112 protein-coding genes, 3 tRNA genes and 1 pseudogene (1 of these 116 running past the window's edge) are annotated in these 110,726 nt (G+C 68.3%); 60 read left to right on the forward strand and 56 right to left on the reverse strand.

The window, feature by feature from the left end:
• Together ACLBX9_RS31010 and ACLBX9_RS31015 are read right to left on the reverse strand one after the other, a co-directional pair.
• Positions 1-773, reverse strand: a 773-nt coding sequence (locus tag ACLBX9_RS31010; protein ID WP_447721615.1) for a sugar transferase, incomplete at its 3' end; no start/stop codon positions are given.
• A 704-nt stretch (positions 774-1,477) separates the two neighbouring features.
• Positions 1,478-1,798, reverse strand: a pseudogene (locus ACLBX9_RS31015) (molybdopterin-dependent oxidoreductase); the annotation flags it as partial.
• Between the two features lie 254 nt (positions 1,799-2,052).
• Here ACLBX9_RS31015 and ACLBX9_RS31020 point away from each other — a divergent pair.
• Both ACLBX9_RS31020 and ACLBX9_RS31025 read left to right on the forward strand, forming a co-directional pair.
• Positions 2,053-2,304, forward strand: coding sequence for a hypothetical protein (locus ACLBX9_RS31020; protein ID WP_010683270.1), 252 nt, complete (start codon positions 2,053-2,055; stop codon positions 2,302-2,304).
• Between the two features lie 521 nt (positions 2,305-2,825).
• The gene (locus ACLBX9_RS31025) at positions 2,826-2,981 is read left to right on the forward strand and encodes a hypothetical protein (RefSeq protein WP_447721616.1); all 156 of its coding nucleotides are present in this window, start codon (positions 2,826-2,828) and stop codon (positions 2,979-2,981) included.
• A 13-nt stretch (positions 2,982-2,994) separates the two neighbouring features.
• Here ACLBX9_RS31025 and ACLBX9_RS31030 read toward each other — a convergent pair whose 3' ends face one another.
• Positions 2,995-3,153: a hypothetical protein gene (locus ACLBX9_RS31030; RefSeq protein WP_447721617.1), complete on the reverse strand. Its 159-nt coding sequence runs from the start codon at positions 3,151-3,153 to the stop codon at positions 2,995-2,997.
• 136 nt (positions 3,154-3,289) lie between these two features.
• A complete protein-coding gene (locus tag ACLBX9_RS31035) occupies positions 3,290-3,559 on the reverse strand; it encodes a hypothetical protein (protein ID WP_010683267.1) in 270 nt (89 codons plus the stop codon).
• Positions 3,560-3,691: 132 nt separating this feature from the next.
• On the opposite strand from ACLBX9_RS31035, the gene ACLBX9_RS31040 reads away from it, so the two are divergent.
• A complete protein-coding gene (locus tag ACLBX9_RS31040) occupies positions 3,692-4,135 on the forward strand; it encodes a DMT family transporter (protein WP_010683266.1) in 444 nt (147 codons plus the stop codon).
• 30 nt (positions 4,136-4,165) lie between these two features.
• Here the strand turns inward: ACLBX9_RS31040 and ACLBX9_RS31045 are convergent, their stop codons facing one another.
• The 4 genes from ACLBX9_RS31045 to ACLBX9_RS31060 all read right to left on the reverse strand — a co-directional run bounded on the left by ACLBX9_RS31045 (position 4,166) and on the right by ACLBX9_RS31060 (position 7,072).
• Positions 4,166-4,372 carry a ribosome modulation factor gene (locus tag ACLBX9_RS31045; RefSeq protein ID WP_447721618.1) on the reverse strand — a complete coding sequence of 69 codons (207 nt, stop codon included), beginning with the start codon at positions 4,370-4,372 and terminating at the stop codon, positions 4,166-4,168.
• Positions 4,373-4,417: 45 nt separating this feature from the next.
• Positions 4,418-5,758, reverse strand: coding sequence for a PQQ-dependent sugar dehydrogenase (locus ACLBX9_RS31050; protein ID WP_447721619.1), 1,341 nt, complete (start codon positions 5,756-5,758; stop codon positions 4,418-4,420).
• A complete protein-coding gene (locus tag ACLBX9_RS31055) occupies positions 5,755-6,216 on the reverse strand; it encodes a DUF2231 domain-containing protein (protein ID WP_447721620.1) in 462 nt (153 codons plus the stop codon). The genes ACLBX9_RS31050 and ACLBX9_RS31055 overlap by 4 nt, the downstream gene beginning before the upstream one ends.
• Positions 6,217-6,577: 361 nt before the next feature.
• Entirely contained in the window at positions 6,578-7,072 is a 495-nt protein-coding gene (locus tag ACLBX9_RS31060) for an HD domain-containing protein (RefSeq protein ID WP_447721621.1), read from the reverse strand.
• Between the two features lie 272 nt (positions 7,073-7,344).
• On the opposite strand from ACLBX9_RS31060, the gene ACLBX9_RS31065 reads away from it, so the two are divergent.
• On the forward strand, positions 7,345-7,587 hold the full coding sequence (locus ACLBX9_RS31065; RefSeq protein ID WP_447721622.1) for a hypothetical protein: 243 nt from the start codon (positions 7,345-7,347) through the stop codon (positions 7,585-7,587).
• A gap of 203 nt (positions 7,588-7,790) precedes the next feature.
• Here ACLBX9_RS31065 and ACLBX9_RS31070 read toward each other — a convergent pair whose 3' ends face one another.
• Entirely contained in the window at positions 7,791-8,189 is a 399-nt protein-coding gene (locus tag ACLBX9_RS31070) for a PRC-barrel domain-containing protein (protein ID WP_447721623.1), read from the reverse strand.
• A 301-nt stretch (positions 8,190-8,490) separates the two neighbouring features.
• On the opposite strand from ACLBX9_RS31070, the gene ACLBX9_RS31075 reads away from it, so the two are divergent.
• Positions 8,491-9,366: a DMT family transporter gene (locus ACLBX9_RS31075; protein ID WP_447721689.1), complete on the forward strand. Its 876-nt coding sequence runs from the start codon at positions 8,491-8,493 to the stop codon at positions 9,364-9,366.
• A gap of 13 nt (positions 9,367-9,379) precedes the next feature.
• On the opposite strand, the gene ACLBX9_RS31080 is transcribed toward ACLBX9_RS31075, so the two are convergent.
• On the reverse strand, positions 9,380-10,297 hold the full coding sequence (locus tag ACLBX9_RS31080) for a hypothetical protein (protein ID WP_010683258.1): 918 nt from the start codon (positions 10,295-10,297) through the stop codon (positions 9,380-9,382).
• Between the two features lie 190 nt (positions 10,298-10,487).
• Between ACLBX9_RS31080 and ACLBX9_RS31085 the strand changes: the two genes are divergently transcribed.
• The 4 genes from ACLBX9_RS31085 to ACLBX9_RS31100 all read left to right on the forward strand — a co-directional run bounded on the left by ACLBX9_RS31085 (position 10,488) and on the right by ACLBX9_RS31100 (position 14,374).
• Positions 10,488-11,051, forward strand: a complete 564-nt coding sequence (locus ACLBX9_RS31085) for a nitroreductase family protein (protein WP_447721624.1) — start codon at positions 10,488-10,490, stop codon at positions 11,049-11,051.
• A 14-nt stretch (positions 11,052-11,065) separates the two neighbouring features.
• Positions 11,066-11,695, forward strand: coding sequence for a flavin reductase family protein (locus tag ACLBX9_RS31090; protein ID WP_447721625.1), 630 nt, complete (start codon positions 11,066-11,068; stop codon positions 11,693-11,695).
• A gap of 91 nt (positions 11,696-11,786) precedes the next feature.
• A complete protein-coding gene (locus ACLBX9_RS31095; RefSeq protein WP_158168538.1) occupies positions 11,787-12,866 on the forward strand; it encodes a lytic transglycosylase domain-containing protein in 1,080 nt (359 codons plus the stop codon).
• Positions 12,863-14,374 (forward strand): DUF2336 domain-containing protein, encoded by a 1,512-nt coding sequence (locus ACLBX9_RS31100; protein ID WP_447721626.1) that lies wholly within the window; start codon positions 12,863-12,865, stop codon positions 14,372-14,374. Before ACLBX9_RS31095 ends, ACLBX9_RS31100 begins: the two co-directional genes overlap by 4 nt.
• Positions 14,375-14,486: 112 nt before the next feature.
• Here the strand turns inward: ACLBX9_RS31100 and ACLBX9_RS31105 are convergent, their stop codons facing one another.
• Both ACLBX9_RS31105 and ACLBX9_RS31110 read right to left on the reverse strand, forming a co-directional pair.
• The gene (locus ACLBX9_RS31105) at positions 14,487-16,352 is read right to left on the reverse strand and encodes a glycoside hydrolase family 15 protein (RefSeq protein WP_010683253.1); all 1,866 of its coding nucleotides are present in this window, start codon (positions 16,350-16,352) and stop codon (positions 14,487-14,489) included.
• A 107-nt stretch (positions 16,353-16,459) separates the two neighbouring features.
• Positions 16,460-17,704, reverse strand: coding sequence for an acyl-CoA dehydrogenase family protein (locus ACLBX9_RS31110; protein ID WP_010683252.1), 1,245 nt, complete (start codon positions 17,702-17,704; stop codon positions 16,460-16,462).
• Positions 17,705-17,819: 115 nt separating this feature from the next.
• Between ACLBX9_RS31110 and ACLBX9_RS31115 the strand changes: the two genes are divergently transcribed.
• From ACLBX9_RS31115 to ACLBX9_RS31135, 5 genes are all read left to right on the forward strand, one after another.
• Positions 17,820-18,575 carry a response regulator gene (locus tag ACLBX9_RS31115; protein WP_010683251.1) on the forward strand — a complete coding sequence of 252 codons (756 nt, stop codon included), beginning with the start codon at positions 17,820-17,822 and terminating at the stop codon, positions 18,573-18,575.
• Positions 18,572-19,981: an ATP-binding protein gene (locus tag ACLBX9_RS31120; RefSeq protein ID WP_447721627.1), complete on the forward strand. Its 1,410-nt coding sequence runs from the start codon at positions 18,572-18,574 to the stop codon at positions 19,979-19,981. Before ACLBX9_RS31115 ends, ACLBX9_RS31120 begins: the two co-directional genes overlap by 4 nt.
• 139 nt (positions 19,982-20,120) lie before the next feature.
• Positions 20,121-21,086: an arginase gene (rocF, locus tag ACLBX9_RS31125; protein WP_447721628.1), complete on the forward strand. Its 966-nt coding sequence runs from the start codon at positions 20,121-20,123 to the stop codon at positions 21,084-21,086.
• Positions 21,086-21,955 carry an urease accessory protein UreD gene (locus tag ACLBX9_RS31130; RefSeq protein ID WP_447721629.1) on the forward strand — a complete coding sequence of 290 codons (870 nt, stop codon included), beginning with the start codon at positions 21,086-21,088 and terminating at the stop codon, positions 21,953-21,955. Before rocF ends, ACLBX9_RS31130 begins: the two co-directional genes overlap by 1 nt.
• Positions 21,956-22,072: 117 nt before the next feature.
• Positions 22,073-22,146, forward strand: a tRNA-Cys gene (locus ACLBX9_RS31135).
• Between the two features lie 193 nt (positions 22,147-22,339).
• On the opposite strand, the gene ACLBX9_RS31140 is transcribed toward ACLBX9_RS31135, so the two are convergent.
• Together ACLBX9_RS31140 and ACLBX9_RS31145 are read right to left on the reverse strand one after the other, a co-directional pair.
• Positions 22,340-24,019, reverse strand: coding sequence for a methyl-accepting chemotaxis protein (locus ACLBX9_RS31140; RefSeq protein ID WP_447721630.1), 1,680 nt, complete (start codon positions 24,017-24,019; stop codon positions 22,340-22,342).
• 268 nt (positions 24,020-24,287) lie between these two features.
• The gene (locus tag ACLBX9_RS31145) at positions 24,288-24,503 is read right to left on the reverse strand and encodes a hypothetical protein (RefSeq protein ID WP_010683246.1); all 216 of its coding nucleotides are present in this window, start codon (positions 24,501-24,503) and stop codon (positions 24,288-24,290) included.
• Between the two features lie 253 nt (positions 24,504-24,756).
• Between ACLBX9_RS31145 and ACLBX9_RS31150 the strand changes: the two genes are divergently transcribed.
• Positions 24,757-24,832: transfer RNA gene (locus ACLBX9_RS31150), tRNA-Asn, on the forward strand.
• A 494-nt stretch (positions 24,833-25,326) separates the two neighbouring features.
• Here ACLBX9_RS31150 and ACLBX9_RS31155 read toward each other — a convergent pair.
• Together ACLBX9_RS31155 and ACLBX9_RS31160 are read right to left on the reverse strand one after the other, a co-directional pair.
• A complete protein-coding gene (locus ACLBX9_RS31155; RefSeq protein ID WP_010683187.1) occupies positions 25,327-25,644 on the reverse strand; it encodes a hypothetical protein in 318 nt (105 codons plus the stop codon).
• Positions 25,645-25,713: 69 nt separating this feature from the next.
• Positions 25,714-25,896, reverse strand: coding sequence for a hypothetical protein (locus ACLBX9_RS31160; protein WP_010683186.1), 183 nt, complete (start codon positions 25,894-25,896; stop codon positions 25,714-25,716).
• A gap of 407 nt (positions 25,897-26,303) precedes the next feature.
• On the opposite strand from ACLBX9_RS31160, the gene ACLBX9_RS31165 reads away from it, so the two are divergent.
• From ACLBX9_RS31165 to ACLBX9_RS31195, 7 genes are all read left to right on the forward strand, one after another.
• The gene (locus tag ACLBX9_RS31165) at positions 26,304-27,164 is read left to right on the forward strand and encodes a glucose 1-dehydrogenase (protein ID WP_447721631.1); all 861 of its coding nucleotides are present in this window, start codon (positions 26,304-26,306) and stop codon (positions 27,162-27,164) included.
• Between the two features lie 19 nt (positions 27,165-27,183).
• Positions 27,184-27,498: a hypothetical protein gene (locus ACLBX9_RS31170; protein WP_447721632.1), complete on the forward strand. Its 315-nt coding sequence runs from the start codon at positions 27,184-27,186 to the stop codon at positions 27,496-27,498.
• A gap of 31 nt (positions 27,499-27,529) precedes the next feature.
• The gene (locus tag ACLBX9_RS31175) at positions 27,530-27,868 is read left to right on the forward strand and encodes a hypothetical protein (RefSeq protein ID WP_447721633.1); all 339 of its coding nucleotides are present in this window, start codon (positions 27,530-27,532) and stop codon (positions 27,866-27,868) included.
• Complete coding sequence (locus tag ACLBX9_RS31180; protein WP_447721634.1) at positions 27,865-28,086, forward strand: hypothetical protein; 222 nt, start codon at positions 27,865-27,867, stop codon at positions 28,084-28,086. Before ACLBX9_RS31175 ends, ACLBX9_RS31180 begins: the two co-directional genes overlap by 4 nt.
• Positions 28,087-28,216: 130 nt before the next feature.
• Positions 28,217-28,825: a cell wall anchor protein gene (locus ACLBX9_RS31185; RefSeq protein WP_447721635.1), complete on the forward strand. Its 609-nt coding sequence runs from the start codon at positions 28,217-28,219 to the stop codon at positions 28,823-28,825.
• Between the two features lie 72 nt (positions 28,826-28,897).
• Positions 28,898-29,476, forward strand: coding sequence for an NADPH-dependent FMN reductase (locus ACLBX9_RS31190; RefSeq protein WP_010683180.1), 579 nt, complete (start codon positions 28,898-28,900; stop codon positions 29,474-29,476).
• A gap of 391 nt (positions 29,477-29,867) precedes the next feature.
• Complete coding sequence (locus ACLBX9_RS31195; RefSeq protein ID WP_010683179.1) at positions 29,868-30,200, forward strand: hypothetical protein; 333 nt, start codon at positions 29,868-29,870, stop codon at positions 30,198-30,200.
• Between the two features lie 65 nt (positions 30,201-30,265).
• Here the strand turns inward: ACLBX9_RS31195 and ACLBX9_RS31200 are convergent, their stop codons facing one another.
• Positions 30,266-30,481, reverse strand: a complete 216-nt coding sequence (locus ACLBX9_RS31200) for a hypothetical protein (protein WP_039892932.1) — start codon at positions 30,479-30,481, stop codon at positions 30,266-30,268.
• A gap of 305 nt (positions 30,482-30,786) precedes the next feature.
• On the opposite strand from ACLBX9_RS31200, the gene ACLBX9_RS31205 reads away from it, so the two are divergent.
• The gene (locus tag ACLBX9_RS31205) at positions 30,787-30,939 is read left to right on the forward strand and encodes a hypothetical protein (RefSeq protein ID WP_447721636.1); all 153 of its coding nucleotides are present in this window, start codon (positions 30,787-30,789) and stop codon (positions 30,937-30,939) included.
• A gap of 4 nt (positions 30,940-30,943) precedes the next feature.
• Here ACLBX9_RS31205 and ACLBX9_RS31210 read toward each other — a convergent pair whose 3' ends face one another.
• Together ACLBX9_RS31210 and serA are read right to left on the reverse strand one after the other, a co-directional pair.
• Entirely contained in the window at positions 30,944-31,417 is a 474-nt protein-coding gene (locus ACLBX9_RS31210; protein WP_010683176.1) for a hypothetical protein, read from the reverse strand.
• A gap of 144 nt (positions 31,418-31,561) precedes the next feature.
• Positions 31,562-32,812 (reverse strand): phosphoglycerate dehydrogenase, encoded by a 1,251-nt coding sequence (gene serA / locus ACLBX9_RS31215; RefSeq protein ID WP_447721637.1) that lies wholly within the window; start codon positions 32,810-32,812, stop codon positions 31,562-31,564.
• Positions 32,813-33,134: 322 nt separating this feature from the next.
• On the opposite strand from serA, the gene ACLBX9_RS31220 reads away from it, so the two are divergent.
• Complete coding sequence (locus ACLBX9_RS31220; protein ID WP_447721638.1) at positions 33,135-33,983, forward strand: transglutaminase-like domain-containing protein; 849 nt, start codon at positions 33,135-33,137, stop codon at positions 33,981-33,983.
• Between the two features lie 14 nt (positions 33,984-33,997).
• Here the strand turns inward: ACLBX9_RS31220 and ACLBX9_RS31225 are convergent, their stop codons facing one another.
• Positions 33,998-34,765, reverse strand: coding sequence for a Crp/Fnr family transcriptional regulator (locus tag ACLBX9_RS31225; protein WP_010683173.1), 768 nt, complete (start codon positions 34,763-34,765; stop codon positions 33,998-34,000).
• Between the two features lie 538 nt (positions 34,766-35,303).
• Between ACLBX9_RS31225 and rpsA the strand changes: the two genes are divergently transcribed.
• The 4 genes from rpsA to ACLBX9_RS31245 all read left to right on the forward strand — a co-directional run bounded on the left by rpsA (position 35,304) and on the right by ACLBX9_RS31245 (position 39,064).
• A complete protein-coding gene (rpsA, locus tag ACLBX9_RS31230) occupies positions 35,304-37,016 on the forward strand; it encodes a 30S ribosomal protein S1 (RefSeq protein ID WP_010683172.1) in 1,713 nt (570 codons plus the stop codon).
• A 336-nt stretch (positions 37,017-37,352) separates the two neighbouring features.
• A complete protein-coding gene (sppA, locus tag ACLBX9_RS31235) occupies positions 37,353-38,315 on the forward strand; it encodes a signal peptide peptidase SppA (RefSeq protein ID WP_447721639.1) in 963 nt (320 codons plus the stop codon).
• A gap of 50 nt (positions 38,316-38,365) precedes the next feature.
• Positions 38,366-38,677, forward strand: coding sequence for an integration host factor subunit beta (locus ACLBX9_RS31240; RefSeq protein ID WP_010683170.1), 312 nt, complete (start codon positions 38,366-38,368; stop codon positions 38,675-38,677).
• An 18-nt stretch (positions 38,678-38,695) separates the two neighbouring features.
• Entirely contained in the window at positions 38,696-39,064 is a 369-nt protein-coding gene (locus ACLBX9_RS31245) for a LapA family protein (protein WP_010683169.1), read from the forward strand.
• 155 nt (positions 39,065-39,219) lie between these two features.
• Here ACLBX9_RS31245 and ACLBX9_RS31250 read toward each other — a convergent pair whose 3' ends face one another.
• From ACLBX9_RS31250 to ACLBX9_RS31290, 9 genes are all read right to left on the reverse strand, one after another.
• The gene (locus ACLBX9_RS31250; RefSeq protein WP_447721640.1) at positions 39,220-39,900 is read right to left on the reverse strand and encodes a phosphoribosylanthranilate isomerase; all 681 of its coding nucleotides are present in this window, start codon (positions 39,898-39,900) and stop codon (positions 39,220-39,222) included.
• 60 nt (positions 39,901-39,960) lie between these two features.
• A complete protein-coding gene (locus ACLBX9_RS31255; RefSeq protein WP_447721641.1) occupies positions 39,961-41,067 on the reverse strand; it encodes a DUF2125 domain-containing protein in 1,107 nt (368 codons plus the stop codon).
• A 148-nt stretch (positions 41,068-41,215) separates the two neighbouring features.
• Positions 41,216-41,662, reverse strand: a complete 447-nt coding sequence (locus ACLBX9_RS31260; protein WP_010683166.1) for a hypothetical protein — start codon at positions 41,660-41,662, stop codon at positions 41,216-41,218.
• Positions 41,663-41,801: 139 nt separating this feature from the next.
• Positions 41,802-42,581 (reverse strand): lysophospholipid acyltransferase family protein, encoded by a 780-nt coding sequence (locus ACLBX9_RS31265; protein WP_010683165.1) that lies wholly within the window; start codon positions 42,579-42,581, stop codon positions 41,802-41,804.
• A gap of 86 nt (positions 42,582-42,667) precedes the next feature.
• Complete coding sequence (locus ACLBX9_RS31270; protein WP_447721642.1) at positions 42,668-43,195, reverse strand: hypothetical protein; 528 nt, start codon at positions 43,193-43,195, stop codon at positions 42,668-42,670.
• A 97-nt stretch (positions 43,196-43,292) separates the two neighbouring features.
• Positions 43,293-46,487 carry an efflux RND transporter permease subunit gene (locus tag ACLBX9_RS31275; protein WP_447721643.1) on the reverse strand — a complete coding sequence of 1,065 codons (3,195 nt, stop codon included), beginning with the start codon at positions 46,485-46,487 and terminating at the stop codon, positions 43,293-43,295.
• A 107-nt stretch (positions 46,488-46,594) separates the two neighbouring features.
• Positions 46,595-47,749, reverse strand: a complete 1,155-nt coding sequence (locus ACLBX9_RS31280; RefSeq protein ID WP_010683162.1) for an efflux RND transporter periplasmic adaptor subunit — start codon at positions 47,747-47,749, stop codon at positions 46,595-46,597.
• Positions 47,750-47,894: 145 nt separating this feature from the next.
• Positions 47,895-48,215: a rhodanese-like domain-containing protein gene (locus tag ACLBX9_RS31285; RefSeq protein ID WP_010683161.1), complete on the reverse strand. Its 321-nt coding sequence runs from the start codon at positions 48,213-48,215 to the stop codon at positions 47,895-47,897.
• 118 nt (positions 48,216-48,333) lie between these two features.
• The gene (locus ACLBX9_RS31290; protein WP_447721644.1) at positions 48,334-49,629 is read right to left on the reverse strand and encodes a glycosyltransferase family 4 protein; all 1,296 of its coding nucleotides are present in this window, start codon (positions 49,627-49,629) and stop codon (positions 48,334-48,336) included.
• A 131-nt stretch (positions 49,630-49,760) separates the two neighbouring features.
• Between ACLBX9_RS31290 and ACLBX9_RS31295 the strand changes: the two genes are divergently transcribed.
• From ACLBX9_RS31295 to ACLBX9_RS31305, 3 genes are all read left to right on the forward strand, one after another.
• A tRNA-Pro gene (locus tag ACLBX9_RS31295) sits at positions 49,761-49,838 on the forward strand.
• A gap of 745 nt (positions 49,839-50,583) precedes the next feature.
• Positions 50,584-51,912 (forward strand): CAP domain-containing protein, encoded by a 1,329-nt coding sequence (locus ACLBX9_RS31300; protein ID WP_447721645.1) that lies wholly within the window; start codon positions 50,584-50,586, stop codon positions 51,910-51,912.
• A 1,137-nt stretch (positions 51,913-53,049) separates the two neighbouring features.
• A complete protein-coding gene (locus ACLBX9_RS31305) occupies positions 53,050-55,539 on the forward strand; it encodes an ATP-binding protein (RefSeq protein WP_447721646.1) in 2,490 nt (829 codons plus the stop codon).
• Positions 55,540-56,345: 806 nt separating this feature from the next.
• Here ACLBX9_RS31305 and ACLBX9_RS31310 read toward each other — a convergent pair.
• On the reverse strand, positions 56,346-56,981 hold the full coding sequence (locus tag ACLBX9_RS31310; protein ID WP_010686969.1) for a response regulator transcription factor: 636 nt from the start codon (positions 56,979-56,981) through the stop codon (positions 56,346-56,348).
• Between the two features lie 1,239 nt (positions 56,982-58,220).
• On the opposite strand from ACLBX9_RS31310, the gene ACLBX9_RS31315 reads away from it, so the two are divergent.
• On the forward strand, positions 58,221-58,847 hold the full coding sequence (locus ACLBX9_RS31315; protein ID WP_447721647.1) for a curlin repeat-containing protein: 627 nt from the start codon (positions 58,221-58,223) through the stop codon (positions 58,845-58,847).
• A gap of 463 nt (positions 58,848-59,310) precedes the next feature.
• Here ACLBX9_RS31315 and ACLBX9_RS31320 read toward each other — a convergent pair whose 3' ends face one another.
• Positions 59,311-59,667, reverse strand: coding sequence for a hypothetical protein (locus ACLBX9_RS31320; protein ID WP_010686967.1), 357 nt, complete (start codon positions 59,665-59,667; stop codon positions 59,311-59,313).
• A complete protein-coding gene (locus tag ACLBX9_RS31325; protein WP_447721648.1) occupies positions 59,664-60,311 on the reverse strand; it encodes a hypothetical protein in 648 nt (215 codons plus the stop codon). Before ACLBX9_RS31325 ends, ACLBX9_RS31320 begins: the two co-directional genes overlap by 4 nt.
• Before the next feature lie 1,433 nt (positions 60,312-61,744).
• On the opposite strand from ACLBX9_RS31325, the gene ACLBX9_RS31330 reads away from it, so the two are divergent.
• From ACLBX9_RS31330 to ACLBX9_RS31355, 6 genes are all read left to right on the forward strand, one after another.
• Positions 61,745-63,832, forward strand: a complete 2,088-nt coding sequence (locus tag ACLBX9_RS31330; protein WP_447721649.1) for a beta strand repeat-containing protein — start codon at positions 61,745-61,747, stop codon at positions 63,830-63,832.
• A gap of 100 nt (positions 63,833-63,932) precedes the next feature.
• Positions 63,933-64,256, forward strand: a complete 324-nt coding sequence (gene csgH / locus ACLBX9_RS31335) for a curli-like amyloid fiber formation chaperone CsgH (RefSeq protein ID WP_447721650.1) — start codon at positions 63,933-63,935, stop codon at positions 64,254-64,256.
• A gap of 319 nt (positions 64,257-64,575) precedes the next feature.
• The gene (locus ACLBX9_RS31340) at positions 64,576-65,151 is read left to right on the forward strand and encodes a hypothetical protein (protein ID WP_447721651.1); all 576 of its coding nucleotides are present in this window, start codon (positions 64,576-64,578) and stop codon (positions 65,149-65,151) included.
• A gap of 4 nt (positions 65,152-65,155) precedes the next feature.
• Complete coding sequence (locus ACLBX9_RS31345; protein ID WP_447721652.1) at positions 65,156-65,656, forward strand: curli assembly protein CsgF; 501 nt, start codon at positions 65,156-65,158, stop codon at positions 65,654-65,656.
• 133 nt (positions 65,657-65,789) lie between these two features.
• Positions 65,790-66,692, forward strand: coding sequence for a CsgG/HfaB family protein (locus ACLBX9_RS31350; protein ID WP_010686960.1), 903 nt, complete (start codon positions 65,790-65,792; stop codon positions 66,690-66,692).
• Between the two features lie 6 nt (positions 66,693-66,698).
• Positions 66,699-67,673 carry a lytic transglycosylase domain-containing protein gene (locus ACLBX9_RS31355; protein WP_447721653.1) on the forward strand — a complete coding sequence of 325 codons (975 nt, stop codon included), beginning with the start codon at positions 66,699-66,701 and terminating at the stop codon, positions 67,671-67,673.
• Between the two features lie 551 nt (positions 67,674-68,224).
• Here the strand turns inward: ACLBX9_RS31355 and ACLBX9_RS31360 are convergent.
• From ACLBX9_RS31360 to ACLBX9_RS31390, 7 genes are read right to left on the reverse strand one after another with little or no spacing between them, the layout of a single operon-like run.
• Positions 68,225-69,979 (reverse strand): complex I subunit 5 family protein, encoded by a 1,755-nt coding sequence (locus ACLBX9_RS31360; RefSeq protein ID WP_447721654.1) that lies wholly within the window; start codon positions 69,977-69,979, stop codon positions 68,225-68,227.
• Entirely contained in the window at positions 69,976-70,377 is a 402-nt protein-coding gene (locus ACLBX9_RS31365) for a sodium:proton antiporter (protein ID WP_039894712.1), read from the reverse strand. The genes ACLBX9_RS31360 and ACLBX9_RS31365 overlap by 4 nt, the downstream gene beginning before the upstream one ends.
• A 2-nt stretch (positions 70,378-70,379) precedes the next feature.
• Positions 70,380-71,156 carry an MnhB domain-containing protein gene (locus ACLBX9_RS31370; protein WP_010686955.1) on the reverse strand — a complete coding sequence of 259 codons (777 nt, stop codon included), beginning with the start codon at positions 71,154-71,156 and terminating at the stop codon, positions 70,380-70,382.
• Positions 71,153-71,404, reverse strand: coding sequence for a Na(+)/H(+) antiporter subunit B (locus tag ACLBX9_RS31375; protein ID WP_447721655.1), 252 nt, complete (start codon positions 71,402-71,404; stop codon positions 71,153-71,155). Before ACLBX9_RS31375 ends, ACLBX9_RS31370 begins: the two co-directional genes overlap by 4 nt.
• A 10-nt stretch (positions 71,405-71,414) precedes the next feature.
• Positions 71,415-71,699 (reverse strand): monovalent cation/H(+) antiporter subunit G, encoded by a 285-nt coding sequence (locus tag ACLBX9_RS31380; protein WP_010686953.1) that lies wholly within the window; start codon positions 71,697-71,699, stop codon positions 71,415-71,417.
• Entirely contained in the window at positions 71,696-71,947 is a 252-nt protein-coding gene (locus tag ACLBX9_RS31385; protein ID WP_447721656.1) for a monovalent cation/H+ antiporter complex subunit F, read from the reverse strand. The genes ACLBX9_RS31380 and ACLBX9_RS31385 overlap by 4 nt, the downstream gene beginning before the upstream one ends.
• Positions 71,944-72,435 carry a hypothetical protein gene (locus ACLBX9_RS31390; RefSeq protein ID WP_447721657.1) on the reverse strand — a complete coding sequence of 164 codons (492 nt, stop codon included), beginning with the start codon at positions 72,433-72,435 and terminating at the stop codon, positions 71,944-71,946. Before ACLBX9_RS31390 ends, ACLBX9_RS31385 begins: the two co-directional genes overlap by 4 nt.
• A gap of 143 nt (positions 72,436-72,578) precedes the next feature.
• On the opposite strand from ACLBX9_RS31390, the gene ACLBX9_RS31395 reads away from it, so the two are divergent.
• Together ACLBX9_RS31395 and ACLBX9_RS31400 are read left to right on the forward strand one after the other, a co-directional pair.
• On the forward strand, positions 72,579-73,148 hold the full coding sequence (locus ACLBX9_RS31395) for an NUDIX domain-containing protein (RefSeq protein WP_447721658.1): 570 nt from the start codon (positions 72,579-72,581) through the stop codon (positions 73,146-73,148).
• A gap of 197 nt (positions 73,149-73,345) precedes the next feature.
• A complete protein-coding gene (locus ACLBX9_RS31400) occupies positions 73,346-74,515 on the forward strand; it encodes an acetyl-CoA acetyltransferase (protein ID WP_447721659.1) in 1,170 nt (389 codons plus the stop codon).
• Between the two features lie 213 nt (positions 74,516-74,728).
• Here the strand turns inward: ACLBX9_RS31400 and ACLBX9_RS31405 are convergent, their stop codons facing one another.
• From ACLBX9_RS31405 to ACLBX9_RS31415, 3 genes are all read right to left on the reverse strand, one after another.
• Positions 74,729-76,021 (reverse strand): O-acetylhomoserine aminocarboxypropyltransferase/cysteine synthase family protein, encoded by a 1,293-nt coding sequence (locus ACLBX9_RS31405; RefSeq protein WP_010686948.1) that lies wholly within the window; start codon positions 76,019-76,021, stop codon positions 74,729-74,731.
• A gap of 58 nt (positions 76,022-76,079) precedes the next feature.
• Positions 76,080-76,466 (reverse strand): response regulator, encoded by a 387-nt coding sequence (locus tag ACLBX9_RS31410; protein WP_010686947.1) that lies wholly within the window; start codon positions 76,464-76,466, stop codon positions 76,080-76,082.
• Between the two features lie 86 nt (positions 76,467-76,552).
• On the reverse strand, positions 76,553-77,209 hold the full coding sequence (locus ACLBX9_RS31415) for an alpha/beta hydrolase (protein ID WP_010686946.1): 657 nt from the start codon (positions 77,207-77,209) through the stop codon (positions 76,553-76,555).
• Positions 77,210-77,482: 273 nt separating this feature from the next.
• On the opposite strand from ACLBX9_RS31415, the gene ACLBX9_RS31420 reads away from it, so the two are divergent.
• From ACLBX9_RS31420 to ACLBX9_RS31470, 11 genes are all read left to right on the forward strand, one after another.
• On the forward strand, positions 77,483-78,652 hold the full coding sequence (locus ACLBX9_RS31420) for a cysteine desulfurase family protein (protein WP_447721660.1): 1,170 nt from the start codon (positions 77,483-77,485) through the stop codon (positions 78,650-78,652).
• Positions 78,653-78,721: 69 nt separating this feature from the next.
• Positions 78,722-80,191 (forward strand): Fe-S cluster assembly protein SufB, encoded by a 1,470-nt coding sequence (gene sufB / locus ACLBX9_RS31425; protein ID WP_447721661.1) that lies wholly within the window; start codon positions 78,722-78,724, stop codon positions 80,189-80,191.
• A gap of 223 nt (positions 80,192-80,414) precedes the next feature.
• Positions 80,415-81,167 (forward strand): Fe-S cluster assembly ATPase SufC, encoded by a 753-nt coding sequence (gene sufC / locus ACLBX9_RS31430; protein WP_010686943.1) that lies wholly within the window; start codon positions 80,415-80,417, stop codon positions 81,165-81,167.
• Between the two features lie 3 nt (positions 81,168-81,170).
• Positions 81,171-82,493: a SufB/SufD family protein gene (locus ACLBX9_RS31435; RefSeq protein ID WP_447721662.1), complete on the forward strand. Its 1,323-nt coding sequence runs from the start codon at positions 81,171-81,173 to the stop codon at positions 82,491-82,493.
• Between the two features lie 202 nt (positions 82,494-82,695).
• Complete coding sequence (locus ACLBX9_RS31440) at positions 82,696-83,940, forward strand: cysteine desulfurase (RefSeq protein WP_447721663.1); 1,245 nt, start codon at positions 82,696-82,698, stop codon at positions 83,938-83,940.
• 50 nt (positions 83,941-83,990) lie between these two features.
• Entirely contained in the window at positions 83,991-84,374 is a 384-nt protein-coding gene (locus ACLBX9_RS31445) for an SUF system Fe-S cluster assembly protein (protein WP_010685953.1), read from the forward strand.
• Positions 84,375-84,829: 455 nt separating this feature from the next.
• Positions 84,830-85,168, forward strand: coding sequence for a hypothetical protein (locus tag ACLBX9_RS31450; RefSeq protein WP_010685952.1), 339 nt, complete (start codon positions 84,830-84,832; stop codon positions 85,166-85,168).
• A gap of 267 nt (positions 85,169-85,435) precedes the next feature.
• Positions 85,436-85,747 carry a hypothetical protein gene (locus ACLBX9_RS31455; protein ID WP_010685950.1) on the forward strand — a complete coding sequence of 104 codons (312 nt, stop codon included), beginning with the start codon at positions 85,436-85,438 and terminating at the stop codon, positions 85,745-85,747.
• Positions 85,748-86,031: 284 nt separating this feature from the next.
• Positions 86,032-86,322, forward strand: a complete 291-nt coding sequence (locus tag ACLBX9_RS31460; RefSeq protein ID WP_010685949.1) for a hypothetical protein — start codon at positions 86,032-86,034, stop codon at positions 86,320-86,322.
• A gap of 112 nt (positions 86,323-86,434) precedes the next feature.
• Positions 86,435-87,370, forward strand: coding sequence for an ABC transporter ATP-binding protein (locus ACLBX9_RS31465; RefSeq protein WP_039894209.1), 936 nt, complete (start codon positions 86,435-86,437; stop codon positions 87,368-87,370).
• 14 nt (positions 87,371-87,384) lie between these two features.
• The gene (locus ACLBX9_RS31470) at positions 87,385-88,146 is read left to right on the forward strand and encodes an ABC transporter permease (RefSeq protein WP_039894235.1); all 762 of its coding nucleotides are present in this window, start codon (positions 87,385-87,387) and stop codon (positions 88,144-88,146) included.
• Positions 88,147-88,313: 167 nt separating this feature from the next.
• Here the strand turns inward: ACLBX9_RS31470 and ACLBX9_RS31475 are convergent, their stop codons facing one another.
• Complete coding sequence (locus ACLBX9_RS31475) at positions 88,314-89,078, reverse strand: alpha/beta fold hydrolase (RefSeq protein ID WP_447721664.1); 765 nt, start codon at positions 89,076-89,078, stop codon at positions 88,314-88,316.
• Between the two features lie 116 nt (positions 89,079-89,194).
• Here ACLBX9_RS31475 and ACLBX9_RS31480 point away from each other — a divergent pair, with 116 nt between their 5' ends.
• Positions 89,195-90,037 carry an FkbM family methyltransferase gene (locus ACLBX9_RS31480; RefSeq protein ID WP_447721665.1) on the forward strand — a complete coding sequence of 281 codons (843 nt, stop codon included), beginning with the start codon at positions 89,195-89,197 and terminating at the stop codon, positions 90,035-90,037.
• Here the strand turns inward: ACLBX9_RS31480 and sfsA are convergent.
• Positions 90,024-90,737, reverse strand: coding sequence for a DNA/RNA nuclease SfsA (gene sfsA, locus ACLBX9_RS31485; RefSeq protein ID WP_447721666.1), 714 nt, complete (start codon positions 90,735-90,737; stop codon positions 90,024-90,026). The genes ACLBX9_RS31480 and sfsA overlap by 14 nt on opposite strands.
• Before the next feature lie 77 nt (positions 90,738-90,814).
• Between sfsA and ACLBX9_RS31490 the strand changes: the two genes are divergently transcribed.
• Positions 90,815-91,555, forward strand: coding sequence for a competence/damage-inducible protein A (locus ACLBX9_RS31490; protein WP_447721667.1), 741 nt, complete (start codon positions 90,815-90,817; stop codon positions 91,553-91,555).
• A 45-nt stretch (positions 91,556-91,600) separates the two neighbouring features.
• The gene (locus ACLBX9_RS31495; protein WP_447721668.1) at positions 91,601-92,470 is read left to right on the forward strand and encodes a formate/nitrite transporter family protein; all 870 of its coding nucleotides are present in this window, start codon (positions 91,601-91,603) and stop codon (positions 92,468-92,470) included.
• Between the two features lie 156 nt (positions 92,471-92,626).
• On the opposite strand, the gene ACLBX9_RS31500 is transcribed toward ACLBX9_RS31495, so the two are convergent.
• The 8 genes from ACLBX9_RS31500 to ACLBX9_RS31535 all read right to left on the reverse strand — a co-directional run bounded on the left by ACLBX9_RS31500 (position 92,627) and on the right by ACLBX9_RS31535 (position 98,262).
• Entirely contained in the window at positions 92,627-93,907 is a 1,281-nt protein-coding gene (locus ACLBX9_RS31500) for an NAD(P)/FAD-dependent oxidoreductase (protein WP_447721669.1), read from the reverse strand.
• Between the two features lie 228 nt (positions 93,908-94,135).
• Positions 94,136-94,621, reverse strand: coding sequence for a F0F1 ATP synthase subunit B family protein (locus ACLBX9_RS31505; RefSeq protein ID WP_191991963.1), 486 nt, complete (start codon positions 94,619-94,621; stop codon positions 94,136-94,138).
• Positions 94,622-94,637: 16 nt separating this feature from the next.
• On the reverse strand, positions 94,638-95,216 hold the full coding sequence (locus ACLBX9_RS31510) for a F0F1 ATP synthase subunit B family protein (protein WP_010685939.1): 579 nt from the start codon (positions 95,214-95,216) through the stop codon (positions 94,638-94,640).
• A 139-nt stretch (positions 95,217-95,355) separates the two neighbouring features.
• Positions 95,356-95,583, reverse strand: a complete 228-nt coding sequence (locus tag ACLBX9_RS31515) for a F0F1 ATP synthase subunit C (RefSeq protein WP_007566773.1) — start codon at positions 95,581-95,583, stop codon at positions 95,356-95,358.
• 68 nt (positions 95,584-95,651) lie between these two features.
• Positions 95,652-96,407 (reverse strand): F0F1 ATP synthase subunit A, encoded by a 756-nt coding sequence (locus tag ACLBX9_RS31520; protein ID WP_010685938.1) that lies wholly within the window; start codon positions 96,405-96,407, stop codon positions 95,652-95,654.
• Between the two features lie 72 nt (positions 96,408-96,479).
• Positions 96,480-96,854, reverse strand: a complete 375-nt coding sequence (locus ACLBX9_RS31525; RefSeq protein ID WP_039894233.1) for an AtpZ/AtpI family protein — start codon at positions 96,852-96,854, stop codon at positions 96,480-96,482.
• Positions 96,855-97,045: 191 nt separating this feature from the next.
• On the reverse strand, positions 97,046-97,690 hold the full coding sequence (locus tag ACLBX9_RS31530; protein ID WP_010685936.1) for a DsbA family protein: 645 nt from the start codon (positions 97,688-97,690) through the stop codon (positions 97,046-97,048).
• An 89-nt stretch (positions 97,691-97,779) separates the two neighbouring features.
• Entirely contained in the window at positions 97,780-98,262 is a 483-nt protein-coding gene (locus tag ACLBX9_RS31535; RefSeq protein WP_010685935.1) for a DUF721 domain-containing protein, read from the reverse strand.
• Positions 98,263-98,382: 120 nt separating this feature from the next.
• On the opposite strand from ACLBX9_RS31535, the gene mutY reads away from it, so the two are divergent.
• Entirely contained in the window at positions 98,383-99,717 is a 1,335-nt protein-coding gene (gene mutY, locus ACLBX9_RS31540) for an A/G-specific adenine glycosylase (RefSeq protein WP_447721670.1), read from the forward strand.
• 205 nt (positions 99,718-99,922) lie between these two features.
• Here mutY and ACLBX9_RS31545 read toward each other — a convergent pair whose 3' ends face one another.
• Entirely contained in the window at positions 99,923-101,113 is a 1,191-nt protein-coding gene (locus ACLBX9_RS31545; protein ID WP_447721671.1) for a DNA methyltransferase, read from the reverse strand.
• Positions 101,114-101,725: 612 nt separating this feature from the next.
• Here ACLBX9_RS31545 and ACLBX9_RS31550 point away from each other — a divergent pair.
• The 4 genes from ACLBX9_RS31550 to ACLBX9_RS31565 all read left to right on the forward strand — a co-directional run bounded on the left by ACLBX9_RS31550 (position 101,726) and on the right by ACLBX9_RS31565 (position 104,647).
• Positions 101,726-102,037 carry a septal ring lytic transglycosylase RlpA family protein gene (locus ACLBX9_RS31550; RefSeq protein WP_051072268.1) on the forward strand — a complete coding sequence of 104 codons (312 nt, stop codon included), beginning with the start codon at positions 101,726-101,728 and terminating at the stop codon, positions 102,035-102,037.
• Between the two features lie 111 nt (positions 102,038-102,148).
• Positions 102,149-102,463, forward strand: coding sequence for a polyhydroxyalkanoic acid system family protein (locus ACLBX9_RS31555; RefSeq protein WP_010685931.1), 315 nt, complete (start codon positions 102,149-102,151; stop codon positions 102,461-102,463).
• Between the two features lie 80 nt (positions 102,464-102,543).
• Entirely contained in the window at positions 102,544-102,777 is a 234-nt protein-coding gene (locus tag ACLBX9_RS31560) for a hypothetical protein (RefSeq protein WP_447721672.1), read from the forward strand.
• A gap of 67 nt (positions 102,778-102,844) precedes the next feature.
• On the forward strand, positions 102,845-104,647 hold the full coding sequence (locus tag ACLBX9_RS31565; protein ID WP_447721673.1) for an ATP-binding cassette domain-containing protein: 1,803 nt from the start codon (positions 102,845-102,847) through the stop codon (positions 104,645-104,647).
• Positions 104,648-104,741: 94 nt separating this feature from the next.
• On the opposite strand, the gene ACLBX9_RS31570 is transcribed toward ACLBX9_RS31565, so the two are convergent.
• Entirely contained in the window at positions 104,742-104,927 is a 186-nt protein-coding gene (locus ACLBX9_RS31570) for a DUF3606 domain-containing protein (RefSeq protein ID WP_447721674.1), read from the reverse strand.
• Between the two features lie 206 nt (positions 104,928-105,133).
• Between ACLBX9_RS31570 and ACLBX9_RS31575 the strand changes: the two genes are divergently transcribed.
• Positions 105,134-106,624, forward strand: coding sequence for a carboxypeptidase M32 (locus tag ACLBX9_RS31575; protein ID WP_447721675.1), 1,491 nt, complete (start codon positions 105,134-105,136; stop codon positions 106,622-106,624).
• 80 nt (positions 106,625-106,704) lie between these two features.
• Here the strand turns inward: ACLBX9_RS31575 and ACLBX9_RS31580 are convergent, their stop codons facing one another.
• Entirely contained in the window at positions 106,705-110,181 is a 3,477-nt protein-coding gene (locus ACLBX9_RS31580) for an AAA family ATPase (RefSeq protein WP_447721676.1), read from the reverse strand.
• Positions 110,182-110,203: 22 nt separating this feature from the next.
• On the reverse strand, positions 110,204-110,726 hold the final stretch of the coding sequence (locus tag ACLBX9_RS31585) for a metallophosphoesterase family protein (protein WP_447721677.1). 716 nt of this gene lie beyond the right edge of the window; 523 of the gene's 1,239 nt are visible here — the last part of the coding sequence; the start codon falls outside the window, past its right edge; its stop codon occupies positions 110,204-110,206.

The following is a 110,726-nucleotide window of genomic DNA, read 5'->3' on the forward strand; positions in this document are numbered from 1 at the left end:
CTTCCGCGTTGGGCGAGGACGGCCGGGATGGTGCGCAGCATGATGACGAGGTCGCGGCGCAGGCTCCAGCGGGTGGCGTAGTCGAGATCCAGCGCGACGCGCTCGGCGTAGGTCGTGTCGGAGCGGCCCGAGACTTGCCACAGCCCGGTCACGCCCGGCGGCACGGCGAAGCAGGTGGCGAACGCCCGGCCGTAGCGGGCCACCTCCGCGGGAACGATCGGCCGCGGGCCGACCAGGCTCATCTCGCCGCGCAGCACGTTCCAGAGCTGGGGCAGCTCGTCCAGCGAGGTCTTACGCAGCACCTGGCCGATCGCGGTCACGCGCGGATCGTCGGTGAGCTTGTGGGTCTCCGCCCACTCGGTGCGCGCCCGCGGGTTGGCGGACAGGTGGGCCGCCAGCACCGCCTCGCCGTTGGTGACCATCGAGCGGAACTTCAGGCAGCCGAAGCGGCGCCCGTCCCGGCCCAGGCGCATGTGGCGGTAGATCGGCGGCTTGCGGTCGCCGGCCCAGACCATCAGGGCGATCAGCAGGAGGAGCGGCAGCAGGAGGAACAGGGCCGTGGCCGCCACGCTCACGTCGAGGCTGCGCTTGGTCGCCCAGTCCAGGCGCAGCCCCCGCGCCACGAACGGCGTCTCCGGCAAAACCGCCCCCGCCACGATCTCCGCCGCCTCGCTCACTTGGCCAACCACCTGCTCGGCCGCGTCAGCCATGTCGGACTGACGCTGCGGCGCGGGAAATCCGGCGGAAGCGGGAGGCTCGACACGGGTCAGCACGGTCTCAGCTCCTATGATGAGGCCAATGGCGAGCGGTTAACGATTGCTTATCGCAGCGGTCATAACCTGCAATAACAGTCTCCGCAACACAATATGTTGGCTGTTTACACGCACTCAGGCAGGCTAGGCGTACGTAGTTCGGATGATGAAAGTTGGGCCTCAGACGCGGGACGCTGACCGCGCGGCCTCAACGCTCAGTATTTTCTACTCAACTGCGTCGGATCTGATAACGCGACGAGGGATGTCGGAGTTATGCAGTCGAGACGCCTACTACGCGTGAACCGGGTGGTGGCGGCGGAGGTGAGACCGCCGGCACCGGTGAGCGACGCGAAGCACGATGCTCGATGCGGCACCGCGCCTAAGAACGGCTGAGCTGCTCAAAGCGTTTCACGACGAAATAGAGTTTTTATTAACTGCCTTCGACAGGCCCCGATCGAGCGCCTCCCGCAGGTAGGGCGTCTACGGTCGACGGGCAGGCCGAACCCGCCGGACAGGGCGGCTCATCGAAGATCAACCGGCCGTTTTCCAGATCCTGTTGCTTCGACGCATCGATCCGCCTCGCCCGTTCACGCAACCTCGCCTTAGAATCGGGCTGAGCGGCGGCCGGCAGGTCCCTTCGTCAGCAGTATCTGGCGGAGCGGGTTCGGCTCGACCTCGCTGTCGTTACGGCCTCGGCTCTGCTGCAGCCAACAGTCTCGAACCCCGAGGCGCAAGCTGGTCCAGCGAGCGTCACCCATGGCATCGTTGGCGAGCTGGCCGCCGGCGATGCGCGGCTCGGAGAAGCCGCGGGAATTGCCCGAGCACGGATTGACCGCCACGATCTCGGTCTGCGGCAGCGCCTTGAGGTCGGCGAGCGACAGGGAGAGCGGGCGCTCGACCTGCCCGATCACCGCGACGCGAAAGGCCTGCGGGTCGATCTCGGTCGGGATGTCGGCGAGGTGATAGTGCACGAAGACCGCGTTGTTCGGCGTGATCGCGCCCTTGTCGAGGACCGCGAACGGCGTCTCTAGTTACGGTGGGCGCGCGGCACGCCTCTGACGGCGGCAGGGGCGGCGAGCCCGATCAGCCGCATGAAGCCTCGCCTTCCACGGCCGATCTTCGCGCGCTCACCGTCACCACAGCCACAATCGATTGCGGCGTGACCGCCGCATCACGACCGCGCGGTCGCCGCCCCGGCGACGTGCCGGCCTGAATCGCGACGCAGAACTGCTGCGGCGCGGATCAACCGCACCTGACCCTGGTTGCCCACAGATCGGGGATGTTCAAGGGGAGACCGGTTATGCCGCCTGTCCGAGCCACCGACCTCGCCCGTGAGGCAGAGGCGATCCTGTGGGCCGATCTGTGCACCTGCACCGCCTGCACCATGGAGGGCCTGCGGATCACCGCCGTCGCCGCCCTTCAGAGCGTCCATCCCGTTCCCCAGGTGGTGACGGTCCGCCGACCCGACCCCAACAGCGATCAGTTGTGCATCCGGATCGAAGGTCCGCATTTCACCGGCGAGATCAGGCTCGTGGCGCCCTGGTGCGACTGAACCGTTCGCGTGTCGCGGACCAGTCCGCGACGAGCGTCGACGATCGCTCCTGAACGCACGAAGACGGGTCGCCCTGGCTCACTTTGCTGCGCGCGTCATGACGATTGGGACGCATCGACCGAGGCCTCGAAACGGCTTCCGTATCGGGCTCATGCGCGGGTGAGGATCGGCGATCCGGGCAGCCTGTCGCCCCGGCATCAAGCGTTCGAAGCCGCGTGCCCGGCGCAAGCCATCGCCGAGGCTTGCGCCGGCGCCCTCGACGTGTGCCGCAACACGCCGATCCGGAAAGCTTGGGCTTACATCGACATCACACCGCGAAGACAGTCGCGGATCCGATGGAGACTTCCGATGACCCTCACGGCTCGCCTCACCCTCGCCGCCGCACTCGCCGCCGCGACCGTCGCGGTGTTCGCCGGGACCTATGTCGAGGCCCTGGAGCGCGCGCTTCCCATGCACTTCGTCTGATCCCGGGCGAGGACCTGCCATTTCGATAGAGCGGGAGGTCGACGATGCGCACACTGATGAACGCCGTCCTCGACGGCGCCCTTTCCGCCGTCGATACGCTGGATGACTGGCTCTCTGAAACCGTCAACGGTTTCAGCGCCGTGATGCCGGTGATCGCGGACGAGGATGCGGCGACCGGCGCCGTGCCTGACGGAGCCCGCGGACCGCGCTGATCCGGCTGCCGGATCAGCGCTTCTGGTTATTCGGCGCCGACTGGTCGGTCTGCGGCTCCAACTTCGTGGCATCGGGCTTTGTCGGCGTGTTGGTCTGCGCCTGCTTGTCATCGCAGGCGGCGAGCCCGACCATCAGCAGTCCGAGCAACGCGATCGTTCTCATCGCCGGCATGGTTCCTCCGTGAGCCGCTGACATGTTCCGAGAACGGTGGCCATGCGAGTGGCGTTCCGCCGGATCCGGGGTGCTCCCGCCCGGGCGTGATCCCCGGGCGGTCCATCCGCTCGCCATTTGCCGGACCGGCCCCGCGTCAGCGGCTTCCGGCGCCGGGCTTCGCGCCCGAGCCAGCATCGTTGGCGCCGGTGCTGTTGGTCGTGCCGGAGCGGCTCAGGTTGCCGGAAGACGGGCCGCTGCCCGAAGCGCCGGGGCTGGCGCCGGAGCCGGCGTCGTTCGGTCCGGTCTTGTCGGCCGTGCCCGACCGGCTGGTCGCGCCGGATCCGTTCTCGGCCGCCAGGGCCGGGGCAGCGGCGGCGAGCAGACCGGCTGCGGCGAGCGTGATGAGCCTCGTGCGGAGCGTCATGGCGTGTCTCCCTCCATGCCGGCCGTGGGGACTGGAATGCCCTAGAATGGCCCGGCCGGTCCGTTGGGGAACCCTCGGTCAGCACGGCTGTTCCTGAACGCGGGGGCTGAGCGACGAAGGCGGACTTCGCGCATGCCGATCCTGATCGCCCTGGTGGCTGTCGCGGCCGGGGTCCTGAACACCGTCCAGGCCGGGGCGAATGCGAGCTTGAACAAGGCCCTGGGGCAGCCGATCCTGGCAGCCCTCGTCGTGGCCGGCACCAACATCCTCGTCTATCTTCTGGCGGTCCCGTTCCTTGGGATCGGCTGGCCGAGCGGCGCGCGCTGGACGGGCGTGCCGTGGTGGGCGTGGCTCGGCGGCGCCATGGGAGCCGCCTACGTGCTGGCGATGATCATCCTGGCCGAGCGCCTCGGCGCCGCCTTGTTCACCGGCATCACCGTGACGGCCGCGATCGTGACCTCCGTGGCGCTCGATCACTACGGCTGGTTGGGCTTCGCGCAGCACAGCGCCGGTCCCTGGCGGATCCTGGGCGGCGTCATGATGATCGGCGGCGTGGCGCTGATCTCGCTGTTCTGAGCGGTCGCGGAGCCCCGTGATCGGCGGGGTTCAGGACGCACCGGGGTCTGCACCGCCGTCGGTCGCCGCCGCGGACGTCTCCCGGGCTTCCGCATCGGGCATCTCATAGCCGCGCGCCCAGGTGCGGTGGGCGTCCGTTCCCTCCGGATAGGGATTCGCGGTGAGCGGGTCGCCGCGCTCGCGGGCATGACGGCCCTCGGCGCTCACCGTGGCGGGCGAATGGGACGACAGTGTCACGACAATCTCTCCGGCATCCCGTTTCTGCCCGAACCCGATCTCACGTCAGCGGATGGCCGTGGGCGGCTCGGCTGCCGACTGGGAGCCGGCGCCGGTCACCCGCCAGACGACCCCGCCCGCATCGTCGGCGATGAGCAGGGCGCCGTGGCTGTCGACCGCGAGGCCCACAGGCCGACCGCGGGCCTGCCGGTCTTCCGTGACGAAGCCGGTGACGACGTCCTGCGCCTTCCCGGACGGCTTGCCCTCCGCGAACGGGATGTAGACCACCTTGTAGCCGTTGAGGGGGTCGCGGTCCCAGCTTCCGTGCTCGCCCACGAAGGCACCGCCCTGGTAGGTCTGGGGCAGGGCCGTGCCGGTGTAGAAGGTCATCCCGAGCGGCGCGACGTGCGAACTCAGGGAATAGTCCGGCATGATCGCCGAGGCGACGCGCTCGGGCCGCTGAGGCATCACCCGCGGATCGACGTGGCTGCCCCAGTAGCTGTAGGGCCAGCCGTAGAAGCCGCCGTCCTTCACCGAGGTCATGTAGTCGGGCACGAGATCGGGCCCGAGCTCGTCGCGCTCGTTGACGACGCACCAGAGCGTCTTGGTCTGCGGCTCGAAGGTCAGACCGTTGGGGTTGCGCAGGCCGGTAGCGTAGAGCCGGTGCGTCCCGGTCGCCCGGTCGATTTCCCAGATCGCCGCGCGGTCCTTCTCCGCGTCGAGCCCGTTCTCGGAGACGTTGCTGTTCGAGCCGATGCCCGCGTAGAGCTTGGTTCCGTCCGGGCTCGCCGTCAGGCTCTTGGTCCAGTGATGGTTGATCTGCCCCGCCGGCAGCTCGGTGAGCTTCACCCCGGGCTCCGCGATCGTGGTCTCGCCCGGCTTGTAGGGGTAGCGCATCACCCCGTCGGTCTCGGCGACGTAGAGGTCGTTGCCGACGAGCGCCATACCGAAGGGCGAGTTCTGCTTGTCGAGGAGGACGTTGCGCTGCTCGGCAACTCCGTCGCCGTCAGCATCCCGCAGCAGGGTGATGCGCTGACCCGGCGTCTCGGCGGAGTGGGACTTCCGTTCAAGCCAGCCCATGATGATCTCCTTGGGCCGGTATACCGGCGGGTTCGGGCCGCCGCTCTCTGCCACCAGGATGTCGCCGTTCGGCAGGACCAGGATCGAGCGTGGGTTCTTGAGACCCGTGGCCAGGGCCTTCACCTGCAGCCCGGCGGCCACCTGCGGTGCCTCGCCGTCCTTCCAGCCGACGACGCTGGAGACGTGCATCGGCGGCAGGAGGTACTGGTGCGGCTCGGGAAGTGGCGGGTTCGGCCCGATCTGTGTCCGCGGATCGATGGGATCCGGCCCGCAGGCTGCGAGCGGCAGCAGTAGGCCGGTGATCAGGATCGCGCGGCCGAGCGTCATGCGCGCTCTCCGTTCCGGACGCCCACGCCGTGGCGGTGGACCAGTGCCGCACCGTTCCAGCCGGTCACCAGCAGGATGAGCACGACGGCGGCCGAGAGGATCAACCCGGTCGGCACCACCGACGTGTAGGCGTCGCGGCTGTGCACGAAGAGGTTGATGAGGCTGAGGCCTACGGCCACGACGTTGCCGACGACGTGGATCCAGGCCGGGCGGAGCCGCCGGATGCCGCGGTCGCCGAAGAAGTCGATCATACCCGCGAGCACCGCCAGGGCGGCGCCGATCAGGCCGACGCTGAGGAGCCAAGCCGAGAAATTGGCCCATTGCATGTTGGCGGTGAACCAGTACGCGATGTCGGTCCCCAGGGTGCCGACGAAGCAGGCGATCGGGATCGGGACGAGCATCGCGTGGATCGGGTGAGCGCCGATCCGGGCCGTGGATTGCGGGTTTGTCTGGGCCAAGCGATGGTCCTCGTCGCGCGATCGCGCCGCGGGGCGCATGGTCCGCCGGGCGCCCCCGCGAAGGTTCCCGGTCTGGTGCCCGTGTGTCCGCCCGCCGGTCGAGTCGTCAGCACTCCGAGTCGCCGCCGGAGAGGCGGCGCTCGAGATGCTGCATGGCTGGCCAACCCGAGGGGATGCGGTCGGTTCCTGCCCACGGCGGGCTGAGCCGCGTCGGTCGTCCGGGCAGGAAATGGTGGGGTCGGATCGCGCTCGAAGCGGCTCTGATCGATAAGCCGTCGCTACCGAGGCCGAGGAAGCGCGCGGTGCGGCAAACGGCGAAAAGCCCGGCCGCTTGCGGTTCGATCCGCCCCGCCGGCGCGCTTCACAGTCCGGTATAGCCCCTGGCCGCGGCAGCGTCCTTCAGGCGCGCGAACGCGGTTGCGTAGCGCTCCCGCAGGAACGCGGCGTTCGGCGGTATCCGGGCGGGACAGAGATTATCCTCGGTGTCGGACATCTTGACCAGGATCGCCGCGAGGTCGCCCGCCTCGATCAGGCCGGTGATGCGGTCCGAATAGGCTGTCCGGGCCGCAGGCTTCGTCAGCAGCATGACGATCCCGATCACGCCCGGATCGAAACCCTCGGCGCGCAGATCGCCGACGATCCGCGGCGTGTCCTCCAGCACATCGTGGAGCAGGGCAGCCTGCATGACTTGCATCGGGTCGATGTCGAACCCGTCGACGAGTCGGGCATGGCCGGCCCGGGCGAGGGCTGCGTTGGCGACGCGTTCGAGGTGTCGCATGCCGGGTTCGCCGCCCTTGTCGAGCTGGCCCGCATGCGCGGTGAGGGCGAAGGTATGGGCATCGAAGATCGTCGGCACGCTACCCTCTCGCGGGATGCCCCGGTGCGGTACGGCGCCGCTTCGGACTCCGGTAACGGACAATCGTGGCCGGGCGGCGGCGTTCCCGGTGGGCGGGCCATCGCTGTCAGTGACGCCCGGACCAACTCCGCTCTCCTGCGTTTTGAGGATGCCGGATTTTATCGATCTGTCAGACCGTTATTACTGGCAGAACTATTGCCCAGTTCGTATGCCATCGCCATTTGCTGTCTCATAAACGGACAAGCGGCGGTTCGCAGTCCAGGATTGAGCCAATGGCGTCCGTTACCGTAGAAAAGCCGCTCGATGTCGGTGGGCCGATCAGCCGCCGCGCCGCCGCCCTGGCCAACGCCAAGTGGTTCCGCGCGCTGGCGTGGCGCACCCTTCGCGACGGCGGTCCGCAGGCCGAGCTTCGCGCCGCCAACGCGCGCGCCGCGGCCCGTATCGTCCTGAAGCAGGCCAAGCGCGAGGCGGTCGTCGCCCGCATGGCCCGCGAGGCCCTGGGATCCGACGTGTAGCGCGGAGCGCGCGGGCGGTCCGGATCCTCGATCGTGGCGGAAGGCCGAGGCTTGCCCGACAGGTCGCGCGTGAGCGTTGTGACGCCACCGCGGGTTGCTTCATGCCGCTCTCGGATGCCGGGCGGTTCCAGGGATCGGAACGCCTGACCGGATCGCCGGGAGCGGCCGAGGCCGCTCCCTTCGCGACGCCTGTCGCGCTGGGATCAGCGCTTGAACTTGCCGTCGTACTTGAACTCGGGCGCCGACTTCAGCTGATCCTTGCTCGCGCCGATGATGGCCTTCCACTTTTTGGCGTCGGCGTCGTAGCCCAACGCGATGGAGGACGGCGACACGGCCACATACCGCTCGCCCATCCCGAGGAAGCCGCCGACCGAGACGATGTAGCCCACGAGCTTGTCGTGATCGATAACGAGATCCTTGATCTCGCCCACCGTGTTGTTCTGGGCATCGGTGACGTTCAGGCCGATGAGGTTGTAGCTCAGGACGGCGTTCTGCGGGACGGTCTCGAACTTCGGCGCGACGGTTGGAGGCGCTTCATTGGCGGCGAGGGCCGGCCCGGCCAGGGCTGCGGCGGCGAGGGTGGCGAGGACGAGGCGACGCATAGGAATCTCCACTAACTCAGGATGAGTCGCTTGAAAGCTCGAACACCGCCGCATCGTTCCGGCTCGTAGCGGAAATGTTAATGCCCGGAACATGGAACCTTCGCGCGGGTCGCGGGCGCTTCGGCCGGGCCGTCGCACACGCTGCGCGCACGATGCGCCCCGACTCCGTTTGCGCACCGTACTGCTCGGCCGGCAGGACAGTTCGGCGGCTCGGCCCGCCGACGTCACTGGCGGAGGCGGGCTTGCCCGCGCATGAAGGCGGGGTTCCTGGCGGGAGGCATCGGTGGCGGAGGGATCGAGCATGGCGGTGCCGGCGAACCAGGGCGCCCCAGGCGCCTGGATCGACGGACTCATCGGCGTCTCCATCTTCAGCGCCTCGCTGGTCGCCACACGCCTCGCGCTGACCGGCATGGACGCGCTGTTCCTCAGCGCGGCCCGCGCGGCCCTGGCCGGCCTGGCCGGGGCGGTGGCCCTGCGCATCCTGCGGCAGAGGCGACCGCGCGGAAACGACCTGCGATCGCTCGCGATCGTGGCGGCGGGCGTGGTCGTCGGCTTCCCGCTGCTCACGGCCCTGGCCCTTCGGACGGTGAGCGCCGCGCACGGGACCGTCTTCGTCGGCCTCTTGCCGCTTGCGACCGCCATCTTCGGCACGCTGCGCTCGGGCGAGCGCCCGTGGGCGGCGTTCTGGCTGCTGTCCCTCTGCGGTGCGCTGGTCACCGTCGTCTTCGCGGCCCGTGGCCTCGAAGGCCAAGTCGGGGCCGGCGACGCCTTCATGCTCGCGGCGATCCTGGTCTGCGGGCTCGGCTACGCGGAAGGCGGCGTGCTGGCGTGGCGGCTCGGGGGCTGGCAGGTGATCGCCTGGGCCACGGTCCTGTCACTGCCGGTGAGTCTGCCGCTCGCCCTCGCTCTGGCGCCGGCCGAGCCCACCGCGATCCCTCTGCCGGCCTGGGCCGGCCTCGGCTACGTCGCCCTGTTCAGCATGCTGATCGGCTTCGTGTTCTGGTACCGGGCGCTGGCGCGGGGCGGCATCGCGGCAATCGGTCAGCTGCAGCTGCTCCAACCGTTCCTCGGCCTCGGCGTCGCCGCCCTAGTGCTGGGCGAGCGGATCGAGCCCGCGATGATCGGCGCCGCCGTCGCGGTGGCCGCCTGCGTCGCGCTCGCCCGGCGCTTCGCCTGAACGTCCCCGAGGCTCAGCCCGCCTTGGCCACGACCTCGATATCCCGGTCCAGCCCGCTCTCGACCTTGAACTCGCGGGTGTAGACCTGCCCGTCGTGGCGGGCGATCAGCACGTAGTCGCCCTCCGCGAGTGTAACCTGCGGGAAGGCGCCGATCGCCTCGCGGATCGTGTCGCCGCCGGGCGTCAGGACCGAGAAGGCGGTCCCGGCGAAGGCCTCCGCGCCGGGCGCCGCCACCAGCTTGAGGGTCACGGTGGCGGCGCGGTGGTTGAGGGTCGCTTCCGTCACCTTGCCGTTCTCGACCCGAAGATCCGCGCGCTGGATCGCGTTCGACTCACCGTAGGTCGAGACCACGTGGTAGGTGCCCTCCGGCAGCCGCAGGATCTCGCCGGTCTTGATGCCGGAGCGCACGAGGCGCCCTTCCGAATTGGTGCCCACGGGGACGAAGACCGAGAACGTCACCTGCGCGGGGGCGATCTTCTGGTCGCCGACGGCGCCCGCCAGCATCAGCGCGCCGGCCGCGACGCGCAGCGTGTCGGTGGCCGGCTGGCCACCCATCACGATCCGCTTCGAGGCGCTGGCAAAGCCATAGGTGACGGTCGCCACGTAGGTGCCCGGCGCGAGGGTGAAATGCGGCTCCGCCTCGCCGGACCGGGCCACGATCGAGGGGCGAGTGCCGTCGCCGCGATCCTCGTAGATCCGCCAAGCCAGCCCCTGCCGCAGGGGCACGCCGGGACCGGCCAGGAGCGCCGACAGGGAGAGCTGCGCCTCCGGCTCGCTGGGCGGCATGGTGGGTGGAAGGGTCGGGCTGGTGATCGACGGGGAGGGCAGGGGGCCGCCGAGGCGGTTCTGGAACAGGTCCTGCTGCGCGCGCGCCGGCCCCGCGCCGGTCAAGAGACCGGCCAACACGGCCGCGGCAAGCCCCACGCGCATCGCTCAGTCTCTCTCACAGCGTCCCCGCGGCGCGACGCGCCGGCCCATCGGATTCTGCCTCTGCATCCGGACCATGGCGACGGCAAGGCCGCCTCGATGCCCGTCGCCCATGCTGCTCCTCCACGCCGCCCTTCCACCCGGGCCCGGCGCATGCCACATCGGGCACGGACCCGTGACCGGGACGGAGCGCATGACCGCCACCCTCGATCTCCTGAAGACCCGCCGCTCGGTGCCGCCGCCGCTGCTGGACGAACCCGGACCGGACCGCGCGCAACTCGACGTCATCCTCAGGGCGGCTGCCCGCGTGCCCGATCACGGCAAGCTCGCGCCCTGGCGCTTCATCGTGATCGCCGGCGACGCCCGCGCGCGGGTGGGCGAGACCATCGCCGCCACCTTCGCGGCCGACAATCCGGACGCGACGTCCGAGCGCCTCGCGCAGGAGCGCGGCCGGCTGACGCACGCACCCTTGGCGATCGCGGTGGTGTCGCGGGCGGCGCCGCACGTGAAGATTCCGGAATGGGAGCAGGTGCTCTCCGCGGGTGCCGCGACCATGAACCTCGTCATCGCCGCCAACGCCGCGGGCTTCGCGACCTCCTGGCTGACGGAATGGTTCGCCTACGACCGGCGGGTGCTCGACGCGTTGGGCCTCGCACCCGCCGAGAAGCTCGCGGGGTTCGTCCATATCGGCCGGGCGCGCGAGGTCCCCTCAGACCGGCCGCGTCCGGCGCTGGACGAGATCGTCACCTACCTCTGAGAGGGGTCCCGGCCGTGCATTACGATCTCGACGTGCCGCGCGAGGCGCGCCCGCTCCCTCACAATCCGCTCAAGGCCATCGTGGCGCCGCGTCCGATCGGCTGGATCAGCGCCATGAGCCGGGACGGCAAGCTCAACCTCGCGCCCTACTCGTTCTTCAACGCCGTGGCCGACAACATGGTGGCGTTCTCGTCCTCGGGCCGCAAGGACGCGATGACCTTCGCCGAGGAGGGTGCGGAGTTCGTCTGCAGCCTCGCCACCTGGGACCTGCGCGACGGGATGAACGACTCCTCCGCGCCGCTGCCGCGGGGGCAGAGCGAGTTCGCCTTCGCCAATCTGGAGACCGCCGCCTCGCGCAAGGTGCGGCCGCCGCGCGTCGCCGCATCCCCGGCGGCCCTCGAATGCCGGTGGCTCCAGACCGTACCGCTGGTGCCCCTCGAGGGCGGCGAGCCGGACAACTTCCTCGTGATCGGGCAGGTGGTGTCGATCTACGTCGACGAGCGCTTCGTCCGGGACGGAATGGTCGACACGGCGGCGATGCATCCGATCATGCGCGGTGGCTACTTCGATTACTTTCACGCCACCGCCGACACGCGCTTCCAGATGCGCCGCCCCAAGGGAGCCGGCGAGTTCACCGGGTCCTGAATGGGGATAGGCCCGCGCGCCACCGATTGAGGACTTATTTACCATAGGGAGCGCAGGTTCGGGCTGTCGTCAGCCCCCTTCGCGCGCCCGGATGTTCCTGTTCACCACGCCCTCAAGCCCCCCCGAGAGCCCGCCCCCGGCGCGGCCCCTCGCCGGGACGGCGGCCTCCGGACCGGTGGTCCAGGCGATCCGCGACGGGGCGATGGCGAGCGGCGTCGGCTTCGATTACCTGCTGGCCACCGCCCGGCGGGAATCGGCCCTCGATCCGGCCGCCAAGGCCGGGACCTCGTCGGCCACCGGGCTGTTCCAGTTCATCGAGCAGACCTGGCTCGGCGTGATGAAGAATGCCGGGCCGCGGCTCGGCCTGCAGGCCCAGGCCGACGCCATCACCCGCCAGTCGGACGGCACCTACATGGTCCCCGACGCGGGGCAGCGGCAGGCGATCCTCGACCTGCGGCGCGATCCCAAGATCTCCGCGACGCTGGCCGGAGCCCTGACCCAGCAGAACGCCGATGCGCTCGGTGCCGCGCTGGGCCGCGAGCCGACGGCGGGCGACCTCTACGCGGCGCACGTGCTCGGCGCCAAGGGCGCGGCCGCCCTGATCTCCACGGCCCGCGCCTTCCCCGAACGCGCCGCCGCCCTGGACCTGCCGGAGGCGGCCGCCGCCAACCGGGGACTGTTCTACGACCGCACGGGCCGGCCCCGGAGCGCCGCAGAGCTCTACGCCAGCCTCGCGGCAGCCGCCCAGGGTGCAGCCGCCACGGATCTCACGGTGCTGCGCCAGGACGGCGCGGCGGCCCCGCAGGCAGCCTCGGCCTATGCCAGTGCGGCGACGGCCTTCGGCGGCACCAGCGACTTGCGCAGCCTGTTCCAGACGGACCAGCGCGGAACGGTCCCGGACGCCGCGGCGCGGCTCTGGCAGGCGCGCAATGCCGCGCCGCCGCCCGCCCACGCGGCGCCGACCTACTTCCCGCGCTCCGCCTCTGAGTCCGCGATGGGCGGTGCACCGGATCCCGTCGCGACCGGCTCCGTTGCCGAGCCCGCGGCGACGCCACCCGGATCCGCGCTCACCAACCCGCCGCTGCCGCCTCGCCGCCCGGCGGATTTCGCCGCGGCGCCTGCCACGACCGGCGCCAGGAACAGCCTGTTCGCCCCCCGGAGCGGTCCATGATCATCCGCGAGTTCCTGGCCTGGACGCAGAACGCCTCGGCGAGCCGCCGCGCCGAGGCCACGGCGGCCCTCGCGCGGGCCTACCTGTACGGCGACCTCACCGCGGAGGATGCCTGGGAGGCCAAGACCGCCCTGCTCGCGCTCCTCGACGATCCCTCGCCGGTGGTCCGGCGGGCACTCGCGGAAGCCTGCGCAGCCTCCGCCCGGACGCCGCGCCCCCTCGTCGTTGCGCTGTCCTGCGACGCACCCGAGATCGCGCGACTGGTCCTGGCCCGTTCGCCGGTTCTCACCGACGCGGATCTGGTGGATGCCGCCGGACTGGGCGACGAGACGACCCGCGCCGTGATCGCGGCGCGCCACCACCTGTCGCCCGCGGTCTCCGGGGCGCTGGCCGAGGTCGGCGAGGTCGAGACCCTGGTGGTGCTGGCGCGGAACCCCACGGCGAAGATCACTGCCGGCCGGATGCTGCGCATGGTCGAGCGCCGCGGCTCGGAGGCGCCGTTGCGCGAGGCGCTGCTCGCGCGGGCCGACCTGCCGCCGGAGGTGCACCACGCGATCGGGCTCGCGGTGGCGCAGGCTCTGTCGCGCTTCGTCACGGGCCGCGGCTGGCTCGGCGCCGAACGCTGCGAGCGGATGAGCCGCGAGACCGGCGAGCGCCTGGCGCTGGAGGCCTGCGCAGGTGCTGGCGCGGCCGGCATCGCAAGGCTGGTGACCCACCTCCGCGTCACTCGCCAGCTCAATGCCGGCCTGATCCTGCGCGCCGTCCTGTCGGGCCAGACCGACTTCGCTCTGGCCGCGCTGGCCGACCTGTCCGGCCAGGACCATGCCGGCGTCGCGCGGGCCATGCGCGATCCCCGCGGCTTCGCCGACCTGCACGCGCGGGCGGGGCTGCCGGCCGCTCTCCTGCCGGCCATGCAGGCGGCCCTCGCGGCGTGGCAGGACGTCGCCCGCAGCGGGGCGACCATGCGCGGCGCAGGCCTGTCGCGGCGGATCATCGAATGCGCCATCGGCGCCTGCAATGCATTGCCGGATGCCGAGATGAGCCCCGTCCGCGCTCTGCTGAACCGCTACGAGGCCGAGGCCGCCCGCGACGAGGCCCGGGAGGTGGCGCGGACCATCGCGGCGGAGGCCCTGGCGCGCGAGACGGCCCGCCGCGACGCCGCGGCGGCAGACGAAGCGTGGCGCACCGCTCTGGAGAGCCAGCGCAGGACCACGTTCGCGACACCGGCCAGTGCGGTGGACGCCGTGATGGTCGCCGAGGACGCCCCAGCCACGACGCCGGAGGTCCCCAACCCGGTCGGCGCCATCCTCGACGCGCTGCCCGAGCAAATCCTGGCTTGGTACCGGACGGAGGAGCGACCGGTCGATCCGGAGGAACAGGCCGCCACCGACGCGGTGCTCGACGGCCTCGGCGAGAGCCTGCTCGAACAGTTCCGTGTGAGCCGCGGCCCGATTGCCCCGGCGGCCGACATGGGCGGGGCGGACACGGCGGCGAAGATCGCCGCCTGATGACGCCGGCCGGCCTTGTCGAGGCCTGCCGCAAAGGAGGCGCGGGGTGAAGATCGGTCCTGCACCGGCTTCGACCTGCTCGTCGCCCGCGTGATGGCGGCGCAGGGCCTCGCTACTCGGCCGCTCTGCGCTCCGCCGCGTCGGCCGTATCCGCCACACCGTAGCGCTCGATGCTGCTCTCCAGCCGCAGGGCCGCATTGATCAGGGCCATGTGGGAGAAGCCCTGCGGCGTGTTCCCGCGCTGCTCGCCGGTCGTGGGATCGATCTCCTCGGCGAACAGCCCGACATCGTTGCCGCGGGTGATCAGCCGCTCGAAGGCCGCCTTGGCCTCGCCGGTGCGCCCGTCGAGGGCGAGGCAGCCGACCCGCCAGAACGCGCAGGCGGTGAACGTCCCCTCGTCGCCGATCAGGCCGTCTTCCATGCGGTAGCGGTAGACGAGATCCCCGGCGCCGAGTTCCCGCTCGATCGCCGCGAGCGTCGAGCGCGTGCGCGGATCCCGGGGATCCAGCGCCGCGAACAGGGCGACCCGGAGCACGGCCGCGTCGAGATGGTGCGCGCCGTAGGCCCCGACATAGGCCTGCTTCTCCGGGCACCAGCCCTTGTCGAGGTAATCCGCCCGGACTTCCGCGGCGATGCGTTCCCATTCGGCGATCTTCTCGGCGGGCACGCCCGCGATGTTGCGCGCGATCCGCGCCGCGTCGGTCAGCGCCACCCAGATCATCGCCTTGGTGTGGACCTGCTGGCGCGGACCGGTGCGCAGCTCCCAGATGCCGTGATCGGCGTCATGCCGGTGGCGGATGGCGCGGGCCGTCAGGTTGTCGAGCACCTCCGGCAGCCGGTCATTGACCTTCTCGGGTGGGTCGTAATCCACGGCCTCCAGGAAGATGCACAGGGCCCGCAGCAGCTCGCCGTAGATGTCGTGCTGGTCCTGCCCTTCGGCGAGGTTGCCGATCACCACGGGCCGCACGCCGTTCCACCCGGCGAGGTGGGTGAGTTCCTCCTCCGGCGGCATGCCGTCGGCGATGCCGTACATCAGCTTGGTCTCGCGCCCGTAGGTCCCGTCGCGCTCGCGCAGGAAGCGGAGGAATTCGGACGCCTCGCGGACGTAGCCGAGCATCACGAAGGCCGTGACCGTGAACGAGGCGTCCCGCATCCAGGTAAAGCGGTAATCGTAGTTACGGTTGCCCGGCACGGCCTCCGGCAGGCCCGCCGTCGCCGCCGCCACGATGCCGCCGGAGGGGGAATAGGTCAGCAGCTTGAGGCAGAGCGCCGAGCGCATCACCGCGTCCCGGTAGGCGCCGCGATAGGTGCATCGATCGCTCCAGCGGCGCCAGTAATCGGCCGTGGCCTCCAGCCGCCTCTGGGCGCCGGCGAAATTCTCGATGCAGGCATCCTCCTGTTCCTCGCCGTGGGTCAGGACCACGTAGGCGGTCTGGCCCTCGTCCAGGCTGAACCGGATCTCGGCCGCGTCCTCGACGATGTTGGGCCGCGCATGCGCGTTGACCCGCACCCGCCAGTCACCCGCCTCGAACAGCACGGATGCGCCCTCGACCAGCGGCGTGCAGGCGCGGCGCGCGTAGTCGAAGGTCGGGCGCACCCGGAAGACGCCGGAGACACGGCCGCTCTCGCAGGTGAGCATCCGGATCAGCCGGCTCTCACCTTCGCCGTCCGGTCCCTCGTCGGGCTCCGGGCTCGGCGGGTTGACCGGCATCAGGTCGACCAGACGCGCGCGGCCCGAACCGGTGGTGAAGATCGTCTCCAGGATGTTGGTGTCGGGCACGTAGCGCCGCGCCGTCCCGGTGAGCGCGTCGAAGTCGACGCTGCAGGCGCCGCCCTTCTCCTCGTCGAGCAGTTTCAGGAACAAGGCCGGCGAATCGTGGCGCGGCCAGCACAGCCAGTCGATCGACCCGTCGCGGGCGATCAGCGCACAGGAATGGGTGTCGCCGATGAGGGCGTAATCGCTGATGGGCTTCGACACGGGGCTTCCGGATTGCGGCGCCCGCTGCGGCGGGCAAGACCTTGTCCGGGAGGTAGCCGGGTCGCCCCGGGCGGGGAGTCCGGCTCGACGATTCGCCGCAGGGTCGGTCAGCCCCCGGCCCTGGGCAGCATGCGGTCGCTGATGATGCGCCGCTGGATCTCGCTCGTGCCCTCGAAGATCGTGGTCAGGCGCGCGTCGCGCCAGTAGCGCTCGACCCGGCGCTCGGTGGTGTAGCCGTTGCCGCCGTGCAGCTGCATCGCTTGGTTGGTGACGCGCACCGCCATCTCGGTGGCCAGCAGCTTCACCATCGCCGACTCGCTCTCCGCGGCTTCGCCCTGGTCGAGGAGGTGGGCCACCTGCTGCCAGTAGGCGCGGGCCTGGGCGACATCGGCGGCCATGTCGGCGAGGGCGAAGCGCAGCGCCTGGAAGTCACCAATCGGGTGTCCGAACTGGACCCGCTCCTGCAGGTAGGCTTGGCTGTCCTCCACGGCGGCCCGCGCCACGCCGACGGCGCGGGCCGCCGTGTGCACCCGCGCGATGTTGAGCCCGCGCTGGACCGCGGCGAATCCGCCGGAATCGGCGTCCGCCCCCTGGTCGCCGTAGAGCCCCGTCAGGCGGTCGCTCTCGGGCACGCGCACGCCGTCGAGGGTCAGCTCGAAGGTCTCGAAGCCGTGATAGCCGATCTTGTCGATCACACGGCCGGTCATGCCGGGCGGGAAGCTGTCGCGCTCCTTGAGCACCAGGAAGGGCTCGAGGCCGGCCGAGCGCGATTCGCCGGGCTCCGGGTCCCGGGTGCGGGCCAGGACCTCGACGAAGTCGGCGCCCTTGGCGAAGCCGGCCCAGCGCTTGGTGCCGGTGAGCACCCAGTCGTCGCCCTCGCGCACCGCCCGGGTCTGAACGCCGGCGAGGTCGGAGCCGGCATTGGGCTCAGACAGGGAGATCGAGCCGATCCACTGCCCTTTTGCCGAGCGCCGAAGCAGATCGGCGCGGCGGTCCGGATCGAGGGTCTGCGTCCCCAGGCCTTGTCCGCGGGCCAGGATGCTGCCCACCGACAGCCAGGCCCGGGCCAGTTCCTCCGACACCAGACAATACTCGAACACGCCGAGGCCCAGGCCGCCCTGCGCCTCCGGAATCGTGATGCCGAACCAGCCCTTCCCGGCCATGGCGTCGATGAGCGACCGGGGCATCTCGGCCTTCTGCCGGTCGAGTTCGTCGGCCAGCGGCAGCACCGTGTCGTGCGCGAAGCGCCGCGCTTCCTCCTGCAGCGCCGCCCGCTCCGGCGTGTGCCAGGGCGAGATCAGTTCCGGCGGCTGCGGCGCGACAGAGTCCTTCCGACCCGCGAAATCGGTCATCGTTCCCCCCGGTGCTGCGGCGTGCCAATGCAGGCCGCGTGTTGGAAACACGCGCTTACAATTTGGTTCCGTCTCCCACCTTCGAATAATCCACGGACCGGCGCATAATAGCCTGATGATCCAGGCCGAACCGCACGCAGACTCCTTCGCGATGAGCGCACCGACTACGCCTCACATCCTCGTCGTCGAGGACGATCGGGAGATCTCGGCCCTGATCGCGCGGTACCTGCGCGGCAACGATTGCCGCGTGACGCTCGCGGGCGACGGCACCGAGATGGACCGGGCGCTCGCCGAATCGCGGATCGACCTGATCGTGCTGGACCTGATGCTTCCTGGAGAGGATGGCCTGAGCCTGTGCAGGCGCCTGCGCGGCACGTCGCAGATCCCGATCCTGATCCTGACGGCGAAGTCCGAGGACGTGGACCGGATCCTCGGACTGGAACTCGGCGCCGACGACTATCTCGCCAAGCCCTTCAACCCGCGGGAGCTGCTGGCCCGGATCCGGGCGATCCTGCGCCGCGTCGCCGCCGAGGCGCCAGACACAGACGAGCGCCGCCGCCTGCACTTTTCCGGCTGGACCCTCGACGTCTCCCTGCGCCAGGTGCTGTCGCCGGAGGGCGCGCGGATCGCCATCACGGGCGCCGAGTTCGACCTCCTCCACGCCCTCTGCCTGCGTCCGGGCCGGGTGCTGTCCCGGGACCAGCTCCTGGATCTCACACAGGGTCGCGCCGCCGGACCCTTCGAGCGCAGCATCGACGTGCTGATCTCCCGCATCCGCCAGAAGATCGAGCGCGACACCCGCAATCCGGAATTCATCCGCACGATCCGCTCGGGCGGCTACCTGTTCACGCCGGAGGTCACGCGGTCATGAGCGCCCTGCGGCGGTTGCGCGCCCGCCTTCGCCCGACGACCATCGCGGGACAGATCGCCCTGCTCATCGTGGCGGGGATCGCGGTGGCGCACGTGGTCGCGACCGCCGCCTTCCTGCTTCTCCACGAGCCGCAGAATCCGGACACGCTGCCCGGGGTGGCGGCGAGCCGCCTGGGCACGCTGGCGCGGCTCCTCGACGCCGCCGATCCGGCAGCCCGGCCGGCGCTGCTGGCCAGCGGGCGCAGCCTGCCGCTGATTCGGGTGGAGGCCTGGGACGGGAAGGCCCCCCCCGGCGCGAAGCCGGCCCCCAATCTGCCGGTCATCCACCGGCTCCGGAACGGGGCCGGCCGGGCCGTGACGATCACGGACCTGTCCGCCGGCGATCCGGATCAGAGCCGCTCGGCGAGTCAGCTCCATGTCGGCATCGTGACGGCCTCCGGGGCGATGCTCCAGGCGACGCTGCCGAACGACCCGCTGCGGGCGCCCAAGCAGGGCGCGCTGATCTTCACGGTGGTGTTCCTGGCGCTTACCCTGGCGCTGCTCAGCGTCTGGGCGACCCGCGCGCTCACGGCGCCGCTGAAGCGGCTCGCGGGCGCCGCCGAGGCGTTCGGCGCCCGGGACGACCATGTGGCCCTGCCGGAAGCGGGACCGCGCGAGGTGCTGGCGGTCTCCCGGGCCCTCGACCGGATGCGGTCGCGGGTGCGCCGGCTGATCGACGACCGCACGCAGATGCTCGCGGCGATCAGCCACGACCTGCGCACGCCGATCACCCGGCTGCGCCTGCGCGCCGAGTTCATCGAGGACGAGGCCGCCCGGGCCGCGACGCTACGCGACCTCGACCAGATGAACGGCCTGGTCGAGGCCGCGCTCTCCTTCGTGCGGGACGGTCAGACAAGGGATGCGGGCAGCCTCAGCCTCGTGGACCTCGCCTCCGTGGTGCAGACGGTCTGCGACGACTTCTCGGATGTCGGCGCGCCTGTCAGCGTGAGCCGCAGCCGCCACGTCCTGGTGCAGGGGCGCACCGAGGAATTGCAGCGGGCCGTGACGAACCTCGTGGACAACGCGGTGAAGTATGGCGGCCGGGCGGAAGTCCGGATGGAAGCCTCGGAACGGGGCGTGCGCGTCTGCGTGCTGGACCATGGCCCGGGCATTCCTGACGCGGAACGCGACGCGATGCTCCAGCCGTTCGTGCGCGGCGACCGGGCCCGCAATCTCAACGCGGCGAGCGGCTTCGGTCTAGGCCTCTCCATCGTTCAGGCCATCGTCGAGTCGCACCACGGGCGGCTCCTGCTGGAGAACCGTCCCGAGGGTGGACTCTGCGCCGCGATCGAGCTGCCGCTGGCGGCCCAGACCTTCGCGGGTCGTGGGACGTCCAAGGCCGTCCCGCTCCCGGCCGAGGCCGCCTGACACGCGGCCGGGTGGCTCCCGAACCGGGCTCGCGCCGGCGGCGGTGCGGGGCCGCGACATCCGTCATCGAAGGACGGCCCGAGGCCTGCTAGGGCTGTGGCGGGCCTTGGGGGCGCTCTCCCCGGCCCGAGGAGATTCGATGACGAGCAGCGCCCATCCGGACGAGCGACCCAGTATCGCGCTGATCGGCGCGCCGATCGAAGTCGGCACCAGCGAGCCCGGCGCCCTGATGGGCCCGGCCTCCCTGCGCACCGCCGGCTTGGTCCGGGCGCTGTCCGATCTCGGCCACGCCGTGACCGACGGCGGCGACGTGGTCCCGGACGGGCAGGCCGCCGCTCGGGGCCTCGAGGCCGTGGGTGCCTGGACGCGCGCCCTCTCCCGCGCCGTCGAGGCCGCCCTCGACGCGGGCGCGCTTCCCCTGGTCGCCGGCGGCGATCACAGCCTGTCCCTCGGATCGATCGACGGGGTTATGCGCCATTGTGCCCGCCGGGGACGCGCGCTCTTCGTGCTCTGGCTCGACGCCCACGCCGACTTCAACACGCCGGAGACCTCGCCTTCCGGCAACGTCCACGGCATGCCGCTCGCTGCTCTCTGCGGGGAGGCGGGCTTTCCGCGCCTCTTCGCCGAGCCGGCCCCGCCGCCCCTGCCGCCGACCAGCGTCCACCTGTTCGGCCTGCGCTCGATCGATGCCGGGGAGCGCGCGCTGGTCACCGCGCGGCAGGTCGGCGTGACCGACATGCGCACGATCGACGAGTTCGGCGTGGTCGCCCCGTTGCGGCGCGTGCTCGACCGCGTCTCGGCGGCGGGCGCCCATCTCCATGTCAGCCTGGACATCGACTTCCTCGACCCCTCGATCGCCCCCGGGGTCGGGACCACGGTGCCGGGCGGCGCGACGTTCCGGGAAGCCCACCTCATCATGGAGATGCTGCACGATTCCGGGCTCGTGCGCTCCCTCGACGTGGTGGAGTTGAACCCCTTCCTCGACGAGCGCGGCCGCAGTGCGCGGGTGCTGGTCGAGCTGGTCGCGAGCCTGTTCGGCCGTCGCATCCTCGACCGACCGACGGCGCCGATCGAGGCCGTGCCCGAGGCGTTCGAGCGGGATTGATGCACGGCCGCGTTCCAGACCCGCCGGGCACCGGCCCGGCGACCGGACAGGTACCGGCGCGCCAGCGCTCCGACGGCCGGGTCCGCTTGCGCGCCGGGCCGGCCGGAGGCGGAGGATCGACGCGGATCCTCGACCTCGCGGAGGCGGGGCCGTCGCGACTGCGCTTCCCGCGCGGGGAGGGACCGCTGGAGGCGGTCCTGGTGAACACGGCCGGCGGCGTCGCCTGCGGCGACACCTTTTCCATCGAACTGGATCTTGAGCCGGGCGCCGACCTCGTGCTGACGACGACGGCGGCCGAGAAGATCTACCGTTCGGACGGTCCGGTGAGCCGGATCGAGAACCGCTTGAGCCTGGGGGCGGGCGCGCAGCTCGCCTGGCTGCCGCAGGAGACGATCGTGTTCGACCGCGCCCGGGTCCGGCGGGTGTTCGAGGCGGATCTCGCCGCGGGAGCCGCGCTGGTCGCCGTGGAAGTCGTCGCCTTCGGCCGCGTCGCCCGGGGCGAGCGGATCGCCAGCGGGCTGTTCGCGGATGCGTGGCGCGTGCGCCGGGCCGGGCGGCTCGTCTACGCCGACAAACTCCTGCTGGAGGGCCCGATCAGCGACCTCCTCGCGCGTTCGGCGATCGGCGGCGGCGCGTGCGCCTGCGCGACGGTCCTGGACGTCTCGGACGGCGCCGAGGCGCGCCTGGAGGAGGCACGCGACCGTCTCGCAGCGATCGAAAGACCCGGGATCGAGGCCGCGGCCAGCGCGTGGAACGGCCACCTCGTGATCCGCGCCCTCGCGGGCGGGGTCGGCCCGTTGCGGGACCTCATCGCGCGCTTCCTTGCCGATCATCGCGGCCTGCCGATGCCCCGGGTGTGGCAGAGCTGACGGGAACCGGAGAATCGATGCAAAGCGGCCGTTGCCTGCCGGCGCCGACCTCTGCTAGAGACGCGCACCCGGAGCTGTCCGCCAGGCTCCGCGCGGCGCCCCGGCGCCGTTCCAGAAGGCCTCGTGGCGGAGTGGTTACGCAGAGGACTGCAAATCCTTGCACCCCGGTTCGATTCCGGGCGAGGCCTCCAATCTTCCATTTCAGACGCTTTTGACGGGTCCGGCGCGATACGGTCTCCGATCGGACGCGTCGGTTGGCGCATCCCACATCACGAGCGAAGCGCAGTGCCCCAGGGCGGCGTGGCCTTCGAAGGCTCTGCCGACTGAGCTGCGTCGCACCGCTCGCACCGACGGCGGTGCCGGAGGCATCGACCGGAGATCGCGTCAGGCGACGTCGACGTGGCCCATGAAGGTCTCGATCGCCCGCTGCAGGCTGTGCGTCCCTGCATTCACCCGGGACGCGCTGCCCCGCACCTGCCCGGCCTGAGCGTCGTTGGAAGCGGCCGCCGCCCGGACGCTCGCGATGCTCTCGGAGACCTTCCGGGCATCGGCGGCGGCATTGAAGATCGCGCGCGCGATCTCCTGGCTGGCATGGCCCTGCTGGTCGGTGGCCTCCGCCACCTCCGAGGCGATCAGGCTCATCCGGGCGATCGTCTGGCCGATCGCCTCGATGGCGTCGACCGTGCGGCCAGCGGCGCCCTGGATCGATCCGACTTGCCCGGTGATGCGGTCGGTGGCGAGCGCGGTCTGACCGGCGAGGGCCTTGACCTCGGCGGCCACCACCGCGAAGCCCTTGCCGGCCATGCCCGCGCGGGCCGCCTCGATCGTCGCGTTGAGGGCCAGGAGATTGGTCTGCTCGGCGATCTCACGGATCAGCGTCACGACCGCCCCGATCTCCTCGGCCGCCTGCGAGAGGCTCATCACCGTCTCCTCCAGACCGCGGGTGTCGGAGAGGGCGGACGCCGCGATCTCGCTGGTGTACCGGACCCGCGCCTCGATCTCCCGGGCCGAGGCCGAGAGCTCCTCCGCGGCGCTGGCGATGCTGTCGACGATCTCGGCGGTCTGCCCGGAGGCGCCCGCCACGACGGCCGCTTCGGACGCCATGGCGCCTGCATTGCCCGAGAGCGTGTCGGCCGCGGCCTGCATCGCCTCGGCCGAGTCGGCGAGATCCGTCACCGCGCGGTGCGTCTCGGCCTCGAACGCGGTGGTCGCCGCGGCCATCGTTTCGGCGCGCCTGCGGTCGCGATCCCGGCGCGCCTGGGACTGCGTGTCCAGATCCCGCTTCTCGATCAGCGCCGCCTGGAAGGCCGCGATGGCGCCGGCCATCTCGCCGATCTCGTCGCGGCGGTGCGTGAACGGGATCGGACGGCTGAGGTCGTTGCCGGCCAGTGCGGTCATGCTCACCTTCAGCCGGTGCAGGGGCTGCCGGACCTGCGTGACGATGATCGTGACGGCCGCGAGCAGCCCCAGAACGAGCGCCACCGCCGGCACGGCGACCAGGGTCATGCGGGCCTGCCTCCGGTCCGCGGCGTCGGCGGCGCGGCGCACGTTCAGGCGATTCAGCACCTCGCGCCCCAGAGCGCCGATCTCGGCGATCATGTGCTCGCGGTTGCGCACCGTCGCCTCGTCGGTGGCCTGGATGAGAGCGGCCTTGGGCGAGATCGTCAGGCCCAGCTCGGCGGTGTCGTTCTGATAGGCGATGAACTCTTTCACGAAGAGGTCGAACCGGCGGCGCCGATCCTCGGGAAGCTGCTCCTCCATCGCGTTGAGGAAGGGGACTCGGACCTGCTCGACGGTGGCGAGGGCTTCGTGCAGTGCGGACAGGCGCGAGCGGGCCTCGGCCACGTCCTCGGCCACGTAGAGCGCCGTGGCCTGCACCACGGCGTGCTCGATCGCCTGCCCGAGGGCGCCCGCCTGCAGCCCGGCATTCCAGATCTTGTCGGTGGCGGCCGCACGCTCCTGCTCCCAGTTCGACTGCCGGACCGCGAAGATCGAGATGGCGATCGCCACGGCGGCCAGCAATCCGATCACCATCGAGAGCTTGAACCCGAGAGAAACGCGCATGGGGATGACGCCGGGACCGCGGCCAAGCCGCAACATCGTCGCTATACCGCAGGCATTTCCGCAAAGCATTCGAATATAGCCGGCAAAATCACATCATCCGCGGCCCAATTTTCTAGAGTATATTATAAGTAAATTTATCAGACTTTGCTTAGATTTACTGTCGTTTAAAAAAAAAATACGCCGCGCGCGCAGCCTCGCATCCGTTTCTGTCTTCAAGCCGTGCTGATCCAGGCGCCATCCTCGGTTGCCCCGCCTCTGCTCCACGCCCTCAGAGCGGCGGCAGTGCCGACCCGGGGGTCTGCGCGGCGGCGATCTCGCGCCGCAGGTCGTCGCACTGCACCTCGATCAGCTCTGGGAGGATATCGGCTTCCTGATCGTCCAGGGCTGCGAGCAGGCGCGGAAGACCGGCAACCCACTCGAAGGCGACGCGGACTTCGCGTTCGGCATAGGGATCCTGGGGATCGAGACAGCGAAAGGTCTGCATGTTGGCGGGTCTGAACCGGTCGGCTTGGCGGGGGCGGTGCCTTAGGATCGGCTCATGACGCTGGGATGACCCTCGAAGACCAGATCGCGCGGCCTGGGCGAGCAGACAGCGGGTCGAAGGTCGAAACTGTTGCTGCCCCGCCACGCTTCCGCGTCAGGCGGCGGGACGGGCTCTCTGGGCAGATACAGTTGCACCGCACCCGCATCGAGGCCCTTGCGTCCGGCGAGCCCGGTGTGTAGAGACGCCTCCGTGATCCCCGATAGCTCAGTTGGTAGAGCAGGCGACTGTTAATCGCCTTGTCGCAGGTTCGAGTCCTGCTCGGGGAGCCATCCCTTCAAAACCCGACATACCGCAGACGGATGCCGACGCGTCGGTACTGTTCGCGCGCCTCAAGGCCCTGGCGGCGAACGTCTGCAGGAAATGCCTAGGGATCAGTACGGGCGATCAGGATTACTTTCCAGCGGCCCTCCGCCCACGTAGGCGCGAAGAGCGCCGCGGAACGCGCGGCCCCGCGATGTGACCTCTACCGACGCCGCCGCGCGCGGAACGCGTAGAGCACCGCGAAGGCGACGATGATGCCGACGAGGATCCAGGCCGGCGCGCCGGAGGAGGCCGTTGGTCTGTGCGGCCTCGGTCCCCGGCGTGGGGTTCACGGCCTGCGCGTCGGCCGCAGCGGTCGCCGCCGCCACGAGCGCCAGCGCGAGCGATGTCGTTCGCAGCATCCTCCGACTCCTAGTCCGGGTTCACACGCCGTCGAAGATGAAAGGCGGGGCCGTCGCGGCGAGAAGACCCGCCGGTCACGAACGACCCCGCGGCGGACGGCTTACGAACCCTGCTGCTTCCTGAGGCTGCTCTGTTCGCCGGACTCGTCCGTTTGCGGATTGGCGAGCCCGCTGGTGTTGCCGGTCGCGTCCAGAACGCCCTCTGCCGAGACCTGTCGATTGCCGGCGTGGTCCTGATACTGCTCCGTTTGGACGTTCTTGCTGTCGAGTCCGCGCTCGTCGGTGTGGCGGGACTTGTCACGGTTGCTCAAGACCATGTTCTCCGGCAGCACGCCCTCGGGCAGCTCCGACATGGCACCGGTCCCATCGCCCTTGCCCTGAGCACCCGGGCCGACCTTGTGCCGACTTGCATTCGCCATCTACGATCTCCGCTGCAGTTCAGCCAACCTTCGGGACGCCGCGGCGCGCCGGCGCCGCGGCAATCGCCCTCAGCGATTCTGCTGGTAGCCCTGGTTTGTGGTGTTCACCTTCGCGTTGCCGGCCTGACCGACCTTTTCGGGATCCTTCGTCTGCGAACCCGCGCGACCCTGCGAGAGCGGCGCCTCCGGGGCGCTGCCGGGCCCCTTGTCGGAGCGGTTCGCCGGAGGAACGGGCGGTGGCTTGGTCGTCATGTGTACCCCGTCGTTGCCGAATGACTGGCAAACCCGGACCACCAAGCATCGTTCCGGACGGTACCGCTCCAGGCCAAGCTTTCGGTGACGTTCTTCGTCGAACGATCGGCCGCGCTCGGGACCGAATACGAATATCCATTTTAATGCCGAGCTGCTGATCCTGAAATTCTCCTGTGCCGAGCGCTTCTATTGCGAGGACGCGCGGAACGACCGGGCTGCGGCGTCGAACTGGCGCGCGGCGGCGAAACAATGTCGGGTGTGCCGGGTTTCCGGGGCAATACCGGTCTCCGCGACGCACTGGCAGACCGGGTTCCCCGTATCGCCGTCGCGGATCTGCGCGACGCCCTGCGCGTCGATCCCTCCCGCGAGATGTCGTCGCCGGCCTTCAGACCGAGAGAAGCGCGACCATGACGGATTTTCCGAAGCCGCCCTTCGACCGGCAGCGTCCGCTGACCCCTCCGGGTCGGGACGCCGACATGGACCCGCGGCCGGATTACGGCGAAGCGCACTACCGGGGCTCGGACCGCCTGTCGGGGCGCAAGGTGATCATCACGGGCGCGGACAGCGGCATCGGCCGGGCGGTGGCGCTGGCCTTCGCCCGCGAGGGCGCCGACGTGCTGGTGAGCTACTACGACGAGCACGAGGATGCCCGGGAGACCTGCCGCCTCGTGGAATCGGCCGGGCGGACGGCGATCCCGCTCCCCGGCGACGTCAAGGATCCGAAGCACTGCCGGGCCATCGTCGACAGGGCGGTCGAAGCCTTCGGGCAGGTCGACGTGCTCGTCAACAACGCCGCGCACCAGAAGACCTTCGCCAACCCGGAGGAGATTTCGGACGAGGAGTGGGAGGTCACCTTCGCGACCAACATCCACGCCATGTTCTACCTGGTGAAGGCCGCCCTGCCGCACATGAAAGCGGGCGGGACCATCATCAACACGACCTCGGTGAACGCCGACACCCCCAGCCCACAGCTGCTGGCCTACGCCACCACCAAGGGGGCGATCCAGAACTTCACCGGCGGCCTCGCCCAGATGCTCGCGGAGCGCGAGATCCGGGTGAACTGCGTCGCGCCGGGCCCGGTCTGGACGCCGCTCATCCCCTCCACGATGCCGGAGGAGGAGATGCGCCAGTTCGGCACCCAGGTGCCGATGAAGCGGCCGGGCCAGCCCTGCGAACTCGCGCCGGTCTACGTCCTGCTGGCCAGCCCGGAATCCAGCTACGTGTCGGGCGCCACCATCGCGGTGACGGGCGGCAAGCCGATCCTCTGATGCGAACGGGAGACCATCCGTGGCCCAAACTTCAGATGACCCGAAGGGCTCCGAGCGCCCGAACCTCCGCGCGTTCAGCGCGTCCGCCGACCGCAACGGCCAGGATCTCGGTCAGGACGAGGCGCGGGATCTCGCCCGTCCGGCGGAGCTGCAGCGCGAGCGCGACTCCGATCCGGGCTGGCAGGCGGAGACGGTGCGCACCGCCTCCGGGCACGCGCGTCTCGACTCCGTGAGCGGCGGCAGCACGGCCTCCGTGGAGGCCACCGAGGCCGAGACGCCGCCCGAAAACCTGCGCCGCCTCGGCGATGCCAGCACAACGCCGAAGGCGTCCTGACTGAAACCCTCCTGACAAGGACACCAGCGCGATGATCCCGAGCCGCGTGCACGCCGTGAGCGATTACCTGTTCCCGGCCCTGATCGCCGCGCTCTCGCGGCAGCGGGGCCCCGCCGCCCGCCGGATCATGCGGGTCGGGCCCGTCTGGCACTACGCCTACACGGTCCTGACGCGCTACGAGGGCGGCCTCGTACCGGCGCTCTCGATGCGGACGCACCTCGCCTGCGACGCCGTGGGCGCGCTCAGCTTCGTCGGTGCGGCCGCCCTGCTCAGGGACGAGCCGGCCCGGGACCGGCTGCTCCTCGCGGCCCTCGGCCTCAGCGAGCTGGCGCTCATCGCGGCGAGCGAGCGGGAGGTTCCGGTCCGGTGACGCAGCCCCTCCTCGGCGTGCCTCTGGTCTTGGCCTCGGTCTTCACCCTGGGCTGCATCCTGATCCAGAAGGCCGGCCGGCGCGCGGAGGCGGTGACGGAGGGCCTGGGCTTCCTGTTCCTGCTCTGCGTGCTGCTGAATGCGGTCGCGCTTCTGGCCTTCTTCGCGAGTGCGCGAAGCTCCGGCACGGTTCCGATCCGCTTGCTGACGGCTTGGTAGGGCGAAGCGGCAAATCTTGCCGCGCGGCGGATCCTGCCCGCGCTGCCACCAGCCGAGCTACTGAAAACACTGGCGAAATTCTGGAACGCGGCATGCGTGCCCGCACCGTCAACGGTCGCGAGGGCTTCTCATGTCGGTGAATTCGGTATCGGGCACGTCCCTGCAACGGGACCTCGCCGGGGCGCTGCGCCTCACTCGCGCTGCCGCCGTCCAGGAGGTCGACAGCAGCACCTTCACGCCGCCGAGCCAGAACGCGGGCTCCACGCAGGGCACGGGCAGCGCCTCCCAGCCCGGCACGGCGGCGTCGACGCCGGCGCTGTCGAACGACCTCATGGCCTCGCTCCTGCAGCTGCAATCCGATTTCAGCCAGATGGGCCTGCAGAACGGCGTCGCGGTGCCTGAAGACGGGTCGAGTGGCGGCAAGGTTTCCGCGACCGGTGACGGCGCGGATGCGAGCCAGGGCGCGGACGGCACCGCTCCGGTGCGTCATCACCGGCATCACGCACGCGCGAGCGCGGCCGATGCGACGGATGCCACGCAGGCCGGCCAGTCCGGAAGCGCGACGGACGTCACAGCGACGTCCGCCTCGGCCTCGACGACCGCGACGACCTCGGCGAACGATCTCGGCGACGGCCTGCAATCGTTCCTGCAGCAGATCACCAAGGCCATCGCTGCCTATGCGAGCGGCGGCCCGGCAGGGATCGCGGCCGCCGCGCTCACCAGCCCGTCGAAGGCCTGAGCCGTCCAGTCGCCGGCGACGCCTGGAGCGGCGCGCGCGTCTCTGGCATGATCGGGCCGACCGGAGGCCGCCATGTCCCTCACCGTACCCGTCATCCTCGGCAGCGTCCGGACGGACCGGATCGGTATCCGCGCGGCCCGCTTCCTGATGGCGCGGCTGGAGGCGCGCGGACACGCGGCCCCGCTGGTCGACCCGGCCGCGCTCAAGCTTCCGCTGCTCGATCGCATGTACAAGGAATATCCCGCCGGGACGGCGCCGGAGCCCCTGAGCCGGCTTGCCGATCTGTACCGCCGGTCCGACGCGTTCCTCGTGGTCTCTGCCGAGTACAATCACGGCGTTCCGCCGGCGCTCTCCAACGTCCTCGATCACTTCCTGGAGGAGTATTACTGGCGCCCGTCAGCGATCTGCTGCTACTCGGCCGGTCAATACGGCGGGGTTCGCGCGGCGATGCCGCTCCGTGCGATGCTGGCCGAGATGGGCATGCCCAGCATCCCGTCGCTGCTGCCGATCCCACGCCTGCAGAAAGCCATCGACGATGCCGGCGCGCCCGCGGAGCCGTGGCTCGAGGCCTCCGCAAAACGTTTCCTCGACGAGTTGGAATGGTACGCCGAGGCGCTGCGAGACCGACGCCAGCGTGGGACACCCTACTGAAGCGACGGCTGTCAGCCCCGCTCCTCGATCGACCGGATGCCGGCCGACCCCTTGGAATAGGGAGTCTTCGGCGGCAGGGCGCCGGATGGGAGGCTGCGGCCCGCACGGTCGCTCCTGAAGCGCTATTTCTGAGCGCTCAAATGTGCGGAATTTGTTGCAGAGACAATCCAGCTTCCAAGATACAACGCGATGAACCAGCGATTTGATTCAATTCAGGCCGGAGAACTCTCGATCAAAGCCTGCAGATCCCGCGAACGACTTCGCAACCGCCTCGTCAAATGAATGGTCTCGCGGCGCCGCGAGACAGTATTAAGCTGTTGCAAAAAAGTGGCTGCCGAGTCGGCCGAAGTGTGGGAGCTTGGCTGTGTTGCCGAACCCCGGACACACCCCGATGAAGATCGACGAGAGGGCGCTCTTTCAAGAGCGCGTGCGGACACTTGTCCTGCGTCATGCCCTGGAAGCCGTGCTCGAGCGCCTCGCGTTTGCCGCGCGTGAGAGTGGGAAGAATGCGGAGACCGAGTTCCTGAACTTGGAACAGGCCTTGATCACCGCCGCCCAGAGCATCGCGGACCGCGCCGCGACCCAGAAACTGGCGGTTCTGAACGCCGTCGAGGATGCCAGCGCCACGATTCGCGCGGCTTTCAACAACGCCCATGATCGTCTGGAGGCGTTGCCCGCCGCACATCTGGCGCTCGTCGAGGCCCCGGTCGCCGTCGCCGCCTAGCTCGATCTCGGACCCTCCGAGGCGCCAATTCGTCCCGGAGGTCCCGAGCGCGAACCCGGCGCGCGCTACTGCTTCGCGCGGTTGATGATCGTCCAGAGCGCCTGAGCTACCGGTTCGGTGACGGTGCGGCGATACTTGCGGTGCACCAGCTGTCCGTTGTGGTAGACGTCCTGCTCCACGTACAGCCGCTCGCCGTCCCAGCGGACGATATTGTCGGACTCAATGGTCTCCTCGACGCCGAGATCCCCACGAAGGATCGAAGTGCCTGTCTGGGTGAGCATACGCGCGTCCTCGTTCACGCAATCGTTTCCTAGGGGGCCGTCGTTGCCGCCCAAGCGGCCCTCCACACGGGGCAGCATAGGTGCGCATCCGCCCACAAGCCAGCGACCTCACGAACGCGGAACGACGACCGTAACGCGAACCGGACGGATGGGGCGGTCGGGCGGTCTCCGGCAACAGGCCTCATCACGTCACCGATGTGCGCTTCGGCACGGCGAAGCTCGTGACGCGGTGCGATGCTGCACGTGCAGACCGGGGTTGCGTTCAGGACGCCTTCCGGCCCGGCACCCTCGCGACGGAGGCGTCCATGATTTCTCGGCCGTTCCGGTTCATCGCCCCGGCGCTCGCCGCACTCGGCCTCATAGCCCTGCGCCTGGCGAGCCCCATCATCGGGCCGATGACACCCCCGCCGCCCGGCAGCGCCGAGGACGGGCGCGTTGTGTTCCGCCACTATCTTTGAGCGGTCAGCCGCGACGGTTCAGGACGACGGCCGGCACGGCGCAGGACGGTTGGGCGCCCGGTCCGAGGACGATGTCACCCTGGCGCGGGTTGTTCACCGTGAACGGCGCCGTTTCCTGAAGGCCGATGAAGCCGCGTCCGATCTGCGGGACGAACAGGTCGCCGCCGAATCGCACAAAGCAGCGGTCGATCACCGCCTCGTAGTCGAAGGTCCTCTGCAGCACCGGCGCACCGCCCGCATCGGGGATGCCGCAATAGGCCGACAGGTTGATCTGGCCTGGCCGCGACAGCCGCAGCGACAGCGCTTGGCCCGGCAGCACCGTGGCGGGCGGCCCGCCGTCCTGACGCGCCACCAGCACGAGGCCCGACCGGTTGTAGACGCGGCGCAGGCAATCGGCCGAAGCGCCCGAGACCACCGAAGCCGTGCCGGCAATGCCGAGCAGGATACCGGTCCAGGCGCGCCCAATACGCTTCGTCACTGCTCATCCTCCGCCAACCGGCCGATTGATCCGCAAAGGCCGCGCCTGACTTGAACAGCGACCGGCCGGGTCGCGCAAGTCGAACACGGCCATAACGGCCCAAGGGGCGCATCGTTCGGGGGTCAGTGTACGCGCGGTGACGGCTCAGCGACGCTCGTAGAGCAGCCGGGCGCGGATGGTACCGGGGATCGCCCGGATTTGCACGAGCAGCGCCTCGGCGTCGGCGTCAGTGGCATCGGTCTCCAGCACCACGTAACCGACCTCGCCGTCGGTCTGGTAGAACTGGGCGGCGATGTTGACGTGCCCGCGGGAAAACACGTCGTTCAGGCGCCCCAGCATGCCCGGCAGGTTGCGCTGGACATGGATGAAGCGGGTGCCGGTCGGGCGAGCCGGGAGCTGTACCTGCGGGAAGTTCACCGCGCCCACCGTGGAACCGATGTCGGAATAATCCACGAGCTTGCGCGCCACCTCGGAGCCGATGCGCTCCTGCGCCTCCTCGGTGGAGCCGCCGATATGAGGCGTGAGGATCACGTTCTCGATGCCCTGGAGTGGGCTGACGAAGGCCTCCGCGTTGGAGCCGGGCTCCGCCGGAAAGACGTCGACCGCTGCACCCTTGAGGTGGCCATCGCGCAGTGCCACCGCCAGGGCGTCGAGATCGACCACGGTGCCCCGGGCGTTGTTGATCAGGAAGGCACCGGGCTTCATCGCCCGGATCGCAGCCTCGCCGATCATGTTCGCGGTTGCGTCGGTCTCCGGCACGTGGAGGGAGACCACATCGCTCTGGGCGAGCAGCGCGTGAAGCGATTCGGTTGGTTCTGTGTTGCCGTGGCGCAGCTTGTCGGTGTGATCGTAGAACAGCACCCGCATGCCCATGGCCTCGGCCAGCGTGGAGAGCTGGGTTCCGATATTGCCGTAGCCGACGATCCCGAGCGTCTTGCCCCGGACCTCCAGGGAGCCCGCGGCCGACTTGTCCCAGCGACCGGCATGCGCGCCCACCGAGCGCGGCACGATGCGGCGCAGCAGCATCACGATCTCGCCGATGGTCAGTTCCGCCACCGAGCGGGTGTTGGAGAACGGCGCGTTGAAGACCGGGATGCCCCGATCGCGCGCCGCCTGCAGGTCGACCTGATTCGTGCCCACCGAGAAGCAGCCCACCGCCAGAAGTCGGTCCGCGGCCTCGAACGCCGCAGCGTCGAGCTGCGTCCGCGAGCGGATGCCGACCATGTGCACGCCCTGCAGCGCTTCGTGGAGTGCCTCCCGGTCAAGGGCCTTCGGCAGGCGCATGAGATTGGTGTAGCCAGCCGCCTGCATGAGCGAGACGGCACTGTCGTTGATGCCTTCGAGCAGCAGGACCCGGATCTTGTCCTTGGGCAGGGAGAGCTTTTCGGGCGTCATCGGAGTCGATCGTCTGCCGGCTTGCCTCTACGACGGGAATCGCCGGTCCGGAGGCGGGGTCATCAGGGATACGAGCCTGCCCTGTGCGATGCAACATGACGCCGCGCTGGGCAGATCCGCGGTGCGACCGGGCCCGGCGAACCGAGAGGGGGCGACGCCGCACAGACTTCAGCCAAGCGTGCCAAATATTGAGGCGCCGGAATCGACCGAATCCGCGCGGATTGTCGGAACTCGGCTGTGCTTCGCGATTTGACCGGCCCTGTATTGCAACTTTCGGTCTCCGGGGCGTTCCGCCGCCGACACCGCACACGGTCCTCGCACGATGCACATCCGTACCGGCTTCACGATCGCGTTTGACACGTTCGGCCCGACCCCGATGAACCTGCTCCTGAACGTGCGCCCGGAGCATCAGAGCGATCTGGTGATCCCCGAGGTAATCACCTTCGACCCGCCGGTGTCAGCCCATCAGCACCGCGACGGGTTCGGCAACGTCTGCACGCGCATCATCGCGCCTGGCGGCCGGATCACAATGGCGACCGACTTCATCATCGCTGATTCCGGACTGCCGGACGATCAGGCGCCGCAGGCCCGGCAGATCGCCGTTCAGGACCTGCCCGACGACGTTTTGGTCTATCTGCTGGGCTCGCGCTACTGCGACACCGACAAGCTGTCGGGCATCGCCTGGTCCCTGTTCGGCGGCACGCCGGAGGGCTGGGCGCGGGTCCAGGCCATCGTGGACTACACCCATCACCGCCTGCGCTTCGACTATCAGCAAGCCGACGCCACCCGCACGGCGTTTGACGGCTATACTCAGCAGGTTGGCGTGTGCCGGGACTTCGCGCATCTGGCGATCACGCTGTGCCGGTGCATGAACATCCCGGCGCGCTACGCCACCGGCTACCTCGGCGATATCGGTGTGCCGAAGGATCCGGCCCCGATGGACTTCTCGGCGTGGTTCGAGGTCTATCTCGACGGGCCGGACGGGCCGCGCTGGTACACGTTCGACGCCCGGCACAACCGCCCCCGCATCGGCCGCATCGTCATGGCCCGCGGCCGCGACGCAACCGACTGCGCTCTCACCACAAGCTTCGGCGCCGCACATCTCGTTCAGTTCGACGTCCACACGGATGCGCTCGCTGACGCGCGGGACGCGTTCGATCGCGCGGCCTGAGGCACTGGAGGACCCTAAGCGGGCACGGCCGCCTCCCGGACGGCCGGCTCGTTGTTGCGCTGATGCAGGAATGTCGGATCGAACTCGGCCACCGCCGTCAGCGCGTCCCAATCCTCGATCGTCAGGACGCCGCCCGACAGGGCGACCAGCTTGCGCTGGCGCAGCGTCCGCAGAACCCTGTTGAGGTGGACGCTGGTGAGACCGAGCGCGTCCGCCAGCTCCGACTGCTTCGGCGCCAGGGGGCAGCTCAGCCCCGTCGTCAATCCGACGGCCTGTTGCCGGAGGAACAGCTCGCAGAACAGGTGCGCGACGCGGCCCAGCGCCTGCCTCCGGCCCAGGCTGGTGATCCGCTCGCGATAATGCGCCGCGTCGATCAGCGTGTCGCGCCACAAGGCGCTCGCGAGGTCGGGATGTCGCCGCAGGAGCGGTCGCAACTCGTCGTGCGGGATGAACGCGATGACCGCGGCCGTCAACGTGGCGAGGTTGTGATCCATGTGATGCAGGTGCAGGCTCTGCAGATCGGGCATGTCGCCCGCGACGTAGAACGACAGGATCTGGCGGTCGCCGTCAGTGAGCGCGGCGTAGCGGGTCACCCAGCCCTGGAGCACTAGGCAGCACTGATTCGGCCTCTCGGAAAAACGGGCGATGTCGTGACGGGCCGGCAGGTTCCGGACCGTATGCGGCAGGTTCAGGAGGGCGGCGCGCTCGGCATCGGCCAAGCGCGTGACGCTGTCGAGCTTGCGCGCCAGCATCTCCATCGGTGCGTTGTAGCCGTTCGGCATCGGACCCTCAGGCCTCGCACCACGCGGTCGGGATCGATGAGGGGGCTGACCGGCCGTCCGAGCGGGGCCTGACATCGAAGCGCGACACGTTCTCTTCCCCCATAACGGTCCGCGGACGGTCGAGCCCCGCACCGGCGCCGGTCGGCTAACACGACGGACCTTGCAGGAGGCCGAACCGCAGGAAGCCGGGACACGGCTCCGGTTCGCGGACGTATCGCGGCGATCCGGCCTGAGGCAAGACTGGCACGTGGCCGCGGTCTCGTCACGCGGTCCAGCGCCGAAAATCCCTTTCGGTTGAAGTCACAGGGCCGTTGCTGTATGGCACGCCGGTCTTTCCGGACATGCTCGCGCGCGCTCGTCGCCCGCCGAACCCCGGATGGACCGCCCTCGTCATCCGTATCGACGCGTCGGCAAGCCGGGTCCCGCGGGACCGGCCGCCTCTCCCGAAAGACTCCGGGAAGGCCGCGGCGAGCGGGGGTGCCTGCAACGCGAGCCGCCGACGCAACGGGCCTCCGCCGGAGGCCGTTCAGGAGACAGAATGACCGCAGGTACCGCTCTGGGGCGTGGCCCGAGCCGCGAGGATTTCGCAGCCCTCCTCGAGGAGAGCTTCCTCGAACACGAGATCACTGAAGGGTCCGTCGTCAAGGGTCGCGTCGTCGCGATCGAGAAGGACGTGGCCGTCATCGACATCGGCGCCAAGACGGAAGGCCGTGTCGCGCTCAAGGAATTCACCGGTCCCGGCCGCGAGGGCGAGCTGAAGGTCGGCGACGAGGTCGAGGTCTACGTCGACCGGATCGAGAACGCGCTTGGCGAGGCCGTGATCTCGCGCGACAAGGCGCGCCGCGAGGAGAGCTGGGTCAAGCTCGAGAAGTCGTTCGAGAACAACGACCGCGTTACCGGCACGATCTTCAACCAGGTCAAGGGCGGCTACACGGTCGACCTCGACGGCGCCGTGGCGTTCCTGCCGCGTTCGCAGGTCGACATCCGCCCGGTCCGCGACGTCACCCCGCTGCTGGGCACCCCGCAGCCGTTCCAGATCCTCAAGATGGATCGCCGCCGCGGCAACATCGTCGTGTCGCGCCGGACCGTGCTCGAGGAGAGCCGCGCCGAGCAGCGCTCGGAGCTGGTGGCCAACCTTGAGGAAGGTCAGGTCATCGACGGCGTCGTCAAGAACATCACCGAGTACGGCGCCTTCGTCGACCTCGGCGGGATCGACGGCCTGCTGCATGTCACCGACATGGCGTGGCGCCGCGTGAACCACCCGTCCGAGGTCGTGACCATCGGCCAGACGGTCAAGGTCAAGATCATCAAGATCAACCACGAGACGCACCGCATCTCGCTCGGCATCAAGCAGCTGCTGGCCGATCCGTGGGAGGGCATCGCCGCCCGCTACCCCGAGGGCGCCAAGCTCAAGGGCCGCGTGACCAACATCACCGACTACGGCGCCTTCGTGGAGCTGGAGCCGGGGATCGAGGGCCTGATCCACGTCTCCGAGATGAGCTGGACCAAGAAGAACGTCCATCCGGGCAAGATCGTCTCCACCTCCCAGGAGGTCGAGGTTCAGATCCTGGAGGTCGATCCGGTCAAGCGCCGCATCAGCCTGGGCCTCAAGCAGACCCTGCAGAACCCCTGGGAGGCCTTCGCCGAGAAGCACCCGGTCGGCTCCGAGGTCGAGGGCGAGGTCAAGAACAAGACCGAGTTCGGCCTGTTCATCGGCCTCGAAGGCGACGTCGACGGCATGGTCCACCTGTCGGATCTCGACTGGAACCGTCCCGGCGAGCAGGTCATCGAGGAGTTCAAGAAGGGCGACATGGTCCGCGCCCAGGTTCTCGACGTCGACGTCGAGAAGGAGCGGATCTCGCTGGGCGTGAAGCAGCTCGGCGGTGACCCCTTCGCCGAGGCCGGCGAGATCAAGAAGGGCCAGATCGTCACCTGCGAGGTGGTCGAGGTGAAGGATGCCGGCGTCGAGGTGAAGATCGTCGACACCGACATGCAGACCTTCATCCGCCGCGCCGAGCTCGCCCGCGACCGCGGCGACCAGCGCCCCGAGCGCTTCGCCACCGGCGAGAAGTTCGACGCCCGCGTCGTCCAGTTCGACCGGAAGGCCCGCCGCGTGCAGGTCTCGATCAAGGCCCTCGAGGTCGCCGAGGAGAAGGAAGCGATGGCCCAGTTCGGCTCCGCCGATTCGGGCGCCTCGCTCGGCGACATCCTCGGCGCCGCCTTCAACAAGAAGCGCTCCGACGACGAGTGATGGCAACGGCCGCCCGGCCGGTCCGGGCGGTATAGCCTCAACGTTCAGACCCGCGCCGGACCCAGGTCCGGCGCGGGTTCTTTTTTCCATCCGCCAATTCAAGGTTGTCGCCAGCGGATAACGTCCGGGTCGGCCGGCATCCGGCGCGACAGGGATGGGCAGTGCCGTCATTTTCTTCGCCCGCCCCGTATCCACCTCCGCGAAAAATGCTCTAGAACACCGGCCTCACCCGGCGCGGACCGGGCGAGCCGAAGGAAACCAAGGACTTGCCCGGCGTGGGGCGTGCTCCCGCACCCCGTCGCGGGGCCGGCCGGGGGCTTGAAGGGAAGCGACCGCATGGCAGCCGACGCCGAACTGCTGATTGACCGGCGGCGCCTGCGCCGCAGGCTGTCCCTGTGGCGCGTGCTCGGGATCGGCGGTCTGATCGTCGCGGTCGGCGCCCTCGGCTACCGCGTCCGGACCGGCGCGGAGGGCGCGTTCGCGGTGCGGCCGCAGATCGCCCGCATCTCCGTCTCGGGCTTCATCGCCGGCAGCGAGGCCACCGCCAAGCTGATGAAGCGGGTCGGTGATGCCGACGCCGTGAAGGGCGTGGTCGTTTCGATCAACTCGCCCGGCGGCACCACCACGGGCTCGGAGGAGATCTTCCGAAACCTGCGGGCGCTGGCTGCCAAGAAGCCGATCGTCGCCTTCGTGGACGGCACCGCCGCATCCGGCGCCTACATCACCGCCATCGCGGCCGACCACATCGTGGCGCGCGAGACCAGCCTCGTCGGCTCGATCGGTGTTCTGTTCCAGTACCCGGACGTCTCGGGGCTCCTCGACAAGGTCGGTGTCAAGGTCGAATCCGTGAAATCCTCGCCGCTGAAGGCCGAGCCGTCGGGCTTCACCCCGACCTCGCCGGAGGCGCGCGCGGCGCTCGCCGCCGTGGTCGGCGACACTTACGCGTGGTTCAAAGGCCTCGTGGCCGAGCGCCGGGGCATGGATTCAAACCAGCTCAGCACGGTCTCGGACGGCCGCGTGTTCAGCGGGCGCCAGAGCGTGCCTCTGAAGCTCGTGGACGAACTCGGCAGCGAGCGACAGGCCGTGGCGTGGCTCGAGAGCGCCCGCGGGGTCCCGAAGGACCTCCCCGTCAAGGACTGGAAGCCGCGGTCGGAGAGCGATTTCTCCCTTTGGTCGGCGGCCGGCGTCGGCGCCGATCTCCTGGGCCTCGACGGCCTCGCGGCCCGGATCCGGACCGTCGGCGCGGAGGCGCAAGCTGCCCGCGGCGGCCTCCTCGCCCTCTGGCGTCCGGAACCCTGACCCCGCGCTCTCACGTAGCCCGCCCCGATCCCGCGAGAAGACCAGACGCCATGATCAAGTCGGAGCTCGTCCTCAAGATCGCCGAGCAGAACCCGCATCTCTACCAGCGTGACGTGGAGATCCTGGTCAACGCCATCCTCGACACCATCTCCGACGCGCTGGCCCGCGGCGACCGGGTGGAGCTGCGCGGCTTCGGCGCCTTTTCGGTGAAGCGCCGAGAGGCGCGCCGGGGACGCAACCCACGCACGGGTGCCGCCGTTGCCGTGTCCGAGAAGGCGATCCCCGTGTTCAAGACCGGCAAGGAGATGCGCCAACGCCTTAACGCGGCGGGCATCGGCGAGACCGCCTCGGCCGCCGAGTAGGAAGGACCTGAGAGCGCGATGATCCGTTTTCTGAAGAGCCTCGTGCTCCTGCCGATCGCGGCCGTGGTGATCCTGCTGGCGGTCGCCAACCGCGCGCCAGTACGGCTCTCGTTAGACCCATTCAACCCGGACGCGCCCGTCTTCAGCGTCGACCTGCCTCTCTACGCGATCCTGTTCGGCGCGGTGGCGCTCGGCATCGTGGTCGGCGGCATCTTCACTTGGCTCGGTCAGGGCAAGACCCGGGCGCGGGCGCGCTACCATCGCCGCGAGGCGGTCCGCTACGAGCGCGAAGCCACGCGGCTGCGGACCTACGCACCGGAGAGCGAGACGTCCGGCGCCTACACGGTGCCGAATACAGGCCGCGCAGCCCTGCCGGCACCGCGCTAGAGCGATTGCCGATCAGGTTGCGTGGGGCCGGACAGCGGGTGCCCCAGCCGCGACGATCCCCCTCGTGCTTACAGGAGAGCGGGGCTCGTCGCGTTCGGCACGGGCTCGGACCTACAACCAATTCCTGATCCGGTGGCGGACGACTCCTGAACTTGCTAACGCGTCACCGGCAGATTCATGCCGGCGCGCGCGGCCACCACGAAGGCCGCGATTTTATCCGGATCCTTCACGCCGGGCGCCACTTCGACCCCCGAAGAGACATCGACTGCGCCGATCCCTGTCCGCATCAGGGCCTCGGCCACGTTCCGGGCGTCGAGGCCACCCGACAGCATCGTGCCGGGTGGAAGAGCGGCACCGCGCAGGATCTCCCAGTCGAAGCGGCGACCGTTGCCGCCGGGCAGCGCCGCGTCCGGGGGCGCCTTGGCATCGAGGAGGATCCGGTCGGCCACCGGCGCATAGTCGGGCAAGACCGCGAGATCCGCTCCGGTCGCGATGCCGAGCGCCTTCATCACCGGACGGCCGGCGAGGGCCCGGATCGCGGCCACGCGCGCGGGGCTCTCGCGGCCGTGAAGCTGGATCAGGTCCGGATCCACGGCCGCGACGGCCGCAGCGATCACATCATCGTCCGGATCGACCAGCAGGACCACACGCTCGGCCCGCCCGCGCGCCAGGACCGACAGGGTAGCGGCCTGCGCCAACGTCACATGCCGCGGACTGCGCGGAAAATGCACGAGGCCGATCCAGTCCGCCCCGGCCTCCAGCGCGGCGGTCAGAGTCGCTTCGGTGCTGAGCCCGCAGATCTTCACACGGGCCGAAGTGGCGGACTCGGGAGGCATGGGGCTCCTATAGCGGATTGCGCGGCGCCGATCAGCCGCCATGCACCGCGCGGCCGCCCTTCAGTATAGCGGTGGCACGACGACGTTCGGGATCGGGAAACCACTGAACACGATCTTCCCGTCGACGAGGCGCAGCGGCGGAAGCGCCTTCAGCGGCGGCGCGTCGGTCGGGGCGTCCCGATCCGGGCGCTGGCCCAGGCCCAGGAGGCCGCCGACCAGCTGTCCCACCAGGGCGCCCCTGTCGGAACCGAACCGCTGGCCGACGATGCCGCCCACCAGCGCGTCGACGCCGGCGGCCCGGAGGTCGATCTGCCCCGCCGGGCGGTGGGCGCCGTCAAGGGCGAGCGTGCCCTTCGCCTGGACCCGCTGCGCCCCCTTGGACAGGGAGAGTGCGGTAAGATCGAGGGTGCCGCCGGCCTGACGCCACCGCTCAAGTTCGCGTGCCACAGTGCCGGTGCGCAGCACTATGGCCTGCGTGAGCGTCGCGTCGAGGGCGACGTCTGCCGGATCCTGCGTACCGGTGAGTGCGTCGAGCTGCGGCGCCTCCGCGTGGTTCAGGCGCAGGCTGAGATCGACGGCGCCATCCGATTCATAGCGGCCGGGACTCGGCCGTGCATGCAGTTCCAGATGCTTGCCCGAAACCGCGATGGGGCTTGGCTCCGCCCCCTTCACCGTGACATTGGGCGCATCGACCACCAGCGACGCCCGGGTGAATCCATCCGCCGCGCCGTGGAAGCTACCCTGCAGGTTCTTCCAGGCGGCATCCCCGGTCAGATCGCCCTGCTCGACATGGAACGGTCCGGCACTCTCGAATACGATGAGGCGGGGCTGGTAGATCTGGGCCGCCGCAGTGCTCGGGCCCAGGCGGAGGCGCCCGTCGGCGCGTACCAGCGTGACGGCGCTGCAGCGCAGCTCGATCCGGAAGGGGTAACCGCCGAGTGAACGGTCAGCACAGGTCCATGTGCGGCCCGCCGCGGCCTCGCGGGCGATCCAGCCATCGATCTCGCCGGCCGCCCGCTCACGGATCCAGAACCAGCCAATCGACCAACCTACCACCACGAGGGCGAGCAGGACGTACGGCAAGAACAGCCCGAGCCGGGATCGCCGCGCCCCGCGCGCCGGGGGCGTCTGAGGAGCAACCTCCGGACGCGTCCGATCCTGCACCATGCATTCCGCTCCCGATCACGTTCCCGCAGGAACATCGCAGCCCCGGCTTGAGGCCACGCACGGGGCGAAACTGGGGCGGTGGCGCCTCCGGTCGACCAGCGACGCGCGTTTCATCCGCCAGCCTGGCCGTTCCGATCGAATGTTTCGATCAGACCTGCGCCGGCTCGGCGGTATCGACTTTCAGATCCTCCACGATCGCAACCCGCTCAGCCTCGTTCTCGGCAAGGCGATGCACGTGCATCTCGGTGGCACCCCGGCTGCGGACGCGGTCGAGCCAAGTCCGCCGCAGATGATCGCGCGGGTTCTCGCTGGAATTTGCGACCGAAACCATCTCGGCAATGCCGGTGTCGTCGCGGCGCACCGCGATCACCACGGCCTGTGCCATCTCGTCGAGGTCGAAGCCCCCGGCCGGATGAACCCCAACGACGTAGCGCCGGCCGGAGCGGCCGCGCCACGCGGAAAGGGGAAGCGCGGGCGATCCGCGCAGACCCGCGGTCGTCTTGAGGCGTTCTTCACGCACGTCCTGCCTCCGGTTGCGATCGTCCTTCAGGTCGCGAAGCGCGGCCGACCAGGACAGGGCTCTTCTGTTCGCCATTTGTTCCAAATTAGCGTGCGATATCCACAGGCGTCAAGGGCGACGTTCCTAGAGGAGGATGTGGGCGTTGCCCACGCTATCCACAAGACGGGCACCCTGTTGCGGGTGGTCCTCAGTCGTCGTCGATAGGTCCGACGCCTCAGCGACGCGGCGCGGCTGCGGCAGGGGCCTCCGCCGCTGGGACGGGGTTGCCGGCGGCGGCGAGACCCGCGAGGCCGCCGTCCACGAGGGCGTTCGAGGCCGTCTCCAGGCGCTCCTGCGCCAGAGCTTGGAATTCCTGCCGGGGTAACCCCGGCGGGATGGGCGGCAGGAACTCGATGATGGCGGTGCCGGGCCGTCGAACGAGACTGTTGCGGGACCAGAACAGACCGGTGTTCAGTGCCACCGGCAGGCACGGCACGTTCAGCGCCACGTAGAGGTGCGACAGGCCCTGCTTGTAGGCCGGCTCGGCGCCGACCGGACGGCGGGTACCCTCCGGGAAGATGATGAGCTGGCGACCCTTCCGGATCGCCTCGCCGGCGGCGGCGTTCATCGCGCTCATAGCCCGTGTGCCCTTGGACCGGTCGATCGCGACCATGCCGCTGCGCGAGAGATACCAGCCGATCAGGGGGATGAGCAGCAATTCCTTTTTCAGGATGTAGGCGAAGTCCGGCAGGATCGTGCAAAGCGCCAGGGTCTCCAGAGCCGACTGATGCTTGGCGGCTACCAGCAGGGGCCCGGGCGGGATGTTCTCAAGGCCGCGGAACTCGACACGGGTACCCGCAACCACTCGCAGCAGCCACAACGTGGCCCGTCCCCAGGCCCGGGCCAGCCGAAGCACGGAGCGCCCCGCGATCAGCGTGGGCATCCCGGCAACCGCCAGGACCGTCGTCATGGCGTAGAAGCAGAGGTTGAAGGCGAGGGAGCGCAGGGCGAGCATCGGATTCCGCGGCGTGGCGGCCCCCCTGTAGCGCGCCCGTGGGTCCATGGCCAAGCGGCACTGACGCCGGGCGGGAGAAGCGATGCTCAGGCGCCGCCCTCACGGGCCTCCCGGACGAATCCGGCGCTCCGTCCGGCGATCAGCCAGTAGACGAGTCCCGCGCCGGCTCCGACGACGAAGAGGATCAAGGTCAGGCGCGCCTCGGCGGCGAGAAGGTCAGGATTGACACCGGAATTCCGGCCGGTATCGCGGGAGCGCACGGCGCCGCGGGTGAGCCAGGGGAGGGCGGCGGTCAGCAGGCCGCACCCGGCGCCGTACCAGAGGAGGCCGCGCCGGGCGAGGATCTCGCCGCCGAGGCCGACGAAGGCCGGAGGCACGACCAGAAGGACGAACAGGGCCTTGGCGAGGCCGGCAACGAATAGGATCAGCCCCTCCGGCGGCAACCCCGCCGACAGGTCGGACAGCGCCATGTCGAGGCCGGCGAGCGCGCCGCCGGTGAGCCAAGCCTGCGCGGCCGGATCAACGAGCAGCGCCGAGACGAGGACTGCGAGGCCCGTCGGAATGGCGAGCAGGAGGGCGAAAGCCCCGACGAACAGGCGGCCGACGGCATGCATGGGCCGAGCCTCTACACCGGACTGACCCGACCGTCGCGCGAAAGCCGCGCCTGATCCTCGTGGATCGGACGCGGCTTCCGGGTTCGAGCGCGGCGCGTCAGCCGTGGGCGGGGGCGCCGCCGTGATCGGCGTGCGTGTGCTTCTTCCGGAACCGGCCGAGCCAATTCGAGAAGTGGCGGATCACCACGTAGAAGACCGGCGTCAGGAACAGGCCGAAGAAGGTCGCGCCGATCATCCCGAAGAACACCGCCGTTCCGAGCGCCTGGCGCATCTCGGCGCCCGGACCGGTGGCGATCACCAGCGGCAGCGTGCCGAGGATGAACGCGAAGGCGGTCATCAGGATCGGGCGCAGGCGCAGGCGACAGGCCTCCACCGCCGCCTCCACCGGGCCGCGATGCTCCCGCTGCTCGATGTCGTGGGCGAACTCGACGATCAGGATCGCGTTCTTGGCAGCCAAGCCGATGAGCACGATCAGGCCGATCTGCGTCAGGATGTTGTTGTCCTGGCCGCGGAGCTGCACGCCCGCGAGTGCCGCCAGCACGCCGGTCGGCACCACCAGCAGGATCGCCAGCGGCAGCGCCCAGGACTCGTACTGCGCGGCCAGCACCAGGAAGACCAGCAGCACGCCCAGCGCGAAGACGGCGCCCGCGGTGCCGCTCGCGGCCTTCTGCTGGTAGGCGATCTCGGTCCAGTCGTAGGAGTAGCCCTCGGGCAGCGCCTTCTTGGCGATCTGCTCCATGGCGTCCAGCGCCTGACCGGTGGAGATGCCGGGCTTGGCCACGCCCTGCACCGGCACCGAGTAGTACAGGTTGAACCGCTGCACGATCTGCGGACCGGTCACGTCGCGCACCGAGGCGAGCGTGCCCATCGGCACCAGTGCACCAGTTGAGGAGCGCACCTTGATCTGCGAGATGTCCTGGATCGACGTGCGGAACGCCGCGTCGCCCTGCAGACGCACCTGATAGATACGGCCGAGGGTGTTGAAGTCGTTCACGTAGGTGCCGCCGAGATCCGCCTGGACCGACGAGAACACGTTGGCCAGCGGCACGTTCAGCATCCGCGCGATCGTGCGGTCGATGTCGAGGAAGAGCTGCGGCGTCGAGTTGTCGAAGGTCGTGAAGACCCGCTGCACGTCCGCGCTCTGGTTGGCCTGACCGATCACCTCGCCGGCCGCGGCCATGAGCGGGCCGATATCCGACGACTGCCGGCTCTCGATCTGCATCTTGAAGCCGCCGCCGTTGCCGAGGCCGCGGACGGGCGGCGGCGGGATGACGATGACCCGCGCTTCCTGGATGTCGGAGGTCGCCTTCAGCACGTCGCCGGTGATGACGGCAGCGCTCCGCCCCTGCGTGGCCCGCTCCTTCGCGCCCTTGAGCGTCAGGAACATCACGCCGGCATTGGTCGTGTTGGTGAAGGTCGCGCCGTCGAAGCCCGCGATGATCACCGCGTTGGCCACGCCGTCGACCGTGCGCGCCTGCTTGGCGGCGCGCAGGATAACGTCCGTGGTGCGGTCGAGGGACGAGCCGGAAGGCAGCTGGACCACGCCGATCAGGTAGCCCTGGTCCTGGTCGGGGATGAAGCCTGTCGGCGTCGTCTGCGCGAGGTGCAGCGTGCCGGCGATCACCGCCGCGTAGACCAGCAGCATCACGCCGATGCCTACGACGCCGCCGGTCAGGACGCGGATGGTCCGTCCATAGGCGTTCGAGGTTGCGTCGAAGGCGCGGTTGAAGCCGTTCGCCAGCCAGTTCACGAACCGCGTCAGGAAGAATTTCGGCTCCTTCCGGGCGTGGTGCGGCACCAGAAGCAGCTTGCAGAGCGCCGGCGACAGGGTCAGCGAGTTGAAGGCCGAGATCAGCGTCGAAGCCGCGATGGTCAGCGCGAACTGCTTGTAGAATTGGCCCGAGATGCCCGGGATGAACGCGGTCGGCACGAACACCGCGGCGAGCACCAGCGCGATGGCGATGACCGCGCCGCCGACCTCGTCCATGGTCTTGTGCGCGGCATCACCCGGCGACAGGCCCTCGGCCATGTTGCGCTCGACGTTCTCCACCACCACGATCGCGTCGTCGACCACGATGCCGATGGCGAGCACCAAACCGAACAAGGTCAGGTTGTTGAGCGAGAAGCCGAAACCCGCCATCGCGGCGAACGTGCCGATGAGCGACACCGGAATTGCGATGACCGGGATGATCGCGGTGCGCCAGCTCTGCAGGAACACCAGCACCACGATGACCACGAGGCCGACCGCCTCGAACAGGGTCTTGTAGACCTCGTGGATCGACTCCTCGATGAACTCCGTCGGGTTGTAGGCGATGCGGTACTCGACGTCCGGCGGGAAGTTCTTCTTGACCTCCTCCATGACCTTCTTGACCGACGCCGCGGCGTCGAGGGCGTTGGTGCCGGGCCGCTGGAACGCGCCGATGCCCACCGCGGGAGTCTCGTTCAGGTAGGAATTGGTCGTGTAGTCCTTCTGGCCCATCTCGACGCGGGCGATGTCCTTGACCCGGACGAGGCGCCCGTCCTGCGCCTTGATGATCACTTCGGCAAACTGCTCGGGCGTCTTGAAGCGCGCCTGCGACTGCACGACGAGCTGGAACGCCTCGTTCTTGGCCGCAGGCGGGCCGTTGAGCTGCCCCGCCGCCACCTGGACGTTCTGCTCCTGCAGGGCCGAGGTGACGTCGGTGACCGAGAGTCCGTAGGCTGCGAGCTTGTTGGGATCGACCCAGATGCGCTCGGCGTACTCGTTGCCGCCGAAGATCGTGATGTCGCCGACGCCGTCGAGGCGCAGCAGCTCGTCGCGGATGTTCAGGTAGATGTAGTTGGCGAGGTAGTTCTGATCGTAGGTCTTGTTGGGCGAGAGCAGGTGCACGACCAGCATCAGGTCGGGCGAAGCCTTGCGCACCGTGACGCCGAGGTTGCGCACGTCCGGCGGGAGGCGCGGCTGCGCCACCGAGAGCCGGTTCTGCACCAGCACGTTGGCGATATCGAGGTTGGTGCCGACCTTGAAGGTCACGGTCAGCAGCATGTTGCCGTCGTTGGTCGACAACGACGTCATGTACAGCATGTTGTCGACGCCGTTGACCTCCTGCTCGATCGGCGTCGCGATCGTGGCGGCCACGGTCTCGGCGTTGGCGCCCGGATAGGAGGCGCGCACCGTCACGGTCGGCGGCACGATCTCGGGGTATTGCGAGACCGGCAGGCTCTCGTAGGCCACGAAGCCGAGGATCAGGAACACGATCGACGTGACGGACGCGAAGATCGGCCTGTCGACGAAGAAATGGGCGAAACGCATCGGTCAAACCTCTGAGGCCCGCCGGTCTCCCGGCCGGGGCCCTGCGTCGTCGGTGCGGGGCGCGCCGCGCGGCGCGCTCGGAAGCGGTCTCGGCGAGCCGCTCGGGCTCACGTCTTGCTCGGGGGCAGCTCGATGGTCTCCGGCGTCACCTTGGCGCCGGGCCGGATCCGGGAGATGCCGTTGACCACCAGGGTCTCGTCACCCTTCAGCCCGGACTGGATCACCCGGTAGCCGTCGACCTTCGGGCCCAGCACCACATCCTTCTGCTGGATCACGTTGTCGGGCCCGAGCAGGTAGACGATCCGCTTGTCCTGGTTGGCGGCGACCGCCTCGTCGGGGATCAGCACGCCCTGATACGGCTTGGTCGCCGGCATCGCGACGATGCCGAACAGGCCGGGCTTGATGAACAGGTCGGCATTGGGGACCGTGGCCCGCAGCAGGATCGTGCCGGTGGCGTTGTCGACCCGGTTGTCGACGAAGTCGAGGGTGCCCTTGCGGGTCGGCTTCGCCTCGCCGGAGAGCGCGATCGAGATCGGCACGCCCTTGCCCTGCTGGGTCTGACCCATCCCGATGCCGAGGCTGTTCTGGTATTTCAGAAACGATTTCTCGTCGACGGTGAAGCTGAAGTAGATCGGGTCGAGCGACACGATCGTGGTCAGCATCGTCTGGTCGGCACTGACGATGTTGCCCTCGGTCACTAGCCGCCGGCTGATGCGGCCGTTGATCGGCGCCTTCACCTCGCTGAAGTCATAGTTCAGCTGGGCATTGTTGAGAGCCGCCTGGGCGCTGTCGACGTCGGCTTGCGCGGTCAGTGAGGCCTGCCGGCGCTGGTCGGTGACCTGCTCGGAGATGTTACCGCTGCGAGAGAGCGTCTGCGCGCGCTCGAGATCCGTCTGCGAGAAGGACTGACGCGCCTTGGCGGATGCGAGCGCTGCCTGGGCCTGCTCCAGCGCCGCCTTGTAGGGCCGGCGATCGATGATGAACAGGGTCTCGCCCTTCTTCACCGTCTGGCCGTCGATGAAGTTGATCTTCTCCAGGTAACCGGTGACGCGGGCGCGGACTTCGACGTACTCGATCGCGTCGAAGCGGCCCGTGTACTGGTCCTGCTCGACGATCTGTCGCACCACGGGCTTGGCCACGGTCACCTTGGGCGGCGGGCCGCCCGGTGCCTGAGCCCGGGCGGGCGCCGCGAGCGGTCCGGCCACGAGGCCGGCGGCCAGGGCTGAGAGCACGGTGAGAAGGCTGGGAAGCCGGCTGCGCATCGGGTCCTGCTGTCCGTTGGCCGACCCGCCGGTCGTGCCGAGCTTGACGATTGTTCCGCCGCAGGTGCGCCCTAACCTGCGGGAAACGCTGTTGCTTGTGCGCGAGCGCACATCACGGCTCCCTGAGCCGGATTGATCCGCGAGGCTACTCGACTGTCTCGCCTGCGCTGTACCAGTCCTTGAAGCCGCCTTTGTAATGCTCGACGATATCGAGACCGGCGTTCTGCACGGCCATCAGCGCATGGACCGACCGGACGCCGGACGCGCATGAGAAGACAGGCCGCCGTCCATCCTCGGCCACGAGCGCCGCCACGGCCTCGGGATCAAATGCCGACAGCGGATGGGAAACGGCACCCGGGATGTGTCCAGCCGCATATTCATGAGGCTCTCGGACATCGATGACCAGCATCGAGCCATCGCTGAGCCCGTGCTTGATCGTATCCCGATCGAGGTCGACTACCCGCATCGGCAGGTTCTCCGTTCCGCCCGGCCTTCGCCAAGCCTGAGGACTGACGAGTTTCCTTATGCGTCAGGCCGGAGAGGCGCAACTTGATGACGGCGGGCAGAACGGATGACAGCCCGGTTCAGAGCGCGGCCAGAACGGGCTCGACGGTCGCGAAATGGGCCTTCCAGTCGGGCGGCGCATACCCGTCGAGCCGCCTGGCCAGCTCGGCTCCGAGAGGCGACGCTGGATGGGCCAGAGCCTCGATGGCCTCCAGCCAGCCCGGACCATCCAGCGGATCGCGGAACAGGGCGAATCCTTCGGCGATCTCCCGGTGGACCGGAAGATCCGAGGCGACCACCGGCAGCCCGCAGGCCGCGGCCTCCACTACGGGAATCCCGTAGCCCTCGGCGAAGGAGGGCATCAGCAGGGCGGTGCAGCTGCGCATGAGGGCAGCGAGGCCGTGGGTGGACAGCCCCGTGACCTCGACCGTGTGGGCACGGACGCCTGGGCAGCGTTCGAGCATATCGATGGCGCTCTCGGCCTCCCAGCCCCGGCGCCCGACCACGACGAGGCGGGGGGTGGCGGCGCCGTCGCGCTCTGCGAGCCGCCGCCAGATCTGGAACAGGAACAGGTGGTTCTTGCGCGATTCGATCGTCCCGCAGACCAGGAAGGTCGGGCGGTCGGGGCGGAAGCGGGGTCCGGCGCGCCCAAAGGCGTCCTCGACGCCGAGATGGCCGACCGCCACCGGCGGCCGTCCAAATCCCTCGGCGGCGAGGTGGTCCAGGGTGGTCCGGCCTGTATCGGCCGAGTTCACCAGGATCGCGGCCGCATGCCGGCCGATCGTGCGCATGCGCGCCCTGTGGCGGTCGGCCTCCCCGGCTCTTCCATATTCGGGATGGGTGATCGGGATGAGGTCATGGACGAAGAATGCGGCGCGCACGTCCCGCCGCGTATAGAGCCAGTCGAACCGGCCCGGATTGTCGAGGCGCAGGTGTGAGGTGTGGAGATAGAGCGCGTCGCGCGGCAGGGCGGTGATCGGGCGGCCGCGCAGGGCGATGTCGGCCGCCGTCCGCGCCTGGATCCGTCGCCGCTCTGAGGAACCGATCCGCTGCGCCGGATCCCGCGTCCCGCTCGGAATTGACCCCGCTCCCGCCGGATCGCCGCAGCGTGCCGCGAGGCGGTGGAAGATCGGATCCGAAGCCGCCTGCCGATCCTCGACCCAGCCGGCGGCTACGGCCTCGACGATCGCGAGCGCCTGCTCGCGCTGAAGGACGCGGGGACCATATGCCGTGGAGACGATACCGAAGCCGAGGCCCGGCCGGCTCAGGAAGGCGCGCGCGTAGGCGAGGTCGACCCGGTCGATCCCGGAGGGACTCGGATGCCGCAGGCGCGTGACGAGGCGCGTGAGATCGAAGGCGATCGGTCGGTCTGTCATGATCCTCAAGAGGGGCGGCTGCGGAGATTCCCCGTAGCGACCTGGGCCCGGCATAGCCAGCGCATCGGGCCCGATCACGGGGGTTGCACAGGCGCGGCGCGACGGCTAAGAGCCCCGGGCCCTTGCGGCGTCGGAGTGTAGCGCAGCCCGGTTAGCGCACTAGTCTGGGGGACTAGGGGTCGTGGGTTCGAATCCCGCCACTCCGACCAATCATTCAGGGGTCGGGCCTGTACCGGAGGCTCAGAACCGGAAGCCCCAGGGCAATCTTCAAAACGGTTTACACCTACAGTTCACAGCGAGTTCCCGTCGCGGGTCGTTCGGGAGGCGCTGCCTCGGCGGGAGTTTCCCGGTGCCGCGCGAGGCTTGAAGGCGGCGGCATCCCTCGATCCGGTCCACGATCCGCATCGCCTGGACGGCTGCCGCCGGTCAGGCCTGCGTCCTCCGCGGCCACTTTCGTCTGGTGGTCGGCACGCGCAGAGCCATCACCCGGCATCTTGCCGGCAATGCCGCGTCAGGGCCTCGCGATTCAAGCTTGGCGAGCGTCCCGCTGGAGCGCCTGCCCCCCGTGGACCGCGTACGAACCGGACAGTGAGTGCGCCCCGGTCAGAAGGCGAGAAGCCTGCCGCATGCGGGCCGTCGTCGCCTGCGGCTGCCGCTCGTTCGAACATGACGAATGCCGCTCCGACGGTTGTTTTCAACGCTTTAGCGTCGACATCCATTCCGCCGATCAGCGTGATTGCGAATGTGGGCTGCCTCGGAAGTGTTCGTCGACAGGCCTGCTGGCGGCAGCATCGACCAATCCAATTGCACCGGAACGGCGCTAACTGCTGCGCCTCGGTTCGTATGTCCGCGACATTTCGCCTGCCTCGCCGGATCGTCGTTTTGCCATATTGGCTGAGGATATCTCGCATATTGTTCGGCGATTCGGCAGCACGAAAACAATAGAGGTGAGATTTGAGCGATCCCCAAATGACTCCCTCTGAGTTGGAAGACTATTTTCTCTCCCTAGTCAATCAGGAACGAGCAGCTGCAGGCGTTAAGACCCTTACTTTTGACGGCGAGCTCTTGGCGGCAGCCGACAATCACTCGGCTTGGATGGACCAGACCGACACATTCAGCCACACGGGCGTGAACGGGTCGAGCCCGGCGGACCGCATAGCAGCAGCCGGCTATGGCTATGAGAATTGGGGCGAGAACATCGCATACGCGTCCGGTGGCATGGACAAGGCTACCGTGGACGCGCTCAATCGAGCGCTGATGAATTCACCCGAGCATCGTGAAAACCTGTTGAGCCCGAACTTCGATCAGGTCGGCATTGGCCTGCATCTTGGCAATATAGGTGGCTACGAGAACGTTGTCTTCGTCACTGAAGATTTTGCCTCGCCCAACGCGCAGGAGCGGGCGGAGCTTGGCAATGGAGCAACGGGCAGCACGGGTCTGACGGGCTCGACCGGCACCACTGGCTCGACGGGTTCGACCGGCGCCACAGGCAGCACGGGCACCACTGGCTCGACGGGTTCGACCGGCTCGACCGGCACCACCGGCACCACCGGCAGCACGGGCACCACTGGCTCGACGGGTTCGACCGGCGCCACAGGCAGCACGGGCACCACTGGCTCGACGGGTTCGACCGGCTCGACCGGCACCACCGGCAGCACGGGCACCACCGGATCGACGGGTTCGACCGGCGCCACCGGCAGCACAGGTACGACCGGATCGACGGGTTCGACCGGCGCCACGGGCGGCACCGGCACCACCGGTTCGACGGGCGCCACCGGAACCCGCGATCCGGACGAACACGGCAATGACAGCCATGGACATCGCCACGGTCATCGCCACGGCCACAGCGACGACGGTCATGGTCACAGTCATCGCCGCGGCAAAGGCGGCAGCAGCGGCGGGGGCGACGACCGAGGCGACGGAGCGACGGGCGGTGCTGGGGCTGCCATTGATCGGGGCTCCGTCAATCCCGGGATGAATCCGGTCTTCGCACAGGCGCCCCATGGTTCTAGCGTATCGAACGCGGATGTTCTGAGATCGTTGGGAGACCTGGTTAGCAGGCTGAGCAGCAACGGTTCGGTGAGCGGCCTGCTGAGCGATCCAACGGCTCAGAAGAACATCCTGACACTCATGAATGCGTTCCGGCTCGGCGGAGGCGAAGGCTCGACCGACCTGACAGCTCAGACGGGCGCCTCGGTCGCGTCGTCCAGGATCACAGGTGGAAATGCGTCTTCTACCCAGCCCGCGCTGACCGAGCTGACCAACAACCTGGGCCGATCGTAGTCCCATTTCGCGGGCGCCCGCCCGGAAGTCTCACGAACCTGAGGCCGCAGCACGCCGCTGCGGCTTCTGTCATGTGGCAAGATCACCGCTTGGGAAGAAAAAAATCGGAACTGCCCACCGTCAACGCGAAGGTGTAAGCGGCGGTCGGTGGCTCGAAATCCTGGCTCATCGATGGACCGGACAACGGCACCGTCTCCACGGCTACGTCACCGACGTGCTTGCGCCCCTCCTCACGCCGGGCGAGATCGTCGTCTCAGGCAAGCTCCGGAGCCACAAGGACGAGGCCGGCTGCCGAGTCATTCGCGCGGCCGGAGCCCATCTCCTGTACCTGGCCACTCACAACCGCGACCTGAACCGGTTCGAGCAGCCCGTCTCCAAGCTGGAGTACCTCGCCTATCAGCTTGAGCCACGGATCATTGGCGGCTTGGCGACACGTCGGGAAGACCCCCGAGATCACCGCATCACACGAATGCGCAAGATCCGATCTCCGACGCATCACAGCGGGCCCTGCCGGTATGCTCGCTTCCTGAGGGAGCCGGACGCTGCAGCTCAAGCGCAGGCGCGGAGCCGATAGTTTGGGCGCGAGCACCTGGTTCGCAAGCCGCCAAGCCGGCCAGACCGCGCCCCGAGACGGCGGGCCAAACGGCTGACGGGGCCTTCGTACCCATTCCCGGCAACCTCCGCGCTATCAATCCCGACCGGATGGGGAGCCGGACGGACGCCAGGACGAGGATTGGACGGAGCAAACCCGCTTTGCGCCTGACGACCTGACTGCAGGCGCCCAACCACTGTCTCGACGTCGCATCGGCTCAATCCTGGCGTCCCACGTCCCGACCCCGTCTCCGCGCCGCTGAATGCTGGAAGCGGTGTACATCTGTCATCGCGTTCGAGCAGAATATGCCTGAGGAGATCGATCAGCATCCAGCGCTGCCGCACTGCGGCATCGTCGACTGGTGCGGTCAAGCGGCTATGGCCGCCTGAACATTCTGAACCGGTCGGAGATGGTGCCCGACTCTCGTTCCGGTTGACGCCTTCCGCATTTCCCGCATCTTGTGCCGCCGACCAGCCTCGAAGACAGCAGAAGCTGCGTTCCTATTGTGACCCTTGAGGCAGCTTTGCATGCACCAAAGCAGTCCGATGGAAAAACTTGAACCTCGTGAATTCAGTTTGAAGACCTTCATGGTCGCCTTGACCGTCCCGCCGATGCTGTTCCTCGGCGCCGCACTGAGTAGTGCCTATCTTCGGAACGAGGCCGGCGCGAGTATTATTGCATGGTGTGCAACCTGCACGTTCCTAGCGGCGCTGCTTCGCACGCCGTCTCGCTTTTGGCTGCCTTTGATCTCGATCGCGGGATTGGGAGATTTTGTGGCTCATTGGTTGATGGGAACACCCCGCGCAGCGGTGCCAGGCATTGTCGTCGCCGATATTTTCGAAGTCCTATTTACTGCCGCCGCCTTCAAGCGACTTAACATCAAGTACCGATGGTACCTCTCCCTGAGATGCATAATTTTGCTGACTTTTGCCTGCCTGTCCGCATCATTACTGAGCACTTCGTTTGAGTTTGTTTGGATTGGCGTTTCCGTTCCTATCCAAGATCAATCCCTCATAAAAGCGCGATCCATCACCGAAGCGCTTGATCTACTCGTGGCCCTGCCACTCGCCTCGAGCTGGACCGAAAGAAATCTTCTTCGCAGCCTGAACATCCAGCAATTTACGCAAACGTTTATTCTCACAATAGCGACAGCAACTGCCAGTTATTTCCTGCTTGCATCCGGTACACCATTCCTGTTTCTGGCGATACCACTTCTTCTTTTGGCGACACTCAGCGGGGGACTTCTTGGAAGCACAGCCGCCGTGTTCAGCTTATCCCTTGTCGTAAGGTGGTTTACGTTCGAAGGGTCTGGCCACATCAATTTGCCCGCTACGGCAGAAAGCGCCAAATTACTAGTTGTATACCATTTATTCACACTAACAGCCCTTTTATCTGCTGTGCCTCTCGGCGTGCTCCTGGCTCGACTTGAGAATTCTGCCGAGCGGCTGCGCGAGGCTGGAATTACCGCAGATCGAGCTCGTCGAGACGCAGAGGCGGCGCGTGATCGAGCAGAGACTGCCGGTCGAGCAAAAGGCGAGTTCCTTTCCGTCATGAGCCATGAGCTTAGAACGCCGATGACCGGGGTCCTAGGCTTGGTCGACCTCCTCTCGAAGGAACCTCTAACCGATGGGCAGAAAGTCTATCTTCATCACATCAAGCAGTCCGGTCAGCATCTGCTGAATGTAATCAGCGATATTCTAGATTTTTCGAAGATCGACTCGGGAAAGCTTGAGATTGAGTCGACATCGTTTTCCATAAAGTCCGTCTTCGAGGCAGTCTGCGCGACAGCGCAACCACTCTGTCACGCGAAACACATAGATTTCGATTATGAGTTCCCCGATACGGCGCCCGAATATGTGATGGGCGACCCAACCAGAACACAACAGATTTTATTGAATCTGGTCGGCAACGCGATCAAATTCACCCATCATGGTGGCGTCAGGCTCATAGCCCAACACCGCCGTATCGATGCGGATACATTACGATTTCGTTTCGACGTTCACGACACCGGCATCGGCATCGATAAAGAAAAGAAATCGGAAATATTTAATGCCTTTACGCAAGAAGATAAGTCGACCGCCCGTCGGTATGGCGGCAGCGGGTTAGGTCTGGCCATTTGCAAACGCCTTGTCGTTGCGATGGATGGAGAGATCGATTTTATCAGCGTGCCTCGAAAGGGCAGTACATTTTGGTTCGAAATTCCATTCCAACAAATTAGTAATTCACTTATTCAATATTCTCAGGAAAGTAACAATCTTTCACTGCGGCCACTTCGAATTTTGATCGCTGAAGACGTAGATCTGAATCGCAGCATTATCGCTTCCATGCTGAGTTCAGACAAACATACGCTCGCCTTCGCGCGAAACGGGGCTGAGGCAGTCGATCTGGCCGCACAGCAGACGTTTGATCTAATATTGATGGACATCCAGATGCCTATTATGGATGGCGTCGAGGCAACTCGTCAGATCCGCAGCCGGGCCGGTCCGGTCCAGAACATTCCGATTATAGCGTTGACCGCGAATGTCTTCGAAAGTGAACGCCGCCGATATCTTGCGGCCGGCATAAACGCCTGTGTCGCCAAGCCGATCGATTGGAGCGTCCTCGACGAGACAATCTCGCGACTTACAGCCGGAAGCCATGCGCTGCCGGTCATCGATGCACTGTCAACCACCTTCTCCGTCGATCGATCGAACATGCTCGAGCCAGAGAAGCTTGACCGATTGAAGGATAAACTCGGTCCAGACCTCGAGAATCTTCTTCGTGATGCTCTCGAGCACGCTGAACACGCCCGTGAGAAGATTGGCAGCCAGGACCTGACCGGACGCGAGAAAGCCGATGAAATGCATGCTTTGAAAGGAGCAGCCGGCATGCTCGGACTTTCAGCCCTGCAGCGCCTTGCGGAAGAGTTCGAGACTCAAGCTCGCGTGGACGATGGTGCGAGCGGGTTTGGATCCGCGCTTCGAGAAGTCATCCTCGAGACAGAGGCCGCGCTCATTCGGCATCGCTTCCTGGATGGCGCGAAGACGACCCAGTGAACCAGTTTTCGTTGAGCCCGCGAGATCAGGATCATACCCTGTGCGTGAACCGACCAGCGCGTGGCGTGGAGCCAGATCGGACCAGACCGAAAGGAATGTCAGCGACGAGGGCCGGCATTCTGTGTGGGCTCATCCTGAGCTGCCGCGGCGCAACATTGGCCACGTCAGGCCCGCGCAGCGTGGCCGACAGCTGCGCCAATCGCAACCGTGGTGGCGCTGCCGCCATGCCGCGCTGCCCCTTGATAGTCTCATTGGGATGGAGCGACACCCCGGCCATCGTTCACAGCAACATCCGAAAATCTTCGTCCTGCCGCTCCGATTGGGAGCGGTGCGAGATGGCCACGCGGCCGGCATTTGTCCGCAAGGCGCCTTTTGAGGCTGACCCGACGTTGGGATCCTTGCGTCCCGCGAGACATGAGGTCCAATCGCTGGTTTGGTCCCACCGGACACGAGTCAGAGCCCTGTCGTATCGGTCGGCCGACGATTGACCGTCACGACGTTTAAGGTGCGGGCAGTGGACTGCGAGTGCGCTGGCTCTCCTCGATCGACTTGAACAAACGCGGTCGTAGGCGGGAGATCGGCCGCGCAGGCCTCACGCGTAAGCGGTTAACACGATAGCCTTCAAAGGCCTCACTGTCCGCTGGTGCACCCTGTGATGGCAAATTGGCATGGGACGGAGCCACGGTCAGCGCGCGTGGCCGTCATCGCTGACGAGGGCTGACTAAACCGTGTATCGCCGCGGCAACAGGACCTGACGCTGACGGCGATCTCCCAACGCCTCTGCCGCATGCCGATCGGACCTTTAGTCAGAAGCGGTGTTCCTCCAGTCCGACAACACTGCGCACGTTTGCGTAATTTGCGAGTTCTGTCCTGTTCGCCACGCCCAACTTCTGGAAGATATTGTAAAGATGTATCTTCACTGTTCCTTCAGAGATACCAGCCTCTCGAGCGATATGCTTGTTTGTCAACCCGCGCGCAACCAGCATTGCGATCTCGCGTTCGCGAGCTGTCAGGCTTCGAGGACTGAATTCCGCGTCCCTTAACTCCAGCGAGCGACCATCGCGCTTCAAGTCAAAATTTTCAAACCATTCTACAAGCTCAACGCTGGCCGAGTCCTTATGAAATATTGCAATTGCACCACACTCTGACGCAGTTGCGAATTCCTCGCGCGATACGGAACCGGTCAGAAACATGAAGCTCGTTTTAGACCCTGCTTGGCGCGCGGCCTCTACAACCTCAAAGCCCGTATATCTCGGCATCTGGACGTCAAGACATGCGATGTCGGGCTGCAACTCGAGGATCTTCTTGAGAGCGGTTTCCCCCTCTGAGCAGGCCGCCACAACGTTCAGATTATTGACCTGACGAAGGAGCGCAACCAGCCCCGCGAGAACCACCGGATGATCATCCGCAATCACTATACGAGGGCCGGTAAGACTAGTCATGCACAACTCTTTATCATCTCTGACGTCTTTCGGAGCCCGATTTGAGCATCGTTTGCTATCTTGGACCTGATGACTGAAATTAAAGAAATCTACCGTCGCCCGTATTATCTGAATGAAGACGCACAACAAACATCAATCATCGAGACGTCCATACATCATCGGAAAATCCGGAGACGTTAAACAGATAAGGGACTAGTTTAAACAATGTCGGCACGCAACCACATTCCTTAGTCAGACCCTTTGCATCAGCGTCGGTCAGGAAATCTATTTTAACGCCTATCCTTATTCCACATTTGCAAACAGGATTACTTCAATCAATCAATTCCTATACATGGATATTTTAAATTGAGAGCGTTAGGCTTTTAGACAGGACGTCAGCTGGTGTCAAGATTGATTTCAGGCCGCTAATCTGAATTGCCAGAACTTTCACGACTAAACATATCAGAGGACCCACGGCCATCCGAATTCAGCCTATAAGACCAGGGCCTTGAGCGACATGCAGCGCAATTCTCGAGCTCGTTGGACCATTCTACTTAAGCAGTAGCGGCCGAACTTGCTCCAGGGACCTGTATCAATCCGCTGTCGCTCGATTGGGCAGGCTCACCGATTGCGATCGATCCATGCCCCCGGAGCGCGCCGCCATTGTGAGCCCATTCGACCCGGACATGTCGACCGACATGGACTTGCGGGGAAAATCGCGGGTCGAACCGCAATCCGTAAACGCAGCGGAGAGCCTCGACGAAAAATGGAACGCTGCATGGAAGTCGGCGACATCGTTGCCAGTGAGGCCGCCATGACGCCGGTCGTCGGTCTGATTTTGCTGGCTCAGAACGAGCCGGGGCTGTCCGGCTCTGCCGTTTTAGGATCTTGATAGGCACCGTGACGGTCAGCGAATTCGTCCAAATGCTGGTTGCCACGCTGACTAGTTGATCAAGCACTCACTGCAATAACGCCTTTGGCTAAGCTGCAATCAACCGGATATATTGGCTATTAATTTGGACAAACACCTATATCCGCTGCATAGTTTCCACGAGACATTATTCTACCTGCGAATATTGCAACTACAGCCGAACCTTCGTTCTTATAGGTATCTAGCAAACGGTTTTATTAATCAGCAGCGGCTTCGAAGGGCAGAAAGCCTTGTGACACCAGTGTGAGAGAAATTTTTCGCCCCAAAGTCGTTTTCACGGCGCCTTAACGTTAGTGGTCCCATCAGGATGAAAATCCTCACGGAGTAGCGTGTCGTGGACGATGGGCATCCAGTTTCTGCCTGCACAACCTGTAGCAATGCGCGCGAGTTCGATCGCTTTGGCGTTCATCCTGGTCGCCTCACAGACTGTGAACAGTCCTGCAGCAGATCAAAGGACTAAGAGTGCACAGATTGACCTCCGTCAGGAACTGGCTTCGAGTCCCGACTTGGATCGCGATCTCACGAGCAGTCGGCGAAGCGCGATACAGGATCGCGCCATCAGCGGCGGGCATCACCGGTTCTGGTTCAAATCGGGGGCGAACACGAGTTCGTTTGACTTTCGATCGGGACCTGCCGTTCCGCTCGACATCGAGCGAAACGGTTCTGAGGCACTAGGCCGATCAGCGCGAGCGGCTTCAGGCAACCCGGCGGCAACGCTTCAAGTCGATTTGGCTTTGCTTCTCGTGACGCAGAGAGGCGTTCAGAACGAGATCAATGTATCCCAGAGCGGCAGCAACAATCTCGGCGTCCTAGCTCAGTCCGGGTCACACAATTCGATTGTGGGCTACCAGAACGGTGCTAACAACTCCGTGACACTGGTCCAATCCGGGGTCAATCAGATCATCGGCTATGCGCAGAGTGGCAGCGGATCTTTCCTGACCATTCGCCAGCGCTGAGCCTCGAGGCTCCGACAAAGTGACGGTGCTTGCTCGAAGTTCCTATCGCATCGCCGATCTCTCGGGCTCGCACACTGCGCCCCAAGCGCTGCCATCCGCCCTCAATGTTCCCTTCTGCCGCACCCGCTCTTACCTGAGCAACGGCTAAGTGTGTCGCGGTAGCGACATAACGGAAGGTGGAGCAACAACCGTGAGGCAAGCGTGAAGATCAAAACGCGGCGTTTCACAGGTCACGTCGACAGCCGAGCGTCGATGTCGGATGTGTTTCGCTGCTGCCGAAGTCCGAGACAGCCGCGGCGCGCGACCTTCCGACGCCAAGGCAAGCCTTCGTGCCATTCACCAGCAGCGCAGCCACGGCGCCCTTTAGCCCCGCTGAGCGGACGTCGAACAGCAGCGCACGGCGCGGAAGGGCGATCATGCCCGATTTTGCACTGCTCAACTCAGAGAGAGTGTCCGAGGACCATCAATCGAGATCGATCACGTTCTTATTCTTCGGCTGAACCCCGATCGGGCGGCTCGCCTTCCCTGTGAGAAAGTTCGGCTCCACGCGACTCGGCGTTGCTGGCTCGGCGACCGGGCGCGTGGCCTCGACCGCACGTTTGGATTGGTCGAGACCAGTCGCAGAATTCAGCGGCGGCGGCGTGACGACACGGCCCTCAGCCTGGTCAAGGCACCGGCGCAACGCTCCCGGATCAGGGAGGAGGGTGCAATCGTTCACACTCATCGGTGTGACCTGGGCCCCCGCGGTGGACGCGAGTGAGAGAAGCAGCAGCGCGCCCGCCCCGCGGGCGAGGCCGGTGCGGTCGCGTCGTGCGGTCATTGTTGCTGTGCCTGCTTGCGGCTGGGCTTGACCTGCCGGATCTCGATCTCATTGGGTTCGGAGGGAAGGACCCGCTTCGGGGCGGGCTGCTGCGCGGCCCGCGCCTGTTGCTGGGCCTGCGGCACAGGCTGGGCCTGAGTGCGCGCCTGTCCCTCAGGCGCCTCCGGCCTGTCGAGCCGACCGAGCCGCACCCGCACGTAGCTGACCGACCGCTTCGCGGCGTCGAACCCGCACTCGTAGGTCACGCGCACCCACTCCTTCTGCGGAGAGAGAAATCGGATCGAGTCACCACGATAGCGGACCACCGCGTCGGCGCCTTCCGGCGCCTCGGCTTGTTGGAAGATCTTCGCGAACGGACGCGAGACCCACTCGTAGTCGGTCGGTGCCTCCGCCTCGATTCTGGGGGCGCAGAGCTGTCCAGCCACCTCGTTGTTGGCCCGGACGCAGTTCGCGTCGCAGCCCGATGTGCCGGACGCCTGCAAGTTTGCCGTGGGCGCGGATGACGCTTGTGAAGCTGCGGGCGCCGCAGCTGCCGTTGGACCCGTAGCGGCGACCGGCTGCGCTCCGGCGGTTGCAACACCCGCATACCAGACGGCCACGGCAACGAGCACCGCTTGCCCCTGCGATGAGCCCCGCTGCCTCATCGTGTCCTCCCATGCCCCTGCCCGCAAGAACGACTTGGATCCTGCGATATTCTGGATTGGTTGATACCGGGTTAGGTTACGACTGTAGTTCCGGCATCCGGCGACAAAGTGGACCGCCCAGACCGATCTGGCGTCGGCCAGCTAGCACAGCCTTCATTTCTGAGCTGGAACCACCCTCGACCCATCATATCGCCTGAACGAATTTAGCGGGGTGTCAAAAATGGCACGGCGACGATCGTTGAAATTGCCGCATCGACTGCTGGTTTGCCGGTGGAGCCGGAGCCTTGATGGTTGCGAACGAGGTGAGGAGGGCTGCGTAGCCAGCTTTCTCCGAAGCCACGGGTACAAGCAGCCCGCCGCTCCTGGTCGGGGCGCTGGGATGCCACGAGGCCTGTCTCTTGGCGTGCTTCGCTTTCGATCTGTGACCGCCGCGCTCGCCGTCCGTGAACAACCTCGCGGAGCGGGCTTTTCGGCATGGGGACGATCATCGCGTATGCGATGCCGCCACGAAGGTCCGATCGCCTGAGGTCGGCGCCGTTTAAGGCGGCGGTCAGCACTCTCGAAGAGATCTGACGGGACGGCGTTCGCGGTCGAGGTCGCTCATCCGACGCCGGCCGACCCGGCTAGCTTCTCCGGCACAGGCCACGTCCCACGCGTAAGCTATGATCCTGTGTTTGCGGACGCAGGCAGGGCGCCGGGGCAGATTATACGGCCCGTGGTCGACAGGCCCTCGAGCTTGATGGCACCGTCACCACCAAGCCTGCGATGGATGCGACATCCCATTGTCTGAAACTGTACATCCCGGGAAAGCCTGCCAAGATTTTTAACTGTCGTAATTCGGCGTCCTCCGCCGAACGAAATATCCGAGCTGCGGGCGCCGCTATCCGAGAGAACTCCAGCGATTGAGAGAGGTTTTCTCCGAAGCGGAGTGCCAGTCGTCGATAAATATGGATGGTTTGCAGAATAAAATCATAGCTCTAGATCGGCTTTTGAATTATCTCCGGATTTTCAGAGATTAAAATTTCGATCTCAAATGCTTCGATACATCATTTTTCTGCGCCGAATTAACCAGTCCGCTGGTTTATGCCAGATATCAATTTTTCGTTACCAATTCTACTGGACAGACCGAAGCTGGGCAGTTAACAGAGTGTTAAGGCGCGCCCAGGGCAGCGATCTGCCTCGACCTGCCATGCCGGCTCCAAGTGATAGCCAGGACCTCAATAGACACCCGCTGCAATGCAGCCGGGTGACATTGCCGTTTCAGTATTAACTCTAGTATTGACCTACGTAGTACTCGCCATCTTGAGAGGCGTTATTGCAATCGTTGTCGTTAATTACCAGCGAAAACTACCTACTCGCTGATAAGGCGCCTGGACACACTGAAAATTCCGGTTACTGAATGGTCAAGGTCCAGCCGAGACGGATGTCCCGGGATGAGACTGAGCGCCCAAGACAGCGGCGCCGCCCGCCAGAAAGTGGTTCAGGAAAAGGGGTATCAGATGAATAAGCACCTGATCGGGCTGTCGATGGGCGTCGCCGCCATCGCATTCACGGCTTCCGCCTACGCGGCGGGCGGCAACAAGACCTATACGGATCAGTCCGGCAACACGAACCGGATCACGGTCAACCAGAATGACAACGGCTCCGGGACGGAGACGGTGACTGCTGGCACCGGTGGCGGCAATTCGGTCGGCTCGCTCTTCCGGCCCTTCACGCAGGGCGGCAGCGGCGACAACGTCCTGAAGGTCAATCAGACTGGCACAGGAAACTCGCTCGGCAACCAGAAGCAGGGTCAGCAGATCGGCTCGGGAAACACCGCCGATGTCACCCAGCAGGGCGTTAAGGGTCGCGTCGAGTTGCAGCAGAACGGCGGCAACAACGGCCAGACCGGATCGAGCGGCACGCTGGTGGGCCAGTTCGGTGCCTCAAACGGCACCAACCTCATCAAGCAGGACGAGAAGACCTCGAGCAGCTTCATCGATCTGACGCAGACCGGCAGCGACAACGTCTTCAACCTGCAGCAGTCCGGCTCCACCAACAGCCAGACGGTCACGCAGAACGGCAACAGAAACCGGGTCGTGACCGGCCAGGACTCCGATTCGTCCAGGAGCGCAATCACCGTCACTCAGACGAATAAAAGCGGCGGTATCGCGAATTCTGTGCTGGTCACGCAGAAGAGCGCCACGGACACCACAGCGTCGGCGACGCAGTCGGGATATGGTAACACCGCGTATGTCGATCAGAGCAGCACGAGCAACAAAACTGCCTCTACCGTCAATCAGTTGGGCAACAACAACAATGCGCGGAGCCTGCAGCGGAACGGCGTCGACAATTCGCAGATTACCCTCAATCAGAACACTGACGGCAACTATGCTCAGGTTCGGCAGGAAGCCGGCGTGACGGACAGCACCGTCACCGTGACGCAGAAGGGCGGCAACGGCAATATCGTCACCGATGCCTCCCAGCAGCAGGGCGTCCTCAAGAACATCATGACCGTGACGCAGGACGGCACCGAGAATACTGTGCTCAGCCGGCAGTGGAACGGAACGCGCAACAGCACGATGACCGTGTCGCAGACGGGTGACCACAACAAGTCAGACACCTACCAGAATGCTGAGACCGACAACGGCACGATCACGGTCACGCAGACCAAAAACTTCCAGGATGCGACGGCCACTCAGAACGGCGCCAAGGACAGCTCGATCAAGATCACTCAGTCCGGCGGTGGGAACCTTGCCCTCGGCGATCAGACCTATGTGAAGAACAGCAAGATCGATCTGACTCAGTCAGCCACCAACAACGGCTTTAACTACCTGTACGCTGCTCAGCTCTACCAGGACGGCAGCTCGATCACGGCGTCTCAGACGGAAACTGGAAACATCGCCTACTACCAGCAGGGTTACGCGTTCGGTTCTGGCAATCTGGCCCTTGGCGGCAAGAACAATAAGGTGTCGGCCGCCCAGAGCGGCAAGAATAACGAAGCCTTCACTTGGCAGACGAGCGGAGACAACAATCGGATCGGCATCTCGCAGGCTGGAACCGGCGGCAAGATCGGCGTGTACCAGCACGGTGGAAATGGCAATGGCGCCGACCTCTTCCAGACGAGCAGCAGCACGGGCGCCGTCGCTCGGCTCGAGCAGAAGGGTAGCGGCAACTATGCCTTCTCGCGGCAGAGCGATGTTACCAACAAGCTGACCGGCCCCGGTGCCGCGCCCGGCAGCTTTGACACGGCCACTGAGGCTGCCCTGCAGTCCGGCATTGGCAACCTGCTGTACGACTATCAGTCTGGTACCAACAACCAGGCTACCGTGTCTCAGATCGGCAACTTCAACGGCATCACCAATACGCAGTCTGGCACCGGCAACACGGCTGAGCTTGCCCAAAACGGCAACTTCAACGCCATTATCGGCTTCCAGAGCGGCACGGGTAACCAGGCTTCCGTCAACCAGACCAACAACGGCAACGTCGCCGTCTATGCTCAGGCTGGCACCAGCAACGTGTTGACCGTCCGTCAGCGCTAAGACTTGCTGCGGCGTCCTGTAACGCCAGCGTTCCATCACCAAAGAGGGCCGCGCCGACCAGCGCGGCCCTCACCTGTCACCGCAGATTCGAGGTTTCAGCATGCCGGTCACGGCACCGACCGATCCTCCCGCCCTGCGCTGCGAGCTGACCCAGCAAGTCAACGGCGGAATGGTCTCGATCTCGGGCCGGGTCTTCAGCGTCGCCCCGGGGCCCGGCACCTACCAATTGCGCATCGAGAAGTCCGGGCCCTCCGGCACCTCGGTCATCAACCAGGGCGGCGCCTTCACCACCCAGCCGCCCGAGCCCAGTGTCGTCGGAAACACGACCTTCAGCGTCGAGGCCGGCGCCAACTACAGGGCGCGCCTGCGCGTCACGTCCGGCGCCGCCACCGCGGAATGCCAGGACGGCCAGGACCGGCTCTGACCCGGCGGATCCTCACCACAGCAGCGGCGCAGAATCTGATCGCGCCGCCAGGCAATCGGCCGGGCCGCCAATTCTGATGTCGGAAACCGGTCGAAACGTCCCGATAAGGCTAAAAGATCGCCAACATCTGGTCTTGTTTCCAGCATTAAGCTTGTCGTTCGGGGGAAATCCTTAACACAGCGATACCCTGCAACGGTCGCACCATCGCCCTGTGACCCGCCTACCACAGACTCGCTCTATAAAGGCTCCGGCACCTGCTGAGACTATTCAGTCTTCGACAATACTGGTTTATGGCTTAGTCCGAGGCTTGGGAGGGATCATGCGCCGCCTGTATCAACGTCGGGCCAAGGGACGGGCGCTGACGCTCCTTGTCCTCGCCTTCGCGGCCGGCTCCGCCGCCGCGCAGGAGCGCGTGTCGATCGAGCAGGTGCAGGTCCGGGCGCAACGCTCCACGGGCGGCAACCCCGGCACTGGGATCCAGGAGAGCGACTACATCCTCGGCGCGCAGTCCGGGATCTCGCTGCTCAGCCCCGGTGGTTATCCCGCCGCCTCGTCGTCGGCGGCCACCAATCAAGCCCGGGCGCTCCAGCTCGGCTCCGGCAACGTGTCGACGATCGACCAGCTGGGCTCGGCCAACATCGCGATCCAGAACGTCATCGGCGCACAGAACGCCGTGACGCAGACGCAGATGGGCGACGGCAACCGGTCGGCGGTTTCCGTCGTGGGGAATTCCAACACCATCGGCACTCAGCAGGACGGCAGCCGCGCCTCGGCCGCGATCACGGTGGTGGGCAGCAACAACGCCATCACCACGCAGCAATCAGCCGCCGACACGGGCGCCATCAGCATCACGCGGATCGGCAACGGCCCGCCCCTGACGGTTTCACGGAGGTAATGACGTGGGTCACTCTTGTGTGCTCCGGCCGGCGGTGCTCGCAGCCTGTCTCCTCGCGGGAGCGCAGGCGCAGGCCGGCAGCCTCGTCTACCAGCCGGTCAACCCGTCCTTTGGCGGAAGCCCGCTGAACGGGTCGTGGCTCCAGGCCGAGGCGGCGGCGCAGAACGACGCGCAACGCCGCGCCCAGCGCCTCCAGCAGATCCAGTCCGCGATCAGCTCTTCGACCACGCAGAGCCCGGGCCAGATCTTCGCGCAGCAGCTGCAATCCCAGATCTATTCGTCCCTGGCGAACCAGATCACCCAGGCGATCTTCGGCGAGAACGCGCAGCAGAGCGGCAGCTACAGCTTCGGCGGCTCCCAGGTCTCGTTCCAGCGCGTCGGCGCCAACATCCAGCTCCAGATCTTCGACGGACAATCGACTACCACCGTCGTGGTGCCGGCGACCGCGGCCGTCTCAAGCGGCGCCACCTCTGCCCCGATCACCCCGCTCTCGGGCGCCCCCTGAAGCATCACGCTCCCGGGGGCGACCGAACACCCATCCCGAAGTTGAGGCCGGCGCCCCCGTCCGCCGCCAATCTGGCGGCCTGCAAGGGCAGCGCGCGCGAGCGCGGCGGCGCGGAACGAAGACGGACATCTCCGTGCGTAATTTCCTGAAGAGCCTGGTCGGCGCCGCGGTACTCTGCGGAGGTCTCGCGGCCTGCGCGCCGTGGGATCGCGAATTGCTGGCCCAGGCTCCCGTGGTGACGCCGCCGTCGCCGACCGACCTCAACCTCGAGACGCTGCCGCCGCCTGTCCGCAAGATCGATGTCGCGATCTACAACTTTCCTGACCTGACCGGTCAGAACAAACCGAACGACAACATCGCCGAGTACTCGCGCGCGGTCACGCAGGGCGGCAGCGCCTTCGTGGTCGACGCCCTCCGGCGCGCCGGCCGCGGCCAGTGGTTCTCCGTCGTCGAGCGCACAGGCCTCGCCAACCTCCTGCAGGAGCGGCAGCTCATCCGGGCGACCCGCCAGGAATTCGACGGCACGGATGCCAAGCCGTTGCCGCCGATCCGCTTCGCCGGCCTGATCGTCGAGGGCGGCATCATCGGCTACGACGCCAACACGGTCACGGGCGGCGCGGGCGCCAACCTCCTCGGCGTCGGCGGAGACACCAAGTACCGGCGCGACGAAGTGACGGTGGCCATGCGCATCATCTCGGTGCAGACCGGCGAGGTGCTGAACAGCGTGACGGTGACGAAGACGATCTACTCGGTCGCCCTCAACGCCAACGCCTACCGGTACGTCGCCGTCGCCAAGCTGCTGCAGGTCGAGGCCGGCGTGACACGCAACGAGCCGACCCAGATGGCCGTCCGGGAGGCGATCGACCTCGCGGTCTACGCGACGATCATCGAGGGCACCCGCAAGAAGCTGTGGCGCTTCCGCGACCCGGTGCTCGGAACGCGCTTGGTCGACGAGTATCTGGCGCGCGACAAGCCGACGCCGCTCGAAGTCCCGGGACCGGAACTGCCGCCAGGACCGCTCGTGGTAAAATCCTGAACCACCATGCAGGCATTCGTCGGCCATCCGCGTCCGTTCGACCGCCGAATTCCGCGAGCGCCGTTGGCCACCTGCCTGGTGGCGGCCGCGGTCCTGACGTTCATCGTCGCGCCGCGGGCTTCGAACAAGGCAGATGTCGAGCCGGTGGCGGAGTCGATCATCCTCGCGCCGATCGCGCAACTGGATCCGGTCCTGCTGGACATCCCGGCGATGACCGACCTGCTGGTGGTCGGTCGAGGGGACCTCCAGCCCATGGAGCAGGCCTCCCGCCTGTTCCCCCAGGTCCTGGCCCCGCAGTTCCTGTTCCCCCAGGCTGAGGCCGGCATGCGTGCCCTGATCGCGAGTGCGGCCACGGCCAACGACCTGCCGCCCGATTTCTTCCTGCGGCTGCTGCGGCAGGAGAGCGGTCTCAATCCATTGGCCGTGAGCCCGGTCGGCGCGCAGGGCATCGCCCAGTTCATGCCCGGCACGGCGGCGGAGCGCGGTCTGCGCGATCCGTTCGATCCCGTGGAGGCGATCCCGAAATCCGCGGAACTCCTGCGCGAGCACCGGGCGCGCTTCGGCAATCTCGGCTTGGCGGCAGCCGCTTACAACGCCGGGCCGCAACGCGTGCGCGGGTGGCTCGACGGCCGCTCCGGCATGCCGGCGGAAACGCGCGACTACGTGGTCCGCATTACGGGCCGCACCCTCGAGGATTGGGCCACGGAGAGCGGCCCGAGCCCACCGAAGCCCGCGCTCGCTTTCATGGCATCCGCCGATCTCGGTTTCGCGACGACCTGGCCGACGAACCCGGCCGTGCACCCGACGAACCTTCCCGCGACATCCCAGGGCATGCGCAGCGCTCCGTCGCCGGCGTCACGCTCCACCAAGCGGACACTCCAGCGTCCCTCGGCGCGGTCCCAGCAGCCGCGCTCCGAGCAGGCTCTCTGCGCGCTCCTGAACGGTGAAGGACGGACCTGTCTCGTGCAGGCGACCTACTGAGGCGGCGCGACTTGCTCGATGCGAACCCCCTGGCCGGGTGCGGCGGGTCGGCGGCTCTGACGCAGCTTGCGCCGCTTGCCGCGCCCTGAGGTCTCGCGCGGCGGAATCGGTCCGGCGGCATCCAGCAGAGCTCGATCAATCGTGGGCGCCCGCTGCAAGCCGGCTGGCCGCGGCCCGGGAGCGAGGCGCTGCCCCTCGTACAGCTCGATGCAGTCCCGGAGCGCCGTCGGATCGCGGATGAAGGTACAGTCGTTCACGTTCGGCACCGGCGCGCCCTGGGCGACAGCACCGGAAGCGCTCAGGGCGGCAGCGGCTCCGAGGATGGCCGCCCTGCATTTCCATCCGGACACGGCAGACCTCTCAGCGTGAGGAACGCGCCGCGCCAGCCCGCGGCCACATGCGTTGTCACCGGCAGAACATTGGCACGATCGATACGTTCCGGGTCGCCGTCAAACCTCACCGGCGGATCGGATGCTCAGGACGGTCCTAGCCTGTACACTCAAGCCGTGGTGGCCCCGCAGAGTGGCGGGGCAGGGGAAGATCCGCGCCGGTCACGCCATGGCCAGTACGGCCGCCATCACCGCCACTCCGACAGCGAGCCACGTCGCGTAGTCGCCGATCAGGCCGCTATGCAGGATCTCCAGCGCCCGCGTCGGCGCCGACTGCGTGGCGCTGACCGGCCGGACCACGAAGGCCGGCAGCCGCTGACGGAACAGCCCGTAGCCGGCTCCCGCCAGCGCGATGGTCACGGAAGCCCACGGCAGCCAGCCCGGCCCCTCGGCGAGCGACCCGCCCGGGGACCGGTGCATGAAGGCCGCGGCCGCCCGCGGCAGGGCGTGCTCGATCAGGCTCGCCGGCAGCCCGGCATCGAGGGCGAGCAGCGCGCAGCAGGGCGCGAGCATCAGCCAGAGGGGCCGGTTGGCCTTCTCGCGCTCGTCCTCGCTCGGCGCCCCGGCCTCGTCGCCGGGATCGGGCCCGAGCCCCAGGAAGATGCGGCCCGCTGCCCGCAGGACCGCGGCCCCGGTCAGCGCCGCACCGATCGCGGTGGCGGCCAGTGCGATGCCGTGGCCCTGCTGCGACAGAGCCCCCTGCACGAGGCGCGTGCCCTGGTCGAGAACGCCGATCGGCAGGCCGCAGAGCAGCAGCCCGGCCAGTGCCATGGCGATCCCGGCCGGCATGATGCCGCGGCCGAGGCCGCGCAGCGCGATCTCGTCGACGCTCGCCTGGGTGGCCAGAAGGATGCCGGCGATCATGAACAGCGCGCCCTTCACCAGCCCGTGTCCGACCACGTAGACCAGAACGCCTCCGGTGCCGTCCGCCGACAGGGCGCCGAGGCCGGTGAGCATGATCCCGGCATGCGAGATCGTCGAGAAGGCGAGCATCCGCTTCAGGTGGCGCTGCAGCAGCGCCATCCAGCCGCCGAGCAGGGCTGTGAGGGTGCCCAGGGCCGTGAGCAGGAGGGGCAGCGCGTGCTGGACCTGACCGGAGCCCGCGAACACGACGGCGCTCACCTTCGCGAGGCCGAACAGGCCGAGCGACACCATCGAGCCGGAGAAGATCACCGAGACCGGGCTCGGGGCCACCGCGTGGGCATCGGCGAGCCAGAACTGAAACGGCACGATCGCGCCCTTGATCATCAGGGCGGCGGCCACGAGGCAGAAGGCCCCGGCCACAACCGGGTCGCGACCGCCCCGCGCCACCGCTGCTGCGATGCCCTCGAAGTCCAGCGTGCCGGTCTGCGCGTAGATCAGGCCGATGCCGCCGAGCATCAGGAATCCCGCGAGGCTGTTGACCACGGTGAAGTTGATGGCGCCCGCGAGCGCCGATTCCGCCAAGTGGTAGGCGGTGAGCGCGAAGGCGGCGACGCTCATCACCTCGAACCACACGAACAGGTTGAACATGTCGCGGGTGAAGCAGAACCCGACCATGGCGGCCAGGAACAGCAGCATCAGGATGTGGAAGTGGCCATGCGTGCGGTCGAAGAAGCCCCAGGCGAACACGAAGGTCAGGGCGTAGAGCAGGCCGATGAAGGTCGCGACCCAGGCGCTCGCCTCGTCCACCGAGAAGCCGATGCCGAGGTGGACGCCGTCCCGCGGCTCCCAGCCGCCGAACCAGTAGACGATCGGCCCGTCGGCGGCGTGCACGGCGATGATGGCCGACAGGATCGCGACACTCAGTGCGGCGAGCGCCGCGAGGATGTCGGGCACGCGGCCCGGCAGACGGTGCGCGACCGCGAGCGTCACGGCGCAGACGACGAGCGGAATCGCGACCGGCAGGGGCAGGAGGGCGGCGGGGAAGGCGGTCACGGAGTCGTTCGCTCCCCACCCTTCGCGGCGCTCGATCCCTGGCCGCGGCCGGATGTTCCGCCGGCGCGCATCGGCCGAAGCTTCTCCGGGTCGAGGCTGCCGCCGCGCTTGTAGGCCTGGATCGTCAGGACGAGGAGGAGGGCGGTCAGGGTCGCGCCGACTACGATGTCGGTCAGCACCAGCGCCTGCATCACCGGATCGACAGCAGGCGTGCCCGGCGGGTGATCGTAGAAGATCGGCGCGATGCTGCCCCAGCGGTAGCCGAGGCCCAGGAGGAGCACGTAGGTCGCCGACTGGCAGACGCCGAGGCAGCCCACGAGGTGGATGAAGTTGCGGCTCGTGGCGATGCCGTAGAGGCCGATCCCGAAGAGCCACGCGGCGACCGCGTAGGGCAGCATGCTCACGCGGATTCCTCCCCGGGTTCGTCGGGCGCGTCCGCCTCGCGGGTCTCCTCCATGAATTCGAGGAAGAGCTGCGTGAACCCGCCCGTCACCGCCAGGGCGACGCCGAGGTTCTCCACGAGCATCAGGCCTCCGGAGAACAGGTCGCGGAAGGTGCCCAGCGGCAGGACGTTCTGCATGAAGGCGGCGCCGGTGAGCATCGGCGCCAGCCCGCACAGAGCGAAGAGCAGGGCGCCACCGCCCTCCAGGGCGTCGAGCCAGTGACTGCGGACGGCGTCGCGCCAGCCGGCATAGCCCTCGCCGAGGTAGATCAGCAGGGTGCCGGAGGCGAGGATCACGCCGCCCTGGAAGCCACCGCCCGGTGTGACGGTGGCGTGGAGCACCACGTAGAGACCGAACAGCGCTGTGAGCGGCCCCGCGATCCGGCAGGCGAGCACCACGGCCTCGGAGCGCGGGATGACGGCGCGGCCGGGCCGACGCAGGGCGCGTTCGGTGCTGCCCTCGCCCCGCCGACCCCGCAGCAGCACCACCGTTCCGGTGATGGCGGCGAGCAGCATGAACTCCTCACCCAGGGTGTCGAGGCCGCGCAGGTCGAAATTGATCGCACTCACCATGTTGGCGACGTGCCGAGCCTGCGGGGTGATCGCGTTGATGCGCTCGCCGTACTGGGCGATGGTCGATCCGAAGGGCGGCAACCCGGCGATCACCGCGGCGGCGCAGGGCAGGAGGACCAGCCCCGACAGAGCGAGCAGCGCGATGCGGATCCGGGGGCTCAAGACTCCTCCTCGGGGGACTGCGTCCGCACCGCCATGAGCGCGACGAGGAAGAGGAGCGGCACCGCCGCGGAGCCGACCGCCAGCTCCGACAGGGCGACGTCGGGCGCCTGAAGGGCGTCGAACAGGATCGTCAGGACGAGCCCGTTCACCGCGATCGCGAAGACCTGTCGGGTGGGGTCGCGTACCAGCACAACCGCGGTGCCGGAGATCGCGGTGAACAGGAACAGCAGCGGCAGGATCACGGTCATCGGGGTGTCCTCATGCCGAGCGGCCCTCGCGCATCAGCACGGCCCGGCCGGACACGTGCGACAGCACCGCCGCCCAGGCGAGGAAGACGACCATCATCACCAGGATCTTGAGCGAACGCCCGGAGATGCCGTCGGCCAGGAAGGCCGCGAGGGTGACGAGGATCGACGACGCGACATTCAGGAAGGCGAGGGCGTGAAACCGGTCCAGGGCCCGGGGCAAGCGCCATAGGGCCAGGGCGGCGAGCCAAGTCACCGCCACCGCGAGCGCCAGGAGGATGCCGATGACGACGCTCATATCCAGCGCTCCAGGAAGACTGCGAGCAGCATCGTGCCCGGCAGGTTGAGCAGGACCAGGGTGAGGGCGAGATCGGTGATCGAAGCCTGATCGGTGGCGAAGGCGAGCAGCGTCAGGATCAGCACCGTGACGCTTCCGGCGAGCTGATAGGCGGCGAAGCGCTGGCCGGGCCGGCCCCGCCACGCCAGCGCCGCCGCGAAGGCGAGGGGCGGCAGCAGCGCCAGGATGGCGGCCGTCCAGATATTCATCGCCCGTCGTCCTTCAGGACGTGCGTCGTCACGGTGCCGTGCGCGCGGTCGAGGGTCAGGACGTAGCTCTCGGGGGCGAGCGAGGCGGCGAGCAGCCCGACGGCCCGCGCGGCCGGAGCCGTGTCGCCGGAGGGTGTGGCCCAGGTCACTTCGGCCGCGCTCTGCGCGCGTATCGTCCCAACCGCTTCGCGTCCGAACACGGCCTTCACCAGGCTCATGCCGATCCGGAGCGTCTGCCGGGGCATGTCGCGGATGGCCGGGCCGAGGGGCCGGAGGGTTTGCCGGCCGAAATGGAAGCGGGTGCCCCCGCGCCGTCCGACGGCCCACCACCACGCGGTCCCGAGGGTGGCACAGCCGATCGCGGCGAATCCCTCATTCAGGCTCACCGAGCCCGCGAACACCATGTAGGCAAGGGCGAGCGCCGCCCAGATCGCCGCGGCATCGCGCGTCGAACGGTCTCTGATGCCGCTGATCGGTCCTGCCCGCATCGATCCTGACCGGAATGCGCGCCGCGGAAGCGTGGCCATGCGCCTGATCGGACGCAAACGGTGGGGCGCGCGCCGGCGTTCCCGGAACTCGACGACACGGTTGCGTGTAGGGCTTCGGGAACCCGCTCCACCGGAGACGCGCAATGCCGGCCGAGATCCTCGAGATCCGTTTCGTCCACGAGGGCTGGAGCCGGTTCGGCCTCGCGCGGGTGCGCTTGGCCGACGGCGCCGTCGTCGAGCGCGAGATCGAGGATCACGGCAATTCGGTGGGGATCCTGCCCTACGATCCCGAGCGCAAGGTAGCGACACTGGTGCGTGAGTTGCGAGTCCCGCCGCTCTTCGCTGCCGGCGAACAGGCTCAGCTCGAAGCACCCGCAGGGATCATCGACGACGGCGGTCCCGAGGCGAATGCCCGCCGGGAGGCGTTGGAAGAAGTCGGCCTGCGCCTGCGCGCGCTCGAATTCGTCGGCGCCGCCTATTCCTGCGCGAGCCTCACCACCGAGAAGATCCACCTCTACCTCGCACCCTACGGCGCGGCGGACCGCGCCGAGGCCGGCGGCGGAGCCGAGGGCGAGCACGAGAACATCTGGGTCGTCGAGATGCCGCTCGCCGAGCTCGCCGGCATGGCCGACCGCGCCGCCATCAGCGACCTGAAGACACTCACCCTCGTCCTGGCGCTGCGCGCCCGCCATCCGGATCTTTTCGCGCCGTGAGGATCCGCTCGCGGAGCCTCGCCCAGATCCTGCTGACTGCCCTAACGCTCGTGGCCGTCGCGTGGGTCGCCTTCCACCTGCGCTGAAGGGCGGCGACGCCTCGTCATGCCGGGCCGAAACCGCGCGGAAGGGTGGACGCGTCTTGATCGACGGCCGCGCCGGGCCCATCGTCGGGCCAGCAATCGGGAGACCACCGGATGACGCGCGCCTGCATCGTGGGCTGGGCCCACACGCCCTTCGGCAAGCTCGAGGAGCCGGATGTCGAGGGACTGATCGCCCGGGTCTCCGGAGAGGCGCTGGCCCATGCCGGCGTCGAGGAGTCCCAGGTCGACGGCATCTACGTCGGCTCGATGAATACCGGCTTCTCCAAGCAGGGCTTCGAGGGCTCGCTGGTGGCGGTGAACCGTCCGGGCCTCGCCCACGCGCCGGCGACCCATCTGGAGAACGCCTGCGCCACCGGCTCGGCCGCGCTCTACGCGGCCCTCGATTTCGTCGATAGCGGACGCGGCCGCGTCGCGCTGGTCATCGGCGCCGAGAAGATGACGGCCAAGACCGTGGCCGAGACCGGCGACATCCTGCTGGGCGCCTCCTACCGGAAGGAGGAGGCCGACATCGAGGGCGGGTTCGCGGGCGTGTTCGGGCGGATCGCGGCGGGCTACTTCCAGCGCTACGGCGACCGCAGCGAGGAGCTGGCCCGCATCGCCGCCAAGAACCACCGCAACGGCGTCGGCAACCCCTACGCGCAGCTGCGCAAGGATCTCGGCTTCGATTTCTGCAACCGGATCTCGGAGAAGAATCCCTACGTGGCGGCGCCCCTGCGGCGCACCGACTGCTCGCTGATCTCGGACGGTGCCGCGGCTCTGGTGGTGGCGGATGCGGAGATCGCCGAGGGTCTGGAACGGGCGATCGGTTTCCGCGCCCGGTCGCATGTCAACGACATCCTGCCCCTGTCTCGTCGCGACCCGGCGGAGTTCAAGGGTGCGCGGATGGCCTGGGACAAGGCGCGGGCGCAGGCCGGGATCGGCAACGACGACCTCTCGTTCGTGGAGACGCACGACTGCTTCACCATCGCGGAGTTGATCGAGTACGAGGCGATGGGATTGGCCGCGCCGGGCGAGGGGTACCGCGTGGTCCGTGAGGGTCTTGCCGAGAAGGGCGGCCGGCTGCCGATCAACCCGTCCGGCGGACTCAAGGCCAAAGGCCATCCGGTGGGCGCCACCGGCGTGTCGATGCACGTCATGGCCTGCCTGCAGCTCATGGGCGAGGCCGGCGAGATGCAGGTGCCGGGCGCGGAGCTCGCCGGGATCTTCAACATGGGCGGGGCGGCGGTAACGAATTACGTTTCGATCTTGGAGCGGCGGCGCTGAGCGGAGGCTCAGCTCTCTCGAAGGATCGGGATTGACGAAGTCCCTCCCGCATGCGGCAGCGGATGGGACCTGGAATGCGAGGTCTGATCGTCGCCGTCTTTGCGAGCGCAGCGAAGCAATCCAGTCAGCGCAACGACGATCAGCCGCGCGCTTCCCTGGGTCGCTTCGCTGCGCGCGCGATGACGGATGAGGGTAGGGGACCGAGCGCCTCGCTCAGCCCAGCCGGTCCAGCGCCTGCTCGAGATCGGCGATCAGGTCGGCCTCGTTCTCCAACCCGATCGACAGCCGGACCGTCTCCGGCCCCACCTGCGCGGCGGCCTTCTCGTGCTCCGGCAGCTGCCGGTGTGTGGTCGAGGACGGGTGGATCGCCAGCGACTTGATCTCGCCGATGTTCACCAGATGCGAGATCAGCTCGAGCCCGGCGATGAATTGCAGCGCCGCCGGCTCGCCGCCCTTCAGCGCGAAGGTAAAGATCGAGCCCGGCCCCTCGGGCGTGTAGCGGCGGGCGAGGTCCTCCCCGGGTTGGCCCGGCAGCATCGGATAGCTCACCCAGGCCACCGCAGGGTGTTGCTTCAGGAAGGCCGCCACCGCGCGGGCGTTGGCGCAATGCCGCTCCATGCGCAGGGGCAGGGTCTCGACGCCCATGAGCGTGAGGAACGCGTTCATCGGCGACAGGCCGGGCCCCAGGTCGCGCAGGCCGAAAAACCGGCACGCCGCCGCGAAGGGTGTCTCCGGGAAGGCCTCGGTGAGCACCAGCCCGTCGTAATCCGGCCAGGGCTCGGTGATCAGGTTGTAGCCGCCGGCCTGCGCCCAGTCGAACCGGCCGGCGTCGCAGATCACGCCGCCGATGGTCTGGCCGGAGCCGCTGAGGAACTTCGAGGTGGAGTGCCAGACGATGTCGGCGCCGTGCTCGATCGGTCGGATCAGGGCCGGCGAGGCCAGGGTGTTGTCCACGACGAGCGGCAGATTGTGGCGGCGGGCCACGGCGGCGATCCCGTCGAGATCCACCACCGACGCGCAGGGATTCACGATCGATTCGCAGAAGATGGCCCGGCAGTCCGGGGTGATGGCCGCCTCGAAATCCTCCGGGGCCATCCCGCGCGCGAAGCGGGGCTTCAGGTCGTAGCGCCCGTCGAGGCGGCGCATCAGGCCGAGCGACCCGCCGAACAGGCGGGGGGACGCGACATAGGCGTCGCCGCTCTTCAGCAGCGTCATCAGAACCAACTGCATGGCGGACTGTCCGGAGGATACCGCCACGCCCGCCTTCGCGCCCTCCAGGTCGGCGACCCGGCGCTCCAGCGCGGCGACCGTCGGGTTCGATCCGCGGGAGTACGAGAAGCCGGTCCGGCGGCCGGCGAAGATGTCCGCCGCCTGCTCGGTCGAGTCGAAGACGAAACCGTTGGTGAAGTAGATCGGCTGGACCCGCGCCCCCGTGGCGGGATCCGGCGCCGCGCCGGCGTGGATCGCCCGGGTCGCGAAGCGGTGCTGTCGGTTCTGGTCCGTCATGGCTCTCGGTCGGGTGTTCGACGCCCGGACCGGGGTGAGCCCGAGCGGAGTGCCGGCGTCAAGCCGCGCGGCGGACGAAGGCCTGAAGGGTGCGGACCAGCGTCGTCGGCTCATAGGGCTTCGGGATGAACCGCGCCCCCTCCGGCATGTCGTTCGGGCCGGGGGTGCCCATGCCGGACACCACCAGCACCGGGATCGACGGCCAGCGATGCGCCACGAGCCGGGCCAGCGCGAAGCCGTCCATCGAGCCCTGCGGCATGTCGACGTCGGTCATCAGGACGCCGACGTCGTCGCGGTTCTCCAGCACCTTCAGCGCCTTGTCGGCGTGGGTTGCCTCCACCACCGTGAAGCCGGCATCCGCCAGGGTGTCCGACGCCTCCATCAGCAGGAGGCCGTCATCTTCCACCAGCAGCACGACGGGATGGTCGGATGGGCTCTCTGACATCAGACCTGCGAGGTTGGATCTCAATTCCGGAGCCCGCGCCCTATTCCTCCGGGGCTCCCCGCGTCAAGGCGCGGGGCCCAGCTGCGTCAGGCTGCCTCTTCGCGCTTGCCGAGGCGCTTGTCGAGGTACGTGTCCACCGTCTGGGTCAGCTCCTCGACCTTGCCGTCGAAGAAGTGGTTCGCCCCCTCGACCATCTGATGCTCGATGATGACGCCCTTCTGCGTCTTTACCTTCTCGATCACCGGCATGACCTCGCGGGCGGGCGCGACCCGGTCCTCGGAGCCGTGCACGAACAGGCCGGAGGAGGGGCACGGGGCCAGGAAGGTGAAGTCGTAGCGATTCGCCATGGCGGCGATGGAGATGAAGCCCTCGATCTCGGGACGGCGCATCAGGAGTTGCATGCCGATCCACGAACCGAAGGAGACGCCCGCGATCCAGCAGGACTTCGCCTCCGGATTGACCGACTGCACCCAGTCTAGCGCCGCGGCAGCGTCGGACAGCTCGCCCGAGCCGTGGTCGAACGACCCCTGGCTGCGCCCGACCCCGCGGAAATTGAAGCGCAGGGCTGCGAAGCCGCGATTGGCGAAGGTGTAAAAAAGATTGTACACGATTTGATTGTTCATCGTGCCCCCGAATTGCGGGTGGGGGTGCAGGATGATGGCGATCGGCGCGCCGCGCTTCTTGGGGGCTTGGTAACGGCCTTCCAGGCGGCCGGCCGGGCCGGTGAAGATGACTTCGGGCATCGCTCGTCTCTCACTCCGGAGATCGTCCGCCGGACGATCGATACGGCGGCGCAGCAGCCTTGACTCGTCGCGCCCGCACCATAAAAGCACTCTTAGAACAGTTCTAGGCGATTAGAACTATTCTAAAGAAGGCGGCCGATACGTGTCGTTGGCTGCCGCGCCGGCCGCGCTCGGTCGGCGGGATCTCATTCTCTCGGCGCGCCTTAGCACGGCGAGCCGGTGCGCGGGCAAGGAATTGTGACGCGCCGCAGCAAAGGGCTTAACGGAACGCGGATGAGCCGGGCACGCGCCTACCTCGACTACAATGCGACTGCGCCGGTCCGGCCGGCTGTCGCCGAGGCGGTGGCGCGCGCCCTGATGCTCCCCGGCAATCCGTCCTCGATCCATCAGGAGGGTCGCGCCGCCCGGGCCGCGCTGGAGGCCGCCCGCAGCGACGTCGCGGCCCTCGTCACCGCGCGGCCGGAGCAGGTGGTCTTCACCAGCGGCGGGACCGAGGCGGCGAACGCGGCCCTGTCCGGGGCCTTGCGCCGCCGCGGCGTGCCGGCTCCGACGCGGCTGATTCACGCGGCGACGGAGCACCCGTGCGTCGCGTCCGGCCACCGGTTCCCCGAAGCGGCCGTCGAGGAAGTGCCGGTCACCGCCGATGGTGTGGTCGACCTCGGCGCCCTGGAAGCGCGTCTTGCCGCCCTGGCCGACGAGACCCTGCTTGTCTCCGTGCACGCCGCCAACAACGAGACCGGCGCGGTACAGCCGCTGGCGCAGATCGGGGCCTTGGCGCGGTCGCACGGGCGGACGCTCGTCCACAGCGACGCGGTCCAGGCAGCCGGCAAGATCCCCCTCGACATGGCTGCGCTCGGCCTCGACGCGCTCACCCTGTCGGGCCACAAGTTCGCGGCGCCGAAGGGCGTCGGCGCACTGGTGCTCGCGGAGGGCGTCGCGCTGGAGAGCGCCTTCCTGCGCGGCGGCGGCCAGGAGCGCCGGCAGCGCTGCGGCACGGAGTGCCTGCCGGCGATCGTCGGGATGGGCGAGGCCGCGCGGATCGCCCGCGAGGCCCTCGGGCAGGAGGCCGCGCGCTTGTCGGACCTGCGCGACCGGATCGAGGCCGGCGTGCGGGCGCTCGCGCCCGACGCGGTGGTGTTCGCCGCCGGGGCGCCGCGCCTGCCCAACACCCTGAGCTTCTCGGTCCCGGGCCTCGACGCGCCCGCGGCCCTGATCGCCCTCGACCTCGCCGGCGTGGCGGTGTCGTCGGGCTCGGCCTGCTCGTCGGGCAAGGTCGCGCGCTCGGCGACGCTGGCCGCCATGGGCGTGGATGCGGATCTCGCCGGGGGGGCGCTGCGCGTCAGCCTCGGCTGGAACACGGTGGACGAGGAGGTGGCATGCTTCCTCGACGCCTTCGAACGGGCCTTGCAGCCCCTATATAGACGGCGAGGACAGGCGGCCTGAGCGCCGCAGCCCCCGCTTTCCGACAGACGCTTCCCGGTCCTTGACGCCGGAGATGCCTAGGAGACGCTGATGCCTGCTGTGCAGGAAACCATCGACCGGGTCCGCTCGATCGACCTCGACCAGTACAAGTACGGGTTCGAGACCACGATCGAGATGGAGAAGTCCGAGAAGGGCATCTCCGAAGACGTCGTCCGCTTCATCTCGGCCAAGAAGAACGAGCCCGCGTGGCTTCTGGAGTGGCGCCTCGACGCCTACCGGCGCTGGCTGACCATGAAGGAGCCGGAATGGGCCCGCGTCTCCTACGATAAGGTCGACTACAACGACATCTACTACTACGCCGCCCCTAAGCGGCAGGGGCCGGAATCGCTCGACGAGATCGATCCCGAGATCCTGAAGACCTACGAGAAGCTCGGCATCCCGCTGCGTGAGGTCGAGGTGCTGGAGGGCATCGCGCCGGAGCGCCGCGTCGCGGTCGACGCGGTGTTCGATTCGGTCTCGGTAGCCACGACCTTCAAGAAGGAGCTGGAGAAGGCCGGCGTGATCTTCATGCCGATCTCCGAGGCCGTGCGCGAGCATCCCGAGCTGGTGCAGAAGTACCTCGGCTCGGTCGTGCCGGTGACCGACAACTTCTTCGCGACGCTGAACTCGGCCGTCTTCTCCGACGGGTCGTTCGTCTACATCCCGCCGGGCGTGCGCTGCCCGATGGAGCTGTCCACCTATTTCCGCATCAACGAGCGCGACACCGGCCAGTTCGAGCGCACGCTGATCATCGCCGACAAGGGCTCCTACGTCTCGTACCTGGAGGGCTGCACCGCCCCGAAGCGCGACGACAACCAGCTCCACGCCGCGGTGGTCGAGCTGGTCGCCCTGGACGATGCCGAGATCAAGTACTCGACGGTCCAGAACTGGTACCCGGGCGACAACGACGGCAAGGGCGGCATCTACAACTTCGTCACGAAGCGCGGCGATTGCCGCGGCGCCCGCTCGAAGATCTCGTGGACGCAGGTCGAGACCGGCTCGGCGATCACCTGGAAGTACCCGTCCTGCATCCTGCGCGGCGACGATTCCCGCGGCGAGTTCTACTCGATCGCGGTGTCGAACGGCATGCAGCAGGTCGATTCCGGGACCAAGATGATCCATCTCGGCAAGAACACCACGAGCCGGATCATCTCGAAGGGCATCTCGGCCGGCCGGTCGCAGAACACCTACCGGGGCCTCGTCTCGGCGCACCGGAAGGCCAAGGGCGCGCGCAACTTCACGAACTGCGACTCGCTGCTGATCGGCGATCAGTGCGGCGCGCACACCGTGCCGTACATCGAGTCGAAGAATGCCTCGGCCGTGTTCGAGCACGAAGCCACCACCTCGAAGATCTCCGAGGATCAGAAGTTCTACTGCCAGCAGCGCGGCCTCTCCGAGGAGGAGGCGACCGCGCTCATCGTCAACGGCTTCGTCCGGGACGTGCTGCAGCAGCTGCCCATGGAGTTCGCCGTCGAGGCCCAGAAGCTGATCTCGATCAGCCTGGAAGGCTCGGTGGGCTAAGGACCCTCGGCGGGTGTGTGCATCTTCCCTCCCCCTTGCGGGGAGGGGCAGGGGTGGGGGTGGTGCCGGATAAAGCGCGGCGTTGCCTTCTGCTCCACCCCCACCTCCCGCTCCTCCCCACAAGGGGGAGGAGAGCGCGTCGCACTTCGTCACGCCGGGTTGCGTGACCAGCGAGGGCTTGGGGCAGGGGACAATCAGCGATTTCGAACAGGACTACCAAGACATGCTGGAAATCAAGAACCTCGTCGTGCAGATCGAGGACAACCGCATCCTGAACGGCCTGAACCTGACCGTGAACGACGGCGAGGTCGCGGCGATCATGGGCCCGAACGGCTCGGGCAAGTCGACGCTCTCCTACGTCATCGCCGGCAAGGAGGATTACGAGGTTCTCGACGGCGAGATCCTGCTCGACGGGCAGAACGTGCTGGAGATGGCCGCCGACGAGCGCGCCGCGGCCGGCATCTTCCTGGCCTTCCAGTACCCGCTGGAAATCCCCGGCGTCGGCACCATGACCTTCCTCAAGGCCTGCCTGAACGCGCAGCGCAAGGCGCGCGGCGAGGCCGAGCTGTCGACCCCGGACTTCATCCGCGCGGTGAACGGCGCCGCCGACAAGCTCGAGATCAACAAGGAGATGCTCAAGCGCGCCCTCAACGTCGGCTTCTCCGGCGGCGAGAAGAAGCGCATGGAGATCCTCCAGATGGCGCTGCTGCAGCCGAAGTTCTGCGTCCTCGACGAGACCGATTCCGGCCTCGACATCGACGCCCTGCGCATCGTCTCCGAGGGCGTGAACGCGCTCCGCGCCCAGGGCCGCTCGTTCCTGGTGATCACCCACTACCAGCGGCTGCTCAACCACATCGTACCCGACACCGTGCACGTCATGTCGAAGGGTCAGATCGTGAAGACCGGCGGCAAGGAGCTCGCCCTCGAGCTCGAAGCCTCAGGCTACGCCGAGTACCGCACCGGGGAGGCCGCCTGAGCCATGGCCGACGTCACCAACCTCCGCTCCCCCGCCGAGGCCGGCCTGTCGAAGCTGTTCGAGACCGCCCGGCAGAGCTTCGCCAGCGAGAAGGCGATCGCCCGCGAGGAGGCCTTCCGCTTCTTCGAGGCGACCGGCCTGCCGAGCCGGCGGGTCGAGGCCTTCAAGTACACCGACCTGCGCGCCGCCATCACGGAGGCCGCGCCTCCGGCCGAGGCACCGAGCCTCGACGATGCGAAGGCGGCCGTCGCCGGGGCGAAGGGCTTCGCCGGCATCGAGGCCGCGCGCCTCACCTTCGTGAACGGCCATCTCGTCCGCGAGCTGTCGGATCTCGACCGGATCCCCGAGGGCGTCACGGTCGTCCCGATGTCCGAGGCGCTGACCCGGGCTCATGTCGACCTGAAGCAGCTCGCCCCGGTGCCGCAGGCCCGCGATAACCCGGTCTACCAGCTCAATACGGCCTTCCTGGCGGACGGCGCGCTGATCACGGTGGCGCCCGGCGCGAAGCCGGCGCGGCCGCTGCACCTGCGCTTCGTGGGCACCGGGAACACGCCGTTCTCGACGGCGACCCGCGTGCTCGTCCAGATCGGCGAGGGCGCGGAGTTCGGTCTCTTGGAGAGCCACGAGGGACCGGACGGGCTCACCTGCCAGCCGAACGACGCGCTCGATGTGGTGGTCGGCCCGAAGGCCGCCTTCCGGCATACCCGCCTGAATACGGAGGGCGACGCCACCATCGCGCTCTCGACGCTGTCGCTGAAGGTCGAGGCCGAGGGTCAGGTCGAGACCGTCAACCTCGTGACCGGAGCGGTGCTGTCGCGCCACCAGATCTTCGTTCACATCGCGGGCGAGGATACCAACGTCGTGGTCAACGGCGCCGCCATGCTGCGCAAGGGCCAGCTCGCCGACTCGACATTGCTCGCCGATCACGCCGCTGTCGGGGGCGTCGGCCGCGAGCAGTTCAAGTGGATCATCGACGGCGACGCCACCGGCGTGTTCCAGGGCAAGATCATCGTGCGTCAGGCCGCGCAACAGACCGACGGCAAGATGAAGTCGGACTGCCTCCTCCTCACCGACGAGGGGCAGATGATGAACAAGCCGGAGCTGGAGATCTTCGCCGACGACGTCGCCTGCGGCCACGGGGCCACCTGCGGCGCCCCGGACGAGGACCTGCTGTTCTACCTCATGGCCCGCGGCCTGCCGCGTGCAACCGCCGAGAGCCTGCTCGTGCAGGCCTTCGTCGGCGAGGCCGTGGAGGCGGTCACGCACGAGGGCGCCCGCGCGGCGCTGATCGGCGAGATCGAGGCCTGGCTGACGGCGCGGGGCTGACGCTGACTCAACCCTCCCCCCTTGCGGGGGAGGGTGCCGAACGGAGTGAGGCGGGAGAGGGGAGCGACGGTGCAGAACGAGGCCATGTTCTCGACACCCGCTCAGTCCTTTTCGGCGGCCGGGCTCCCCTCTCCCGACCCTCGCTGACGCGAGGGCCACCCTCCCCCGCAGAGGGGGGAGGGAGATCCGTGAGCGTGACCCGATGAACGCACCCGTCCTTACCCCAACCTACGACGTCGAGGCGATCCGCAGGGATTTCCCGATCCTGGGCCAGCAGGTCTACGGCAAGCCGCTCGTCTACCTCGACAACGCCGCCTCCGCGCAGAAGCCCCGGCAGGTGATCGACGCGATGGTCTCCTGCATGGAGACCGGCTACGCCAACGTCCACCGCGGCCTTCACTACATGGCGAACGCCGCCACCGAGGGCTTCGAGGGCGCGCGCGAGACCACGCGCCAGTTCCTCAACGCCGCCTCGACGGACGAGATCATCTTCACCCGCAACGCCACCGAGGCCTACAACCTCGTGGCCTCGTCGATGGGCTGGGCCGGCCTGATCGGGGAGGGGGACGAGATCATCCTCTCGATCATGGAGCACCACTCCAACATCGTGCCCTGGCACTTCCTGCGCGAGCGCCGGGGCGCCGTGATCAAGTGGGCGCCGGTGGACGACCAGGGCAATTTCCTGTTGGAGGAGTACGAGAAGCTGTTCTCGCCCCGGACCAAGATGGTGGCGATCACCCACATGTCGAACGTGCTCGGCACGGTGACGCCGGCCGCCGAAATCGTTCGGATCGCCCACGCCCACGGCGTGCCGGTTCTGCTCGACGGGGCGCAGAGTGCCGTGCACACGCCCGTCGACGTGCGGGCGCTGGATTGCGACTTCTTCGTCTTCACCGGCCACAAGGTCTACGGTCCGACCGGCATCGGCGTGCTGTACGGGAAAAAGGAATGGCTGGACCGCCTGCCGCCCTACCAGGGAGGCGGCGAGATGATCCGGACAGTCGCTGAGAACGCGATCACCTACAACGACCCGCCGCACAAGTTCGAGGCCGGCACCCCGGCGATCATCGAGGCAGTCGGACTCGGCGCCGCCCTCGAGTACATGATGACGCTCGGGCGCGACGCGATCGCCGCCCACGAGGCGAAGCTGACGGCCTACGCGCAGGAGCGGCTCGGGGCGATGAATTCCCTGCGCCTGATCGGCACCGCGCCCGGCAAGGGCGGTGTGATCGCCTTCGAGATGAAGGGGGCGCACGCCCACGACATCGCCACGGTGATCGACCGGCAGGGGGTCGCCGTGAGGGCCGGGACGCATTGCGCCATGCCGCTGCTCCAGCGGTTCGGCGTTACCTCGACCTGCCGCGCCTCGTTCGGGCTGTATAACACCACCGCCGAGATCGATGCCCTTGCCGAGGCGCTCGGCAGAGCAGAGATGCTGTTCACCTGATACGGGGATGAGGCTGGTCCCGCCTGTGCGGGCCCGGGGAGAGTGAAGCGATGAGCACCGACGCAACCATCACGGGCGGCATGAACGCCCCCGCCGTCGCCGGCGACTCGACGATCCCGCAGGCGGAGCTCGACCGCCTGACCGACGACATCGTCGCGGCGCTGAAGACCGTCTACGATCCCGAGATCCCGGCCGACATCTACGAGCTCGGCCTGATCTACAAGGTCGATATCGGGGACGACCGCAATGTCGCGATTGACATGACCCTCACGGCGCCCGGCTGCCCCGTGGCGGGCGAGATGCCCGGCTGGGTCGAGAACGCGGTGTCCGCCGTCCCAGGCGTGCAGTCCTGCGCGGTCACGATGGTGTTCGATCCGCCGTGGGACCAGAGCCGCATGTCGGACGAGGCTCGCGTCGCGCTCGACATGTGGTAGTCCGGCCTCCGGGGAGCGGGCGTCCCGGCTTGAGGGCGACGGCGTCGTAGATGTCGGCCAAGGGTTGGCCAAGGCGAAGCGGGCGCTGGCGCCCGTCGTCATCGTCGCGTGAGGGGCCGGCAGGCCGTCGACGAGGTCGTAGAGCCCGTCCTGACCGAGCGGCCAGGGGAAGAATTCGTCCGCGGTCCTGCGCGCTATCGGAGGACAGGCCGAACGTGCTCCGCGGGGAGCTGAGGCACGTGGGCATCGGCTCGGGAAGACCAGGCAACCGATACTGAAGATGACGGATCGACGCCGCAGGTTACAGGCAGCGTTCCGCGACGTTCTCAATCCTGCAGGCAATCTGGGGACAGCGTCCATCGACGGAGCCGTTAAGGCCGCGCTAACCACGCGGGCGCAGATCAGGTCTTGCCGCTTCGGCGCGGCGCCCTCCCTGACGCAGCTGGTGGAATCGAATGGCTTCGGGCTACGTGGTCGCGGCGTTCCTGGAGGCGGCCGGGCTGATCGGCCTCGTGATCGCCGCCATCAAGATCCGTGCGGAGCGGCAGGCGAAGGTGGCCGAACTCCGAAGCTATCTCCGATCCGGACAGATCGCTCCGTCCGCCGCCAACCCGCTTGGGTCGCCGCGAATAGCGGGTTCGGGCGGACGCGTGGTCGCGGTCCCCTTCGCGCCCGACCAGACCCGGACGTTGGACGCGCAGGTCTCGGCCGCCCGCTCGGCCCTGCGCCGCGCGATCACCCCCGGCGAACGCAGGGTGCGCGCCCATCTCGGCGCCGCCGTCAGCGCAGGATGATGTCCAGTCCGCTGCCGAACAGGACGACGGCGCTGAGCGTGAGCATGAACTTCAGATCTTCGATGCGGGCGCTCATGATCAGACCTTCGTGGACGTCAGCTTCGTTGCTGCTTGGGTAACGCATCATCACCCCATTAACGGATTTTTCGCGAGTCCTTTCAGCTTCCGTTAGGGATTTACAGACCGCTTCTGTTCATTAAGGTTGTTGAACGGTTAAGATTACGGTCGGCCGTTTTCCGGCGATCTCCCACGGGAAGGTTCCACGTCATGGATCAAGGGCGGACCGGCCCGGTGGCGCGCGGGATCGACTGGCTGTTTCGCGACCGGACGACAGGCGCCATCACGATCGCGCAGTGGCCGAACCTGCCGCTGTGGCTGTTCGGCGGCTTGACCCTGGCCGCGTGGAGCTCGGGCGGAACGGGTTCGCTCGCGTCCTGGCTCTCGGTCGGAGCCGATCTGGCCCTGACATGGTGGGCCCTCGATGAGTTGCTCCGCGGCGTGAATCCGTGGCGTCGCTTCCTCGGCGCCGCGACGCTCGTCGGCTTGGTCGCGCTCATCACGCTTCGGCGAGCAGCGTAGGATGCGGTCAGTCCGGTCGCGCAACCCCGATGACAGGATCGTCGCGTCCTATTCGGTCCATAACGGGCGACACGCAGATCGATACTGACTTCACCGCCTTGAAGCCGTGGCTTTCGACGTATGCAGACGACCGGTTCGACCCGTCCGACAACGGTACGAACATAACGGTAGGTTGCAGCCGAGCGGAATTTGTGAATGGTCGCGCTTGGCGCCGCTCGGAGCGGGACAGGTCTGCCGGGAAGCGATTTCCGGCGACGGGCTGAAGGAACGATGTTGAAGGAATCATGACGGACGCGGGTGGATCCGATCTGAAGAAGGCCGCTGCGGACGAGCGTGAGCGGCTGCTCGGAGAGATCGCCGGTGCGCTCAATATTCCGGTGATGGCCTTCCGGAGCCGGGTCTCATGGGCAGACGGCGCCACCGGGCCGAGCGCGTCGGAATGCGCGGCCCTGTTGGCGGCCTTCTCGCGCATCGCCGATCCCGAGCGCCGCAGCGCGTGCCTGGCGCTGGTAGAAGGTTTCGGAGAGTCGTCGGACTGTGGCGTCGCGGTGCGTCCGCGCACATCGGACCCGTGAGTGTTGGGTGCGCCGCGTGCTATAGGCCCGGCCGCGCCCGATGCGGGCCGCGCCGTCTGCTCACCCGAGCGGAGACGGGCGAGGCCGCGCTAGCCTCCGCTGATCCCAGGCCCTGATGCCGATCATTGCCATCTCGAAGCTGTCGAAGACCTACACGTCCGGCTTCACCGCCCTGCGGGACATCGACCTCGCCATCGAGCGCGGCGAGATCTTCGCGCTGCTGGGCCCGAACGGCGCCGGCAAGTCGACCCTGATCAACATCGTCTGCGGCATCGTCACGCCGAGTTCCGGCACGGTTCTGGTCGACGGGCACGACATCGCGGGCGATTACCGCGCGGCCCGCCGGGCAATCGGCCTCGTGCCGCAGGAACTGACCACCGACGCCTTCGAGACGGTGGTCAACACGGTCAGCTTCTCCCGGGGTCTCTTCGGGCTTCGGCCAGACCCGGGCCATATCGAGCGGATCCTGCGGGCGCTGTCCCTGTGGGAGAAGCGCGACAGCCGCCTGATGACCCTGTCGGGCGGCATGAAGCGCCGGGTGCTGATCGCCAAGGCGCTGTCGCACGAGCCCCGGGTGCTGTTCCTCGACGAGCCCACCGCGGGCGTCGACGTGGAGCTGCGCCAGGACATGTGGCGGCTCGTGCGCGAGCTGCGCCAGCAGGGCGTCACCGTCATCCTGACCACGCACTACATCGAGGAGGCCGAGGAGATGGCGGACCGCATCGGCGTGATCCGCCGGGGCGAGATCATCCTGGTGGAGGAGAAGGCCGCGCTGATGCGCAAGCTCGGGCGCAAGCAGCTGACGCTGCATCTCCAGCAGCCGATCCAGGCCATACCGCCGGAGCTGTCCGATTTCGAACTGGCCCTTGCGGGCAACGGAAGCGAGCTGGTCTACACCTACGACACGCGGGCCGAGCGCACCGGCATCACCGGGCTGCTCACGGGACTCGCCGCGGCGGGGATCCGCTTCAACGACCTCCATACCCAGCAGAGTTCGCTGGAGGACATCTTCGTGGGCCTCGTCCGCGAGGAGGGAGCATCGGCATGAGCGCGGCCTTCAGCATGAACTGGCCGGCGGTCCGGGCCATCTACCTGTTCGAGATGGGCCGCTTCTGGCGCACCGCCGGCCAGAGCATCCTGGCGCCGGTCATCTCCACGACCCTCTACTTCGTGGTGTTCGGCGCGGCGATCGGCTCCCGGGTCTCGGCGGTGGACGGCGTGCCCTACGGGCTGTTCATCGTGCCCGGCCTGATCATGCTCTCGCTGCTGACGCAGAGCATCTCCAACGCCTCGTTCGGCATCTACTTCCCGCGCTTCGCCGGCACGATCTACGAGATCCTCTCGGCGCCGATCTCGCCGCTCGAGGTGGTGCTGGGCTTCGTCGGGGCGGCGGCCTCGAAGTCGATCCTGATCGGCCTGATCATCCTGGCGACCTCCGCGCTGTTCGTGCCGCTGCGGATCGATCATCCGCTCTGGATGATCGGCTTCCTGCTGCTGACCGCGGTGACGTTCAGCCTGTTCGGCTTCGTCATCGGCCTCTGGGCGGACGGATTCGAGAAGCTGCAGCTGGTGCCGCTCCTCGTGGTGACGCCCCTGACATTCCTGGGCGGCAGCTTCTACGCCATCGGCATGCTGCCGCCGTTCTGGCACGCGGTGAGCCTGCTCAACCCGGTCGTATACCTGATCAGCGGCTTCCGCTGGGCGTTCTTCGGCAGCGCCGATGTCAGCATCGCCATCAGCCTCGGCATGACCGCCCTGTTCCTGTGCGTCTGCCTCGGTCTCGTCACCTACATCTTCCGCACCGGCTACCGGCTCAAGAGCTGACACGGAAACCGTTTGAACGGTTCGGGGGACGCATCCCCCGCCATCACGAGCACGGCGAAGTGACCCAGGGCCGCGCGAGCTTGGTGAGCGTGGCGCCGCCTGGATTGCTTCGCTTCACACGCCAGGATGGCGGTGCGGCAGCGATCAACCGCACCTGGTATGAAGCGTCAGGGCTGCGCTGCGAGAAACGCCAGCACGCCATCCCGATGCGGCTTGGCGCCGACCGCGGTGGAGTGGTCCTTGCCCTCGATCTCCAGCGCCCGCGCGTCCGGGATCAGGGCGGCGAGCGCCGGCCCGGAACCCGCGACCGTGTCGAGGGTGCCCACCGAGACGAGGACCGGCACCTCGATCTGGCCGAGTTCGGCCCGGCTCAGCGTCTGGCGCGAGCCGCGCATGCAGGCAGCGAGCGCCCGCAGGTCGCTGCGGGTCTGCTCGGCGAACATGCGGAAGGCGGCGGCGGTCGGGTTCGGGGCGGGCGTGCCGGCGGGCGCCTCCAGCGCCTCGGCGATGCCGGAGGGCAGGCCCTTGCCTTCGACCAGATGCATCCCGAGACCGCCGATCAGCGCCGAGCGAACCCTGTCCGCGTGGTCGAGGGCGATATGGGCGGTGATCCGCCCGCCCATCGAGTAGCCCATGATGTGGGCGCGTTCGATGCCGAGATGGTCGAGCAGCCGGATCGCGTCGCCCGCCATGGCCTCCGAGCTGTAGGCGGCCGGATCGTAGAGCTTCTCGCTCTCGCCGTGGCCGCGATTGTCCAGCGCGATCGCCCGGTAGCCGGCCTGCGTGAGGGCCTTCACCCACTGCGTGTTGACCCAGTTGACGGCATGGTTCGACGCGAAACCGTGGATCAGCAGGATCGGCTTGCCGGCCCCGTCCGCCGGCGGGACGTCGATATAGGCGATCCGCACGCCGTCGGAATTGAAGGACTCCATGCCGCGCAACCTGTGTTCCTGAAGCTCGGCCACGGCTTAGACCACGCGGGCGCGCCGGGGCAACGCGGATCGATCCGCTTGCGGGTCGGAGCGCCGGCTGGCAAACCGCCCCGGTCATGACGGACACCCAGCCCTACGGCACCTATGAACCGTCCGGCCTCGTGGCGGCGATCACCCGCCGCACGAACCGGATCCCGGCCGAGTCCTGGTACGGACGGCGCTTCGCGCTGTTCCTGCGCCGGATCGCCATCGCGCGCCTCGGCGGCAAGCCCCTCGACGTGACCCGCTACGGCGCGCGGATGCGGCTGCACCCGTACAACAACAATTGCGAGAAGAAGGTACTGTTCACGCCGCAATTCTTCGATCCGGAGGAGCGCGCGCTCCTGCAGGAACGGCTGCCGGACGATTGCGTCTTCCTCGACATCGGCGCGAATATCGGCGCGTACGCCCTGTGCGTCGCGGCCTTCTCGGGCCCAGCCGCCCGGATCGTCGCGGTCGAGCCGCAGCCCGACGTGTTCAACCGCCTGACCTACAACATCGCCCAGAACCCGTTCCACACGGTGAAGGCGGTGGCCTGTGCGGTGGCCGACAAGGCCGGCGAACTCACGCTGTTCATCGATCCCCGCAACCGCGGCGAGTCGAGCCTGCGCATCGTCGGCACCAACGAGGGGGCGCGCATCACCGTGCCGGCGGTGCCGCTCCTCGATCTCCTGCGCCGCGAGGGTCTGACCCGGGTCGACGCCATCAAGCTCGACGTGGAAGGCGCGGAGGACCTGATCCTGGAGCCGTTCCTCCGCGAGGCGCCGGAGTCCCTGCTGCCCAAGATCCTGTTGATCGAGAACGGCACCGGGCAGTGGCAGCTCGACCTGCCCACGCACCTCGAAGGCTACGGCTATCGCGAGATCTCGCGCTCGCGGCTGAACCTGATGTTCGAGCGGTCTGCAGTCAGGCCGGCGTGATCACAGGGATTGCATCGCTGACGGCCACACCCTCCGGCCCGACGGCGCATCGATAGGCCCGGACCTCCACGCCGGCGGCCCGCGCCTCCCGGAAGGCACGGTCGAAGACGGGGTCGATGTCCCGGGCGACGTCGAAGGCCTCCGCGTGCATCTGCACGACGATCACCACCAGAGCCCGTCCGCCCTCGACGACGACCTGGGCCAGATCCCGCATGTGGCGGGCGCTGCGGGCGGCCTTGCAGTCGGGAAACTCCGCCAGACCCGCTTGGCGCATCAGGTGGCAGTTCTTGACCTCCACATGGCAGGGACCGCCCTCCGCGCCGCTGGCCAGGAAGTCGACCCGGCTCGCCTGCGCGTAGCGGACCTCGGGCTTGAGCGTGTCGTGACCGGCCAGCGCCGTGATGATGCCGGCCCGGAAGGCCTCGGCCACCAGGGCGTTCGGGCGCAGCGTGTTGATGCCGACCCATTGCGGGCCACCGGGCAGATCCGCCTCCACCAGCTCCCAGGTCAACGGCAGCTTGCGCGCCGGATTGGTCGAGCGGGAGAGCAGCACCCGCCCGCCCGGCGCGTTCAGCCCGAGCATCGCGCCGGGGTTGGGGCAGTGCACGGTGACGCGGCCCTCTTCGGTATCGATGTCGGCCAGGAAGCGCTTGTAGCGCTGCACCAGCCGTCCCGGCACCAGCGGCGCGACGAACTGCATCGGGTCCTCGGGGTTCACGTAGTCGTGGGCTGCGGTCGCGCTATCTGCCTGCAGGACCCGCCCGACGCCAGAGCTCCATGAACCAGCCTTCCGATTCCGTCACCGCCGCGATCCTCGTCATCGGCGATGAGATCCTCTCGGGTCGCACCAAGGACAAGAACATCGGCACCATCGCCGACTTCCTCACCGCCGCCGGGATCGACCTGCGCGAGGTTCGGATCGTGCCCGACGAGGCCGCCATGATCGTCGAGGCGGTGAACGCCCTGCGGCAGCGCTACACCTACCTGTTCACCACCGGCGGGATCGGCCCCACACACGACGACATCACCGCCGATTGCGTGGCCCAGGCCTTCGGGGTCGGCATCGACGTCGACGAGCGGGCGCGGGCGATGCTGCTGGAGCGTCACAAGCCGGAAGACCTGAACGAGGCCCGCCTGCGCATGGCGCGGATCCCGTTCGGCGCGGATCTGATCGCCAACCCGGTCTCGAAGGCGCCGGGCTTCCGCATCGGCAACGTTCACGTCATGGCCGGCGTGCCGAGCATCATGCAGGCCATGCTCGACTCGGTCGCCCCGACCCTGAAGGGCGGCACCGCCATGCTGTCCGAGACGATCGAGGCGGCGGGGCTCCCCGAGGGCAGCTACGCGGGCGGCCTCGGCGAGATCGCCAAGACGCGGCCGGCCGTCTCGATCGGCTCGTATCCGGCGATCACGCCGGAAGGCTTCCGCAACCGGATCGTCGTGCGCAGCCGCGACAGCCTGGCCCTGGCGGAAGCGCGGGTCGCGGTCGAAGCCCTGCTGGCGCAGCTCTCGGCTTGAGACGTCATCATTCGATCGAGCGGGTTGCGTAGCGGAGCTGGGCGAATGGTGCGGGACAAGGACAAGCGCGCTGATCCGGAGGCGCGCCGCGATGAGCTGCTGAAGGAAGTCTCCGAGATCGGCCGGCCGGACGCCTACGTCCTTCACGAGGTCATCCGGCTCGAGGGCGACGAGGAGTTGCGGCGCCACGGCCTGGCGCTGTTCCTCTCGGCCTTCGCGGCGGGCCTCAGCATCGCCCTGTCGCTGATCGTCCCGGGCGTGCTGCGGAGCCACCTGCCGGAGACCGACTGGGCCAAGATCGTGAGCTCGATGGGCTACGCGGTCGGATTCCTGGTGGTTGTCCTCGGGCGCCAGCAGCTGTTCACCGAGAACACCATCACGCCGGTGCTGCCGCTGCTGCACGACCGCTCGGTGAAGACGGCGCTTCGGGTGATCCGGCTCTGGACCATCGTCCTGTGCGGCAACATCCTCGGCACGCTCGCGATCGCGACGCTCCTGGCCTTTTCCGGCGCCTTCGAGCCGCCGGTGCTCAAGGCGTTTGCGGAGATCAGCCACGACGCCATCGCGCACGGCTTCTGGTCGACGTTCGTGAAGGCGGTCTTCGCCGGCTGGATGATCGCCCTGATGGTCTGGTTCCTGCCGGCGACCGCGAGCGCAGCCCCCTTCGTGATCCTGCTGATGACGTGGCTGGTGGCGCTCTGCGGCCTCGCCCACATCGTGGCCGGCTCGGTCGAGGCCTTCTTCCTCGTGGTCACCGGGGCGGCGACGATGGGCGATTACGGCTTGAAGTTCTTCCTTCCCACCCTGCTGGGCAACACCTTTGGCGGTGCCGCGCTGGTGGCGGTGCTCAACTACGGCCAGGTTGCGCCGGAGGTGGAGGAGACCAAGGCGGTGGAGGGCGAGCGCCTCGACTGACCGGCGGGATCACACCGGCGGCATTGTCACGCCATTCTCGCGCGCGAAGCGACAGACCCGGCGCCACGCAGGCTTCAGCAAGCATTGCACCCCTGGATTGTTTCGCTCCGCTCGCCAAGACGGTGTCGAAGCGCCAAGCAACGACTGGGAGCCCGCTCAATCGAGTCGCACCGGCGGGCTGATCAGGTGGTCGAGGTCGTCGAGCAGCCACGTCATGGTCCCGCGCACCGGACCGTAGAGACCGATCTGGTGCTGCCGGTACAGCAGGTCGTGGGTCAGCCGGGCCGAGAGTCCGTTCAGGCGGCCGCCTCCGAACGTGTAGCGCCCGAGGGTGCCCCAACCGTTGAAATCGGCGAGCGAGACGATGGCGCCCTTCTCGACGTAGCGGAACGGCGGCAGATCCGTCGCGACCGAGCCGCCGCGGGCCAAGGCGCGGCCGAGATGGCGCGCGAGGTGCTGAGCCTGCTGGCGCGCGGCCTGCGCGGTCGCCGGGACGGGCTTGCCGGATTGCGGATCGTCGAGGCTGGCGCAGTCGCCCAAGGCGAGGATCGCCGGATCGCGGCTCGTGCGCAGGTCGGGCCCGACGACGAGCTGCCCGGTCCGCGAGCGCTCAAGGCCGTCGAGACCGGCGAGCACGTCCGGAGCCTTCACGCCCGCCGCCCAGACCTTCAGGCCGGCCGGAATGCGGCTTCCGTCCTTCAGGGAAAAGCCGTCCGCATCCGCCCCAGTGACCATCGCGTTCGTCCGCACCTCGACGGCGAGGTCCGACAAGGTGCGGGCGGCGGCTCGGGACACCTTCTCGGGAAAGGCCGGCAGGAGGCGGGCGCCGCTTTCGATCAGGGTCAGGCGCAGGCGGCGGGGCAGGTCGGGGGAGCCGTAGGCGGATAGCAGGTTGATGGCGTGCTTCAGCTCGGCGGCCAGCTCGACGCCGGTGGCGCCGCCGCCCACGATGGCGATCTCGAGCATGCCGCCCCGGTCGAGGCGCGCCAGCAGGTGGCGCCGGAGCTGATCGTGGAAATGCTCGGCCTCGGTCAGGTCGTCGATGGTCAGGCAATGCTCGGCCACGCCGGGCGTGCCGAAATCGTTCGCCCGGCTGCCGATGGCGAGGACGAGCAGGTCATAGGGCCGGTCGATCTCCGGGTGCCCCTCCGCCGCCTCCACGGCGAGCCGCACGCGCTTGGCTTGACGGTCGATCCCGACGAGGGTGCCCGGCTGGAAACGGAAACCGTTGCGCCGCGCCTGTGCGAAGAAATCGACCTTCTGCCGGTCGGCCCGAGCGGTGCCGGCCGCGAAGGTATGCAGCATCGGCTTCCAGACATGCGAGAGGCTGCGATCGGCCAGGGTCACGTCCGCCCGGCCGCCGCGCCCGAGGCTGGTGGCCACCTCGATGCCGGCGACGCCGCCGCCGACGATCACGATCCGCGCCCTGTCCGCCATGACCCCTCCGCCCGCTCCCGCGTCGGGAACACCGGTCAGGGCTCCGATGTTCGCCGCGGCCCACGCGGATTCACGTCATCGCGCGGACCGGGCTGCCAACCCGGCTCGCGGCACACCCGTCGGCACGGCTCCGACGAACCGCATCGCGCGCGAAAGCAGGGCTGTCCCATCATGAAAAAAGCCGCCCGGAGGCGGCTTTCTCGAACTCCGCGTCGTCGGCGGGCGACGTCAGGACCGCATCCGGGTCCGGACCTCACCGAGACTCGACCGGATCAGGCCCTGCGCGGCCTCGCCCTGCAGCCGCTCGCGCAGGATCGTCTCCGACACCTTGACGGCGGCCTCCGCGGCGGCGGCGCGCACCTGAGCCTCGGCCTGAGCCTCGGCCTGGGCAATCTTGGTCTCGGCGGCCTTGGTGCGGCGCGCGAGGAAATCGTCGAGCTTGCGGTGACCCTCCTCGGCGGCGCGCTTGGCCTCCTCGCGGGCGCTGGCGACGATCGACTCGGCCTCCTTCTCGGCCTCGGCCCGGCGGCGCTTGTAGTCGGCAAGCACGGCCGCCGCCTCCTCGCGCAGGCGCTTGGCCTCGTCGAGTTCGTGGCGGACGCGCTTGGCACGGCCGTCCAGGCCCTTGGTCATCGCCGAGAAGCCGCCGACCTTCCAGGCGATGCCCATGAAGATGACGAACGCGACGGCGACCCAGAATTCGGCTTCGAGCAGCATCGTGGGTTCCCGTCTAGTGTGCGGTGGCGTCGAGGGCGCGGTCGAGCGTGGCCCGATCGGGAGCCTGCCCGGTCAGACGCTCGACGATCGCGGAGGCCGCCTCGCCGGCGATCGAGCGGACGTTGCCCATGGCCGCCTCGGTCCGCGTGCGGATCGTCGCCTCGGAGGCGGAGAGCTTGGTGTTCAGCTCCTCCTCCAGCGCCTTGCGCTTGGTCTCGGCCTCGGCGGCCAGCTCGTTGCGGGTGGTCTGCGCGATGTCGCGCGCCTTGCCCTGAGCCTCCCGGAGGGCGGTCTCGAAAGCCACGCCGGCGGCATCCGCCTCGGCCTTCATCGCCTGCGCCTGATCCAGGTCGGCCCGCAGGCGCTCGGCGCGGGCGTGCAGGATCGACTGGATGCGCGGCAGCGCGATCTTGTCCATGAGATAGTAGAGGAGCCCGAAGGCCAGGGCGAGCCAGATCAGCTGCGCCAGGAAGCCGGAGGTCTCGAAGGGTGGAAAGGCCCCGGAATGCGCTTCCGTGTGCTCGGTATGGCCCGGCACGATCTGCGTGTCGGCGCCCGAGGGCGGCGTGGTGAGGGGATTGGGCTGCGCCATGAGACCGCTACACTGACACCGTTCGCTGTGCCACCGCAGAGCGGTGACGGAAGACGGCGGGCGCCCCGCCTGGGAGCGCCCACCCGTTCATCGGGCGGCTGCCCGAGGAGGCCGCGGCGACCGCGGCCTCCGGCGCCGATCAGACGGCGAAGAGCAGCAGCAGCGCGATCAGCAACGAGAAGATGCCGAGCGCCTCGGTGAGGGCGAAGCCCAGGAGCAGGGTGGCGCGCTGGCCGTCGGCCGCGGACGGGTTGCGAAGGGCGCCGGCGAGGAACTGACCGAACAGGTTGCCGAGGCCGATGCCCGCACCCGCCATGCCGAGGCAGGCGAGGCCGGCGCCGATGTACTTCGCAGCGACGGGATCCATGGTAACTCCTAGGGTCTCTTCAGAACGAAACGTGCGGTGACGTTTGCGGCGGGTGGAGCCGGCCGGTTTTAGTGGCCGGGGTGAAGGGCGTCGTTGAGGTAGATCGCCGTCAGCGTCGCGAAGACGTAGGCCTGAAGCGCCGCAACGAGGAACTCGAGGGCGGTCAGCGCGATCGTCAGGAACAGCGGGAGCGGCGATAGCACGCTCCAGGCGCCCGCGAGAAGAAGCTGGACCACGAAGAACGCGAAGATCTTCATCGCGATGTGGCCGGCCAACATGTTGGCGAACAGACGAACCGACAGGCTGATCGGGCGCGAGATGAACGAGATCACCTCGATCGGCACCAGGATCGCCAGCAGCGGCTTCGGCACGCCCGACGGCACGAACAGGCCGAAGAAGTGGGTGCCGTGCTTCATCACGCCGAAGATCACCACCGTGGAGATCACCAGCGCGGCGAGGCCGAAGGTGATGATCAGGTGGCTGGTCACCGCGAAGGCGTAGGGGATCATCCCGAACAGGTTCAGGACGAGCACGAACATGAACAGGGAGAAGACCAGCGGCAGGAACCGCTTGCCGCCGTCGCCGGTGGCTTGGTGCACCGTGTCGGCGATGAACTCGTAGAAGATCTCCGCCAGGGACTGCATCCGGCCCGGCACGACCGAGCGGGAGGCCGTCGCCACGATGGTGATCAGCGCGATCACCCCGACGGCGGCGAACATGTACAGGGCCGATTGCGTGAACGCGAGCTGCTGATGGCCGATATGGCCCAGCGATACGAGCGGCTTCAGCTCGAACTGATGGATCGGGTCGATCGTGACCGCCATTCCCGCTTCCGCCCTTCTTGTCCCGCGCCGACACGTGCCGGCCGCCCCACATGCCCTATCGAACGGCGCGCCTTAGGGCTCCTGCCGATCGCGCCGTACCGGACGCGCGGCGGCGAAACCCGACACGCGCATCACGTTGTAGACCCCCGCGACGAACCCCAGCATCAAGAGGACGATCAGGCCCCAGGGCTTCGTCCCGAAGACATGATCGACGATCCAGCCGAGTATGCCCCCCGCGATCACGCCCGCGACGAACTCCGTGGAGAGCGTCATGGCTTGGCCGAGCGAGGAGGATCCGCCGTTCCGAGGGCGCGAGGAAGGATCGGGAGCAGCCTGCGGCCGCTTCCGTTCGATCTGCGTCTCGAGACGTCGGAGCCTCGCGGAGAGTTCGCTGTCCGTCGGCGTCTGCGCGGTCCCTTCCCCGTCCCTCGGGTCGTCGCCGTTCACGGCTCAAAACTCATCGGGCGGGAGGATCTGGAACCGGCTGGACACCCCCAGCAAGCGGGGCGCACCATAGTTTCGCCTATCTTGAGTGTCAAGGCGAACCCCATACACAGTAAGTCTTTGATTTTGAGTTGGTATTTCAGCTTGGAGCGACGCGCCGGAGCCGCGCTTCGTGCGGCGCTCCGGCCGGGCGATCAGGCGCCGATGAGCGGCTTGATCACCTTCTCCATGCCCTCGACCGTCATCTCGCCGGTGTAGCGCTCGCCGTTGATGAAGAAGGTCGGCGTGGAATCGACCTTGAACACGTCGAGCCCGCGCTGCTTCACGGTGTTGACCGCGCTGTAGACCTTCTGGTCCTTCAGGCAGGCCTCGAAGGTCTGCTTGTTGTAGCCGGCCTGCCGCAGCATCTGCTCCAGGGCGTCCACAGGCTTCGGCGTGAAGGCCCAGCCTTGCTGCTGGTCGAACAACAGGTCGGTGATCGGATAGTACTTGGAGTCGCCCTCGCAGCGCGCGAGCATGAAGGCCGCGGTGGCCAGCGGGTCGAGGGGGAACTCCCGGAGCGTGAACCGCACCTTGCCGGTGTCGATGTAGCGCTCCTTCAGGGTCGGCCAGGTATTCCGGTGGAAGGCGGCGCAATGCGAGCAGGTCATCGAGGCGTACTCGATGATCGTGCACTTGGCGTCGGCCGGGCCGAGCCAGACGTCGCCCAGCGGCCCCGGCTGCAGCAGCGCGGCCATGTCGGCATTCTGCGCCTGGGCGCCGCGGGACAGATAGGGCAGGGCGAGGCCGGCGCCGAGGGCGAGGCCGGAGTACTTGAGAGCGTCGCGTCGCGTCGTCATCGGGCAGGCTCCGCCGCATTGGACAGTTTTGGCGTTCCGATGCCGGTACTCGGGCGCGGCCGTCCTGGCAAGGCGGCCGAATCGACCGTTCACCGCTCCGGACGCGTCGCCACCGCAGCGGTGCCGAGGCGGTCGAGGGCCGCGCGCAGTCCGTCATCGGCGATCTCCGCCACGGCGCGCCGGACCTCGCCGGCGGCGGTCGGGTCGATCCGCGCGCGTGACGGCACGCGGCTGCCGCGCCCGACCCGATCCTGCTGCAGTACGATCCGGGCAACGCAGGCCCAGCCGTAATGGGCGTTGATCCGCTGGATCACCACCGGCGCGAGATGCTGGAGTTCGAGGGCGAAGACACCCTCGACGCGCACCACGAGGGTGCCGGAATCCGGGGTGCCGGAATCCTTGCGGCGGCGCTTCGGCCATTCGAGCTTGGACGGCCGGCAGTAGCGGGCGAGCCGCTCGCCGACGATCTCCGGCCAGGCGGCCAGGATGTCGGTCGAGGCGAAGCCCTGCGCCGCGAAGGCTGGCCCGATGCAACTTTCGATCAGCTCGGCCAGCGGTTTGACGCGCGCCATGATGGTTCCGGCCCTGTGGATCCGCGAAGGTTAGCGCAGGATGGTTGACGAAGGGAGGACGCGCCGGCGCTTTCGCCGCCCTATGATCGCCCATCCCCTCCGGCTATGCAGCCCGCACCCATGCCGACTCGCACAGACCCGGATCCCGAGCCCGGTCCCGGACCGCGCGCCGACGACCTGCTCGCCTGGTACGACCGGCACCGGCGCGTGCTGCCGTGGCGGGCGCTGGCCGGCGAGGTGCCCGATCCCTACCGGGTCTGGCTCTCCGAGGTGATGCTGCAGCAGACCACCATCGCGGCGGTCCGTCCGTATTTCGAGCGCTTCCTGACCCGGTTTTCCGACGTGTTCGCCTTGGCCGACGCCCCCGAGGAGGCGGTGATGTCGGCCTGGGCCGGGCTCGGCTACTATTCCCGCGCGCGCAATCTCCACGCCTGCGCCAAGGCGGTGGCGGCGGCGGGCGGCCGGTTTCCCGACACGGCCGAGGGCCTGCGCAAACTGCCGGGCATCGGCGCCTACACGGCGGGGGCCATCGCGGCGATCGCCTTCGACCGGCCTGAGGCCGCCGTCGACGGTAACGTCGAGCGGGTCTTGAGCCGCGCTTACGCGGTGGAGACGCCGCTCCCGGGCAGCCGACCGGAGATCCGGCGCCTGACGCAGGCGCTGGTGCCCGCGGACCGGCCGGGCGACTTCGCGCAGGCGCTCATGGATCTCGGCGCGACGATCTGCACGCCCAAGCGCCCCGCCTGCGCGCTCTGTCCGTGGATGCGGCCCTGCCGCGCCCGTTCGCTCGGCACGCAGGAGACGTTCCCACGCAAGATCAGGGTGGCCAAGGGCGCGCTGCGCCGCGGCGCGGCCTTCGTGGCGATTCGCAGCGGTGACGAGGCGGTGCTTCTGCGGACCCGCCCGCCCGAGGGACTTCTCGGCAACATGGCCGAGCCGCCGGGCAGCGCCTGGGAGGCGGATTACGATCCCGCGGCCGCGCTCTTGGACGCGCCTCTCGACGCCCGCTGGAAGCGGCTTCCGGGGCTCGTCCGCCACGGCTTCACGCATTTCCCGCTGGAGCTGACGGTGTTCGCGGCCCGGGTGGCGCTGTCGACGCCGGCGCCTCCCGGCATGCGCTTCACGCCGCGCGCGGCCCTCGACGACGAGCCGCTGCCCGGCCTGATGCGCAAGGTCCTGGCCCACGCCTTCGATCCGAAGCCGGAGCCCGAGAAGAAGCCGCGCGGACGCCCCAGGAAGGAGCCGCCGCCGATGCCGCTGCTCGCGGCGATGGAGCCGCCGGTGTCCATGCCGGATCCTGAGCCGCGCCCCAGCGTACGCGCCGTGCCGAAGCCGCGGCCGAAGGCGCCGCCGACGCCGCCGCCCGAGGCGGACGAACTGTTCGAAGGTGAGGTCGAGCCGCCCGCCGCTCCGGCAGCGCCGCGACGCCGGGGACCGGCGCGAAAACGGTCGTGAACCCGTCACGCCCCCACTCCGGAGCTTGCCGGGGACGAGAGCCCGGAACGACGGCACCCGGGCGATACGGTCCTCGATCGAGACCTTGCGCCGATGCCATCCTCTCCGTCATCGCGAGCGTAGCGAAGCGACCCGGGCCGGCGCGACGTCCGACATCGTCGCGCTGAGCGGATTGCTTCGCAGTCCTGGCAAAGGCGGCGGCGATTCAGCCGTTCGCCATCGCTTGGCGGAGACCGGCCCGGTAAGTGTCGATCACCACGGGCTTTCCGCCGCGCTCGACGTGCCAGAAGGTCCAGCCGTTGCAGGCCGGCAACCCCTGGACCAGGGCGCCGATCTTGTGGATCGAGCCGATGACGAGGCCGTTGTCGAGTTGCCCGTCCGGACGCACCGTGGCGCGGAAGCAGCGGCGCTCGTCGGTGACGGTCTCGCCGGGCCGGATATGACCCGCTTCGATCACCGACAGGAACGGCACACGCGGCTCGGCGCGCTTGGTCGGCGCCACCATCAGAGCCGCCCTCGACAGCGTCTCCACGGCAGCGATCCGCGTGCGGGCGGCCTCGGCGTAGGTCGCCTCGCGCTCGATGCCGATGAAGCGGCGGCCGAGGCGCTTGGCGACGGCGCCCGTCGTGCCGGTGCCGAAGAACGGGTCGAGCACCACGTCGCCGGGGTTGGTCGCCGCCAGCAGGGTCCGGGCGAGCAGGGCCTCGGGCTTCTGCGTCGGATGGACCTTGTGCCCGGTCGCATCCTTCAACCGCTCTTCGCCGGTGCAGAGGGGGATGAACCAGTCCGAGCGCATCTGGAGGTCCTCGTTGCCTCCTTTGAGCGCCTCGTAATGGAAGGTGTAGCCCTTCGATTCCGCCGAGCGGGACGCCCAGATCAGGGTCTCGTGGGCGTTGGTGAAGCGCTTGCCGCGGAAGTTCGGCATCGGGTTGGCCTTGCGCCAGACGATGTCGTTGAGGATCCAGTAACCGAGATCCTGCAACGCGCTCCCGACCCGGAAGATGTTGTGGTATGACCCGATCACCCAGAGGGTCGCGTTCGGCTTCATCACGCGGCGGCAGGCGGCGAGCCAGTCCCGGGTGAAGGCATCATAGGCCTCGAAGGTCGCGAACTTGTCCCAGTCGTCGTCGACCGCGTCGACGCGGCTCTGGTCCGGGCGCAGGAGGCCGGCCTCGCCGAGCTGAAGGTTGTAAGGCGGATCCGCGAAGACGCAGTCGACGCTCGACGCCGGCAGGGCGTTCATGGCGGCGATGCAGTCCCCGACGAGAACCTGGTCGAGGGGCAGGGAACGCTGGGCGGGTACGAGACCCATCCGTGGCGCCGACGCGGGCCGCCCGGCACGCGAGACCTGTTTCCGGGCGACGACGTCGGCAGCCACGGTACGCGGGGAAGCCATGGCAAACACCGGTTACGCGACTGACCGGCAGACCATGCCCCGGTTACGGTAAAGGTCGCGTTGTCGAATTTGCTTGGCGCACGTCCCGTTCTGGGGCTGCAGTTTTTGCCGAGCTTGGAACTGGATACCCGCCTACGCATTGATGCCACGCCCGCAGCGCGTCGGTTCGCTGGATCGCGGACGTGTCGCCGCATCCCGACGCCGCTCCTTCCCGCATCCACCCGGCAGCGGTGCGCCTCGCGGCGACGGGATCCGCGGAAGCGGTCTGCGGCGCCTTGGGTCCACCTGAGCGGGATGCAGGGTCACCCTCAGCGCAGGGCTTAGGATTTATGACCTATGAGGCGCTATTCGTGCCTCATTTTACGAACATCTTGCCGATTACGCGTTTCGACTTTCCGAGACATTTTTCCAAGATAAACCGGAAAAGTTCCGCAACAATTGCGCATGTAATCAGCATAGGCCGAAAAATCGGGCCCTAAACGCGATCGCGGTCGACCGCGAAGACCCGCCTTATTCCGGCCGATTTCCGAAACGACTGGCGCCGTCCCGAAAAAACAAGGGAATGCGCAAAGAATGTCGTTTGGTTTCGGAAAGTTCGCTGTTTCGTTCGGAATGCTCGCCACCGTCCTCAGCACCACCCTCCCGGCCGCCGCGCAGAGCGGAGCGGCCTCCTGGTACGGCAGTGGCCACCGCACCGCGAACGGCGAGCGTTTCAACCCCAACGGGATGACCGCCGCCCACCGCAGCCTGCCCTTCGGCACCCGCGTCCGCGTCGAGAACACGCGCACCGGCCGCTCGGTGGTCGTTCGCATCAACGACCGCGGTCCGTTCGTGCGCGGCCGCATCATCGACCTGTCGCGCGGCTCGGCCCGCGCCCTCGGGATGGGCGGCACGACCTACGTGTCCCTGCACGTCCTGCACTGACGGTTTCGAACCGGGGCCGCCCTTCCAGGAGCGGGCAGGGCGCGTCCCGGGCGTTGTCGGGGCCGATGCGAGGCCCCATCTGCTGCCGGGTTCAGCCCGGATCAACCGCCCATGCCCAAGCCCCTCATCGTCGACATCCCGCATGACCTCGGCCGCGACGAGGCCAAGCGGCGTCTCGAACACGGCACCGATCAGGCGCGGGCCTTCCTGGCCAAGAGCGGCATCGCGGTGGACCAGTTGGCCTGGACGGGCGACCGGCTCGATTTCGGCGTCTCCGCCATGGCCCAGAAGGTCGCCGGCACCATCGACGTGGGTGCCGAGAGCGTCCGCCTCGAGGTGAAGCTGCCGTTCCTCCTGGCTCTGTTCGCCGAGAAGATCCAGAAGGTGGCGAGCAAGGAAGGCAATCTCCTGCTGACCAAGAAGTAGCGATCCGGAACCCGAGCGGCGGGACCTTGTTTCCGCCCGAACGGCGCAGATCCGCGCCGTGGGTCTCGCGGAGGATAGAGTTGCCCCAGTTCACGCTCGCCGACCCGGGACAGGTCCCCGAGGTGCCGCCGCAGCCGATCCCGGCGCCGGACCGGCCCTATGAGCCTCCGCAGGCGCCGACGCAGCCACCCGGGCCGGAGATCCCCGGCAACACCCCGGCCGAGGCGCCGGGCATCCAGCCGCCCGAGATCCCGATGAACGATCCCGGCGCGCCGGAGATCAGCCCGCCGGGGCCCGCGAACCCGATCGCCTGACGGGCGCCGGCTCCGAACGGGGCGGCGCCGTTTGAACAGGCCGCCCCGCACTGCCATAAGCCGGCCCATGGCCGCTCCCCCGCTCCTCACCCTTCAGGACGTCGCGCTCACCTTCGGCGGCACGCCGCTGATCACCCGCGCCGACCTCGCCATCGCGCCCGGCGAGCGAACCTGCTTGGTGGGCCGGAACGGCTCCGGCAAATCGACGCTCATGAAGATCGCCGCCGGCCTCGTCGAACCCGACAGGGGGCGCCGGTTCGTCCAGCCCGGCACGACGATCCGCTATCTCGCCCAGGAGCCGGACTTTTCCGGCTTCGCGACCACGCTGGACTTTGTCGAGGCCGGCCTGCCGCCGGGGGAGTCAACGCACCGCGCACGCTACCTCCTGGAGTGTCTCGGGCTGACCGGCGCGGAGGATCCGACCAAGCTCTCGGGCGGCGAGGGACGGCGCACGGCGCTCGCGCAGGCGCTGGCCCCGGAGCCGGACGTCCTGCTCCTCGACGAGCCCACCAATCATCTCGATCTCCCGGCCATCGAGTGGCTGGAGTCGGAGCTGAAGGGCACCCGCGCGGCCCTCGTCCTGATCAGCCACGATCGGCGCTTCCTCTCCGCCCTGTCGCGGGCCACGATCTGGCTCGACCGCGGCGAGACCCGGCGGATCGACCAGGGCTTCTCCAGCTTCGAGGCGTGGCGCGACGCCTTCTTCGAGGAGGAGGAGCGCGACCAGCACAAGCTCGACCGCAAGATTGTCGCCGAGGAACACTGGCTGCGCTACGGCGTCACCGCCCGGCGCAAGCGCAACGTCCGGCGACTGGGCAACCTGCACGAGTTGCGCAAGAACCGCCGCGAGGTCCGCAGGCCGGTCGGCAGCGTCAGCATGCAGGCCTCCGACGCTGAATCCTCGGGCAGCCTCGTGGTGGAGGCGCGCGACATCGCGAAGTCCTACGGCGATCGCACCATCGTCGACGGATTGTCCCTGCGGGTCATGCGGGGCGACCGGCTCGGCATCGTCGGCGCCAACGGCGCCGGAAAGAGCACGCTGATCAATCTGCTGATGGGCCGGCTCGCACCGGATGCCGGGCAGGTCGTGCTCGGTACCAACCTGCTCCCGGTGGTGCTCGATCAGGCCCGGGCGGTGCTGGAGCCCGGCATGACCGTCACCGACGTGCTCACCGGCGGCCGGGGTGACAGCGTGACCGTCAACGGCCAGAGCCGCCACGTCATCGGCTACCTGAAGGACTTCCTGTTCAATCCCGAGCAGGCCAGGACACCGGTCTCGGTACTGTCGGGCGGCGAGCGGAACCGCCTGCTGATCGCCCGGGCGCTCGCCCAGCCGGCCAACCTCCTGGTCCTCGACGAGCCGACCAACGACCTGGATCTGGAGACCCTCGACCTGCTCCAAGAGATGCTGGGCGACTACCAGGGCACGCTGATCCTCGTGAGCCACGACCGCGACTTCCTCGATCGCGTGGTCGGCAGCGTGCTGGTCTCGGAGGGAGCGGGACGCTGGGTGGACTATGCCGGCGGCTACAGCGACATGCTGATCCAGCGCGGGCAGGGGATCGAGGCACGCACCGTCGCCCCGAAGACCAAGGAGCCGCGGGAGCGGTCCGCCCCGCCCGTATCGCAGCCGGCGGGCAAGCCGAAGCTCGGCTTCAATGAGCAGCACGAGTTGAAGACGCTTCCCGCGCGCATGCAGAAGCTCGAAGCCGCGATCGGCCAGCTCCGGGCGCTCCTGGCGGATCCCGACCTCTACGCGCGCGACCCCGCCCGCTTCGACAAGGCCTCGTCCATGCTGGCGCAGGCCGAGACCGAACTCTCGCAGGCGGAGGATCGCTGGCTCGAACTGGAGATGCTGCAGACGGGGTGATGGTCGGGCCGTCGAAGCACCTCCCGTGTGGCATCTGCGCCGGGAAAGTCAGCAGACCAGTTGCTGCATCACCGGGGAAGCCAACGACGAGCGATCACGGCCACCGCTGGCCGAGAAATTCGGCGACGTCCTTCGTCTGCACGCCAACCTGCCTGACAGCCTCCTTGATCCGCTCCTTCGTCACACCGAACCTTCGAGCCCAGTACTCAAGCTCCCAATCCTCGTGGACGTTGATCTTGAATTTGTCCTCCGGCTCCCGCCGGCGCAGGTTATCAGTCACTTCAGGTTTCCTTCTGTGGCATAAATAAACCTAAGCGATGAATCCGCGGTGGCAAGTGGGATGGCTCGATCGCAGCCGAAATTCTCTGGTCAAAGGCGACCGGCATCGACCGATGAGCTTGCAGTGGCCGGCCGTGACACGTCGCGGGTAAGACCCTCCTAGGCATCGTTCCGTTGATCAGCGACACAAACGAAGGCTCGCACCGCATGACCGCCTACCAGACCCTCGAACAGCGCTTCGCCCGCCTCGCGGCCCTCGAAGGCGCGGCAGGGATCCTCGGCTGGGACGCGCAGACGCTGATGCCGGACGGCGCCGCGGAGGCGCGGGGCGACCAGCTCGCGATCCTGCGCGGGCTGGCCCACGAGATGCTGACGGCGCCCGCGGCCGCCGAGGAACTCGTCGCCGCCGAGCGTACGGAGAACCTCGATCCCTGGCCGGCCGCCAACCTGCGGGAGATGCGTCGCGCCCTGGCGCATGCCACCGCCGTCCCCCGCGATCTGGTGGAGGCGAGTTCTCGGGCCGTGTCCCGCTCCGAGATGGTCTGGCGCGAGGCACGCCGCGAATCCAACTTCGCCAAGCTGGAACCGCACCTCGCCGAGGTTCTGCGCCTCCAGCGGGAGATCGGGCAGGCGAAGGGCGAGGCCCTCGGCCTGGATCCCTACGATGCGCTGCTCGACAGCTACGATCCCGGCATGCGCCGGACGACGATCGATCCGCTCTTCGCCGACCTGACCAGCTGGCTGCCGGCGCTGATCGCCCGCGCCCGCGAGATCCAGGCCGCGCGGCCGGCACCGCTGCCGCTCGCCGGCGCGTTCCCGGTCGAGGTGCAGCGGGCGCTCGGCCTCAGGCTCATGGAGGCCGTGGGGTTCGACTTCACACGCGGGAGGCTCGACATCAGCCTGCACCCGTTCTGCGGCGGCGCCACGGACGACGTGCGGATCACCACCCGCTACGACGCGGCCGACTTCGGACGCGCTCTGATGGGCGTCCTGCACGAGACCGGCCACGCCCTATACGAGCAGGGCCGCCCGACCATCTGGCGGAACCAGCCCGTCGGCGCAGCCCGCGGCATGAGCCTGCACGAGAGCCAGTCGCTCATCGTCGAGATGCAGGCCTGCCGGAGCCGTGAGTTCTTCACCTTCCTGGCGCCGCTGCTGCGCGAGGCCTTCGGGCGGTCAGGACCGGAATGGTCGCCGGAGAACCTGCACGCGCTCAACACCCGGGTCGCTCCCGGCTTCATCCGGGTGGACGCGGACGAGGCGACCTACCCGGCCCACATCCTCCTGCGCTACCGGCTGGAAACCGCGATGATCGCCGGAGACCTCGCCGTGCGCGACCTGCCGGGCGCCTTCAACGACGGCATCCGGGAACTCCTCGGCCTGACCGTGCCGGACGACCGGGTGGGGTGCCTCCAGGACATCCACTGGCCGAGCGGCGCGTTCGGCTACTTCCCGACCTACACGCTCGGCGCGCTGGCGGCGGCGCAGCTGTTCCGGGCCGCGCAGGCCGCCGAGCCGGCCCTGCCGGGCTGTCTCGCGGAGGGCGACTTCGCACCGCTCAGGGACTGGCTGCGGGCCAACGTGCACGCGGTCGGGAGCTTCCTCGGGACCGACGACCTGCTGACCCGCGCCACCGGTGCGCCGTTGGGCACGGCAGCATTCCGGGCCCACCTGGAGGCGCGCTATCTGGGCGACTGACGATCGGTCTCGGCGGAAACCGCCACCGGCGCCGGTCTACCGTCGAGCGATCATCGCGAACGAGGAACCGGCCACCGGGCCTACAGCGCCACCACGTCTACGGCGGCCCCCAGCCGCTCCCGCGCGATCTCGGCGACGTGGCGGTGATGGGTGAACAGGATCGGCTGGATCCGCGCTCCGATCTCGGCCAGCGCGTCCAGGCCGTATCCAGTGCGGGTCTCGTCGAAGGTCGAGAACAGGTCGTCGCCGACGAACGGCGCCGGTTCGGCGCGGCCGGCATAGTCCTCGAGATAGGCGAGCCGCAGGGCGAGGTAGAGCTGATCGCGGGTGCCCTCGCTCATGCCCTCGATCGCCACCGTGCCGCCTCCGGCGCGCTGGCCGGCGAGCTTCGGCGTGTCGGCCTCGTCGTAGGTCTGGGTGAGCCCCGAGAACCCGCCGCCCGTCAGCGCCCGGAACAGCGCGCCAGCCCGCGCCACCAGGGGGTCCTGCTGTCCGGCGCGATGCCGGGCCATCGCTTGGCTCAGCATCAGGCCGGCGAAGCGCAGGACCGCCCAGGACCGCGCCGACGCCTCGAGGTCGGCCTCGGCGGCCTTGCGCTCGGCCAGCGCCAGCTCGGCCCCAGTCCCACCCTCCAGCTCCGCCCGGCGCCGCTCGGCCCGGTCCCGGTCAGCAAAGATGACTTGACCGCGCTCGGCCTGCTCCTCAGCCTCCAGGGCAAGGCGGGCCAGCTCGGCTTCCAACACTTCCGGCGGCAGCGCGCCGAGATCGGCGCGCAGATCGGACTCCGGCAGCCCGTCGGCAGCCCCGGCGAGGCTGTTGCGCAGCCGAAGCAGCTCGGCCCGGAATCGCTCCCGGGTCATGAGCCGGCCGAACAGCACCTCGATCTCGGGAAGCGGCGCCCCGGCGAGATCCGGCATCGCCTCGGCGATCTGCCGACCCAGAGCCTCCCGGGACGCATCGCGCAGGTCGGCGGCGGAGCGGGCAGCCGCCTCCGCCTCCTCCCAGCGCCGGTCCAGCTCGGCGCGGCGCGCGTCGCGGGCCTGGGCGGCGACGAGACGCGCGTGGAGCGTGCGGATGGCACCGGTCGGCGGCGTGCCCGCCACTTCGGGGGCCAGCGCGTCGACCAGAGCCGCCGCGGCGCTCCGGAACGCCTCCATGTCGCGCCGGATGCCGGCCGAGCGGCGCTCGAGAGCGGCGCGCTCCGAGAGTCGGTCGGGCACGGTGCGCCACGCCCCCAGGGCGCCCTCCGCCTCCTCGGGTCGGGCGGCGGCATCGAGCCCGAGGGGCTGGAGCGCCGCCGACCATTCAGTGCGCCACGCGGCGCGGCGGCTCTCGGTCTCGTCCCGGGCGGCCTCCAGCCGCTCGGCCGCGGTCTGCGCCGCGCGCAGCGATCCGCCGGTCTGCAGGTTCGCCTCCCAGCGGCTCGCGAGCGTGGCGACGCGATCCTCGAGCCTGTCGAAGGCTTGCCCGCTGTCGAGCCCGGGCGCCGGGTCGAGGCCGGCACGCGCGCCGAGCGCGGCGATCGGCGCCCGTGCGGCGTCGATCTCGGCCCAGATCCTGTCCCGGCCGAGGCGCTGATCCGCGAGCCGCTCCTCGGCCTCGATCATGGTCTCGATCTCGGCCAGCCACGCGACCATCTCGGCCGGGGAGGCGGGAACGATCCCGGCCTCCCGCCATGCCTCGCGCCAAGCGGCCTCGCCCTCCGCAATCTCGGCATCGATCCCGGCCACATCATCCGCGGCCGCGGCAAGGGCCGCTTCCTCCGCGGCGAGGCGGTCGAGATCGGCCGCATGGGCAGCGGACCGGCCGGCGTCGTCCGCGCGCGCGTCCGCAAGCCGATCCGCATCGAGGAGCGCGCGTTCGTAGGCCGCGATCGCGGGCGGTCCCACAGGCCGCCCCGCCTCCATCGCCTCCCGCAGCGGCGAGAAGGCCGCGTCACGGGCCTCCCGGAGCGCCTCGACCCGCTCCCGCGTGGCGATCGGCCGTCCGGCCTCCCGCGCGCGCAGCCGCTCGCGGGTCGCGTTGACCTGACGGAGGGCCGCGTCGCGGTGGTCGGCGGCCCGTTCACGCTCGCGGGTCTTGCCGTCGAGTAGGGTGCGGAAGCGTGCCACCGTTTCCGGCCGAGGCAGCGGCAGCCGTACGAGCGCGGCGAGGTCCGGGACGGGCGGCGACAGGCGGGCCGCCTGGTTGTGCAGCAGCGCCGTCTCTCGCCGGATCGTCGCCTCGAGGGTCGCGTGGGCGGCGATCCGCTCGCGCAGGCGCGCGAGGGGCTTCAGCGCCTCGCGCAGCGGGGTTGGGTCGTGCGTCGCGCCCGCCGCCTCGACCGCCCGGGCCATCCGGTCGCACTCGGTGCGGGCCGCGGCGAGATCGCGGGCGATCTGCTCTTCGGCCGCCGCCAGGAGCCGATGATCGCGGATCAGCCGCTCGATCCGGGCGCGGGCGGCATCGGTGGGCTGACCGGCTTCCAGAACCGCGACGTCCGCGGCCCCGATCCGGGCGCGCAGCCGCTCCAATTCCAGCCCGACCTTATGGGAGTCCCCCTCGATCCGGGGCAGGTCGGTGGCCCCTTTCTCGAAGGCCTTTGTGCCGCTGAGCGCCACCAGGATCTCGTCGGCGCGGAGCGTCAGCCCCGGCTCGACCGCCACGGCCTCGGCCTCGGCGCGGGCGCGGGCACGGGTCCCCTCGGCGCGCTCTGCCTCGATCTGCCCGGCGCGGCAGCGTTCGAGGGCGCCGCCGAGGCGCTCGATCCAGGCTGGATCCGCGTCCGCCAGGCCGCGGTCGGTCGACACGCGCTCCTCCAGGGCATCGATCTCGGCGAGGATGGGGCGGACGCGCTTCAACCGCTCCAGGCGCGCGCGGGCGACGGCCAGGGCCTTCTGTTCGGTTCGAAGGGCGTCCAGCTGCTGCGCCGCCGCGGCGATCTCGTCGTTCAGCGATCGCCAATCGCCGACGCGCAGCCCCTTCTCGCGGATGGTCCGGCGGGCCGTCTCGTGGCGCTCCAGCGCCTGGTAGAAGGTCCGGTGCTTGGCCTGCCGCGGCGCGAAGATGCCGTCGGCTTCCGCCTCAAGGGACGCGTGCAGCTCCGTCAGGCCGCGCAGGCCGGAGCCGGCCGCGAACAGGCTGGCGCCGACCTCGCCCTCGGAATCGACCATCTCGCGTCCTCCCGCCCGAAGGCTCGCGGCGTCGAGGCCGAAGGCGCGGCAGAACACAGCGCGGGAGATCCCTCCGAGGAACGGCGCCAGCGCATCGTCGGGCAGAGGCGCCTCGGCGGCATCGATGAGGGTCCGGCTGTTGCCCTTCCGGCGGCGGAAGCTCAGCCTGCGGCCGTCGCCCGCGACGATCTCAGCGCCGAGCCGCAATTGCGGCATGTCGTGCAGGAAGGCGTAGGGGGTGCTCTTCCCGAATCCGAACAGCAGGTCCGTGACGGCCGCGAGGGCGGTGCTCTTGCCGGCCTCGTTGGCGCCCAGCACCACGTGCAGCCGGGCGTCGGGCCGGAACGCGAGGGTCCGGTCCGTGAACGCGCCGTAGCGCTCCAGGGCGAGGTGGGTCAGGCGCATCGCGCGGCCCTGGGCAGCCGGTTTAGCAATGGCGCCCCCCGAGTCGACCGAGGATCAGCGCCTCTGCCTCGGCGCAGAGGGCATCGAATTCCGCTTCCAGACCGGCCTCCGCGGCCACCGTCGACGGCATCCGCCCACCGATCTCGGCGAGGGCGGCCCGGGCTCGGGCGCGGAATTCCGGATCGCGGTCGAGGTCGGCGAGCAAGGCGGCCGGATCGATGGCGGGACCGGCCGGATCGAGGGACGCGCGGGGCCGGCGTGTCTCGATCTTCAACCGCTCCAGCCAGATATCCTCGTGCATCCGGTGGGCGGCGGCCTGGATCTCGGCCGTGACGGCGTCGCGATCCGCCGAGAGCGCGTCGTGGGCCGGCGTGACGCCGGTAAGGAGGACGCGCACCAGGATCAGGCGGGTCGCCGCCAGCGCGGAGAGGGGCCGGAGCGCCACTTCCGCAGCCTCCAGGACGGCACGAATGTCGGCGGCGCCGGAGAGGTCCACCGTGACTTGCTCGAACCGGGCGCGATCGAGGGCGAGGCGGGTGACGCCG

The sequence above is a fragment of the Methylobacterium sp. A49B genome (assembly GCF_053346215.1).

Coding starts and splice junctions, on each gene's coding strand:
- ACLBX9_RS31085 (WP_447721624.1), top strand. CDS start 10,488: ATGACCGCCACCCTCGATCTCCTGAAGACCCGCCGCTCGGTGCCGCCG.
- ACLBX9_RS31305 (WP_447721646.1), top strand. CDS start 53,050: ATGGAAAAACTTGAACCTCGTGAATTCAGTTTGAAGACCTTCATGGTC.
- ACLBX9_RS31460 (WP_010685949.1), top strand. CDS start 86,032: ATGACGGACGCGGGTGGATCCGATCTGAAGAAGGCCGCTGCGGACGAG.
- ACLBX9_RS31160 (WP_010683186.1), bottom strand. CDS start 25,896: ATGACGACCAAGCCACCGCCCGTTCCTCCGGCGAACCGCTCCGACAAG.
- ACLBX9_RS31145 (WP_010683246.1), bottom strand. CDS start 24,503: ATGCAGACCTTTCGCTGTCTCGATCCCCAGGATCCCTATGCCGAACGC.
- mutY (WP_447721670.1), top strand. CDS start 98,383: ATGCCGACTCGCACAGACCCGGATCCCGAGCCCGGTCCCGGACCGCGC.
- ACLBX9_RS31355 (WP_447721653.1), top strand. CDS start 66,699: ATGCAGGCATTCGTCGGCCATCCGCGTCCGTTCGACCGCCGAATTCCG.
- sufB (WP_447721661.1), top strand. CDS start 78,722: ATGCCTGCTGTGCAGGAAACCATCGACCGGGTCCGCTCGATCGACCTC.
- ACLBX9_RS31480 (WP_447721665.1), top strand. CDS start 89,195: ATGACGGACACCCAGCCCTACGGCACCTATGAACCGTCCGGCCTCGTG.
- ACLBX9_RS31550 (WP_051072268.1), top strand. CDS start 101,726: ATGCTCGCCACCGTCCTCAGCACCACCCTCCCGGCCGCCGCGCAGAGC.
- ACLBX9_RS31130 (WP_447721629.1), top strand. CDS start 21,086: ATGCACGGCCGCGTTCCAGACCCGCCGGGCACCGGCCCGGCGACCGGA.
- ACLBX9_RS31240 (WP_010683170.1), top strand. CDS start 38,366: ATGATCAAGTCGGAGCTCGTCCTCAAGATCGCCGAGCAGAACCCGCAT.
- ACLBX9_RS31070 (WP_447721623.1), bottom strand. CDS start 8,189: ATGCGTCGCCTCGTCCTCGCCACCCTCGCCGCCGCAGCCCTGGCCGGG.
- ACLBX9_RS31410 (WP_010686947.1), bottom strand. CDS start 76,466: ATGTCAGAGAGCCCATCCGACCATCCCGTCGTGCTGCTGGTGGAAGAT.
- rpsA (WP_010683172.1), top strand. CDS start 35,304: ATGACCGCAGGTACCGCTCTGGGGCGTGGCCCGAGCCGCGAGGATTTC.
- ACLBX9_RS31530 (WP_010685936.1), bottom strand. CDS start 97,690: ATGACGACGCGACGCGACGCTCTCAAGTACTCCGGCCTCGCCCTCGGC.
- ACLBX9_RS31225 (WP_010683173.1), bottom strand. CDS start 34,765: ATGCCGAACGGCTACAACGCACCGATGGAGATGCTGGCGCGCAAGCTC.
- ACLBX9_RS31445 (WP_010685953.1), top strand. CDS start 83,991: ATGAGCACCGACGCAACCATCACGGGCGGCATGAACGCCCCCGCCGTC.
- ACLBX9_RS31260 (WP_010683166.1), bottom strand. CDS start 41,662: ATGGCGAACAGAAGAGCCCTGTCCTGGTCGGCCGCGCTTCGCGACCTG.
- ACLBX9_RS31470 (WP_039894235.1), top strand. CDS start 87,385: ATGAACTGGCCGGCGGTCCGGGCCATCTACCTGTTCGAGATGGGCCGC.
- ACLBX9_RS31065 (WP_447721622.1), top strand. CDS start 7,345: ATGGCGTCCGTTACCGTAGAAAAGCCGCTCGATGTCGGTGGGCCGATC.
- ACLBX9_RS31440 (WP_447721663.1), top strand. CDS start 82,696: ATGAACGCACCCGTCCTTACCCCAACCTACGACGTCGAGGCGATCCGC.
- ACLBX9_RS31120 (WP_447721627.1), top strand. CDS start 18,572: ATGAGCGCCCTGCGGCGGTTGCGCGCCCGCCTTCGCCCGACGACCATC.
- ACLBX9_RS31455 (WP_010685950.1), top strand. CDS start 85,436: ATGGATCAAGGGCGGACCGGCCCGGTGGCGCGCGGGATCGACTGGCTG.
- ACLBX9_RS31495 (WP_447721668.1), top strand. CDS start 91,601: ATGGTGCGGGACAAGGACAAGCGCGCTGATCCGGAGGCGCGCCGCGAT.
- ACLBX9_RS31325 (WP_447721648.1), bottom strand. CDS start 60,311: ATGAGGCAGCGGGGCTCATCGCAGGGGCAAGCGGTGCTCGTTGCCGTG.
- sppA (WP_447721639.1), top strand. CDS start 37,353: ATGGCAGCCGACGCCGAACTGCTGATTGACCGGCGGCGCCTGCGCCGC.
- ACLBX9_RS31395 (WP_447721658.1), top strand. CDS start 72,579: ATGCCGGCCGAGATCCTCGAGATCCGTTTCGTCCACGAGGGCTGGAGC.
- ACLBX9_RS31390 (WP_447721657.1), bottom strand. CDS start 72,435: ATGCGGGCAGGACCGATCAGCGGCATCAGAGACCGTTCGACGCGCGAT.
- ACLBX9_RS31155 (WP_010683187.1), bottom strand. CDS start 25,644: ATGGCGAATGCAAGTCGGCACAAGGTCGGCCCGGGTGCTCAGGGCAAG.
- ACLBX9_RS31075 (WP_447721689.1), top strand. CDS start 8,491: ATGGCGGTGCCGGCGAACCAGGGCGCCCCAGGCGCCTGGATCGACGGA.
- ACLBX9_RS31380 (WP_010686953.1), bottom strand. CDS start 71,699: ATGAGCGTCGTCATCGGCATCCTCCTGGCGCTCGCGGTGGCGGTGACT.
- ACLBX9_RS31500 (WP_447721669.1), bottom strand. CDS start 93,907: ATGGCGGACAGGGCGCGGATCGTGATCGTCGGCGGCGGCGTCGCCGGC.
- ACLBX9_RS31280 (WP_010683162.1), bottom strand. CDS start 47,749: ATGCGCAGCCGGCTTCCCAGCCTTCTCACCGTGCTCTCAGCCCTGGCC.
- ACLBX9_RS31555 (WP_010685931.1), top strand. CDS start 102,149: ATGCCCAAGCCCCTCATCGTCGACATCCCGCATGACCTCGGCCGCGAC.
- ACLBX9_RS31250 (WP_447721640.1), bottom strand. CDS start 39,900: ATGCCTCCCGAGTCCGCCACTTCGGCCCGTGTGAAGATCTGCGGGCTC.
- ACLBX9_RS31270 (WP_447721642.1), bottom strand. CDS start 43,195: ATGCATGCCGTCGGCCGCCTGTTCGTCGGGGCTTTCGCCCTCCTGCTC.
- ACLBX9_RS31420 (WP_447721660.1), top strand. CDS start 77,483: ATGAGCCGGGCACGCGCCTACCTCGACTACAATGCGACTGCGCCGGTC.
- csgH (WP_447721650.1), top strand. CDS start 63,933: ATGCCGGTCACGGCACCGACCGATCCTCCCGCCCTGCGCTGCGAGCTG.
- ACLBX9_RS31490 (WP_447721667.1), top strand. CDS start 90,815: ATGAACCAGCCTTCCGATTCCGTCACCGCCGCGATCCTCGTCATCGGC.
- ACLBX9_RS31515 (WP_007566773.1), bottom strand. CDS start 95,583: ATGGATCCCGTCGCTGCGAAGTACATCGGCGCCGGCCTCGCCTGCCTC.
- ACLBX9_RS31340 (WP_447721651.1), top strand. CDS start 64,576: ATGCGCCGCCTGTATCAACGTCGGGCCAAGGGACGGGCGCTGACGCTC.
- ACLBX9_RS31290 (WP_447721644.1), bottom strand. CDS start 49,629: ATGACAGACCGACCGATCGCCTTCGATCTCACGCGCCTCGTCACGCGC.
- ACLBX9_RS31190 (WP_010683180.1), top strand. CDS start 28,898: ATGTCCCTCACCGTACCCGTCATCCTCGGCAGCGTCCGGACGGACCGG.
- ACLBX9_RS31165 (WP_447721631.1), top strand. CDS start 26,304: ATGACGGATTTTCCGAAGCCGCCCTTCGACCGGCAGCGTCCGCTGACC.
- ACLBX9_RS31110 (WP_010683252.1), bottom strand. CDS start 17,704: ATGACCGATTTCGCGGGTCGGAAGGACTCTGTCGCGCCGCAGCCGCCG.
- ACLBX9_RS31080 (WP_010683258.1), bottom strand. CDS start 10,297: ATGCGCGTGGGGCTTGCCGCGGCCGTGTTGGCCGGTCTCTTGACCGGC.
- ACLBX9_RS31285 (WP_010683161.1), bottom strand. CDS start 48,215: ATGCGGGTAGTCGACCTCGATCGGGATACGATCAAGCACGGGCTCAGC.
- ACLBX9_RS31175 (WP_447721633.1), top strand. CDS start 27,530: ATGATCCCGAGCCGCGTGCACGCCGTGAGCGATTACCTGTTCCCGGCC.
- ACLBX9_RS31415 (WP_010686946.1), bottom strand. CDS start 77,209: ATGCCCGAAGTCATCTTCACCGGCCCGGCCGGCCGCCTGGAAGGCCGT.
- ACLBX9_RS31310 (WP_010686969.1), bottom strand. CDS start 56,981: ATGACTAGTCTTACCGGCCCTCGTATAGTGATTGCGGATGATCATCCG.
- ACLBX9_RS31520 (WP_010685938.1), bottom strand. CDS start 96,407: ATGGCGGTCACGATCGACCCGATCCATCAGTTCGAGCTGAAGCCGCTC.
- ACLBX9_RS31205 (WP_447721636.1), top strand. CDS start 30,787: ATGATTTCTCGGCCGTTCCGGTTCATCGCCCCGGCGCTCGCCGCACTC.
- serA (WP_447721637.1), bottom strand. CDS start 32,812: ATGACGCCCGAAAAGCTCTCCCTGCCCAAGGACAAGATCCGGGTCCTG.
- ACLBX9_RS31450 (WP_010685952.1), top strand. CDS start 84,830: ATGGCTTCGGGCTACGTGGTCGCGGCGTTCCTGGAGGCGGCCGGGCTG.
- ACLBX9_RS31535 (WP_010685935.1), bottom strand. CDS start 98,262: ATGGCGCGCGTCAAACCGCTGGCCGAGCTGATCGAAAGTTGCATCGGG.
- ACLBX9_RS31435 (WP_447721662.1), top strand. CDS start 81,171: ATGGCCGACGTCACCAACCTCCGCTCCCCCGCCGAGGCCGGCCTGTCG.
- ACLBX9_RS31365 (WP_039894712.1), bottom strand. CDS start 70,377: ATGCTGCCCTACGCGGTCGCCGCGTGGCTCTTCGGGATCGGCCTCTAC.
- ACLBX9_RS31475 (WP_447721664.1), bottom strand. CDS start 89,078: ATGGAGTCCTTCAATTCCGACGGCGTGCGGATCGCCTATATCGACGTC.
- ACLBX9_RS31545 (WP_447721671.1), bottom strand. CDS start 101,113: ATGGCTTCCCCGCGTACCGTGGCTGCCGACGTCGTCGCCCGGAAACAG.
- ACLBX9_RS31100 (WP_447721626.1), top strand. CDS start 12,863: ATGATCATCCGCGAGTTCCTGGCCTGGACGCAGAACGCCTCGGCGAGC.
- ACLBX9_RS31385 (WP_447721656.1), bottom strand. CDS start 71,947: ATGAATATCTGGACGGCCGCCATCCTGGCGCTGCTGCCGCCCCTCGCC.
- ACLBX9_RS31195 (WP_010683179.1), top strand. CDS start 29,868: ATGAAGATCGACGAGAGGGCGCTCTTTCAAGAGCGCGTGCGGACACTT.
- sufC (WP_010686943.1), top strand. CDS start 80,415: ATGCTGGAAATCAAGAACCTCGTCGTGCAGATCGAGGACAACCGCATC.
- ACLBX9_RS31400 (WP_447721659.1), top strand. CDS start 73,346: ATGACGCGCGCCTGCATCGTGGGCTGGGCCCACACGCCCTTCGGCAAG.
- ACLBX9_RS31565 (WP_447721673.1), top strand. CDS start 102,845: ATGGCCGCTCCCCCGCTCCTCACCCTTCAGGACGTCGCGCTCACCTTC.
- ACLBX9_RS31580 (WP_447721676.1), bottom strand. CDS start 110,181: ATGCGCCTGACCCACCTCGCCCTGGAGCGCTACGGCGCGTTCACGGAC.
- ACLBX9_RS31265 (WP_010683165.1), bottom strand. CDS start 42,581: ATGCTCGCCCTGCGCTCCCTCGCCTTCAACCTCTGCTTCTACGCCATG.
- ACLBX9_RS31245 (WP_010683169.1), top strand. CDS start 38,696: ATGATCCGTTTTCTGAAGAGCCTCGTGCTCCTGCCGATCGCGGCCGTG.
- ACLBX9_RS31375 (WP_447721655.1), bottom strand. CDS start 71,404: ATGACCGTGATCCTGCCGCTGCTGTTCCTGTTCACCGCGATCTCCGGC.
- ACLBX9_RS31200 (WP_039892932.1), bottom strand. CDS start 30,481: ATGCTCACCCAGACAGGCACTTCGATCCTTCGTGGGGATCTCGGCGTC.
- ACLBX9_RS31095 (WP_158168538.1), top strand. CDS start 11,787: ATGTTCCTGTTCACCACGCCCTCAAGCCCCCCCGAGAGCCCGCCCCCG.
- ACLBX9_RS31030 (WP_447721617.1), bottom strand. CDS start 3,153: ATGCCGGCGATGAGAACGATCGCGTTGCTCGGACTGCTGATGGTCGGG.
- ACLBX9_RS31255 (WP_447721641.1), bottom strand. CDS start 41,067: ATGGTGCAGGATCGGACGCGTCCGGAGGTTGCTCCTCAGACGCCCCCG.
- ACLBX9_RS31575 (WP_447721675.1), top strand. CDS start 105,134: ATGACCGCCTACCAGACCCTCGAACAGCGCTTCGCCCGCCTCGCGGCC.
- ACLBX9_RS31035 (WP_010683267.1), bottom strand. CDS start 3,559: ATGACGCTCCGCACGAGGCTCATCACGCTCGCCGCAGCCGGTCTGCTC.
- ACLBX9_RS31115 (WP_010683251.1), top strand. CDS start 17,820: ATGATCCAGGCCGAACCGCACGCAGACTCCTTCGCGATGAGCGCACCG.
- ACLBX9_RS31320 (WP_010686967.1), bottom strand. CDS start 59,667: ATGACCGCACGACGCGACCGCACCGGCCTCGCCCGCGGGGCGGGCGCG.
- ACLBX9_RS31330 (WP_447721649.1), top strand. CDS start 61,745: ATGAGACTGAGCGCCCAAGACAGCGGCGCCGCCCGCCAGAAAGTGGTT.
- ACLBX9_RS31185 (WP_447721635.1), top strand. CDS start 28,217: ATGTCGGTGAATTCGGTATCGGGCACGTCCCTGCAACGGGACCTCGCC.
- ACLBX9_RS31140 (WP_447721630.1), bottom strand. CDS start 24,019: ATGCGCGTTTCTCTCGGGTTCAAGCTCTCGATGGTGATCGGATTGCTG.
- ACLBX9_RS31220 (WP_447721638.1), top strand. CDS start 33,135: ATGCACATCCGTACCGGCTTCACGATCGCGTTTGACACGTTCGGCCCG.
- rocF (WP_447721628.1), top strand. CDS start 20,121: ATGACGAGCAGCGCCCATCCGGACGAGCGACCCAGTATCGCGCTGATC.
- ACLBX9_RS31510 (WP_010685939.1), bottom strand. CDS start 95,216: ATGGCGCAGCCCAATCCCCTCACCACGCCGCCCTCGGGCGCCGACACG.
- ACLBX9_RS31020 (WP_010683270.1), top strand. CDS start 2,053: ATGCCGCCTGTCCGAGCCACCGACCTCGCCCGTGAGGCAGAGGCGATC.
- ACLBX9_RS31050 (WP_447721619.1), bottom strand. CDS start 5,758: ATGACGCTCGGCCGCGCGATCCTGATCACCGGCCTACTGCTGCCGCTC.
- ACLBX9_RS31025 (WP_447721616.1), top strand. CDS start 2,826: ATGAACGCCGTCCTCGACGGCGCCCTTTCCGCCGTCGATACGCTGGAT.
- sfsA (WP_447721666.1), bottom strand. CDS start 90,737: ATGCAGTTCGTCGCGCCGCTGGTGCCGGGACGGCTGGTGCAGCGCTAC.
- ACLBX9_RS31405 (WP_010686948.1), bottom strand. CDS start 76,021: ATGACGGACCAGAACCGACAGCACCGCTTCGCGACCCGGGCGATCCAC.
- ACLBX9_RS31040 (WP_010683266.1), top strand. CDS start 3,692: ATGCCGATCCTGATCGCCCTGGTGGCTGTCGCGGCCGGGGTCCTGAAC.
- ACLBX9_RS31275 (WP_447721643.1), bottom strand. CDS start 46,487: ATGCGTTTCGCCCATTTCTTCGTCGACAGGCCGATCTTCGCGTCCGTC.